Origin of the sequence: Gloeobacter kilaueensis JS1 (assembly GCF_000484535.1) — a bacterium.
GTDB lineage: Bacteria > Cyanobacteriota > Cyanobacteriia > Gloeobacterales > Gloeobacteraceae > Gloeobacter > Gloeobacter kilaueensis.
In genome coordinates, this window is sequence record NC_022600.1 from 570,442 (window position 1) to 685,363 (window position 114,922).

The 114,922-nt window shown below is 60.1% G+C and carries 99 protein-coding genes, 3 tRNA genes and 1 pseudogene (1 of these 103 cut by a window edge); 54 read left to right on the forward strand and 49 right to left on the reverse strand.

Annotated elements, in window-relative coordinates; translation table 11 throughout:
• Positions 1-95 precede the first annotated feature (95 nt).
• The 7 genes from GKIL_RS02550 to GKIL_RS02580 all read left to right on the forward strand — a co-directional run bounded on the left by GKIL_RS02550 (position 96) and on the right by GKIL_RS02580 (position 5,013).
• On the forward strand, positions 96-428 hold the full coding sequence (locus GKIL_RS02550) for a hypothetical protein (protein WP_023171809.1): 333 nt from the start codon (positions 96-98) through the stop codon (positions 426-428).
• A gap of 735 nt (positions 429-1,163) precedes the next feature.
• Positions 1,164-1,361, forward strand: a complete 198-nt coding sequence (locus tag GKIL_RS02555; protein WP_187293872.1) for a DUF4327 family protein — start codon at positions 1,164-1,166, stop codon at positions 1,359-1,361.
• Positions 1,362-1,393: 32 nt separating this feature from the next.
• A complete protein-coding gene (locus GKIL_RS02560; protein ID WP_023171812.1) occupies positions 1,394-2,572 on the forward strand; it encodes a pyridoxal phosphate-dependent aminotransferase in 1,179 nt (392 codons plus the stop codon).
• A complete protein-coding gene (locus tag GKIL_RS02565; RefSeq protein ID WP_023171813.1) occupies positions 2,565-2,747 on the forward strand; it encodes a DUF2256 domain-containing protein in 183 nt (60 codons plus the stop codon). Before GKIL_RS02560 ends, GKIL_RS02565 begins: the two co-directional genes overlap by 8 nt.
• A 31-nt stretch (positions 2,748-2,778) precedes the next feature.
• Positions 2,779-3,729, forward strand: coding sequence for a DnaJ C-terminal domain-containing protein (locus GKIL_RS02570; RefSeq protein ID WP_023171814.1), 951 nt, complete (start codon positions 2,779-2,781; stop codon positions 3,727-3,729).
• A gap of 6 nt (positions 3,730-3,735) precedes the next feature.
• Entirely contained in the window at positions 3,736-3,984 is a 249-nt protein-coding gene (locus tag GKIL_RS02575; protein ID WP_023171815.1) for a 2TM domain-containing protein, read from the forward strand.
• A gap of 42 nt (positions 3,985-4,026) precedes the next feature.
• Positions 4,027-5,013 carry a glycosyltransferase family 9 protein gene (locus tag GKIL_RS02580; RefSeq protein ID WP_023171816.1) on the forward strand — a complete coding sequence of 329 codons (987 nt, stop codon included), beginning with the start codon at positions 4,027-4,029 and terminating at the stop codon, positions 5,011-5,013.
• Positions 5,014-5,034: 21 nt separating this feature from the next.
• Here the strand turns inward: GKIL_RS02580 and GKIL_RS02585 are convergent.
• Positions 5,035-5,107: transfer RNA gene (locus GKIL_RS02585), tRNA-Ala, on the reverse strand.
• A gap of 74 nt (positions 5,108-5,181) precedes the next feature.
• Here GKIL_RS02585 and GKIL_RS02590 point away from each other — a divergent pair.
• The 3 genes from GKIL_RS02590 (at position 5,182) to GKIL_RS02605 (ending at position 9,756) form a co-directional block, all read left to right on the forward strand.
• Complete coding sequence (locus GKIL_RS02590; protein WP_041243670.1) at positions 5,182-5,910, forward strand: ferredoxin--NADP reductase; 729 nt, start codon at positions 5,182-5,184, stop codon at positions 5,908-5,910.
• A gap of 63 nt (positions 5,911-5,973) precedes the next feature.
• Positions 5,974-7,275, forward strand: a complete 1,302-nt coding sequence (locus GKIL_RS02595) for an IS701 family transposase (RefSeq protein ID WP_041244267.1) — start codon at positions 5,974-5,976, stop codon at positions 7,273-7,275.
• A gap of 294 nt (positions 7,276-7,569) precedes the next feature.
• Positions 7,570-9,756, forward strand: a complete 2,187-nt coding sequence (locus tag GKIL_RS02605; protein ID WP_041243672.1) for a glycoside hydrolase family 57 protein — start codon at positions 7,570-7,572, stop codon at positions 9,754-9,756.
• On the opposite strand, the gene GKIL_RS02610 is transcribed toward GKIL_RS02605, so the two are convergent.
• A complete protein-coding gene (locus GKIL_RS02610; protein WP_023171820.1) occupies positions 9,757-10,128 on the reverse strand; it encodes a hypothetical protein in 372 nt (123 codons plus the stop codon).
• 89 nt (positions 10,129-10,217) lie between these two features.
• Here GKIL_RS02610 and GKIL_RS02615 point away from each other — a divergent pair, with 89 nt between their 5' ends.
• The 4 genes from GKIL_RS02615 (at position 10,218) to GKIL_RS02630 (ending at position 11,975) form a co-directional block, all read left to right on the forward strand.
• Entirely contained in the window at positions 10,218-10,484 is a 267-nt protein-coding gene (locus tag GKIL_RS02615; protein ID WP_023171821.1) for a hypothetical protein, read from the forward strand.
• Between the two features lie 129 nt (positions 10,485-10,613).
• Positions 10,614-11,078, forward strand: coding sequence for a hypothetical protein (locus GKIL_RS02620; protein WP_023171822.1), 465 nt, complete (start codon positions 10,614-10,616; stop codon positions 11,076-11,078).
• On the forward strand, positions 11,075-11,722 hold the full coding sequence (locus GKIL_RS02625) for a hypothetical protein (protein ID WP_023171823.1): 648 nt from the start codon (positions 11,075-11,077) through the stop codon (positions 11,720-11,722). Before GKIL_RS02620 ends, GKIL_RS02625 begins: the two co-directional genes overlap by 4 nt.
• Positions 11,723-11,732: 10 nt before the next feature.
• Positions 11,733-11,975 carry a hypothetical protein gene (locus GKIL_RS02630; protein ID WP_041243673.1) on the forward strand — a complete coding sequence of 81 codons (243 nt, stop codon included), beginning with the start codon at positions 11,733-11,735 and terminating at the stop codon, positions 11,973-11,975.
• Between the two features lie 26 nt (positions 11,976-12,001).
• Here the strand turns inward: GKIL_RS02630 and GKIL_RS02635 are convergent, their stop codons facing one another.
• The 3 genes from GKIL_RS02635 to GKIL_RS02645 all read right to left on the reverse strand — a co-directional run bounded on the left by GKIL_RS02635 (position 12,002) and on the right by GKIL_RS02645 (position 17,657).
• Positions 12,002-12,652 carry a Uma2 family endonuclease gene (locus tag GKIL_RS02635; RefSeq protein WP_023171825.1) on the reverse strand — a complete coding sequence of 217 codons (651 nt, stop codon included), beginning with the start codon at positions 12,650-12,652 and terminating at the stop codon, positions 12,002-12,004.
• A gap of 90 nt (positions 12,653-12,742) precedes the next feature.
• The gene (locus GKIL_RS22170) at positions 12,743-14,884 is read right to left on the reverse strand and encodes a tetratricopeptide repeat protein (RefSeq protein ID WP_023171826.1); all 2,142 of its coding nucleotides are present in this window, start codon (positions 14,882-14,884) and stop codon (positions 12,743-12,745) included.
• Between the two features lie 10 nt (positions 14,885-14,894).
• Complete coding sequence (locus GKIL_RS02645) at positions 14,895-17,657, reverse strand: TonB-dependent receptor plug domain-containing protein (protein WP_023171827.1); 2,763 nt, start codon at positions 17,655-17,657, stop codon at positions 14,895-14,897.
• A 446-nt stretch (positions 17,658-18,103) separates the two neighbouring features.
• Between GKIL_RS02645 and GKIL_RS02650 the strand changes: the two genes are divergently transcribed.
• The gene (locus GKIL_RS02650) at positions 18,104-18,853 is read left to right on the forward strand and encodes a choice-of-anchor J domain-containing protein (RefSeq protein ID WP_023171828.1); all 750 of its coding nucleotides are present in this window, start codon (positions 18,104-18,106) and stop codon (positions 18,851-18,853) included.
• 58 nt (positions 18,854-18,911) lie between these two features.
• On the opposite strand, the gene GKIL_RS22175 is transcribed toward GKIL_RS02650, so the two are convergent.
• The 3 genes from GKIL_RS22175 to GKIL_RS02665 all read right to left on the reverse strand — a co-directional run bounded on the left by GKIL_RS22175 (position 18,912) and on the right by GKIL_RS02665 (position 24,102).
• On the reverse strand, positions 18,912-20,351 hold the full coding sequence (locus tag GKIL_RS22175) for a substrate-binding domain-containing protein (protein WP_023171829.1): 1,440 nt from the start codon (positions 20,349-20,351) through the stop codon (positions 18,912-18,914).
• A gap of 256 nt (positions 20,352-20,607) precedes the next feature.
• On the reverse strand, positions 20,608-22,785 hold the full coding sequence (locus tag GKIL_RS02660) for an O-linked N-acetylglucosamine transferase, SPINDLY family protein (RefSeq protein WP_023171830.1): 2,178 nt from the start codon (positions 22,783-22,785) through the stop codon (positions 20,608-20,610).
• Between the two features lie 15 nt (positions 22,786-22,800).
• The gene (locus GKIL_RS02665; protein WP_023171831.1) at positions 22,801-24,102 is read right to left on the reverse strand and encodes a glutamyl-tRNA reductase; all 1,302 of its coding nucleotides are present in this window, start codon (positions 24,100-24,102) and stop codon (positions 22,801-22,803) included.
• Positions 24,103-24,189: 87 nt separating this feature from the next.
• Between GKIL_RS02665 and GKIL_RS02670 the strand changes: the two genes are divergently transcribed.
• Complete coding sequence (locus GKIL_RS02670) at positions 24,190-25,086, forward strand: alpha/beta fold hydrolase (RefSeq protein WP_023171832.1); 897 nt, start codon at positions 24,190-24,192, stop codon at positions 25,084-25,086.
• Here the strand turns inward: GKIL_RS02670 and GKIL_RS02675 are convergent.
• Entirely contained in the window at positions 25,067-26,791 is a 1,725-nt protein-coding gene (locus GKIL_RS02675; RefSeq protein WP_041243674.1) for an N-acetylmuramoyl-L-alanine amidase, read from the reverse strand. The two genes, GKIL_RS02670 and GKIL_RS02675, sit on opposite strands and share 20 nt — an antisense overlap.
• A 270-nt stretch (positions 26,792-27,061) precedes the next feature.
• Between GKIL_RS02675 and GKIL_RS02680 the strand changes: the two genes are divergently transcribed.
• The 3 genes from GKIL_RS02680 (at position 27,062) to GKIL_RS24060 (ending at position 28,637) form a co-directional block, all read left to right on the forward strand.
• The gene (locus GKIL_RS02680; RefSeq protein ID WP_023171834.1) at positions 27,062-27,316 is read left to right on the forward strand and encodes an Asr1405/Asl0597 family protein; all 255 of its coding nucleotides are present in this window, start codon (positions 27,062-27,064) and stop codon (positions 27,314-27,316) included.
• A 213-nt stretch (positions 27,317-27,529) separates the two neighbouring features.
• Positions 27,530-28,111, forward strand: coding sequence for an alpha/beta hydrolase family protein (locus GKIL_RS24465; RefSeq protein ID WP_144080298.1), 582 nt, complete (start codon positions 27,530-27,532; stop codon positions 28,109-28,111).
• Positions 28,026-28,637 (forward strand): alpha/beta hydrolase family protein, encoded by a 612-nt coding sequence (locus GKIL_RS24060; RefSeq protein ID WP_023171837.1) that lies wholly within the window; start codon positions 28,026-28,028, stop codon positions 28,635-28,637. Before GKIL_RS24465 ends, GKIL_RS24060 begins: the two co-directional genes overlap by 86 nt.
• Positions 28,638-28,760: 123 nt before the next feature.
• Here GKIL_RS24060 and GKIL_RS02690 read toward each other — a convergent pair whose 3' ends face one another.
• Complete coding sequence (locus GKIL_RS02690) at positions 28,761-30,365, reverse strand: Na+/H+ antiporter (protein ID WP_023171839.1); 1,605 nt, start codon at positions 30,363-30,365, stop codon at positions 28,761-28,763.
• Positions 30,366-30,654: 289 nt separating this feature from the next.
• Here GKIL_RS02690 and GKIL_RS02695 point away from each other — a divergent pair, with 289 nt between their 5' ends.
• The 5 genes from GKIL_RS02695 to GKIL_RS02715 all read left to right on the forward strand — a co-directional run bounded on the left by GKIL_RS02695 (position 30,655) and on the right by GKIL_RS02715 (position 34,907).
• Positions 30,655-30,942 carry a hypothetical protein gene (locus GKIL_RS02695; RefSeq protein ID WP_023171840.1) on the forward strand — a complete coding sequence of 96 codons (288 nt, stop codon included), beginning with the start codon at positions 30,655-30,657 and terminating at the stop codon, positions 30,940-30,942.
• 73 nt (positions 30,943-31,015) lie between these two features.
• Positions 31,016-31,708 (forward strand): RNA polymerase sigma factor, encoded by a 693-nt coding sequence (locus GKIL_RS02700; protein WP_023171842.1) that lies wholly within the window; start codon positions 31,016-31,018, stop codon positions 31,706-31,708.
• 12 nt (positions 31,709-31,720) lie between these two features.
• Positions 31,721-32,674, forward strand: a complete 954-nt coding sequence (locus GKIL_RS02705) for an energy transducer TonB (protein ID WP_023171844.1) — start codon at positions 31,721-31,723, stop codon at positions 32,672-32,674.
• Between the two features lie 300 nt (positions 32,675-32,974).
• Positions 32,975-34,003, forward strand: coding sequence for an IS110 family RNA-guided transposase (locus GKIL_RS02710; protein ID WP_023171280.1), 1,029 nt, complete (start codon positions 32,975-32,977; stop codon positions 34,001-34,003).
• 328 nt (positions 34,004-34,331) lie between these two features.
• A complete protein-coding gene (locus GKIL_RS02715; protein WP_041243675.1) occupies positions 34,332-34,907 on the forward strand; it encodes a 3'-5' exonuclease family protein in 576 nt (191 codons plus the stop codon).
• On the opposite strand, the gene GKIL_RS02720 is transcribed toward GKIL_RS02715, so the two are convergent.
• Both GKIL_RS02720 and GKIL_RS02725 read right to left on the reverse strand, forming a co-directional pair.
• Positions 34,889-35,296, reverse strand: a complete 408-nt coding sequence (locus GKIL_RS02720; RefSeq protein WP_023171847.1) for a hypothetical protein — start codon at positions 35,294-35,296, stop codon at positions 34,889-34,891. The genes GKIL_RS02715 and GKIL_RS02720 overlap by 19 nt on opposite strands.
• Positions 35,297-35,411: 115 nt before the next feature.
• Positions 35,412-35,482, reverse strand: a tRNA-Gly gene (locus tag GKIL_RS02725).
• Positions 35,483-35,855: 373 nt separating this feature from the next.
• On the opposite strand from GKIL_RS02725, the gene GKIL_RS25155 reads away from it, so the two are divergent.
• The gene (locus GKIL_RS25155; protein WP_023171848.1) at positions 35,856-36,011 is read left to right on the forward strand and encodes a hypothetical protein; all 156 of its coding nucleotides are present in this window, start codon (positions 35,856-35,858) and stop codon (positions 36,009-36,011) included.
• A gap of 103 nt (positions 36,012-36,114) precedes the next feature.
• Here GKIL_RS25155 and GKIL_RS02730 read toward each other — a convergent pair whose 3' ends face one another.
• Positions 36,115-36,924 (reverse strand): RecB family exonuclease, encoded by an 810-nt coding sequence (locus GKIL_RS02730; RefSeq protein ID WP_023171849.1) that lies wholly within the window; start codon positions 36,922-36,924, stop codon positions 36,115-36,117.
• Positions 36,921-37,796, reverse strand: a complete 876-nt coding sequence (locus GKIL_RS02735) for a phytoene synthase (RefSeq protein ID WP_023171850.1) — start codon at positions 37,794-37,796, stop codon at positions 36,921-36,923. The genes GKIL_RS02730 and GKIL_RS02735 overlap by 4 nt, the downstream gene beginning before the upstream one ends.
• Before the next feature lie 432 nt (positions 37,797-38,228).
• On the opposite strand from GKIL_RS02735, the gene GKIL_RS25160 reads away from it, so the two are divergent.
• Complete coding sequence (locus GKIL_RS25160; protein ID WP_023171851.1) at positions 38,229-38,405, forward strand: hypothetical protein; 177 nt, start codon at positions 38,229-38,231, stop codon at positions 38,403-38,405.
• 56 nt (positions 38,406-38,461) lie between these two features.
• Positions 38,462-39,088, forward strand: a complete 627-nt coding sequence (locus GKIL_RS22190; protein ID WP_023171852.1) for a DUF2854 domain-containing protein — start codon at positions 38,462-38,464, stop codon at positions 39,086-39,088.
• A 2-nt stretch (positions 39,089-39,090) separates the two neighbouring features.
• Here GKIL_RS22190 and GKIL_RS02745 read toward each other — a convergent pair whose 3' ends face one another.
• Both GKIL_RS02745 and GKIL_RS02750 read right to left on the reverse strand, forming a co-directional pair.
• Positions 39,091-40,242 (reverse strand): substrate-binding domain-containing protein, encoded by a 1,152-nt coding sequence (locus tag GKIL_RS02745; protein ID WP_023171853.1) that lies wholly within the window; start codon positions 40,240-40,242, stop codon positions 39,091-39,093.
• A gap of 12 nt (positions 40,243-40,254) precedes the next feature.
• A complete protein-coding gene (locus GKIL_RS02750) occupies positions 40,255-43,665 on the reverse strand; it encodes a tubulin-like doman-containing protein (protein ID WP_023171854.1) in 3,411 nt (1,136 codons plus the stop codon).
• A 124-nt stretch (positions 43,666-43,789) separates the two neighbouring features.
• Here GKIL_RS02750 and GKIL_RS02755 point away from each other — a divergent pair, with 124 nt between their 5' ends.
• Together GKIL_RS02755 and GKIL_RS22195 are read left to right on the forward strand one after the other, a co-directional pair.
• Positions 43,790-44,467 (forward strand): HEAT repeat domain-containing protein, encoded by a 678-nt coding sequence (locus GKIL_RS02755; protein ID WP_023171855.1) that lies wholly within the window; start codon positions 43,790-43,792, stop codon positions 44,465-44,467.
• Between the two features lie 454 nt (positions 44,468-44,921).
• Complete coding sequence (locus tag GKIL_RS22195; protein WP_023171856.1) at positions 44,922-47,300, forward strand: glycosyltransferase; 2,379 nt, start codon at positions 44,922-44,924, stop codon at positions 47,298-47,300.
• Between the two features lie 53 nt (positions 47,301-47,353).
• On the opposite strand, the gene GKIL_RS02765 is transcribed toward GKIL_RS22195, so the two are convergent.
• From GKIL_RS02765 to GKIL_RS02780, 4 genes are all read right to left on the reverse strand, one after another.
• The gene (locus tag GKIL_RS02765; RefSeq protein ID WP_023171857.1) at positions 47,354-49,564 is read right to left on the reverse strand and encodes a S9 family peptidase; all 2,211 of its coding nucleotides are present in this window, start codon (positions 49,562-49,564) and stop codon (positions 47,354-47,356) included.
• 77 nt (positions 49,565-49,641) lie between these two features.
• Positions 49,642-50,163 (reverse strand): hypothetical protein, encoded by a 522-nt coding sequence (locus GKIL_RS02770; RefSeq protein ID WP_023171858.1) that lies wholly within the window; start codon positions 50,161-50,163, stop codon positions 49,642-49,644.
• Positions 50,164-50,308: 145 nt separating this feature from the next.
• Entirely contained in the window at positions 50,309-52,288 is a 1,980-nt protein-coding gene (locus GKIL_RS22200) for a M91 family zinc metallopeptidase (RefSeq protein ID WP_023171859.1), read from the reverse strand.
• 288 nt (positions 52,289-52,576) lie between these two features.
• A tRNA-Arg gene (locus tag GKIL_RS02780) sits at positions 52,577-52,648 on the reverse strand.
• A 117-nt stretch (positions 52,649-52,765) separates the two neighbouring features.
• Here GKIL_RS02780 and GKIL_RS02785 point away from each other — a divergent pair.
• Together GKIL_RS02785 and GKIL_RS02790 are read left to right on the forward strand one after the other, a co-directional pair.
• Positions 52,766-53,281 (forward strand): adenine phosphoribosyltransferase, encoded by a 516-nt coding sequence (locus GKIL_RS02785; RefSeq protein ID WP_041244275.1) that lies wholly within the window; start codon positions 52,766-52,768, stop codon positions 53,279-53,281.
• A gap of 22 nt (positions 53,282-53,303) precedes the next feature.
• A complete protein-coding gene (locus GKIL_RS02790) occupies positions 53,304-55,553 on the forward strand; it encodes a RelA/SpoT family protein (protein WP_023171861.1) in 2,250 nt (749 codons plus the stop codon).
• A gap of 4 nt (positions 55,554-55,557) precedes the next feature.
• Here the strand turns inward: GKIL_RS02790 and GKIL_RS02795 are convergent, their stop codons facing one another.
• Positions 55,558-55,920, reverse strand: coding sequence for a P-II family nitrogen regulator (locus tag GKIL_RS02795; protein ID WP_023171862.1), 363 nt, complete (start codon positions 55,918-55,920; stop codon positions 55,558-55,560).
• Positions 55,921-56,109: 189 nt separating this feature from the next.
• Here GKIL_RS02795 and GKIL_RS02800 point away from each other — a divergent pair, with 189 nt between their 5' ends.
• Genes GKIL_RS02800 through GKIL_RS02810 form a run of 3 tightly spaced genes read left to right on the forward strand, consistent with a single transcriptional unit; the run spans position 56,110 to position 59,843 of the window.
• Complete coding sequence (locus tag GKIL_RS02800; RefSeq protein WP_023171863.1) at positions 56,110-57,510, forward strand: DUF4331 domain-containing protein; 1,401 nt, start codon at positions 56,110-56,112, stop codon at positions 57,508-57,510.
• Between the two features lie 4 nt (positions 57,511-57,514).
• Complete coding sequence (locus GKIL_RS02805) at positions 57,515-58,690, forward strand: tetratricopeptide repeat protein (RefSeq protein WP_023171865.1); 1,176 nt, start codon at positions 57,515-57,517, stop codon at positions 58,688-58,690.
• Between the two features lie 13 nt (positions 58,691-58,703).
• Complete coding sequence (locus GKIL_RS02810) at positions 58,704-59,843, forward strand: HupE/UreJ family protein (protein ID WP_041244277.1); 1,140 nt, start codon at positions 58,704-58,706, stop codon at positions 59,841-59,843.
• On the opposite strand, the gene GKIL_RS24470 is transcribed toward GKIL_RS02810, so the two are convergent.
• The 4 genes from GKIL_RS24470 to psb30 form a co-directional block, all read right to left on the reverse strand.
• A complete protein-coding gene (locus tag GKIL_RS24470; RefSeq protein ID WP_023171867.1) occupies positions 59,840-60,187 on the reverse strand; it encodes a hypothetical protein in 348 nt (115 codons plus the stop codon). The two genes, GKIL_RS02810 and GKIL_RS24470, sit on opposite strands and share 4 nt — an antisense overlap.
• Before the next feature lie 75 nt (positions 60,188-60,262).
• Positions 60,263-61,951: an ammonium transporter gene (locus GKIL_RS02815; protein ID WP_023171868.1), complete on the reverse strand. Its 1,689-nt coding sequence runs from the start codon at positions 61,949-61,951 to the stop codon at positions 60,263-60,265.
• A gap of 18 nt (positions 61,952-61,969) precedes the next feature.
• Positions 61,970-62,323, reverse strand: coding sequence for a hypothetical protein (locus GKIL_RS02820; protein WP_144080302.1), 354 nt, complete (start codon positions 62,321-62,323; stop codon positions 61,970-61,972).
• Positions 62,324-62,599: 276 nt separating this feature from the next.
• Positions 62,600-62,695, reverse strand: a complete 96-nt coding sequence (gene psb30, locus GKIL_RS23245; protein ID WP_023171870.1) for a photosystem II reaction center protein Ycf12/Psb30 — start codon at positions 62,693-62,695, stop codon at positions 62,600-62,602.
• Positions 62,696-62,816: 121 nt separating this feature from the next.
• On the opposite strand from psb30, the gene pruA reads away from it, so the two are divergent.
• Positions 62,817-65,783 carry an L-glutamate gamma-semialdehyde dehydrogenase gene (gene pruA, locus GKIL_RS02825; protein WP_023171871.1) on the forward strand — a complete coding sequence of 989 codons (2,967 nt, stop codon included), beginning with the start codon at positions 62,817-62,819 and terminating at the stop codon, positions 65,781-65,783.
• 21 nt (positions 65,784-65,804) lie between these two features.
• Here pruA and arsS read toward each other — a convergent pair whose 3' ends face one another.
• Positions 65,805-66,788, reverse strand: a complete 984-nt coding sequence (arsS, locus tag GKIL_RS02830) for an arsenosugar biosynthesis radical SAM (seleno)protein ArsS (RefSeq protein ID WP_041243677.1) — start codon at positions 66,786-66,788, stop codon at positions 65,805-65,807.
• An 86-nt stretch (positions 66,789-66,874) separates the two neighbouring features.
• On the opposite strand from arsS, the gene GKIL_RS02835 reads away from it, so the two are divergent.
• Positions 66,875-67,855: a GntR family transcriptional regulator gene (locus GKIL_RS02835; RefSeq protein ID WP_023171873.1), complete on the forward strand. Its 981-nt coding sequence runs from the start codon at positions 66,875-66,877 to the stop codon at positions 67,853-67,855.
• A gap of 4 nt (positions 67,856-67,859) precedes the next feature.
• Here GKIL_RS02835 and GKIL_RS02840 read toward each other — a convergent pair whose 3' ends face one another.
• On the reverse strand, positions 67,860-70,748 hold the full coding sequence (locus GKIL_RS02840) for a tetratricopeptide repeat protein (protein ID WP_023171874.1): 2,889 nt from the start codon (positions 70,746-70,748) through the stop codon (positions 67,860-67,862).
• 118 nt (positions 70,749-70,866) lie between these two features.
• Here GKIL_RS02840 and GKIL_RS02845 point away from each other — a divergent pair, with 118 nt between their 5' ends.
• The 4 genes from GKIL_RS02845 (at position 70,867) to alr (ending at position 74,515) form a co-directional block, all read left to right on the forward strand.
• Positions 70,867-71,976 carry an LOG family protein gene (locus GKIL_RS02845; RefSeq protein ID WP_023171875.1) on the forward strand — a complete coding sequence of 370 codons (1,110 nt, stop codon included), beginning with the start codon at positions 70,867-70,869 and terminating at the stop codon, positions 71,974-71,976.
• 62 nt (positions 71,977-72,038) lie between these two features.
• A complete protein-coding gene (gene accD, locus GKIL_RS02850) occupies positions 72,039-72,950 on the forward strand; it encodes an acetyl-CoA carboxylase, carboxyltransferase subunit beta (RefSeq protein WP_023171876.1) in 912 nt (303 codons plus the stop codon).
• Between the two features lie 13 nt (positions 72,951-72,963).
• Positions 72,964-73,248 carry a DUF3067 family protein gene (locus GKIL_RS02855; RefSeq protein ID WP_041244280.1) on the forward strand — a complete coding sequence of 95 codons (285 nt, stop codon included), beginning with the start codon at positions 72,964-72,966 and terminating at the stop codon, positions 73,246-73,248.
• A gap of 91 nt (positions 73,249-73,339) precedes the next feature.
• On the forward strand, positions 73,340-74,515 hold the full coding sequence (gene alr, locus GKIL_RS02860) for an alanine racemase (protein ID WP_023171879.1): 1,176 nt from the start codon (positions 73,340-73,342) through the stop codon (positions 74,513-74,515).
• Here alr and GKIL_RS25165 read toward each other — a convergent pair.
• Together GKIL_RS25165 and GKIL_RS02880 are read right to left on the reverse strand one after the other, a co-directional pair.
• Complete coding sequence (locus GKIL_RS25165; protein WP_023171880.1) at positions 74,512-76,122, reverse strand: hypothetical protein; 1,611 nt, start codon at positions 76,120-76,122, stop codon at positions 74,512-74,514. The genes alr and GKIL_RS25165 overlap by 4 nt on opposite strands.
• Positions 76,123-76,651: 529 nt before the next feature.
• Positions 76,652-78,664, reverse strand: coding sequence for an elongation factor G (locus tag GKIL_RS02880; protein ID WP_023171882.1), 2,013 nt, complete (start codon positions 78,662-78,664; stop codon positions 76,652-76,654).
• A 232-nt stretch (positions 78,665-78,896) separates the two neighbouring features.
• Here GKIL_RS02880 and GKIL_RS22210 point away from each other — a divergent pair, with 232 nt between their 5' ends.
• Entirely contained in the window at positions 78,897-80,795 is a 1,899-nt protein-coding gene (locus GKIL_RS22210; protein WP_023171883.1) for a PAS domain-containing protein, read from the forward strand.
• Here the strand turns inward: GKIL_RS22210 and GKIL_RS02890 are convergent.
• The 3 genes from GKIL_RS02890 to GKIL_RS02900 all read right to left on the reverse strand — a co-directional run bounded on the left by GKIL_RS02890 (position 80,792) and on the right by GKIL_RS02900 (position 83,681).
• Entirely contained in the window at positions 80,792-81,481 is a 690-nt protein-coding gene (locus GKIL_RS02890) for an SDR family oxidoreductase (protein WP_023171884.1), read from the reverse strand. The two genes, GKIL_RS22210 and GKIL_RS02890, sit on opposite strands and share 4 nt — an antisense overlap.
• 58 nt (positions 81,482-81,539) lie before the next feature.
• Positions 81,540-82,019, reverse strand: coding sequence for a Dps family protein (locus GKIL_RS02895; RefSeq protein ID WP_023171885.1), 480 nt, complete (start codon positions 82,017-82,019; stop codon positions 81,540-81,542).
• A 237-nt stretch (positions 82,020-82,256) separates the two neighbouring features.
• Positions 82,257-83,681, reverse strand: a complete 1,425-nt coding sequence (locus GKIL_RS02900) for an aminotransferase class I/II-fold pyridoxal phosphate-dependent enzyme (RefSeq protein WP_023171886.1) — start codon at positions 83,679-83,681, stop codon at positions 82,257-82,259.
• Between the two features lie 104 nt (positions 83,682-83,785).
• On the opposite strand from GKIL_RS02900, the gene rimP reads away from it, so the two are divergent.
• The 4 genes from rimP to GKIL_RS23255 all read left to right on the forward strand — a co-directional run bounded on the left by rimP (position 83,786) and on the right by GKIL_RS23255 (position 89,211).
• On the forward strand, positions 83,786-84,259 hold the full coding sequence (gene rimP / locus GKIL_RS02905) for a ribosome maturation factor RimP (protein WP_023171887.1): 474 nt from the start codon (positions 83,786-83,788) through the stop codon (positions 84,257-84,259).
• Between the two features lie 28 nt (positions 84,260-84,287).
• Positions 84,288-85,433: a transcription termination factor NusA gene (gene nusA, locus GKIL_RS02910; RefSeq protein ID WP_023171888.1), complete on the forward strand. Its 1,146-nt coding sequence runs from the start codon at positions 84,288-84,290 to the stop codon at positions 85,431-85,433.
• Positions 85,434-85,804: 371 nt separating this feature from the next.
• Positions 85,805-87,133 carry a DNA cytosine methyltransferase gene (locus GKIL_RS23250; protein WP_187293873.1) on the forward strand — a complete coding sequence of 443 codons (1,329 nt, stop codon included), beginning with the start codon at positions 85,805-85,807 and terminating at the stop codon, positions 87,131-87,133.
• Between the two features lie 53 nt (positions 87,134-87,186).
• Complete coding sequence (locus GKIL_RS23255) at positions 87,187-89,211, forward strand: Z1 domain-containing protein (protein ID WP_023171890.1); 2,025 nt, start codon at positions 87,187-87,189, stop codon at positions 89,209-89,211.
• A 242-nt stretch (positions 89,212-89,453) separates the two neighbouring features.
• On the opposite strand, the gene GKIL_RS02925 is transcribed toward GKIL_RS23255, so the two are convergent.
• On the reverse strand, positions 89,454-90,347 hold the full coding sequence (locus GKIL_RS02925; RefSeq protein ID WP_023171892.1) for a glycosyl hydrolase: 894 nt from the start codon (positions 90,345-90,347) through the stop codon (positions 89,454-89,456).
• A gap of 287 nt (positions 90,348-90,634) precedes the next feature.
• Here GKIL_RS02925 and GKIL_RS02930 point away from each other — a divergent pair, with 287 nt between their 5' ends.
• Positions 90,635-90,853 (forward strand): addiction module protein, encoded by a 219-nt coding sequence (locus GKIL_RS02930; protein WP_041244283.1) that lies wholly within the window; start codon positions 90,635-90,637, stop codon positions 90,851-90,853.
• 105 nt (positions 90,854-90,958) lie between these two features.
• Positions 90,959-91,189 carry a VOC family protein gene (locus tag GKIL_RS02935; protein ID WP_023171894.1) on the forward strand — a complete coding sequence of 77 codons (231 nt, stop codon included), beginning with the start codon at positions 90,959-90,961 and terminating at the stop codon, positions 91,187-91,189.
• A gap of 46 nt (positions 91,190-91,235) precedes the next feature.
• Here GKIL_RS02935 and GKIL_RS22215 read toward each other — a convergent pair whose 3' ends face one another.
• Entirely contained in the window at positions 91,236-94,169 is a 2,934-nt protein-coding gene (locus GKIL_RS22215) for an endonuclease/exonuclease/phosphatase family protein (RefSeq protein ID WP_051382632.1), read from the reverse strand.
• A gap of 194 nt (positions 94,170-94,363) precedes the next feature.
• Between GKIL_RS22215 and GKIL_RS02945 the strand changes: the two genes are divergently transcribed.
• On the forward strand, positions 94,364-95,059 hold the full coding sequence (locus GKIL_RS02945; protein WP_023171896.1) for a hypothetical protein: 696 nt from the start codon (positions 94,364-94,366) through the stop codon (positions 95,057-95,059).
• On the opposite strand, the gene GKIL_RS02950 is transcribed toward GKIL_RS02945, so the two are convergent.
• Positions 95,056-95,409: a hypothetical protein gene (locus GKIL_RS02950; protein ID WP_245595895.1), complete on the reverse strand. Its 354-nt coding sequence runs from the start codon at positions 95,407-95,409 to the stop codon at positions 95,056-95,058. The two genes, GKIL_RS02945 and GKIL_RS02950, sit on opposite strands and share 4 nt — an antisense overlap.
• Before the next feature lie 100 nt (positions 95,410-95,509).
• On the opposite strand from GKIL_RS02950, the gene GKIL_RS02955 reads away from it, so the two are divergent.
• Positions 95,510-96,151 (forward strand): 50S ribosomal protein L25/general stress protein Ctc, encoded by a 642-nt coding sequence (locus tag GKIL_RS02955; protein ID WP_023171898.1) that lies wholly within the window; start codon positions 95,510-95,512, stop codon positions 96,149-96,151.
• On the opposite strand, the gene GKIL_RS22220 is transcribed toward GKIL_RS02955, so the two are convergent.
• Positions 96,148-96,963 carry a M23 family metallopeptidase gene (locus GKIL_RS22220; RefSeq protein WP_023171899.1) on the reverse strand — a complete coding sequence of 272 codons (816 nt, stop codon included), beginning with the start codon at positions 96,961-96,963 and terminating at the stop codon, positions 96,148-96,150. The genes GKIL_RS02955 and GKIL_RS22220 overlap by 4 nt on opposite strands.
• A 75-nt stretch (positions 96,964-97,038) precedes the next feature.
• Positions 97,039-97,419, reverse strand: coding sequence for a hypothetical protein (locus GKIL_RS22225; RefSeq protein ID WP_187293874.1), 381 nt, complete (start codon positions 97,417-97,419; stop codon positions 97,039-97,041).
• A gap of 158 nt (positions 97,420-97,577) precedes the next feature.
• Here GKIL_RS22225 and GKIL_RS02970 point away from each other — a divergent pair, with 158 nt between their 5' ends.
• Both GKIL_RS02970 and GKIL_RS02975 read left to right on the forward strand, forming a co-directional pair.
• Positions 97,578-98,423 carry an arginase family protein gene (locus GKIL_RS02970; protein WP_023171902.1) on the forward strand — a complete coding sequence of 282 codons (846 nt, stop codon included), beginning with the start codon at positions 97,578-97,580 and terminating at the stop codon, positions 98,421-98,423.
• Positions 98,424-98,471: 48 nt separating this feature from the next.
• The gene (locus tag GKIL_RS02975; RefSeq protein ID WP_023171903.1) at positions 98,472-99,803 is read left to right on the forward strand and encodes a dicarboxylate/amino acid:cation symporter; all 1,332 of its coding nucleotides are present in this window, start codon (positions 98,472-98,474) and stop codon (positions 99,801-99,803) included.
• Between the two features lie 57 nt (positions 99,804-99,860).
• Here the strand turns inward: GKIL_RS02975 and GKIL_RS22230 are convergent, their stop codons facing one another.
• Both GKIL_RS22230 and GKIL_RS02985 read right to left on the reverse strand, forming a co-directional pair.
• Positions 99,861-100,610, reverse strand: coding sequence for a metallophosphoesterase family protein (locus tag GKIL_RS22230; RefSeq protein ID WP_081705154.1), 750 nt, complete (start codon positions 100,608-100,610; stop codon positions 99,861-99,863).
• Between the two features lie 249 nt (positions 100,611-100,859).
• Positions 100,860-102,495: pseudogene (locus tag GKIL_RS02985) on the reverse strand (IS1634 family transposase).
• Between the two features lie 228 nt (positions 102,496-102,723).
• Between GKIL_RS02985 and GKIL_RS24080 the strand changes: the two are divergent.
• Together GKIL_RS24080 and GKIL_RS23265 are read left to right on the forward strand one after the other, a co-directional pair.
• Positions 102,724-103,713, forward strand: a complete 990-nt coding sequence (locus tag GKIL_RS24080) for a NucA/NucB deoxyribonuclease domain-containing protein (protein WP_023171907.1) — start codon at positions 102,724-102,726, stop codon at positions 103,711-103,713.
• A 450-nt stretch (positions 103,714-104,163) separates the two neighbouring features.
• Entirely contained in the window at positions 104,164-105,228 is a 1,065-nt protein-coding gene (locus GKIL_RS23265) for a HEAT repeat domain-containing protein (protein WP_023171908.1), read from the forward strand.
• Between the two features lie 168 nt (positions 105,229-105,396).
• Here GKIL_RS23265 and GKIL_RS02995 read toward each other — a convergent pair.
• The 9 genes from GKIL_RS02995 to GKIL_RS03035 all read right to left on the reverse strand — a co-directional run bounded on the left by GKIL_RS02995 (position 105,397) and on the right by GKIL_RS03035 (position 113,681).
• Positions 105,397-106,526, reverse strand: a protein-coding gene (locus GKIL_RS02995; protein ID WP_144080304.1) for an IS3 family transposase whose coding sequence is annotated in 2 segments (ribosomal slippage) — positions 105,397-106,274 and positions 106,274-106,526 — 1,131 coding nt in all. Because the reading frame shifts where the segments join, the coding sequence is not laid out codon by codon here.
• 151 nt (positions 106,527-106,677) lie between these two features.
• Entirely contained in the window at positions 106,678-108,390 is a 1,713-nt protein-coding gene (locus tag GKIL_RS24085; protein WP_081705155.1) for a DUF1963 domain-containing protein, read from the reverse strand.
• A gap of 243 nt (positions 108,391-108,633) precedes the next feature.
• Positions 108,634-108,984 carry a hypothetical protein gene (locus GKIL_RS03005; protein WP_023171912.1) on the reverse strand — a complete coding sequence of 117 codons (351 nt, stop codon included), beginning with the start codon at positions 108,982-108,984 and terminating at the stop codon, positions 108,634-108,636.
• 107 nt (positions 108,985-109,091) lie between these two features.
• Entirely contained in the window at positions 109,092-109,664 is a 573-nt protein-coding gene (locus GKIL_RS03010; RefSeq protein ID WP_023171913.1) for a Maf family protein, read from the reverse strand.
• A 4-nt stretch (positions 109,665-109,668) separates the two neighbouring features.
• Positions 109,669-109,827 carry a high light inducible protein gene (locus GKIL_RS25170; protein WP_023171914.1) on the reverse strand — a complete coding sequence of 53 codons (159 nt, stop codon included), beginning with the start codon at positions 109,825-109,827 and terminating at the stop codon, positions 109,669-109,671.
• A 46-nt stretch (positions 109,828-109,873) separates the two neighbouring features.
• Positions 109,874-110,911, reverse strand: a complete 1,038-nt coding sequence (gene lpxD, locus GKIL_RS03020) for a UDP-3-O-(3-hydroxymyristoyl)glucosamine N-acyltransferase (RefSeq protein ID WP_023171915.1) — start codon at positions 110,909-110,911, stop codon at positions 109,874-109,876.
• Positions 110,912-110,940: 29 nt separating this feature from the next.
• Complete coding sequence (locus GKIL_RS03025) at positions 110,941-112,212, reverse strand: glycosyltransferase family protein (RefSeq protein WP_023171916.1); 1,272 nt, start codon at positions 112,210-112,212, stop codon at positions 110,941-110,943.
• Positions 112,205-112,738, reverse strand: coding sequence for a shikimate kinase (locus GKIL_RS03030; RefSeq protein WP_023171917.1), 534 nt, complete (start codon positions 112,736-112,738; stop codon positions 112,205-112,207). The genes GKIL_RS03025 and GKIL_RS03030 overlap by 8 nt, the downstream gene beginning before the upstream one ends.
• Before the next feature lie 10 nt (positions 112,739-112,748).
• Positions 112,749-113,681 carry a DNA adenine methylase gene (locus tag GKIL_RS03035; RefSeq protein ID WP_023171918.1) on the reverse strand — a complete coding sequence of 311 codons (933 nt, stop codon included), beginning with the start codon at positions 113,679-113,681 and terminating at the stop codon, positions 112,749-112,751.
• A 77-nt stretch (positions 113,682-113,758) separates the two neighbouring features.
• Here GKIL_RS03035 and GKIL_RS03040 point away from each other — a divergent pair, with 77 nt between their 5' ends.
• Positions 113,759-114,610: a substrate-binding periplasmic protein gene (locus tag GKIL_RS03040; protein ID WP_023171919.1), complete on the forward strand. Its 852-nt coding sequence runs from the start codon at positions 113,759-113,761 to the stop codon at positions 114,608-114,610.
• A gap of 81 nt (positions 114,611-114,691) precedes the next feature.
• On the opposite strand, the gene GKIL_RS22235 is transcribed toward GKIL_RS03040, so the two are convergent.
• Positions 114,692-114,922, reverse strand: the end of a protein-coding gene (locus tag GKIL_RS22235; RefSeq protein WP_071824780.1) for a hybrid sensor histidine kinase/response regulator. It continues 969 nt past the right edge of the window; 231 of the gene's 1,200 nt are visible here — the last part of the coding sequence; its start codon lies beyond the right edge, outside the window; the stop codon is at positions 114,692-114,694.

A 114,922-nucleotide genomic window follows, 5' to 3' on the forward strand; every position in this document is an offset into this window, starting at 1 on the left:
GATCCACTAGGAACCGATCTGCATGGTAGTACGCTCGAGCTTCCAGCCGACAGAGCCCCTGCTGGTACACTGGCTTCTGGTCCGCCGGCAGTGCGATGAATCCGATCGATTTTGACCCCGGTCCTTTATTTTTGATCCTGGCGGCATCCCTGGCGGTGCTCACCTGCGGTTTTGCCCTCAGGCGCACGCTCCTGGCCCTGCTCCGCCTGCCCGTGGGCGAGCGCCGCCCCCAGACTCTGCTGATTCCCTACATCGCTCTACTCATCGCTGCCGTCGTCGCCGTCGGCAGTCTGCCCCTCATCTTCAGCGTGCCGGGTACCCTCACCTACCCGTTTGCCCTGCTGGTGGGCAGCGCCGTCGCCACCGCGATCTGGCTGCAATTTATATCAAAAGTATTAACAGTGCCCCCAGAGCGCTTTCGGCGCTGAGACCGTCCGCTCTCGAAGATTGTCGCTGCCAAAAATAGGCAATAAAAAGGGGCCAGTGTAGGGGGTTGAGAGAACTGGCCCTGAAGCAACACCTTCGTTACTTCTAAAATTAGCACGTCTTGCTGAAACAAGAAACCCTTTCAACAAATTTTAATCTATAAATTCTTGCCTCTGCTTTGCAGCGCTAAACTAGCCTCAAGTCTAGTAACCGTCAGGGTTCGCCCAATTGTCAGGAGGCGCTGAAGATCGAGGCGGACCGGGCTGAATGCTTCAAAAAAACCCCCCACAAACTATCTGGTTAACAGGAGAATCCATGGGCCGATTCGTGCAGTTTCAAGCCAGCCTCTCCACTTTGAGCTGCCTGATGCCAGTTGCCCCCGTTGTCTGCTGTGTCAATGGCACCTTCGGACCTATACCTGGGTATAGGTCGGCCAGCAGCCGGACAAGAGCGGGTAGCAATACCGACAATTATCGGCTATCTTTCTGGCGGAGCGGTGAGAGCCCCACTCCGAGAGAATTCTGCTTAAAAAAAGATGGCTTAAAGTACGTCGAAAGAGTGGCTTTGACTGAAATGCAGCGGCAGGTTAGATCTACAAAAATCAAAAAGAAGGTCCGCGACTAGATCTGACTGTGTGCTTTTTGGGCGAGAGAATGTATAATCCAATACAGCATTCAAGCGATTTTACTCGGCTGCCCAGGGCAGATAAAATTATGGTGCAGGCTGTTCGTTTTTCGATGGATTCCCTTCGCCGCGAGGTGCGCTACCGGCTTGAGAGCGGCAACGTGTTGCGCTCGCAGCCTGTCGCGGTGTTGAGCAAGTTTTATGCGCCGGAGGAATGGTGCTCGCTGGTCGAGCAGCTCGAGCTACTCGATATTCGCCTGCACGACCGGCTGGGTGAGTTGTTGGGCCGCGAGGAGTGGCCGAACGACTAAAATCTTGACAGGCCGTTTCGTTCAAATTTTTCGTGATTTCACCTGTCAAACCGCGCCTGTCGGGTCGAGCCAAAGCCGTTGTTCCCTCGCTCATCCGCGACGCCTCGCGCGTCTGCGCTGAATTGGGAGCGCTCAACCTCGCCCAGGGTCTGCCGGATTTTGCCGCGCCGCCCTTTCTCAAGGAGGCGGCTCAGCGGGCGATCGCCGCCGATCACAACCAGTACTGCGACCCGTGGGGCCTCGCTTCTCTGCGCGAGGCGATTGCCGCCAGGTGCGCCCGCGATCATAGCTGGCGGGTCGATCCCGATAGCGAGGTGACGGTCTGCTGTGGAGCGACCGAGGGGATCAACCTGGCTTTGATGGCGCTGCTCGATCCGCTCGACGAGGTGCTCGTCTTTGCCCCGTTCTACGAAAATTACCGTCCCAACCTGGCGACGGTGGAGGCGGTGCCCCACTATCTGCCGCTCGCTGCTCCCGACTGGCAACTGAGCGAGGCGATGCTGGAGGCAAGCTTTGCGGCTGCCCACCGGTTGCGGGCCGTGATCGTCAACAATCCTGCCAATCCCACGGGCAAGGTCTGGTCGCGGGGCGAGTTGGAAGTGATTGCGCGCTTTTGTTGCCGCCACGACCTCTACGCGATCACCGACGAAATTTATGAATCCATCCTCTACGACGGGGCTGAGCACCTGCCCCTCGCCACCCTGCCGGGGATGGCTGAGCGCACGGTGACAGTCAATGGCCTCTCGAAGACCTTTTGTGTCACCGGCTGGCGGCTGGGCTACGTGATCGCCTCCGAGCCCATCACCGATGCCATGCGGCGGCTGCACGACTTTTTGACCATCTGCGCGCCCGCGCCCTTGCAGTACGCGGCGGTGGCTGCCCTGGCCGCCGGGGATGACTACTACAGCGACCTGCGCCGCCTCTACCAGGCCAAGCGCGACCTGCTGGTACCCGCCCTCGAACGGGCAGGCTTTGCGCCGGTGATGCCGGCGGGGGCTTACTATGTCTGGACGGACGCGGCGGTACTGGGAGGCAAGGACAGCCGCGCGGCGGCGCGCCTTTTGGCCGAGCGGGCGCTCATCGCGGCGGTGCCGGGCGATTGCTTTTTGCCGCCGGGCGCAGTCAATCAAAACCTGCGCTTTTGCTTTGCCAAAAGTGATCGCACCCTGGAGCTGGCTGCTGAACGCCTGGAGAAGCTCGCCCGTGGCTAAGCGCTACACCAAAGCCAACCTGCCCAGCAAGATCTGTGCTGTCTGTGGCCGGCCCTTCGAGTGGCGGCGGCGCTGGGCGGACTGCTGGGATGAGGTGAAGTACTGCTCCGAGCGCTGTCGTCGCCATCGCACCGCCAGGACGGACAACCCTGAGCCTGACAGCCGCAGCCTATGATGGAAATGATCCGCCAGAATGACGATCTGCCATGGAATATCGGGACTACTACGAAATTTTAGGAGTACCGCGATCTGCTGACGAAAAGCAGATCAAACAGGCGTACCGCCAGCTGGCCCGCAAGCACCACCCCGATCTCAACCCCGGCGACAAACAGGCCGAAGAAAAATTCAAGACGATCTCAGAAGCCTACGAAGTCCTCTCCGATCCCAACAAGCGCAGCCGCTACGACCAGTTTGGCCGCTACTGGCAGCAGGGAGGACGGCCAGGCGCGCCGCCCAGCGGCAACCGGGGACCAGCGGGTAGTGGCGGCTTCGAGGGCTTCGACTTCGATTTCAGCCGCTTTGGCAGCTTCGACGAATTTATCGATTCGCTGATGGGCAACCTGCGCGGCGGAGCCAGCAGCGGCGGCGAGCGCGGTGGGCCGCGCACCACTGTCCGCACGGAGCAGCGCACGACAGCCAAAAGCGAAGACGTCGAGATGAGCATCGAGCTTGCTATCGACGAAGCGCTCACAGGCGTCAAAAAGCGCGTGCGCACCCCCGCCGGGCGGGTCGTCGAGGTCAATATTCCCGCCGGTGTCCACGAAGGCACCAAGGTGCGGGTGGCAGGCGAGGGCGGCAACCGCTCGGATCTGTTGCTGGTGGTCAAGCTCAAGGCCCAGCCGCCTTTTACGATCGACGGCGACGATGTGCTCCTTGAGCTGCCGCTCACCCCGGCGGAGGCTGTGCTCGGCACCAAAGTCGAAGTGAAGACCCTCGAAGGGCGGGTCCGCCTCACGATTCCCGCCGGTAGTTCCACCGGGCGCACCCTGCGGCTGGGGGGCCGGGGCCTGCCCCGCCGGGGCGGGGGCCGGGGCGATCAGCTGGTCAAGCTCCGCGTCGAGGTGCCCACCAATCCTGGCCCTCAGGAGCGCGAACTGTACGAGAAACTCCTCACCAGCGAATCGTTCCGCCCCAGGGACCGCTTCGAGAACCTGTAAGCGCCCATGCCTCCCAGACTCTCCTCACCGCCGGATCCGCAATCGCCTGAGTACCGCTCGCTCAGAGACAAGATCAACTTCGCCGTCCACGTCGGCCTGTTTGCCGCTGTCAATTCTGGCATTGCCTTTTTTGCCCGCCTCCTGCAGGCGGACTGGCCCTGGCGCTCGTGGCTGTTGCTTGCCTGGCTTTTTATCTTGATCGCCCACGGCCTCTACGTCCTCGGCTTTGCCCGATACAGCAAGCTCGGGCAATAACGCGCTTAGAATGACCTTGGTGATTCAGAGTGACTGCAAGTCATGGCCCGCATTCTTGCCTTAAATCCGGGGGGCATCGGAGATCAGGTGCTATTTTTCCCGACCCTCCAGGGTCTGCGCGAAAACTACCCCCAGTCGCGCCTTGAGGTGATCGTCGAACCGCGCTCCCAGGGTGCCTATCAGGTCTGCCCGAGCGTCGATGAAGTGCTGCTGTTTGATTTCAAGGCCGAACCGAGTCTGGCGGACTGGATGAATCTAATCGGGATCATCCGCGACCGGCAGTACGACATCGTGCTGTCGGTGGGCAGCACCAGCCTGGTCGCCATTCTTTTGTGGATGACCGGCATCCCGAAGCGCGTCGGTTATAGCGCCTGGCTCACCGAACGCTTTTTAACCCAGTCGGTGATCCTCAAGCGCGAACAGTACGCAGCCCGCATGTACTACGACCTGTTGAGCGGCCTGGGGATCACTCGCCCCTTCAGCCTGCCGGTGGCCACAGTCAAGCCCGAAGACAGCCGCTGGGCCGAGCAGACCCTCGCCACCCTGGCCGGACGCAGGCCGCTGCTGCTGCATCCGGGGGCAAGCAAGCTCGCCGAGCAAAAAGGCATCCGCAAGCTCTACCCCGCCGCCCAGTGGGTCCAGGTCGTCCAGAAACTGCTCGCCCGCGACAGCGACCTGCCCCTGCTGGTGGTCCAGGGGCCAGATGACGCCGAACTGGTGGGCACCCTTAAAAACGAACTCGACGAGCGCGTGCGCTTTGTTGCCCCGCCCGACGTGGGCAAGCTCACCGGCCTCATCGCCCGTTCGCGGCTCTTGTTGTGCGTCGATTCAGCGCCGATGCACCTGGCGGTCGCCACCGGCACACCGCTGGTTGCCCTGTTTGGCCCCACCCTGCCGTCGCGACTCCTGCCGGAGGATCCGCGCTTTGTCGCCGTCGTCTCGCCCGAGCGCAACAGCGTCGAGCGCATCGGTGTCGATGCCGTCGTCGCCGCCGCCGGCAAGCTGCTCGCCAAATCGGCGATTGGCTGAAGGCAGCAGATGATCGGACAATGGAGCTAAGCGGGCTCGAACCGCTGACCTCCGCAATGCCATTGCGGCGCTCTACCAGCTGAGCTATAGCCCCGAGGTGCGTTACTCATGATCGCACAGACGCAAAACGATCGTCAACGGCCCGCCCGTTCCGTTTCCCCACCAGCCATGAACATCCAACCTGACGACTACCGCGCCCAGGTGCTCTGTGTGGTGCAGATGACTCCGACGATCTGGTCGCTGCACCTGGGCATCGACGAAGAGAGCAGCGGTGGCTCCATCCCCTTTCGCTTCTTACCGGGTCAGGCGATCTGGCCGCGCTTCGAGCGCGAGGGCCGCACCTTCACCAAGATCTACTCGATCGCCTCCACGCCGCTTATTGCCCCTGAAGTCGAACTGTGTATCTCCCGCGTCGGCTGGGCCTCCGATTATATGTGCCGCCTCAAGCCCGGCGACTGGGTCGATCTGCGCGGACCCTACGGGATGATGACCCTCGAAGCGGTGCCCGAGCGCGACGTGGTGTATGTTGCCGAAGGCTCCGGTATCGCCCCAATTAAATCTCACATCGAGTGGCTGTTTGCCCAGGACAACCCACCCAACGTCTGGCTCTTCTACGGCGGGGCGGACCCGAGCGAGATTGCCTACCACGCTCTCTGGAAAGATCTGGCCGCCCACAACCTCAAATTTCGCTACATCCCGACGGTGCGCTCCGGCGAAGGCGAAGAATTCGAGCCCGGCAGTGTCGAAGAGGCCGTCGCCGCCTTTATCAGGCAGCCCCGTGCGCTGCAGGTCGATATCTGTGCCGTCGAAGATCGCGTCGATACTATCAAGCACGCCCTGCTGCAGCATGGCTTTGAGCCTGCTCACCTGCGCACTGAGCGCTTCTGTTCGTATTAACCCTGATCTGTCAAACTGGGTACAATGATCGCTGCAAGCCTCTTGCTGGAGGGATTTGCGGTCATGACCACTCCAAGGAAACCTAATAGCACTGTCCCTTTCGTAGATCAATACTGTTCCACTTACCAACACCTGTTTGCAGACGTCCGAACTTTTGAATGCTTCAAAAGCTTGCAACTCGGGTTAGTTTCCGAGGTCAAACGCAAAACTCTGCCCGCGATAGCCAGAGCAGTGGGCGCAGACGCTCAGGCTTTTCATCACTTTTTGGTCCACTCTCCCTGGTCGGTTGAATGCTTTAGAGAACAACGAATTGCACTGACCAAGCAAGCACTGAACGGACGCTCTATCACCGTTTGCATTGACGAAACTGGCGACAAGAAAAAGGGAAAGAAGACCGACTATGTCTCCCGACAATACATCGGCAATGTCGGCAAAATAGATAACGGCATTGTTTCCGTTCATGCCTTCGGTTTGCTGGGGAATATCACCTTTCCATTGCTATTCAGGGTTTTCAAACCCGAGTGCCGTCTTGCTAAAAACGAACAGCACAAGAGTAAACCCAAAATCGCTGCTGATTTGATTGATGAGTTATGTGAGCAGGGGTTCAATATTGGTCTGGTAGTAGCGGACAGCCACTATGGAGAAAGTAGCGATTTTATCAACACTTTGTGGAAACACCGACTGCACTATGTCGTTGCTATCCGCTCCAATCACGGGGTGTGGATGCTCAAGGGTTGGGTTGTTCGTCGCAATCGCTGGAAAAGCTTCGAGCGTCAATTCAGTAATGGCAAGACAGAAACACGCTACATCCGCGAGATTATTTTTGGCAAACGCAAGGCAACGCGATACTACGAGATCACGACGGATATCGAGAAACAGCCCGAGGAAAGTACCTGGTATATCATGACCAATCTGCCTGGAAAAATTGAAAAGACGGTAGGCAATTTGTTTGGAGATAGAACCTGGGTCGAGTACGGTTTTCGTCAGGTGAAAGCGGAACTAGGCTGGACGGACTACAAGTTGACAGCTTACCGAGGCATCGAGAAGTGGTGGGAGATGGTGTGCAGTGCCTACTTAATGGTGAGTATGCAAACAACGACGATGGGAGAAGAATCAGAGGAAGAGGTTCCTGACAAAGCAAGCGAGAGTCAGCGTTATCCTGCAATGTACACCACCCATAAGTGGTGGGATGAAAAACAAGGATGGAAGGCGATTTTGAACAACATGCGACTGATGATTCAGCCATTCGTTTGCTTGAGTTTATTATTGCCGTGGCTAGAGGTGACCCAGTTGAATGACCTTGGAAAAGTACTCCAGAATCTAATAGACAAAGTCAATGGTTTTGCAGTCTTCCTCCGACTTTGACAGATTAGGGTTAATTAAGTGGACGAAGCTAAATAAGCCTGAGGTTTTGGCTGGAGTGTGGAGGCAGGCTTTTTGGAGACGGTCATTCTCTGGTTGCTTTTTTGAGTGTAACTGGGCTGCCGACGGGCCAGGTGAAGCGCTCGAAAGCGACAACCTGCTGCCAAATTGCAACTTGTACAGGAAATAAAGCCTGGGTAGTCGTGCAAGATGGCAGCGGGTTGTCAAAAATCGGTACACCCAGAGCGATCCCCTTGATACCCTGAAAGATATTTTGGCCGGGGGGTCGCGATGTCATTGGGTCATCCGCTCTATGTTGCTTTTATCTGGCACCAGCACCAGCCGCTCTACCGCAGTGCGCTCTCCGGGCGCTACCTGATGCCCTGGGTGCGGCTGCACGGCATAAAAGATTATCTGGATCTGGCGTTGATCCTAGAGCGCTATCCGAAGTTGCACCAGACTTTTAACCTCGTGCCGTCGCTCCTGCTGCAGATCGAGGACTATGTGGCTGGAACGGCCATCGATCCGTGGCTGGAGGCGCTGCTCACACCGGTGGCGGACCTGACCCTGGAGCAGCGACGCTTTGTGATCGAGCGCTTCTTCGATGCGAGTTGGGAACATTTGATCTACCCTTACCCGCGCTACACGCAACTACTGGAGATGCGCGAGCAGCGGGGCACGGCCTGGTGCCTGCAGAACTGGCAGCCGGAAGATTACGAGGATCTACTCGCCTGGCACAACCTCTGCTGGTTCGATCCGATCTTTCAAGAAGAAGACCCCCAGGTGCGCTCCTGGATCGCCCAGGACAAGGGCTTTACCCTCGAAGACCGCCGCGCCATCTACGCCAAACAGCGCGAGATCATGGGCCGGATCGTCGCTCAGCACAAGATCATGCAGGAGCGCGGCCAGATCGAGGTGACGACGACGCCTTATACCCATCCGATCTTGCCGCTGCTCGCCAACACCGACAGCGGTCGGGTCGCCCGCCCCCAGATGCTCCTGCCCCGCTCGCGCTTCAACTGGCCCGAAGATGTGCGCTCCCAGCTTTTAAGGGGCAAAGAGAACTATCAGACCCGCTTCGGCACCGAGCCGCGTGGGCTCTGGCCTTCGGAGCAGTCGGTGAGCCCGGCGGTATTGCCGGAGGTGGCCAAGGCGGGCTTTCGCTGGCTGGTCTCCGACGAGGGCGTGCTCGGCAACTCCCTTGGCCACTTTTTTAACCGCGACGACTACGGCCACGTTCAGGCACCGGATCTGCTCTACCGGCCCTACCTCATCGACACCCCCGCCGGACCGCTCTCGATGGTCTTTCGCGACCACCGCCTCTCGGATCTGATCGGTTTTGAGTATGCCCGGCGACCCGCTGAAGAAGCCGCCCGCGACTTTATCGAACAGCTCGAAGCGATCAGCCGCCTGCTCAAGGCCCAGAAGGCTGCCGGTCCCCACCTTGTCACCGTCGCCCTCGACGGCGAGAACTGCTGGGAGTACTACTATCAAGACGGCAAGCCCTTCTTAGAAGCGCTCTACGCCCGGTTGTCGCGCCACCGCACCATCAAGCTCGTCACGGTGAGCGAATTTCTCGACAAGCACGGCACCGAGCGCACGCTACCGCTGGAGAAGCTCCACAGCGGCTCGTGGATCAACGCCGACTTCACCACCTGGATCGGCGATCCGATTAAAAATCGGGCCTGGGAACTGCTCGCCCAGGCCCGCCAGGTGCTCGAAGGCCATCCCCGCGCCACCGAGGCGTCCTGGGAAGCGCTCTGGGCCGCCGAGGGCTCCGACTGGTTCTGGTGGTTCGGCTACGGCCACAGCTCCCAGCAGGACGCCCTGTTCGACCAGCTTTTTCGTGAGCACCTGCAGGCACTGTACGTCTCCTTGGGCGAAGCGATACCCGCGCCGCTCAAATCTCCCCTCGAGCGCCACGACAGCCCCGGCAGCCGGGTGCCCAAAGCGCTCATCCAGCCAGAAATTACCGGCTACGCCTTTGAGCAGGAGTGGCACGACGCCGGTTGCTACGAGGTGGGTGGTGCCAGAGGCACGATGCACAGGGCGAGCAGCGTCCAGCGCCTCTGGTACGGCGCGGATCAGCGCTACTTCTATCTGCGGCTCGACTTTGGAGCCGAGCGGCCTGCGGTGGTCCAGATCTACTGGTTCTACCCCCATCTCATCCACTACAACAGCAATATCGATCTGAGGGACCGGCCAGGCGAAGGGCCGGTGAGCTACCAGTTTCGCCACAAATTCGAGATCGATCTCCTCCACCGCCACTGCCAGCTCTTCGCCGCCGGTGAATTTAATAAGTGGTATCCCGTCCCGACTTCGACCCGTTTCGCCCTGCAGGAGTGCCTGGAAGTGGCCGTGCCCTGGGACGATCTTGAGATCACAAGCGGCGTCCATCCCCAGTTCGTCGTCGTGCTCGCCCGCGATGGCCGCTTCGAGGCGGTCATCCCCGAGACGACCACCCTCGAAGTGCAGGTGCCCTGATCAAGGCAGGCGGCGGCCCGTGCAGAGGCGCACCACTTCCTCGCGGGTAAACGAACCGTAAGCCTTGGCGACACAGTTACCGGTCTCCGGGGCGGCGATACGGCAGACATCGAGGGTCTGCTCCCGCGTCAGGGGACCGTAGGCTTTGCTCACACAATCCGCAGTGTAGGCGGTGGCGGTGCGGCACAGATCGATCGCCTGTTCTTTGGTAAGCGCCCCGTAGGTGCTCTTAGCACAGTCCGCCGCGTAGGGACTGGAGCCGCCGACAGCGAGGGGCAGACGAGCGTCGGGCTGCTGGGCGCTGAGCGGTGTACTCAAGGCCAGTAACCCGACAGCGACAGAAGCAACGAGGGATAAATGATTTGCTTTCATAGCTACAACTTCGATCCCGGCTTTCTCGATCCTAGCTGGAGACCGCAATTCAGCCACTACACTGGAAAGCACCCCGACACCCAGATTCGATGTTTGGCGGTCTTTTCTATTCGCTCCTTACGTTTTTTCTAGCCTTCAGCATCGGGCTGATGCTCCTGGTCGCGCCGATGACGATGGTCTACCACGGTGTGAGCTGGCAGATGGTGGCGGCGATCCTTGGAGCTGTCGTCTTCTTTGCCCTGCCCTTTCGCGCCTTTCAGACCGGCAAATTCAGCCCGCCGCTCACGATCTTGGGCTTTATCTGTCTGGGGCTGGCGCTGCAGGGCTGGGTCTATGTGGCGAATGGAGCGCGCTGACTCAGCATAAGCAAAATAAAACTCCCCTCAAACTGAGGTAGAACACCCGACATGCGTTGGGGTTCCGTTGGCTCTTCGTTGGCTCACGAGGTAGCATGATAATACCTGAGAGGTATGTTGGAGCTTGAGATGACAGTGCAGGCTCTAAATATGTTTGGACCACAGAGAAACTTGGCTCTTCAGCCAGGTCCCGTATGGCCATCGTTCGAGCAATTCCGCAAGGTCGGTTCCTCTGCTTTAGCGCCAATTGGTAACGGTGTTGTCGGTGCTCTCACTACCCGTTCTGGCCGCTATCGAATCGTTGAGGAACATGACTTTCAGCGCCTGGTGGGGTTGGCTGCAGAAGTGGAGCGTCTGCGCAATGGCTTTCAGTTGATTATTGCAGCTAGCAAAGCCGTGCAGCGTCATCGCGATGATGCAACTGTAGAGACACTCATCCATTCAGTGAGTATGATTGGCGAACTGCCTTCTCTGCCTACCCGCATTGGTTTCGAGAAAATTGCTCCGGAAGGGCTGGAGTTAGATCCGGATGACGAAGTGATTTTGAATGTGGACGAGTTGGGGAGCGCCTTTGCTGCGCAGGATCCCACTTGAGCACACCGACCGATCTTGAAAGTCTGGAGGAGGCGCTACAGCAGTACTCCCACGACGATCGGGCCTTGAAGATCGTGCGAGAGTTTGCGGAAAGCCTGGGCAAAACGAGGAAACGGCAGGAAGTGTTCAACCGTCCGGGTGCTCTGGTGCAGCCCCCCATTCTCTACGAGGAGGCACTGGTACGGGAAATTCTCTCTAAAGAAGACGACGTTTTTACTTTTCTGCAGGGCGATATCGTGGGTACCGAGTCAGCTTATTTCATGGGCGAAAGGATAAACAACGGAAAATACGTCGTAGCTAGCTCTACCTGCGATCTGGTTCCAGGGCGACGGGAGTACGCTATCTTACTCAGGCTGAATCCAATTCGGGAGGACAATCCGAAAGCAGCAGCAGTTATTGGAGAATTGCTGTCTTTCAAATCTATTCGTCGCATGTACCTACCTCGTCTCGACGATGATGAATCTACAGTTTTGTGTAATGGCGTCGAACTCGACGGCGTTGCTCAGATCCGCATCGCCGAACTGCAAATGGCAACCCGTTATGGCAGCCTAAGTCTGGTTGGCTGGAGGGTGTTTGGTACACTCATCCGCAATTTAATAGCCAGGACTGGTGAGGCCGAAGTGAAGCTAAGAACACGCACTTGAGAAGCGGCGAGTGATCAGGCTGGAGATGATCGTGCCCTCCTTTGATATTTGCAGACAGATTCCGAGCGATAACCCTGGCGTCAGTTGGCAGATGGTGGCGGCAATCCTTGGAGCTGTCGTCTTCTTTGCCCTGCCCTTTCGGGCCTTTCAGACCGGCAAATTCAGCCCGCCGCTCAAGATCTTGGGCTTTTTTATCTGCCTGGGGCTGGCACTGCAGGGCTGGGTCTATGTCGCAGAGCCCACTAATCTTTAGTTTGTCGATACGAATACACGGAGAAGTCACTTCGGAAGCTGCTCCCTTACCCACTGACGGAAGGCTTTCAGCGCCGGACGTGTTCCTGTAGTTCGACTCATTTCTAAAAACCTCGAAATTCCCTCGATCACAGGGAAGTCGGGGAACGTCAAACTGACTGGGGACTCGACGTAATGACCGTCGCGTAGCACGTTGATTTGTAGCCCACCCTGTTCATATCGCCAAATCTCTGGCACCTGCAATGCTTCGTAGGCACTCAGTTGCGTTCTAGAAGTGAGATCAATTTCCAATGCCAGATCCGGTGGCGGGTCCACACTCAGATCAATCCGGTCTCTGCCAATCATCAGGGCATGATTTTGAATATAGAAACAATCATCTGGCTCAACGCCCACCTGCATCGCTTGCCGCTTGAGGGTAGTTGATCCTAACGATTCCCAATCCCTGTCAAGTTCGTCCAGTAATGTCGTGAGCAGGTAGGAGATAACAACTTTTACCTGCTCGTGTTTCGGCAGAGGAGCCACAATTTCTAACGTTCCTTTAAAGTAAACCAGACGGCTGCTCCGGTGGTCGCTCAGTTCTTCCAGGATGTCCTCAAACTGCTGCCAGTTCACCTTTCGCAGGACAATTCTCTGTCCAGGCACCAGTTCGAGTTGTGTAAGTTGAAGCTGCACAGCCATTGTCCGGTTTCATCCGCCTGTTCGGTTCAGAACTCCACTGCCCGAGTTTCCCAATGGTAGTTCAAGCTTACTGCAATGACTTTGGCACACCTAATCTGCCTTTTGCCGGGTGGCAGCTAAATCGGACAGCAAGCGGTCGTAGTTGAGCCAGGCTGCCTCCAGGTCCGGTTTGCTGGCGAGCGCCTGCCGATAGCACTCGAGCGCTTCTTCCAGGCGTCCCTGTTGCTGCAGGAGGTTGCCCAGGTTGTTGCGGGCACCGGCAAAGTCGGGGCGGAGCTTGAGGGAGCATTCCAGATGTTTCTGCGCCTCCGCCAGGGCTCCCCGTACCGCCAGCAGGTGGGCCAGGGTGACGTGCGCCTCGGCCAGGGCCGGATCGAGGGTAAGCGCCCGCTCACAGTGGACCTCCGCCTGGGCGGTCTTATCCAGCGACAGGTACACCTGGGCGAGCTGGTAGTGGGCCAGTGCGTCCTGGGGTTTGAGGGCGATGACCCGGCGCAGGGCGGCCTGGGCAGTCTGGGTGTCTCCAGCCTCCAGGGCGAGCATCCCGATTCCTGCTGTGGCATCGGGGTGGTCCGGATCGTGGCGCAGTATCCAGGCGTAGATGTCTTTTGCCTGTTGCCGCCGACCCGCCTCGTGGTGGCGCGCCGCCAGTTGCACCGCACGGGGGATCGCTATTGCGATCGGTGACAAATTTTGACTGCCGGTAGCCGACACAGCAGGGGCAGGGACGTAGGCCGGCTCTTTGCCGCACCACTGTCCCAGGGCGACGGCGAGCTGCTGGATCACCCCCTGCCAGTCGCCGGGGGTGGACTGGCGAAACAGCCGCGCACTCGGATACCAGGGGCTGTCGGAGCGCTGCAGCATCCACCGCCAGTCCGGTACACAGGGCAACAAGATCCACACCGGCAGGCCCAGCGCCCCCGCCAGATGGGCAGTAGCTGTATCGACAGTGATGATGAGATCCAGCTGGGTCATCGCCCAGGCTGTGTCGGCAAAATCCTGCAGATAGGGTCCGAGATCGACGATGTGCGCCCGGTAAGGCTCCAGTTCTGCTTTACCTGCCTCGCCTTTATAGAGGCTGAACCACGCAAGCTCCGGCCACTCCAGCAGGGGTGCCAATAGTTGCAGGGGACAGCAGCGCTTGCGGTCGTGGTAGCGCAGCCGGGTGGCAGACCAGACCAGGCCAACGCGCAAAGCGCCGGTAGCGCTCACCCGCCCAATCCAGGACGGATCAGCGGGAGCGGCGGGAGGGCGCAGGTAGGGCACCTGGGCCGGCAGCTCCGGACCAAAAAGACCGGGCAGACTGCCGAGGGGGGCGCAGAGATCAAAATCCGGCAGCGATTCTCCCTGCACCAGCAGCCCGTCGATGCCCCCGCAGGTAGAAAGCAACCGCCGCTCTGCCGGGCGACAGAGCAAGAAGACGCGGCTCGCTCCCCGCCCACTGACTAAAGGCGCGTAGCGGACAAACTGGATGGTGTCGCCAAAACCCTGCTCTGCTACCAGCAGCACCGCCCTGCCCGCCAGATCGCTGCCGTCCCAGCGCGGACGGCCCAGGATTGTCTCCGGCCTAGCGGCCCAACCGGTGCGCCACCGCCACTCGTAGGCTTGCCATCCCCGCTCAAAATCGCCCAATAGCAGGCGGAGGTAGGCGCAGTTGGCCTGGGCGTCCGCCAGATCGGGCTGCAGTTGCACGGCCTGTTCGTAGGCAACGAGGGCAGCCTGCGGGTCGCCCTGCTCTAATAGCGCGTTACCGAGGCCGTTGTGGGCCTCGGCGTAACCGGGGTCCAGGGCAATCGCCTGCCGGTAGCTGGCCTCCGCCCCCGGCGCGTCGCCCTGTTCTAAGAGCGCATTACCCAGGCCGTTGTGGGCAGCGCTCAACTGCGGATCGAGGGCAATCGCCCGCCGATAGCCGGCCTCCGCTTCCTCGGCCCGGCCCTGGGCCTCCAGAACCACCCCCAGATTGTTGTGGGCACTGGCATCGACCGGGTGCAGGGCGACCAGTTGGCTGAGCGGTGCCTCGGCGCTGAAGGGATCGCCCTGCAAGTACAAAAGAAGACCCAGCCGATGCAGGGCGTCCGGATGCTGCGGTGCAGCGTCGAGGATCTGGCAGTAGAGTGCGCGAGCGGCATCCAGCTCGCAGGAGCGGTAGTGCGCATCGGCAGTGCGCAGCCACCGGTCCAGAGGGGGAGTGCGCGACGGCGACGGTTTACCGAAACCTCTGGCCCGCTTCATACAAAAAGCCCTAGAACACGACCTCGACACCGGCTCGAAAGGTGGTAGGAGGCGAGAGCACACCGCCGCCGATAGCCAGGGTGCCGTCCGCCAGAATGCTGCGGTCGTTGAAGAGGTTGAACACCCCGCCGGTGAGGGTCAAACCGGGCACCAGCGGCACACCGAAGGTCAGATCCCAGCGGTTGTAGGGCAGGTAGTAGTGCGGACCACCGTCAGGGCGCGGCCTGAGACCCACGAATTGTCCTGTCAGCGCGACGCGGAACCCGCCGGGCGAGTTGTAGCGCAAAAGCACGTTGGTCGTATTGAACGGGACGTCCAGAGACTGGTAGTTGTAGAAGTAGCCCCCCTGAATGCCCCCGGAGCCGAGCGGCAGGTTCAGCCCGGTGGTGATGTCGGGGAAGGTGTTGAGCACCGGGTTGCCGACGGGGCGGGCATCGACGATCGAGTGGGAGGCAAAGATCTCGAACTGGGGCGTTACCTGCCAGTTAAAAGAAAAATCCCAGCCGGTGCTCAGGTACGACTGGGCGTTGACGTTGGTGATCAGGTTCTGGCAGGCCGGCACACCGTTGACTGTCGCCGGAATCGAGCCCACGCCGAAGCAGGGCGTAAACTGCAGCTGTGCCAGCTGCTCCGGGGTGAAGTTGGCATAGGCCGGGTTGTCGATTACCCCTTCGAGGGTGCTGATCTGGAGCGGTTGCAGGCTGATGGGCACGTTCTCGACGATGCCGTTGGTCAGTTGGGTGCGGTAGTAGGTCAGGCGAAACTGGGCGGAAGGGCCAAGGTTGAGATCGAAGCCAAAGTCGTAGCTCACACCGGTCTCGGGGCGCAAAAGCTGGTTGCGCACGTAATCTACCTGGCCTCCCAGATCGGACACCTGGGTGAAGCTGTAGCCGCCGTAGCCAAAAAGCTGGGATAGCCCCGGCGCTTTGAAGCTCTCGAACCAGCTGGCCCGCAGCGCCAGGATCTCCTGTTCTTTGGGACCGATGTTCCAGCGCAGGCCCGCCCCCGGCGTGGTAAAGGTGCCAAAAAAGTCGTCGGTGGTGATGCGCGTGCCCAGATCGAGCACGACCGCCTCATCGAAGAAGCGCCACTGGTCGGTCAGGTAAGCCGACCAGCTGTTTTTATAAAAATCGACGGCGAAATAAGGCGAAACCACCGGCTGCGGCAGTGGCTGGAAGAACCGGTTGAAGGAGGTAAGCGGTTGCTGGTTTCCCCCGGCCCCTACCACCGGCGTCGCCGTGTAGCGGGCGTAGTTGTACTGCAGGCCCGTGTTGAACGTGTTGGCGGGCGACACATCCAGGGTGTAGCGCAGTTGGGCGTCCACCAGATTGGCGGAGACCAGGCGCGTACCGGGGGAAGAAGGGTTGTCCGCAAAGCTGCTCGCCCAGGAACCCTGGAGGTTCAGACGGCTGCTGGGCGAAGGCTTCCAGTCGTAGTTGAGCGCCGCTGTAAATTCGTCGAGAGCCTGGTCCCCCCGGCCACTGAGCGCCTGGTCCGCCGGGGTCGGGGTGACGTTGACATCGCAGCGGGTGTAGGTACGCCGCTCGGGGTTGTCCGAGAACGGATCGATGGGGGGCAGCAACCGGCCCCCGTCGAACAGTTCCAGCGAGATGCCGTAGTTCTCGGGCACGATGCGGCAGCGCGGCACCAGGTTGGGAGCGGCAAACTGGTCGCCGGTGCGGGAAGAAAGCTTCAAAAACGTCAGCGTCAGCGTATGATCGCTGCCCGGCTGGTAGACGAACTTAGCCAGAAAATCGTCGTTGAAGGTGTACCCGGAGCGAAAGGGCTTACTAAAAGAAATCGGTATCTGGTAGAGAACGTTGTTTAAGGCTGCAGCCGAGGTGGGCGTCGAAGGCGCGTCCGGCGGCACCAGCGCTTCGACACCGGTTCCCTGCAGGGCGATCCCCTCGCCCACCGGCTCCTGGTAGTAGGTGCCGAAGTAGTTGTTATAAGCGCTGCGCCGCTCGTAGTTGAACTCATAACCAAAAAAACCCGCCGTGGTCGGAGCAAGTTCGTTGCTGCCGGTGAGGTTGAAGGTGTAGCGGCTGAAGCCGTAGCTGCCCTGTTCGCTGCGCAGCCGGACCCGCGCCGGTCCCTGGGGCACGCGGGTGATGATGTTGATCGCTCCGCCCACCGCGTCCGCGCTGTAGAGCAGCCCGGCTCCGCCGGTGATCACCTCGATGCGCTCGATATTGGTCACCCCAACCCGACCGAGGTCGATGGAGCGGTTGTTGCCCGGACGGGTGGTCGGGCGGCCATCCACCAGCACCAGAAAACGCCGCGAGTCCAGACCCCGCAAGAAGGTGCCCCGCTCGGTATCGATGCCGCCTAGAGAGTTGGTGGCAAAAAAACCAGGGGAGAGCTTGGTGAGGGCGTCGGAGATTGTCACCGCTCCGCTCGCCTCAATTTGCTCTTTTTTAATCTCGTAGCGCGTCACCGTCTCCCGCCGCTGGGGCCGGGTCCGGCGGGTGCCGGTCACCTCGACCTCCGCCAACTCCTCCCCCTCTTCTTCTGCCTGCGGGGCAGATGGCGTGCGCTGCTGGGCCGGATCGCCCTGGGCGGCAAGCAGTGCCAGCTCACCAACGTCGATGAGCGGTCTTGCCGGCATATTCAGATCTCCTGCGCTGCCTGCCGCCCCCCTGCGCAACTGCTCCAGGCGAACCACCCCTGAAGGAGTCTCCTCTGCCCAGGCTGCCGGGCTGAGCACCAGAAGCAGCAGTCCCAGCGGCCATCGCTTTTTTACCCCCCGCCTTCCTTGCACAAGATTTCCCATCGTGACTAACTCCTCAACGCACATACCACTACCACAATTGACACTCGCTCACAACACTATCAAAGACACAGAAACATTATTGCTCGACTTGTGAGTTGCTGTCGTTTTAACCTGGATTTAATCGTCTTTAACCTGACATTAACCTTCTCATGAATTTCTCATGAATTTCTCATAAAACTCATTCTTGTGGCCAGCCCAGCACCGCTGTATCCACGAAGGTGGGGCTTCTCAGCCTTTCTACCCAAGAAAGCCAACTGATTTTAATTGTTTCTCTGTGGCGCGCATTTTTCAATTTTCTGACTTTACTTGTTTGCGCTGTATGGGGTACAGTTTGGATCAGTATTCAGTCCGGGGCTCAAAATTTTTGTGTCTGTTCAAAAATTTATGTGCCTGCGGTCTGTCTTCAAGAGTGTCAAGACCGTGTAGTGTTTTGTCGGGAGTAGATCATGCGCAGAATCGTCCTGTTTCTGTCATTGGCTGCCTTGCTTACGATCGCAAGTCATCCAGCCCAGGCGATTGGGGTCGAGACCCTGAGCGAGGGTTTCGAGGATGTCAGTGCTCTACCGGGCGAGGGTTGGTCGCTTGTCAATCAGAGCAACCCGGCCTTCGATGACCCCACCGATCCGCTGCAGGGCTGGTTTCAGGGCACTTCCGACTTGTTTACCACCAGCGACGGACCCTCCAATTCCTACATCGCGGCAGATTTCAGCAGCACCCCCGGCGATCCGTTTACCGGCGTGGGCACGGTCAACAACTACCTCATCACCCCAGAACTCGACATCAGCCAGGGGGGAGCCTTCTCCTTCTCCACCCGGACTTTCGTAGGCGCTGAGGGAAACTTTTCGCTCAACGTGCTGCTGTGTACCACCGACTGCAGCAACACGGCCAACTTCAACACCTCGCTGCTCAGCCTCTCCAACAATCAAGCCCAGGGTTCTTTCTATCCCGGTTCGCTTGCTTCCAGCGACGCCTTTGAGAACTTCTCGGTCGATATTGCTGCCCAGGCAAACGGCGAAGCAAGCCGCATCGCCTTTCAGTTCACCACCCCCGAGGGTGGCACCGCCAGCACGACCTTTCCTGCCGTCGGCATCGATACGGTGAACTACGTTCCCGAACCCACGGTGGGAATATCCTCCGGGCTGCTTCTTTTGCTGGGTGGAGCTGCCCTGCGCCGTCGCTGGCGGCCCCGCAGCTAAAGAGCACATACGAATGAGTAGCCGTCCGGGGTTCGCTCGAACCCCGGACGGCTGCTATTTAAGGGGAGGTGATGGCGCTTACGCAGGCGCGGGCCTGGGCGCGCAGGTCGTTTCGCTGCTGGATCGTGCTGCCGGTGGTCAGCACGACAAAGCCAAGGCCCTGGGCGACCTGATCGTTGGCACCGAGGCGACCGAAGGGAGCGTTCCCCAGAATGTTGAGAAACAGGCCACGGGCCGCATCTGCCTGATCGGCACTGGGATAGCGGCTATACAGCAGGGCGTAGGTGGCACCGACGATCGGGTAGGCGGCGGGGTTGGTGGGCAGCACCGGCAGGCTGGAGGGATTGACCTGCAGCACGCAGGGGTAGGAGGAGTTGGTCGCCTGCAGAGCGACACTGCCCAGGCTGGAGCGGATCGTCGAGACCACCGGAGCGACAAATCCGCCCCCCGAAGCGGGGTTCTGCACCAGGGCCGAGCGGGGAGCCGGTTGACCGCTGGGGGTGTTTGTCGAAAAAGGTGCTGTAAAGGAAGCTTCTGCGTAGCCGACGGCGAAGCTGGTGCTCGCTACGGTATTGACGATGCCGTCGTTGCCCGCGACGCGCACGAAGCGGGCTGTCTGGGGCAGGCCGGTCGGGAAGGTGTTGACCCCGCCACTCAGGTAGTAACCGGAGCCGCAGGCCGCTGCCAGGTAGGAGGTGAAGATGTTGGTGGTGCCGCTGCTGTCGGAGCGGATGATGACGTTGATGGGCCCGCTCAGACCGCCGGTGCCCTGGATCTGGCTCCAGTCGGTCAGGCTGCCGTCGAAGATACCGCACAGGTCACTGGTGCTGAGGCTGAGGGTCGAAGTCAGGTTGTTGTTGTAGGCGAGGGCGACCGCGCCAAAGACGGTGGGCACCTGGATGGGCAGCCCACGGCTACCCTGGCGGTTTGCGGCGTAGCTGCTGAGTTCGCTGGAGCTGAGGGGCACGTCGCTGCCGGCAAAGAGCGGAGGGTTGGCTGTCGAGGTGGTAGGAAAAACCGCCGGGGCGGCGGTGCCGTTGCCGGGAGTGACGATGCCGCCGGAGAAACTCGCCGTGTACGAGCAGGTGGCAGAAGCCGAGGCGGTGCCGACAAAAACGGCGCGACCGTTGCCGCTGCCGGTCAGACAATAGTTGTACTGAACGGTGTTGGCGCGGGGAGAGCCGGTCGGGGTGGTCGGTTGCGTGCCGACAGCGCCGGTCTGGCCACCGGTATTGGCCGGGATGGCAATGCCGAAGTAGTCTGCGAAGCGCCGGTAGAACAAACCAGGGAAAGTGGCACCGTTGCCGAAGTACTGGGTGCAGTTACCTGGAATCGTAAAACCGCCGGAAGCGTTGGCCCGGCTATCCGCAGAGACGCAGGACAGCGATTGTGCCTGGGACGGTTGCGAGACGGCGAGCAGGCCAGAGGCACTGAGAGCGGCCACGGACAGAGAAAATGCCCATACCGAACGGTGACGAGACTTGATCTTTCTTGTCATACAAAACTCCTCGTTGTAGCTGGGGTGCAGGTTGTTGCTCAGTAGCGGCAGGGTTCAGCAGGTGGCGATTACCTGGGCCGATTCAAAACCGCCTGCTGCCATGAACGAACGCTGCAGGACGAACGTGCGGCAAAGACCGCTGGGGGTGCCCTTTAGAAAATGCAAGTAAATAATAGGGTCGCCTGATTAAGAAAAGGTAATCGTTTGATGAGAATTTGAGGGCTGCTGTGTCTGGCCCGGTCCCGACGACAACCAGTTACTCTGGGCCAGAGACCACCTGCTCCAGAAACTTTTCTAGAGCGCTCACGCAGGCAGTGTCCTCAAAAAGCGCCGCCAGGTTCTGGTCGATGCGGGCCTGGATCTGCTGCCGCCAGAGCGGATCGATTCCAAGGCGCAGGGCAATCTCGACGTAGTGCTCTCCATCCCTCGCGATGGTTTCCTTCAGGCCCAGCCCCTGCAGGGCGGCGGCGGCGAGTCTGCTGCGCATCAGGAAGCCAGGACAGGTGACGACCGGCAAACCGAGGGCCAGGGCTTCCAGGCTCGTGTTGCCCCCGGAGAAGGCGAAGCTATCGAGAAACACGTCCGCTAGCTGGACAAGGTGCAGGTAGTCGGTGTAGTTCTGGCGGGGCAGGAGGTGGCAAAAGTCGCTCCATTCAAGGCTCCTGGCGGCAAAGGCGCGCTTCAGGCGCTCGCGGAAGACGGCGGTGATCTTCTCGCTCGGGTGGGCAATAAAAACAAAGCGGGCAGCGGGCAACTGGCAGGCAATCTGGGCAAAGATGCCGTCGTGCTGGGGCAGGTACTTAAAGAGCGACTGGCAGCACAGGTAGAGCACCTGCTCGTCTTCGAGCCCAAAGAAGGCGCGGTTTCTCGTGGGATTGGGGGGCGGCGGGGCGGGGCGAGGGTAGCAGACCCCGAGGCGCGGCAGCCGAACGAGGGTTTCGCTGTAGTGGCGCTGGGGATTGTCCGGTGGCTCCATCGCTTCGCCAGAAAGATAGTAGTCGATGGTGGGCAGGCCGGTGGTGACCGGATGGCCCCAGGCGGCGCACTGCACAGGGGCAAGGCGCAGAGCGGCCATCTGGGTCGTAAGCGGCTCCATGCCGATGTCTGGATAGACAAGAACGTGCAGCCGGTCGGAGAAAACCTGCCCGCAGACGGGTTCGAGAGCACCGGGCAGGTGGTGGAAGTGGTCGGCGGCGCTTTTGAAGGCGGCGGTTACGGCGTCGGTCTCAGGGCCACTGTGGTAGCAAAAGATCTCAAATCGGCTGCGATCGTGGTGGCGCAACCAGCCCAGCAGCCAGCGGGTGCCGCTGTGGCCCAGGAGGTGGGCCGAAGCGTAGCCGACGCGGATCTTCTCGCCCGGCTTTGGTGGGCGAACCGGCAGATCGCCCGCCCACTGCGGATAACTGGCCGCCAGCACGCGGGCGACCAGATTGCCGTAGCCGCCTTGCAAATCTGTATCGTCGAGGCCCTGGTACTGCAGATAAAAATTGACCTGGCTCCCGCTCGCTGCCAGTGCCCGCTCCCGCTCCGCCGCCGTGGCAAGGGGCGTGTTCGCGCATAACGCTTCGAGGCCGGCTGCGAAGCGCTCGCGCCAGAAGGCGATCTCGGTTTCGCTGCGATAGATGGGCGGCAGGGCGAGCCGGACCCGCCAGCGGGCGGCGGTGTCCAGTGGATCGATCGCAAGGGCCTGCTCGTAGCTAAAAAGCGCCTCCTGCATCTGGCCCTGGGCTTCGAGGACGGTGCCCAGGTTGGTGTGGATGCGGGCTTGGTCCGGGGCGAGGGTGAGGGCGCGGCGGTAGCACGCCTCGGCCTCCGCCAGATCGCCCCGCTCCTGCAGCAGGTGGCCCAGGTTGTTGTGGCTCAGCCCATGATCCGGCTGGAGGGCGAGGGCCGCCCGGTAGGCAGTTTCGGCCCGCTGGGGTTGGCCCAGTTGATCGAGGACGTTGCCCAGGTTGTAGTGGGCCTCGGCTAGATCGGGAGCAAGGGCAGTCGCCCGCTCGTACTGCCCCAGCGCTTCTAGGAACCGGCGATCGGCTTCGAGGGCGTAGCCCAGTGCCAGGTGGGCTTCTGCGTTGCCGGGCTTGAGGGCGATTGCCCGTTCGTAGCAGCGGATCGCTTCTTTGAAGCGCCCCTGAGCCACCCGGATATGGCCCAGGTTGTGGTGAGCCTGGGCGTAACCGGGTAGTCGCTGGGTTGCCTGCTCGACGAGGAGAGCAGCCTGCTCGTGGTCGCCCTCCAGGTGATGGACCACCCCGAGGCCGTGCAGAGCCTCCGCCCGCTCCGGCCAGCGCTCGAGAATCTGCCGGTATATCCCAGCGGCGCGGGTGTGGCGGCCTGCCTCCAGGTTGGCTGCTGCAACTTCGAGGGCTTCGCGCACGAGAGCCTCGTCCGGCGGCGGTTTTTGAGCCCCGCCAAATCCCCTGGCTTTGCCCATCGGACTGGCAAGAAGCTAGAGGACCGGTGGCTCGGGGTTGCTGCCCAGCGGTTCGAGGTTGAAGAGCGTCTGCAGCGTCTGCAGCGCCCGGCGGCGCGCCTCGACATCGCGCTGGGCGCGCAGCTGCACCATCGGATCGTGGAGGATCTTGTTGACGATGGCACGGGTGAGCGAATCGATGATGCCCTGGTGCTTTTCGCCAAACTCGGTGCCCAGGCGCGAGAGCGCTTTTTCGAGTTCCTGCTCGCGGATGGTCTCGACTTTTTGGCGCAGGGAGTTGATCGTCGGCACCGCCTCGAGGTTGCGCCACCAGTCGAGAAATTCGTCGAGTTGCTGAAGAAGAATGTCTTCGCACTGCTGGACCATCAGCTGGCGGTAGGCGCGGTTCTCCTCGACCACCTGCTTGAGGTGATCGACGTTGAATAGATGTACATTCGACAGCTCCTCGACATCGACGGCGACGTTGCGCGGCACGGCGATGTCGAAGATCATCAAGGGCTGTTCGCGGCGCACCTGGCTCAGTCGCTCGTAGTTGATGAGCGGCTCGCTCGCCGAGGTGCAGGTAAAGATCAAGTCGGCAGCGCCCAGGTGATTGCCCAACTCGTCGATCGTGGCCACCGGCAGCATCAGGCCAAACTGCTCGACCATCTGGGCCGCCTTTTCGAGGGAGCGGTTGAGCACGATGATCTGGCGCGCTCCCTTGGAGATCAAGTGGCGCAGCACCAGTTCGCCCATCTTGCCCGCTCCCACCACCAGGCAGCGCTGGTCCTGCAGCGAGCGGCGGTTCTTTTTGCGCATCGCCATCTCGACCGCCGCCGAGGAGACGGAGATCGCCCCTTTGCCGATGTCGGTCTCCTCGCGCACCCGCTTGCCGCCGGTGATCGCCGCCTTGAAGAGCTGGTTGAGAATGCGATCGACGCCTTTTCCTTGCTGGGCCAGCTTGTGGGTCACCTTGATTTGAGCGAGGATCTGCCCTTCGCCCAGCACAATCGAATCGAGCCCGGCGGCCACCCGCATCAGGTGCATCACCGCATCTTGATGGAGCAGGGTAAACAGGTGCCGCTGCAGCATCGGCAGCGCCACCCCCTTGCTCTCGGCTAAAAACTGGGTCACTTCCCGCAGGCCGTGCTCGCTGTCGCGGAGCACCGCGTAAATTTCAAGCCGGTTGCAGGTGCTCAAGATTGCGCACTCGGCAATCTGGGAACAACTGCGCAACCGCGAAACATATTCAGCTACCTGTTGCTCAGGAATGCTGACTTTTTCTCGGATTTCGACTGGTGCAGTTCGGTGGCTCAACCCAATGACCGCGATCTGCATCCACGCTCTCCCACTGCGCTTGTAGCGCCTCATACTGTAGCACATTGCACTTTGCAGAGCGTGGCGAGGAGTGTTAGATAAAGGATCATGCAACTTTCTGTTACAAACTGGCGCTGGCGAGACCAGCCCATCGCCTTCCAGGCCGCCGGGGAGGCCCACCGGGGCAAGCAACCGCCCCTGGTGCTCGTTCACGGCTTCGGCGCTTCGGCGGGCCACTGGCGCAAAAACCTGCCGGTGCTCGCCCAGACCCGGCCCGTCTGGGCCATCGACCTGTTGGGCTTCGGTGCCAGCGCCAAGCCCGATCCCCGGCAGGTGCCCTACACCTTCGAGACCTGGGGCGAGCAGATAAGCGACTTTGTAAAGGAAGTGGTGGGCGAACCGGCGATCCTGGTCGGCAACTCGATCGGGGCGATCGTCGCCCTGGAGGCGGCGGCGAGTGTGCCCGACTGTGCCCGAGGAGCAATTTTAATCAACTGCTCGCTCAGGCTGTTGCACGAGCGCAAGCGCTCCACCCTCCCCTGGATTCGCCGCGCCGGGGCTCCGCTGTTGCAGCGGCTCCTCTCGGTGCCGGCGATCGGCCACTTTTTTTTCGAGCGGTTGCGCCGCCCCGAGACGGTGCGCAAGATCTTAAAGCAAGCCTACGTCCGCCCCGAGGCGATCACCCCTGAACTCGTCGAAATTCTCACCCGTCCCGCCGCCGATCCCGGAGCCTTCGCGGTCTTTCAGTCCTTTATCAACTACGCCAGTGGGCCGCTACCGGAGGATCTGCTTCCTCAGGTGCGCTGTCCGGTCTACATCCTCTGGGGCAAGGACGACCCCTGGGAACCCTACGACCTTGCGGCCCGAACGCTCCCGGCCTTTGCTGCCGTCCGGGCCTTTTGCGGCATCGACCGAGCCGGTCACTGCCCCCAGGACGAAGCGCCGGAGGAGGTGAACCGGCAACTCGTCGCCTGGGCTGAGGCGATTACTGCAGGTAATCCCTGAGCCCCTGCAAGATCGCCTCGGCGATCCGGTCTTGATAATCTGACTGCAGCAGTTGGGCGCGCTCTTGATCGTTGGAGATAAAGCCGACCTCCAGCAGCACCGCCGGTACGGCGTTGTGGCGGGTGACGTAGAGGCCGCGCACCCGCACCCCCCGGTCGGGCTTGCCGGTATATTCGACGATCCGCCGGTGCAGGGCGTAGGCGAGGCGGGCGCTGCGCTGGTTGGTGTAGTAAGTTTCGATGCCCTGGATGTCGTCGCGGCCCGGCATCATGTTGATGTGGACGCTGATGAAGAGCCGGGCGCTGGTGTTGTTGGTGACATCGACCCGCCCCTGCAATGAGATGAACGTGTCGTCGGGCCGCGAGAGGATCGTGTTGAAGCCTGCCTTGCGCAGTTTGTCGCTCACGTGGCGAATGATGCTCAGGGTCAGGTCTTTTTCGTCTACGCCGCTGCGCTGGGCACCGGGATCTTTGCCGCCGTGGCCGGCGTCGAGCACAACCTTGAGGCCGTTGGGATTGTTCGGAAGCGGGTCGTAGGTGGCCGAGGAGGACGGCGGCGGCAACTGGTCCTTGGTGATGAGCGGCAGCAAGATCCGGCGGCGGTCCGCATCGAGGGGACGCGGGTCGCCCACGCGCGTTCCCGGCAGCACCCGGATGAGGGCGACGACCGTGCGATCGTCCGTCTGCTTGAGCCGCAGGCTGTCGATCGGGCTGGTGGCGCTGATCGTCGGGCCGGAGAAATTATCGGGCAGTTGGGCGGGCTCAAAGACGAGGCGATATTCGTTCGGGTTTTCCCAGTTGGTCGAAAGCTGGGGGGGCCTATCGGTATTGAAGACGATGCCCTCGGGGGTGAGCTGCGCCGACTGCAGCGTGGCTTTCTCACCCTGGGGAGCGGTGGGCAGATTGGCGCTGCCGGTGGGCCGGACGAGCACGCCCCCGAGATCGGGCCGGTAACTCGCTTCCCAGAGCGAGGTGGTATCGTTGGGCGTCAGCTCAAGCACCGCCCGCGCTACGGGCGGGTTGTCCTGAAATTGTCCGATGCGCAGGCGGGTGACGTTTTGCTGATTGGTGGCGATGCTGCGGTTGGTAAAACCTGTACTCAGCTCAGCGCTGTCGATATCGACGACGATGCGCGGCGGCAACTCCTCAAGGCGACGGGCATCCGCCCGCACCGCTCCTGCAGTCTTGATCAAAAAGCCCTCCGGGCGCACCTCCATACCGCTTACCTCGACGCTGCGGGCCGCCGTCCCCGGCAGCGGTGTGATCGTGGGCGGATAGACAGGCGACACAGGCGGGGACGGACTCGCGGGCACGGGCGGCGGTGGCACGTTCGGCAACAGCTGCACCAGCCACTGCTCAGGGGCGACCCGCCGCAGGCGGACCTGGGCGGGCTGCAATGCCGGTGCGCCATCGGCCATCTCGATCACCATCCGGGCGGTCTGCGGATCGAACTGCCCGGCGCGCACGATCCGCACCGGGCCGCTCGGCACCGGCTGATTTGCCGGGGCAGCCAGGTCGGTGCCCGGCAGATCGACTACCACCCGCCGGGGATTCTCGACAATCTGTACGCGGGGCTGTACGGCACCGTCGGTAAATAAGGAGAGCCGCTGGGCCTGAGAATCGAATCGCCAGCCGGTCAACTGCGGCATTGCCAGGACAACACCTGAGCCTGCCAGATAAAAGGTCGAAGCCAGAAGACCGGCCACAGACCACCGCCCAACCCTGTTGTTCCTCACACGCGTTGCCAAAATTTTCAATTACTATATCAACTCTTCGCCGCCAGAGGCTGCGAGAAAGCGCAATTTCCCTCGCCCCTGGGGGACCGCCCGGTGCCTGCAGGGGAGAATCCCCCACTCCAGAAGTCACCGGCCCGATCGGGCCAGTACCTGGTTGACATCGCGCAGAGCGAATATTAGATTGAGGGTAGTTGAGAATTAGTTGCAGCAAGTAGCGCCCCGAGGAAAGCCCGCCAAGCTATGGAATTCACGCAGATCCCCTCCGAATGTTCCCAACTGGTCGCCGTGCATCCCTGGGAGCGAACGATGGTCCAGCAACGTCTCGAAGATTTGGGCATTCCGACGCGCCTCTCGCCGGACGGCCAGTTACTGGCTCTGCTGGACCCAGGCGAAGCCGGCATTCAGCAGGCGCGCCAGTTGCAGCTGGTGTTGTTTCGCTTTCGCGGTCGGCGCGGTGAGATGATCGACTGGCTCGAAAATTGCTGGTCGCGCTGACGGCCTGTTTTCGCCAGTACTTTCTGCCAGATGCTTGCAACACGCTTGAGCCCTGATCTGCACTCGTAGGTGTTTCAACGCGGGCAGTGCGTTTCAGGTCACGAGAAATCAGCGTTTCACCCCGGCTTGACAAATCAGGGTTGGAGCGGTTTTCACGTTGACTCAGTACTATAGCCGCAGCCAGTAAACCCCCCTGCCGCATCCTTTGGTTGGATGCTTGAGCGCGGCATCGTCACCTACCAGACCGTCCATTACGTCAGAATGTACTGCAGAAGTGTTGGGGATGCGATGCGGCGGCTATTGGCGATAGCTATAGGGATCATCGCGAATGGGCTTGGGGCAGTTCAAGCTGAGCCACTGGGAGTGGGTTTTCGGCAGCTCCAGCTTAAAGATCCAGTGGGCGGCGGGTCGATGCAGGCCGTGGTCTTCTATCCTGCGAGCGGGCGCACCAAGCCCACAACCGTGGGACTGTATCTGGTCGATGCCTCCCCTGAAACCGCTCTGCTTGGAGGCAAGCATGGACTGATCGTGCTCTCCCATGGCAGCGGCGGCGGTGCCCTCGGCCACCACGACCTGGCCACAGCGCTGGCCCACAGGGGGTTCATCGTGGCGGCAGTGGAGCATCCACGGGACAACTACCACGACCAGAGCGGCTCCGGCACCGCTGCGGTGCTGATCGCTCGCCCAAGGCAGCTGTCGGCCCTCATCGATGCTGATCGCTCGCCCAAGGCAGCTGTCGGCCCTCATCGATGCCCTGCTCGCAGACTCTGTATTCGCTCCCCACATCCAGGCTGAGCAGATCGGGGCGGCGGGCTTCTCAGCGGGGGGCTTCACGGTGCTCACTCTGGCAGGGGCGAAACCTGAGTTTGGGCTGTTGAGCCAGTACTGCCGCAAATATCCAACAGATCGCAATTTTTGCGGTCCGCGCCAGCGCCGCACTGCCCGAGCGGGCCTGACTGTTCAAGCGGACGCTCGGGTGCGGGCCGTCTTCGCCATCGCTCCGGTCGGGGTGTTCTTTGACAGAGCCAGTCTCGCCCCTGTGACCATTCCGGTGTACCTCTACGCTGCCCAAAAAGACGCGGTACTGCTTCCCAGCGAGAACGCCGATCGCATCCGAAAGGATTTGCCCCATCCACCCGAATACAAACAGGTAGCCGGTGCGGGCCACTATGTCTTCCTCGCTCCCTGTACCTCCGAGCAGGCGGCGTTCATCCCCAATCTATGTAGCGATCCGCCTGGTGTGGATCGCCGGGCCATTCATACCAGGCTGAACACTGATGCAGTTGCCTTCTTCACCCGTGTTCTCGCGGGCCTTCAGTAAGAGGGGGTTTGTAAATCAGATTCTAGAATGAGAGGATGACAGGCAGTCTTTAAGATCCTTATATCTGGCTATGAGCCGACTCAGGCTCGGAAGGCTAGCAAAAACATGATTTACAAACATCCTCTATACTCTGAGGCGCACTTCTTCGAGGTCGAGGTCGTGCTCGATGCGCAAGAGCACCTCCTCGTTGATCGTGCCCTCGTTGCGCAGCTTGACGACGATCTGGCGCTCGGCGGTGAGGGCGGCCTGCTGCATCTGAACGTCGGCCCGGAAGCGGCGGCTGAATTCGGCGTAGGAACCCCTGCCCTCCTCCTCGGCGACGATGCTCTCCAGGCAGCGCAGGCGGAAGGTGTACTGTTCGCGCAGCCTCCGGACGATCGCCGAATCTTCGTAGTCCTCCGGCTGGGCAGCGATGAGTGCCTCGATCCGGACCAGAGCCGCCTCAGCGGCGAGGCGGCGGGCGGTAAATTCTTCCCGTTCGCTCAGCCCATCGTCGGCCAACCCCAGCCAGTGGATCAAAAAAGGCAGGCTCAACCCCTGCAGCACCAGGGTGACCAGGATCGCGCTGAAGGACAGGAAGATAATCAGCTCCCGCTGGGGAAAGGGCTGATTGCTGGCGGTTAATTCTGGTAGGGCGAGGGCGGCAGCGAGGGAGACGACGCCGCGCATTCCCGTCCAGCCGATCATAAAGAGCCCCTGCCAGGAGGGGAGGGGATCGCGCTTGGCCAGTCCCGGTATCAGTAGCCGGGGCAGGTAGGCCGCCGGGAAGACCCAGAGCAACCTGAGAACGATCGTCGCGCCGCAGATCGCGGCGGCGTAGGTGATCAAGTTTGCAGCCGAATACTGGGCCAGATCTTCTTTGACCACCGCCGGGAGCTGCAGGCCGATCAGGATAAAGGCGAGGCCGTTGAGGATAAATTCGACCATCTCCCAGACAGCGATCGCCTGGATGCGGGTGGCCGGGCTCATAATTTCGGGGCTGCGCCAGCGGTGGTAGAGTCCCACCGTCACCACCGCCAGCACGCCGGAGACGTGCAGTTGTTCTGCGATCAAGTAGGCACCGAAGGCGCTCAGCAGGGTCATGCAGATCTCGATCGGCGCGTCGTCGATCTGCTTTTGCAGCCACGCTTCTATCCAGCCCACCGCAAAGCCCACGGCGATACCGCCTGCGATCAAGAGCACAAACTGCAGTCCGGCCTCGACGAGCGAAAAGCTACCGGTGACGGCGGCGGCGACCGCAAAGCGGTAGGCCACCAGCCCCGAAGCGTCGTTGACCAGACTCTCGCCTTCGAGGATCGTCGTGATCCGCCGGGGCACCCCAAGCGACTGGGTAACTGCCGCCGCTGCCACCGCATCCGGGGGCGAGATAATCGCTCCCAGGGCAAAGGCTGCCGCCCAGGGCATCTGCGGAATCAGCGCGTGGGCGATCACGGCGACGACTGCCGTGGTGAGAAACACCAGATTGATGGCAAGCAAAGAGATTGGCCGCAGGTTGGCCTTAAAGTCGCGCCAGGAGGTGCGCCAGGCTCCAGCGCACAGCAGGGGCGGCAAAAAGAGCACAAATACCAGTTCCGGCTCCAGCTCGACGCGGGGCAGCCCCGGAATCAAACTCAAAGCCAGCCCGCCCAGTACCAGCAAGATCGGATAGGAAATGGCGAGCTTCCTGGCCAGTAAAAAAAGCACCGAGACGACCAACAACAGACCCAGTATCAGTTCCACCTCATGCATGGCTGTCCTTCTCCCCCAGGTCGTAAGTGCTGTCTTTGCTCTCGAAGCTAACGCACTGCCCTTGAGAATAACAGCTGGACAACCTGGCAGGTACATTTTTTTGCGACTTGCAGCTATTTTACTGAAGCACTGTCCTTCGTTGCCCTGCATTGCGGCGGGTAGCATGAATTTTCAAGTTCACCCCTAAGAAAGCCTCAAAGGAGAGTACGATTAATGAAATCATATATACGAAGCAGTGCCGCAGGCAGGTGTTCCGGTGCCCGAGTCGTTGGTTCTGGGAGCAACAGCGATGAACGAAGAATTTTCGGTAATCAACGGACGGATCTGGGGTTTTGAGCACCCCGGCGACATGATGCCCGTACCGTTGCCGCTGGCGATGACCAGTAACGGCCTGATGGTGCATTTTTTTGGTGAGGCGGCTCAGCTTTGGGAGCGCAAGGGTTGGGCGAGGCCGGTGCATCTGCCGTACCGCTTCCTCGCCGGCGGCGGTCTTCTGGTGATCGAGAGTTTGCTGGAGATGGCAGAGTCTGACGGTTTTTTGCCGGCGGTGCCGCTGCCGGTACTGGAGGGTACTTAATTTTTAGACAACCAGCGACATAAAAAGACGAGGCTTTCGAGCCGCTGTTGTTTCACCCACCACTTCGACATCTATGGCCGGTTCCCTGGCTCCCCACCGCGAACAGTCGCTCGATTCTCTCGCCCTCGCACTGCAAAGCGCCCAGCACCGGCTGGCGGTCTGGGAGGCAGAACATTCCTCCCACCGTCTGCCCGGCTGGTCGTCGCAGACCAAAGAGCGTACAACCCTGCTCGCGGCCCGCTCCGCAGCCCTGCAGACGCTCTACACCCAGATCAACCCGCCGCTGGAGCATTTTCTGCGCGTCCGGCGCTGGCAGTTCAGCCGCAGCGGCAGCGTCGAGGATCTGCGCAATCAGATCTGGCTGGCGCTGCTCGATCGCATCGGTGGCTTCGATCCTGAGCGTGGAACGTTCAGCGCCTGGTTTTACAGCTACGTCGTGCTACTGGTGCTGGGACGGGCCAAACGTGAAAATGCCCGCCAGGGAACGCGCCTGCGCCCCCTGGCGGACTCGGAGCTATCGGACGCCTGTGGCTGCGAGCGCCTGGACTTTCCTGCCGAGTGCGCCAAAATTCTGCACACCACCCTGGCCGCCCTGCCGGTCCGCTGGCGGGCGATCGTGCTCGGACTGTATTACTGCGAGGTGCCCAAAAAACAGAAGGAACTGGCAGCCGAATTGGGGATCACCCCCGCTGCCGTCAACCAGACCAAGGCAAAAGCCCTTGCCCAGCTGCGCTCGGCCCTGAGCGCCGCCGACTGCGAACCTTAGGAGATCCAGGCGATGACTAACTTTGACCCGTTCGAGATGCGCCTGCGCCGCCAGTTGCGCTCCCGGAGCTACTCCTACGAGCAGACCCTCGAAGCGTACTGGTGTGAACAGTGGCAGGAACTCGTCGAGATGACACCTGAAGCGATTGCTGCCCTCTACGCTGAGCAGCGGGCGAACATCAGCGCCGCCCGCACCCTGCCGGGTGTTCTTAGAAACCTGCGAGTCGCCCGGCCTCTATCTCAAAGCTTTTTGCCCTGGCAACCAGCCGGCGACAACCCCTGGCAGCGCGCCATTCTCGTCAGCTTCGTAGGCTCGATCACCCTGCACGCCCTGCTCATGGCACTGAAACTTCCGGTTCCCGAGGCACCCCCACTGCCCACCGCCCCAAAAGTGCTACTGGTCGAATCTGCCCCTTCCCCCAAAATTGCCCCAAAACCCCTCCCTCCCAAGTCGGAGCCACGCCCGCACATCGTTCGCACCGATGTCCCCCAGAAGGCAAAAGCCTCCCGTCCCATCCTGAGTACGAAGGCAACCACTCCGAGCGAATCAACCCTCTCCGAAAAAGCCCTGGCCGGTTCACGGGGCACCGGTTTCGGCAGAGAGGTCGGCAACGACAACGGCAGCGCCAGTCCAATCGGAGTGGATGACGGTACCGGCAGCGTTACTCCGGTAGAAGCGCCTCCAGCGCCGCCGCCGTTAGTGAATGCGAGGCCCAAAGGAGCGGTGCAGCCGGACTATCCCGAGATCGCCCTGCAAAACAACTGGGAAGGCAAGGTGATCGTCAAGGCATACATCAACGCCGACGGCAGCGTAGGCGAGGTGCGGGTGGCCCGCTCCTCCGGTCATGACGAACTCGATGAGGCGGCACTCGAAGCGGTGAGGCGGACGCGCTTCGAGCCCGCCCACCGGAGCGAGGAGGCCGTCGCTACCTGGGTGCGGGTGCCCATTACCTTTTCGCTCGATTGAGTATGGGAAGGTCTAATCCCCTTCCCTCCAAGGAAGACAAGCCTGCAACTGACTTCACTTAGCCCCTCTGCAGCCCAGTTACAGTGAACCCCCCCTCGTATATTGCTATTGGTTCCAAGGTAGCGGTGAGGACTGTGCCCCCCCTTGCGGCTTTGACCGCGTGGAAGAGATTGTCCCCCGCTATCAAGGACCGGCAAAGCTGAACCGTATCGAGTGGCACTGACCACGTATCACGAGGCTAGACTTTTGCCGTCCTGCGGAACTTGCCTACCTCCTCTGAAGCTTCAACTGGAGACACTCATGCAGCGAGACGGTTCACAAAACGACTATCAGCTATTTGTCGGTATTGATGTGGCGGCACTCACTGTCACTGCCGCCTGGCTGCTCACCCACGCAAAGCCTACCGCTGCCATCACACTGCCCCAAACCCCCGAAGGACACTGCCAATTGGCCGAACGCTTACTCGCCGTCTGTCCCACCGCCGCTGAGGTGTTAGTGGTCATCGAAGCCACAGGCTCCTACTGGATGCGACTGGCCACATTTCTGGCGCTCAAAGGTTTTGCCGTCAGTGTGGTCAACCCCGCTCAGTCTCATTACTTTGCCAGGGCACTGCTCAAGCGTTCCAAAAGCGATGCGCTTGATGCCCAGACGCTTGCCCAACTCGCTGCCGCCCTGCAACCTGGTCTTTGGCAGCCGCCGCCTGAGATTTATTACCAACTCCAACAGCGCCTGCAGCATCGCGATGCCTTGCTGCAGCAACGCCAACAACTGCACAACCAGTTGCACGCTCTGCGGCAATTTCCGTTGGTGGTGGCGGCGGTACAAGCGAGTCTGGAGCAGTTGAGCCACACCTTCGATGAGCAGATTGCGCAGATGGAAGCTCAGCTAGAAGCGCTGCTCGCCCAAGACTCGCTTTGGCATCAAGCTGCAACCAAGCTGCGCACTATCAAAGGCATTGGGTCTGTCACCGCTGGGTGGGTGTTGGTGAGTACCCTCAACTTCGGCTGCTGTGCAACGGTGGAAGCGGCGGTGGCCTACGCGGGTCTCGCTCCCCGCTCCCACCGTAGCGGCACCAGCCTTCATAGACCAGAGCGCATCGGCCATGCAGGCAATGCCCGCTTACGCACGGCGCTGTATATGGCGAGCTTGAGTGCGATCCGCTGCAATCAGCAGATTAAAAGCTTTTACCAGCGGCTACGAGCAGCCGGTAAACCGGCAAAGGTAGCGCTTTGCGCTGCGGCTCGCAAACTCTTACACATTGCCTGGGCGGTTGTGAAAACAGACACGCCTTTCGATGCAGAGCACGGCAGGTTGGTTTGCTTGCAGTAGGGCGGAGGAAGAGAAGAAAGGAGGAGGCTGCTTGACTCTCAATACCGTATCTCTTCTCCTCTGCCCGGCGGGGCAGGGGAGGAGAGCGGGGGGCAGGGGGGGTGTGGAGGGGTGGGGAAAAAGCTCCTTAAACTCCCAACTATTTACAGTTACAGATCAACTTCACACTCAAAACTGCCCAAGTATTGAATGCATGGGTATCAACTGTGCTGCGCATTGGGACAATAAGCCAAAGGTCTTTTCACCCCTCCCCTGCAGTGGGAGGAGAGGCCAGATCGGGCTCAAATGGGGCAGGCTGGTGAAGGTTCAATGCGTCTCCCAGGTTTTTATGGCAGAAATTTACGTCTCAACCGATATCGAAGCAGATGGTCCGATTCCTGGACCACACTCGATGCTCAGCTTCGCCAGCGCCGCTTACCAGGCGGACAAGACCCTCGTCGATACCTTCAGCGCCAATCTCGAACTGCTCGAAGGAGCAAGCGGCCATCCCAAGACGATGGCCTGGTGGCAGACCCAACCGGTAGCCTGGGAAGCCTGCCGCAGCGATCTCCAGCCCCCCGAGCAGGCGATGCGCGCCTACAGCGATTGGCTGAAGGCACTGCCGGGCAAACCCGTCTTCGTCGCCTATCCGGCAGGTTTCGACTTTACGTTTATCTCCTGGTACCTGTACCGCTTTACGGGCGACAATCCCTTCTCCTTTGCGGCGCTCGACATCAAGAGCTTCGCGATGGCGATGCTCAAGACCGATTTTCGCTCAACGGTCAAAAACAAGATGCCGGGCCGTTGGTTCGATCCGCTGCCTCACACCCACATTGCCCTTGAGGACGCGATCGAGCAGGGAGCCCTCTTCTGCAACATGCTGAGCGAAAATCGCGCTGCCGCTGGCTACCCGCCGGTGGGCTGAGCCCGGTCGGTCACAATTCGCACCAGCCCCGCCTGCCCACTGCCGTCGTCCAGGATAAGAAGTGCCACCTGCCTGTCGTATCCGCCGTCCACCCGCTCGGCCAGGAACACGCGATTAGCCAGCTGAGCGTTCAGCGAAGCGCTCACCCGGTACAAACTCGCTGGCTGTTCAGAAAATGTCGTTACCGGGCTTTTGTCCAGCCATTCAAAAATGGGCGGATTGTGGCAGCCTCCCAGGTGCTCGTGACACTCGATCAGCGTTTGCACCCACCAGTAAAGTTCGAGATCGCCCGCGCATCTGCGCGCTAATCGCCGTCGGCGCTGTTCAGCAGGCCATTTGCGAGCGATCTCAAATAACTCCCCGATCTGTCGCAAGCGCTCAGGAGTCATCCTGTGAGCCTCCTCGCCCCAGTACCCATAGTTGGCACAGGCTGAACATATGCAGAGGCTGGATAGGCTCCGTCTTAAAAGCGAGGAGCCAGGAGGTAGCGGTAAATATCTAAAAAGCGGGTAGCGGGAATCGAACCCGCAACTAAAGCTTGGGAAGCTTTCGTTTTGCCACTAAACTATACCCGCCTGTGGGTAGACAACATCATAGCCCGACCGGCCATCGCCGCCAAGGGTGCCCTGTCGGACAGGTGCAACTGCTTCTGGAGGATTGTCCCACTTGGGCTTTCTGGTATGATCCGTTTTGGACAAAATCGCAGTGCGAAACACCGGTTTTTGAGAGCCGATGGTTCGTGTTGCAGTTGTATAGTTTAGAGGTGTTGAGTCCGATGAGACAGTTTGCGATTGTTCTGGCGCTGGCGGGATTGCTGATTGGCTGCTCCAGTCCAACTACCGAATCCAGTTCCTCTTCTTCGACAACAACGACGACGACCACCGAGTCGGCACCGGCTGCCAGCACGTCCACAACCACGACTACGACTACCACGGAGAGCACACCTAAATGAAAAAATACCTGATCGTCCTCGCCCTGGGAGCTTTGCTGGCCGCCTGCTCCAGCCCCTCCAGCACGACGAGCGAATCGACCACTACCAGCACCACAAGTACTCCCACCAGCTCCACGTCAACTACCACCACCACCACCAGCACCCCGAAGTAATTCTCTTGCGGATGCTGTTGCGATCAGGCAGTTGCGCCCACAGAGCAGCGCAACTGCTGCTATATCTGTCTGCTTCTAGCGAAGTTTTATACAAAAGTTGTGGTTACGGCGGGTAAGCCCGAAAACGGCAGACCCGCTGAAAGGTGCAATGTGGGCACTGCGGACCAGGGTTGGGCACGAAGGCGTCCTCGAGGGCAATGTTGTTTTCGACGGCCCGGCGAGCGTGAGCGATGTTGCCCGCGATCCCCTGGAGGATGTCCCACCACTGCTCGACTTCCGCCGCTTCGTAGGTGAGGGGGATGACGGTACCGGTGGCAAGGTAGCTGAAGCTGATCCGGTAAGCCGGGTAGGTGGGCCAGCGCTCCTGGGCGAGCAGTCGATAGACGCCCGCCTGAAAATCCCACTTCAAGGCTTCGGCATCGGGGATGTGGCTGCCGGATTTGTGATCGATCACTTCGAGGGCACCGTCCGGATGGACGCGCACGAGGTCGGGTTTGCCCATCAACACCCAGCCGGGAGCGGACGGCTCGCCGGTCAGGGCGTGCGTCTTCGTGCGCAGCATCTTTTCGATCGCCAGCTGTTCGCCTTCTCCCCAGCCGTAGGGCTTGCCCAGCCAGTCTGAGAGGCGCTCGCGGGCGGTGAGGTAAGCGTCCTCGGCAACCTCGCGGTCCTCGTAGGCATTCCAGCTGAAGGTGCGCTCAAGCGCCTGGGCTGCCGCCTCGGGCTGCAGCTGCTCCTGTTGCAGCAGTTGTTCGAGCACCGTATGCACGGCCCGGCCCGTGTGCAGTTGGGCGGCGATCACCCGCCGGGAACGGGGCACCTTTACAATCTTGTCGAGGGCGTAGGCGTAACGGCAGCGGGCGTAGGTCTTGAGCGTCGAGGGACTCAAGGTGAGCGCCCGGTTGGCGCTCATGGCTGGGCAGCCTTGGCCCAGGCGACCGGCAGCAATAAAAACTTTTCTGCCCGTGGCACGTAGGCGCGCTGCAAGAAGTTCTGGTAACCGTTGGCGCGCAACTTGGCAAGGATGCGGCGGTAGAGAATGAGCGAGGCCCACACCGGCCAGCGCGCATCCGGGATCAAGTAGGCGATGCCCCGCTCGGCTTCGCGATAAAAAGATTCAGCGCGGGCGATCTGAAATTCCATCAAGTTTGCCCAGCGCTCATCGACGACGTAAGCGAATAGATCGCTCTCGTCGTAACCAAAGCGCCGCAGATCCTCAAGGGGCAGGTAGATGCGGCCCCGCCGGGCATCTTCGCCGACATCGCGCAGGATATTGGTGAGCTGCTTGGCCACCCCGAGGGCCACTGCCCGCCGGCGCGCCTCGGGACTGTCCTCGGCCAGGCCCATCACCGCACAGGACATCAGCCCCACCGTCCCTGCCACCCGGTAGCAATAGAGGTGCAGCTCCTCCCAGCTCTCGTAGCGGTCCTGGCGCACGTCCATGCGCATTCCCTCGACCATGTCGAGGAAGGGCTCGATCTCCAGCGGAAAGTTGCGCACCGTGTCCACGAGCGCCTGATCGTAGGCGTCCTCGGCTCGACCGGCAAAAATCTTGCTCACCCGCTCCTGCCAGCGATCGAGCACGCTCAGATCGGCTGTCGAACTGAGATCGTCCACCAGTTCGTCGGTGCGGCGGCACCAGGCATAGATTGCCCAGATTGCCCGCCGTTTGGCCGGCGGAAACAGCAGTGAGGCAAAGTAAAACGTCTTGGAGTACTCTGCGGTCAGTTGACGGCAGACCTCGTAAGCGTCCGTGTACTTGTCGCTAGCAAGCATGTACGGCATCAAAGCGAATGGAGAGAAAATCGGCGGTCGTACCAGCCCATAGTTTAGCGGAGTGGATCGCCCTCTCCATACTGCTCGCAAAGAACCAGGCGATGAAATCGGCTGAGAGGCAGAGATCGTGGCTGGACTCCAGCCGTCTGTGCCGGACAGCCCTCCTTACATGCCAGCTGTGTCCGAGACCCAGCGGCTGTCCCCCTGCGCCCACAATTCCCATCAAACCCGGCTTTCCTTCGTGCCCCATCGATACAGATTGTAGCGAAAAGTTAAGCAGGCAGCGTCGTCTAATTTCAGTCCTACTAAATTCAGTGTAATTTTCCGCCAACAGCCCCCCTGGGTAAGTTAGTCTTTTAGGTAGACAGGATTCGGCTTGGGGGGAAGAAAGCAGGAGTTGCCGGGTCCTATTTCCTACTTACCTACGCTGTATCGGGTCGAATGGAAGCGCCCCAGTCCTGGTTTATCTACAAACTCCCGGATGGCAGTTGTGAGATCAGCCAGGCAGCAAAGCGCGAGACAGTCGAAAGAAGCTGGGGACCGTTCGCCGATCAGCAAACAGCAATTGCCCGCCGCGTTGGTTTGATCCGTAGTGGCCACTGCAAGCCACGCACCTGAGGGGCAACGAGGGTGTTTTCAGGCATTCTGGAAGAAGTGTTGCCTGGAATGTGACGATGAGTGCTGCCGCCCGTTCTGAAAAATCCGGTCTATTCAGTCTGCCCACGCTGCTCACCGGACTGGGGATCGCCCTGTTCGGTCTTTTTGTCGCGGGCTACATCCTGCAGACCCAGCCGGGGATGGCCGATCTGGGGGCAAATCTGAGCTTTGTGGGCTTAAACTACTTTTTGTTTCCGCTGATTGGCGGCATTACGCTGCGCTTTGCCCAGGTGCAACCCGCTCCCCAGCTTGCGGCACCCCCTGCCGCCATCGACGCGCTGCGCGCCGCCCAGGCGACGGAGATTCAAAAACAGGTGCTCACCGACATCACCGGACGCGCCTACTTTAAGTCAAAGCACATGGCCGACGCCCTCAAGCGCATCGGCCTCAGCCGCCGCGACGACGAGCTGCCGACGCTGGTGGGCTACCGCGAGGAAGCGGACGACGGCATCTACGCCCTGGTGCTGCGCTTTGAATCGCCCAGGGTGAGCCGCCAGCGCTGGGAAAGCTGTCTACCGAAGCTCAGGACCTTCTTTGGCAGGGGCGTGGCCGTCGGACTTGATTTTTTGCCGTTGCCCGCCGGGGCGGCGGAGTCGGAGCTGCTGGTGGAGCTGAGCTTAAAAAGCGCGGCTGAGCCCGCCTGATCTCAGCGGATCGGCACAAAACCTGCCTTCTCGACCAGTTGCTGCCCCTCGCCTGAAAGGAGCAAGTTGGCGTAGGCGGCCCCGGCCTGCTCGTCGAGCTTGCCGTCGCGGCGGATGACGACAAATAGCCGCCGGGTGACCGGGTAGCTGCTGTCGCGGAAGGCCGATTCGTTGACCTGGCCGTTGCTTAAAAACGGCGCTTCGTAGTCGCGGGAGCCGCCCCGCGCCAGGGACAATACCCGCACGGTCTTCTGGCCAATCACCTCAGCGGCGGTGGCAAAGCCGATGCCGCCGCCGGTGGCTGCGACCTTGCGCAGGGCCTCGGTGGTGTCGCGGACAGTGCGCACGTCCGGGCCCAACTCTGAGCCGCCCAGCACTTCTTCTTTGACAAAATCGACCGTCCCCCCGGCCCTGGCGTCGCGGCTAAAGGGAACGATAGGCAGATTCGGGCCGCCCACCTGTCTCCAGTTGGTGAGCTTGCCGGTGAAGATGCCGGAGACTTGGTCAGTAGAGAGGCCCGTTACCTTGATGGCCGGGTTGACAAAAAAGGCGATGCCGTCGATGGCGACCGGCACCTGCTCAAGGGCGATGCCCCGTCCCTTTGCCTGGCTGTATTCGGCATCTTTGAGCGGGCGGCTCGATTGGGCGATGCTCAACTCGCCGCTAATCAGCATGGCGATGCCGGAGCCGGAGCCGGGCTTGCCGTTGACGGGCTCGGTATAGCGCAACTTGAAGTCGGGGTGGGCCTGGGCGATAGCGTCTACCACCTGCGCCGAGCGCAGGGGAGCAAAGGTGGTCGAGCCGCCGTAGTTAAACAGACCAGCCGGTACCTGCTCGACCGCCGCCATCGTGTCGTAGAGCTTGACGTTGGGCGCTTTGACGAGATTGGAGCGCCTGGGGAGGGTATCTGTGCCGCTGCTGTCGGGCTGGGCGGTGAGCGTGTCGCGGCTAGAAGATTTTGCGGTGCTGTTTTTCCAGAACAAGAAGCCACCACCCCCTAAAAGCAGCAGGGCTGCCAGGGCGAGCCAGGCGATAGGCGGGATGCCACCGCCGCCTTTGAGGCGCTGGCCGCAGATCTCGCAGTTGGTGGCTGTGCTCGGGTTGCGATCGTGGCCACACTTGGGGCAGGTCACATAGGTAACGTCAGAAACCACGGCGGTATACTCCTAGCTCAGACCAAGCTCTTCTTTGACGTTCGCTTCGATAATCCGGATCTGCTCGTCGGACAGGTGCAATTCCTCCTGCAATTCGAGCAACTGCGCCTGCTCCTCCGGGTCGATCTGCCGGTCGTTTTCAAGAAACGCCCGGAACATCAGGCCGTACTCGAGCACGGCTTCTTTGTTTTGGGGTTTGGGCATCAGCTGCTCGATGAGCTGCTTAGATTGTTCTTCGGAGATGCCGTAGCGGGTGCGGAAGCGATCGAGCAATGCCTGCTCAGTCGGGGTGATTGCACCGTCTTTGACACAGCTTTCGACCAGCTTGCGGTAGCGATCGATGTTGCTGTCGAGGGCCGAATCGCTCTCCAGCAGCACCGTCGGATTGAGCCGCCAGTCGCCTGCCGGGGCTTTTGTCTCGCCACTGGCAGGCCGCGACGGCGGCACCCAGGCTGGTTTTTGAGAAACCGCTTCGCCTGCAGCAGCAGGCAGATAGAGGTTGTAGGTCTTGATAAAATCCTCGATCGCTTCTTGGGCCGTGCGGTAGGCGGGGTTGTCCTCGCCGCCCTCGACGGTGCTGCGGTAGTCGTTCAGCCACTGCATCAGGCGCTGATAAAATTCTTGCTTGGCCGCTCGGGTGGCCGGAGCGGTGCCCAGGCGGGCCAGTTCGTCCGCCAGGACATCTTTGAGGCGGCGGTTGGCGTCGTTGAGCAGATAATCGGTCGCCGTCCGCCAGTCGGTGCCCACCACCTCGGTCTTTTCGAGGCCCGACTGGCGGTCGCTGTAGCGCAGGCGAATCTCGTCGTAGCCGGTGAGCTTGTTCTCGATCGAAAACAACAGCCCGAGAGCCTGGCCGAGCAGCACGTTGCGGCGCACCTGGACCTCGTCTTCGGTGGCGGGCATGATGTCGCGGAAGCGGTTCTCGTCGCTCGCGGTATGGAGCGGGTTGCGATCGGCGTCTTTAACTGCCCGGTAGACGCTGCGCATCCGGGCCATCCCTTCGATGAGGCGCAGCGGAAAGGCTCCCACTTCCTGGACAAAGAAGATCCGCTGTGGTTCGCCCAGGGGCCGGATGTCCTTGTCGGTAATGGTGCTGGTCTTACGGATGTAGGGCAGCAAGGTCGCCACCGCCGGATCGTCGGGTTTGTTGCCTCCCTCGATGCCCACCAGCGTCTGGCGTTTTTCGGGCCGGTCGTCCCAGCCCAGGCGCGCTTGATCTTGAGAAAAGCGCAAAAACGGCTCCGATTTTTCAAAGGTCGTCTTGATCTGCGCTTCCTGCTGCTCGACCGTTGGATAGCGCTCCAGAAACTTGCGGGCGGCGGAGACGCGGGTCGAACCGGCCCGGCCCACGAATTCGTCGAGGCTCGCGTCGATGAGGCGCATAAATAGATCGCGGGCTCGAAACGTGTCGAAGCTGGCTAGATCGAAGAGCCGGGCGTTGCTGTTGGCGAGCACTTTTTCGGAGATCAAGGCTGAGAGCCCATCCTCGCGCTCGCCCACCGTGCTGCGGTAGATCGAATCGACGTCTTTTTCGTCGTAGAGCAGGATGCCGTTGACCGTGAGCGTGCGCGTCTCGCGCAGGTAGGTGTTTTCTTTGTCTTTGAGCTGGGCGACGAGGTTTTCGAGCAGGCGCTCGAAGCTCGTCAGCTCGGCGAGCAACCTGCCCACTTCCTCGCGCAGGGCATCGACCAGTTGCACGCCCAGGGTGCGGCTTTTGACTTCAACCTTCGAGACGTAGGTCGTCTCGAGGGCCTGCAGAATGCCGTTAAACGTCTCGTCGATCCGCCGCTTGCGATCGAGCAGCAAAAACTGGCGGGCCTGATCGTCGATTTGTTTGGTGAGTGTCTGCAGGGCGTTCGCCGCCGAGCGCTCGCGGGGAATCCAGTCTTTCTGACGGTCCTGGTCGAAGCGGCTCTTGTAGTCGTTGAAGACTTCCTGGAGCACCTCGAGAAACTGGCGGGCAAACTTTGGCCCCCGGAAGCGGTCCTCGATCATCTTTGCCACCGTCTCGCGCAGTTCGCTGCGCTTTTGGATATTGAGGCGGCTGAAGTTGTCCCACATCTTTTGAAAAAAATCGCTCCAGCGGCGCGGGTCGGTGTCGCCGTCGTTGAAGTGAACGGCGTATTTTTCTTGTTCGACCAGCACAAAGCGCTGCAGGTTCTCAAACGGGATCTGCAGGTCGTTGCGGCGCTTGCGCAGGCCGGCTATCCAGTCGGCGACTTCTTTGCTGTAGGGCTTGGAGTTGTCGCCCATCGCAAGCGAGTCGAGCAGCTGGTGCTGGTTGTCCGATTCGGCGAGCATCAACCCCGGCAGCACCTCGGTCTTAATGAGATCGCGCATCGCCGTGGGCGAAGGGGTCGGATTCTGCCACCAGCGCACCACCTGGCCTGCCAATCTGGAAGCGCAGGCGTTGATCACCCGCTCCACCGGAAACTGGATGCTCGACAGGCCAAAGGTGATGAAGCTCTGGGGATAGCCCAGCGGGTCCGGGCTCGACCAGTGCTTGCGGATGTTGTCGCGCACCAGCTTCTTGTACTGGCTGAAACCAGAAGAAAAATCAAGAAAGATATTTTGGGCCACCATCTCGAGCACCGCTTCGAGGGTGGCGAAGGTGACCTTGTTGTTGGAATTGCCGACCAGGTAGCAGAAGTTAAAAGGCACGTCGCGGCTCGCTTGATCGCCGATGCGGTCGGAGGGCGAGGTGCTGTACTGGGCCTCGAAGCGCGTGTCGTTTCGGCTGTAATAATCCAGTTCCATCAAAGCGGCGTAGGCGTTGGCCACTACCCGGTCCCCCAGCCCCGAGAACGCTCCCGGCAGCACCAGGTAGGCCGACGACTGCGGCAAGTCCGAAGGCGGCACCCAGTCGCGCAGGTTGTAGGCCAGGTCCAGCAGCATTCCTGAGCCCGTACCGCCGGAGAGCGAGCCGACCACAAAGATATTGATGCCCTGGTCGAGCTGCACCTTCCAGGTATCGAGCATGTACTTCTCGTAGCCCCGAATCCGGCTGCGCGCCGCCGCAAAAGCCCCCTTGATCTGCTGGTAGTTGACCGCAAACGCGAAGCGGCCCAGAGCCCGGATCTGACCGGCTCCCGCCAGGATCGAATCGGTGCCTTTAAGCTGGGTTGGAAACCACTCCGCCAGGTACGGATAGGAACCGATCCGGCTTAGGATCGACTTGGCGTCTTCGACTTTTGTCCAGACCTGCTCGACGGGTCTCAGCGAGATGTCCTGCTTGAGCACGGTCTGGGGCTCAGAAACTTTTGCGTTCTGCTCGGTGTCGAGGTGCAAAAACGAGACGATCGGCAGCGCGTCGAGCGTCCCGTAGGACTCGACGATCATCCGCCGGATTTTGATCATGATTTCTTTGCCAGTGCCGCCGATGCCAATGATCACCGTCGGGGTCATCCCGGTATATTCAGCCATCGCCGCTCCCGTCTATTCCCCTTAAAACTAGCTGATCCGGGCGAGCTTCCGTAATTGGAGAGAGGGCCGGGCACTCTTGCTCTGCTAGAATTAAGGCTTGTAAAGAATTGTGAGCTTTTGTGTAATGGACACGTCCCTGGAGACCGTGCGCGAACAGCTGGCCAGTACCGATCCCAGTCAGCGGATGCGGGCGCTGGTGGCTCTGCGCTTTTTTAGCGACGAGGAGGCGGTACCGCTGCTCTACCAGGCGATTCAGGATCCGATACCGCTGGTGCGCGTCTATGCGGCCATCGGCCTGGGCAAAAAGAAGGGCAAGGACAACTTCGATCTGCTCACCCAGCTATTGAACAACGACAGAGATCCCTCGGTGCGGGCAGAGGCGGCGGGTTCTCTAGGATCGCTGGGCGATCTGCGCGCCGTCGATTATCTGCTGCGGGCCTACTACGAGGACATCGACTGGATCGTGCGCTACAGCGCCGTCGTCTCCCTCGGTCAGCTGCGCGACGAGCGGGGTTATACGGTGCTGCGCGACGCCCTCACCAGCGCCACCGACATGATCCGCGACGCCGCGATCAGTGCCCTCGGTGAACTCAGCGACAGCCGTGCCCTCGACGTGCTCCTGCCCCTCGTCTCCAACAGCGATCCGGAGGTGCGCCGCCGGGTGGCCCAGGCGCTCGGCCTCATCGCCACCGAACAGTGCCGCGCTCCCCTGTCCTACCTCAGCCGCGATGACGACAAGAACGTCGCGGAATTTGCCCGCTACTATCTTGAAAACCTCGACGAAAAACCGAAAACCCAGTAAAAGCTTTTATGCCCCCCTGTTTGAGTGAAATATCGGGCGAGGGGGAGGGGTTTTTGCTAACCGGCTAAGTTCACAGCAAACAATTTTCTGGCTGAACGCTGCCTGCGCCAGCGTTGGGTAGAATCGGCAACAACGACCCGGAGTCTGGTAGAGGCAACTTCCAGACCAGATGGAGCGATTTGTGAAAATATTCTTGCAGCAACTGAGGTTGAGAAGCGCTTCTGGCTGTATCTCTCTTGAGATAGAGAGTCGCGTCTCAAGAGAATGGTACATTTCGTTTTAGAAAAGACCTGCAGAGGATTCTATAGATCTCTGGCTATTCAAAATCGTTCCACAATCCCTTTACTTGGGTGAATTTCTGGGCACATTAGTAACGCTTTACCTATTATTTTATTTGGCGCTGTGCATTTTTCAACCGAAGTTCTTGCCTGTAGGTGACAGGGGGTCAACCAACATGCCGGTCATTCTTGACGTGTTAACAGACAGCCTTCACTTTTTTTCCTTCGCCTTTCTGCTGGCCGTTCTTCTGACGATCTTTGACCGGACCGTCAAGCGCAAAGCGGCGCTCGGTGAATGGCCCGCCCTCCTCGCCGTCCACCTTCCGGCGGCGGCCCTCAGCCGCTTTTTTGCCACTCACGGCTGGGAGTTTCTGGTGCCCCTCGGCGTCAATGCCGTCGCCTATCTGCTGGTGCGGCCCCTGATGCGCCCCTTTCGACCCTCCGGGCGATTGTTGTTCCTCACCAACACTCTGTTCATCGTCAGTTCTCTCGCCTGGGGCATCGCCTTTGCCGCCGGGCTTGAAATCAGTCTGCCCACGAGACTCTTGCTGTTCGCCAGCTATCCGCTCTTGATCCTCAGTCTGCCCATCGGCGTCGTGGCGATGATCGAGCAGTGGGAAGTGCTGGCGCGGGAGCACTGGCTGCGTCCGCGCACGATTCGACCGCTAGGCCAGCGCGAGGAGTATCCGCGCGTCTGCCTGCAGGTGCCCTGCTACGCCGAGCCGCCGGAGGTCGTGATCCAGACGCTCGATCGGCTGGCGGCCCTCGATTATCCCAACTTCGAGGTCATGGTGATCGACAACAACACCAAAGATCCCGAGTTGTGGAAGCCTCTTGAGGCCCACTGTGAGCGGTTGGGCGAGCGCTTTCGCTTCTTCCACGTCGATCCGCTGGCTGGGGCAAAGGCAGGAGCGCTCAATTTTGCCCTGCGCCACACGCCGAGCGAGGTCGAGATTGTCGGTGTAATCGACGCGGACTATCATGCCGAGGCCGATTTTCTCAGCGCCCTTCTGGGGCACTTCGACGATCCGCGCATGGGCTTCGTCCAGACGCCCCACGACTACCGCGACTGGCAAAGAAGCCCCTACCAGCGCCTGTGCTACTGGGAGTACAAGACCTTTTTTGCGACGACGATGCCCAGCCTCAACGAAAAGGATGCCGGGCTCACCGTCGGCACGATGTGCCTGATTCGCCGCCGGGCGCTCGAAGAGGCAGGGGGCTGGTCGGAGTGGTGCCAGACCGAAGATTCGGAGCTGGCCATCCGCATCCACGCCGCCGGTTACACTTCGGTCTACGTGCCCCAGACCTTTGGCCGGGGGCTGATTCCTGAGACCTTCGCCGGTTACAAAAAGCAGCGCTTCCGCTGGACCTATGGCCCGGTGCAGGAGTTCAAGCACCACCTCAAGCTCTTTTTGCCGGGGCGCTGGGCAGAGCCTTCTGCCCTCCGGCCCCTCCAGAAGCTGCACCACATGAACCACGGCCTCGGCCCCTTCACCACCGGCCTCAACTTTTTGCTGTTGCCGGTGATGCTGGCGGTGGTGGCCTCGATGGTCATCCATCATGAAGTGATCGCCGCGCCGCCGACTCTGTGGCTCGCTTCGAGCACGTCCCTGGTGGGAAGCTGGCTTTTAAGCTGGCTCATCTACCGCAGCGAGATGGGATGTTCGCTGCGCGATGCGCTGGGGGCGATGCTTGCCAAGCAGGCCCTCAGCCACACGATGATCATGGCGAGCGTGCGGGGGCTTTTTACCGACCGCATTCCCTGGCGGCGGACCAACAAGTTCAAGTCGCTGCCCAGCGGCCTGCAGGCGCTCGCCTCCGTCAAAGCTGAGTTGCTGTTGGGTCTGGGCTGCCTCGGTCTGGGCTGTGTCCTCGCGCTCCACCAGCGTCCGGGCAGCCTGGCTCACATGCTCGGTCTGGGCTTTATCCTCCAGAGCTTTGCTTATCTACCGGCTCCGCTGCTTGCCCTTATCGCCGAGGGCGAGATCCAGAAGGCCCACAGGCCACTGGTTGTCCGGCGGCCCGCCTGGCAGCTGTCGGGCCGGGCTCTGGCAGGCTCTGCCCTGGGTGGGGTGGCAGCGGCGGCGCTGGTCGCCCTGGGCCTGCAGGCACCCGCTAACCAGCCTGCAAGAACCGCCCTACCGGTCCAAAAGGCGCGGCCTGCAACGACAGCACAAATTCAGCCGCGCATTGCCACGGCGGTTGCCGGCACACCGGAGCATCCGCCGCTGGCAGCCCACACCTTCCGCGAACCAGGACGGGATATAGTGGCGGCGCTTCCCCAAAGAAGTGCGCCGCCTGCACCAGCGGCGCAGCGGGCTGAGGCCAGACGCTCAGCACCCCTCGCCACCGGCCAAAACCCGCAAAAAGTTGCAGCACCCCCCGGCGGTGAACCGGAGCAGACCCAACCCGCCGACGCAGAGCTGGCACTGATTCCGGCGGAGGAGCCGACTACAGCCATTCAGCTACTGGCGGTCACCACCCCGGCGGTTCCCAACTGCTACGATCCCCAGCTCAAGGCGCGCGACTACCGCTGCTTCAACCGCAAAAATTAAAGTGCGCCTGGCACCGGACCGGGGCGGTAGAATCTTCTGCCGTCCTGGTTTGCTTAAAGGTGCTCTTGAAAGAAGCGGGCGGTGCGCTCTTCGAGCCGGATGCGCACCTGCGGGTCGGGAACCATGTGGGTAAGACCGCTCAAGGGGAGGATTTGATGGTCGCGCCCGGCACGGAACAGGGCGTCGGAGAGCTTCAGCGAGTGCAAGAAGAACACGTTGTCGTCGCTGGTGCCATGGACGATGAGCAGGGGCCGCTCCAACTTGGCGGCGTAGGTGAGCAGCGAACTTTGCTCGTAGCCTTGCGGGTTGTCCGCAGGCAGGCCCAGGTAGCGCTCGGTGTAGTGGGTATCGTAGTCGAGCCAATCGACCACCGGCGCGCCGGCCACCGCCGCCTTGAAGATGTCCGGGCGGCGCAGCACGGCGAGGGCAGACATGTAGCCGCCGAAGGACCAGCCGGTGATCCCGACCCGGCTGAGATCCAGCTCGTGAAGGCGCTTGCCCAGGGCCTTCAACGCACTTACCTGATCGTCCAGGGGGATAGCTGCGAAGTTACCGGCGATCGCCCGCTCCCAGTCCCGGCCCCGACCGGGCGTGCCGCGTCCATCGATCGAGACGACGATGAAGCCCTGGTCAGCCAGCCACTGGGGGCGCAGGTAGTTGACCATCGTCGCACTCACCTTCTGGGCACCGGGTCCGCCGTAGACATCGACGATCACCGGATAGCGCCGGGCCGGATCGAAGTTCTGGGGCCGCACCAGGCTGCAATAGAACGTCAACTGCTCCGGGGTGGTGACCTGAACGATTTCGCTATGGGGAATAAAAGGCGATTCGAGGGCGACCGAAGGCAGAGCCCCGATCCGCCTGCCCTCGCGGTCATAGACACTCCAGTTCGTCAGCGTTCGCGGATTGCTCTCACTGCGCACCGAGAGCGAAAAGTCCTTTGCAAAGAGGGCAAGGTGTTGCCCCTGGCCGCTGGTGAGCGCCTCCGGCTTCCCGCCATCCAGCGGGACGCGAGAAATCTGGGTGGTAGTCGGATCCGGACCAAATTGATAGTAGACCTGGCGGGTCCGCTCATCGACTGCCAGAGCGTTCTTTTCGGGAATATAGCCGCTCGTGGCGGGCAGCAGCACCCGCACCAACTGCCCCCGCCGGTCCCGCAATTCCAGTTGCGGGCCGCCCTCGCGCTCGCTGGTCCACAAAAATCCCGAGCCGTCCACAAGCCAGCGCGGCGTCTGCTGATCGAGGTTCAGCCAGGCCGGATCGCTCTCGCTCAGCAGCAATTCGCTCTGGCCAGTGGTTGTGTCCACCGCCAGCACCTGTTCCTGGCGCTGGTGCCGGTCCTGGACGACCAGGGTGAGCGGCCCGCCCTGCTCCCACTTGACGGTGGCCAGATAGGGAAAGCGTGCCCGCTCCCAGCTTACCCAGGTGGTCCGGCCCCCCCCAGCCGGTAGAATTCCAAGCCTGACTGAGACGTTGGCCTTGCCGGGGCGCGGATAGCGCTGGGCATAAATTTCAGCGCCGGGCTTGGCCGGATCGCTCGGATGCCACGCCTCGACGCCGCTGGCGTCCGCCTCCTCGTAGGCGATGAAGCGGCTGTCGGGCGACCACCAGTAGCCTGTAAAGCGGTCCATCTCCTCCTGGGCGACAAATTCGGCCAGGCCGTGGGTCAGTTCGTCGCTGGCCCCTTCGGTGAGTCGCCGCTCTTTGCCCCCCGCCAGATCGAAGGCGTAGAGATCGCCTTCGAGGACGTAGGCCACCTGGGTACCGTCGGGTGAAAAGCGCGGATCGAGCAGGGTGCCGGGGCTGGTGGCGAGCTTCTGGACGCTGCCACGGTTGCGGGTGTAGACGAACAGTTGCCCCGAGAGGCTCACCAGCACCTTGGAACCGTCCTCGCTTAGATCGAAGCTGGTGATGCCGGTGGTGCTCACCCGCATCCGCTCGCGCCGGGCCTTCTCCTCGGGCGAGAGCTGCTCGTCGCTGCTCCCTGAGAGCTTTTCGGGAGAGAGCACCTCGCGGGCCGTGCCGCTCACCGGATCAAATTCGTAGAGGCTCAGCCGGGGCGAGCGCGCCTCGGAGCGCAAAAACAGCACCCCCTGGCCGCCGGGGAGCGGGCGGGCGCGCAGGGGCCGCCCGAGGCTGAAGCCGCGCGTCACCGCGTAGTCGCTCAAAAAATTTGGCGTATTCAAGGTCGAGGCGATCTTTGGTACAGGGGCAGACAAACCGAGGCTGCTCCCGCCCAGCAGGCAGGAGCAGACCAGGACCATCGAGAGTATCGGGCGCATGAGGGAAGTGTAACCAAATTGTCGGCCTTCCCGCTGCGCCCGCTGCCCAAAAACTGCCCTTAGAGCGCCTTGCAGACAAAGACCTCTTCGCTGCCGAAGGTACTGCCGGTGCGGTGGACCACCGGTTTGCCCTCCTGCAACTGCAGGTCTTTGATCGGGGCGACGACGGAGGCCGCCACCAGGCCGACGCACAATTCTGCCGGTTTGCCCACCGCCTGGGGGGGCAGGTTGATGCTCACTCTGGTGCTGTAGCTTTTGCCCGGCGAAAGGAGCGTAAAGCTATAGAGCGGCGGGAAGGTGGGCGAGAGCAGGCCAAGGCCAAATTGTCCGACGCGGATGCGATCGCCCGGCAGGACCGCGATGCGCCCCGGATTGAGGTCGTCCGGCGTCTTGGTGGCGTCGCTGCTCACAGCGTTGATCAGGACCACTTTTTCTTTTGAGCGGTTTACGATCTCGAAGCTGACTTCGAGGCGCTCTTTGGTGGCAGTGTGGTTCTGCACCGTCAGGGCAAATTCGGCGGCGTTCGGCTTGCCGGCAGGGACACCTGTCCCCTCGGCCAGAACGGTAGAAGGATCTTGCATGGTTGACACACTTCCTTGCTGAGTGCGGTTGGCTGATGTCGATGACTGGCAGGCAGCGAGAGCCTGGGCGCAGAGGAGCCCGGCGACGATCGCTGCCGAGCAGAGGGAGGTTTGTGCGATTCTCACAGCAGATAAACTCCGGCGATTACGTCAGAGGACCGGTGTAGTTGGGCCGCTGTTGCCGCCCCAATTCGTCGCTGATGCCCCGCTCGGTCGCGTAGGTCGGGTTGTCGCGCGAGGCCGGGGTGGCCGGGTTGTTGTCGTTGTCGAAGGGCACACCCTGGTTGGGCAGACCGACCGCCTGCCGCTCGTCGTTGTTGGCCGAGCCTGCCGGTTCGTCCGCGCCGGTGTAGGTGCCGGACTGCAGGGTGCCGGAGGTGATGTTCCAACCGTGGGACATCTCGTGGTAGAGCACCTCGAAGGGCGTCTCCTCCTTGCCGCCGATCTCGACGTTGATGTTGGGGTTGTAGCCGATCGTCACATCCTGACCGGCGGCGGGGTTGCCGCTCGCATCGAGGAAGGGATTGTTGCCCACCCCCCGGCCTGCCCAGTCGGCGTAGCCGTTGTCTACGTCGATCTGCCGGAAGGTGACGTTCTGGCCGGTGTTGTCGATGTCGCGCAGAAGCTGCTGGCCGTTCACCGACGAGCGCATCAGATCGAGGTCGTCTTCGACCCGGTCGCGGAAGGCCGCCTGCTCGTCGCCCGAGAGCGCCCGTGCGTCGGGGGTGTCCGGGTTGCCATCGACGTCGGCGTTGGTGTCAAAGGAGATGTTGCTGCCCAGGGTAGAGTCGAACTCCACCGCCACCGTGCGGTTGGTGCCCGCCCCGCCGTCGGTGCGATCGCTGCTGTCGGCGTAGAGCGTATCGTCGCCGCTGCTGCCCACGAGTCGGTCCTTGCCTTCGCCGCCGTTGAGGGTATCGTTGCCTTCGCCCCCCAGAACGGCGTCGTTGCCCCGACCGCCGGAGACAAAATCATCGCCGGTGCCGCCGCTCACGGTGTCGTCGCCTTTGCCGCCTTCGAGATAATCGTTGCCAGCATCGCCGGAGACCAGATCTTTGCCCTGGCCGCCGTAGATCGTGTCGTCGCCGTCGTTGCCGTAGAGTTCGTCGTCGCCTTTGCCGCCATCGATGTAGTCGCGGTCGGCTCCCCCAGAGATCAGATCGTTGCCGTCGCCGCCGATGAGCCGGTCTTTGCCCGCGCCGCCCCGCAGGTAATCGTTGCCCTGGCCGCCGTCGATAAAGTCCTTGCCCGCACCGCCGCTGATGTCGTCGTTGCCCGCACCGCCCTCGATGCGGTCATCGCCCGAGCCGCCGCTGATCCGGTCGTTGCCGTCGCCGCCCACCAGGTGCATGGCGTTGTGCACGCTCGCGTCTACCCGGATCGTGTCATCGCCCTTACCGCCGTCGATCGTGAGGTGATCGGCGTCGGCCCCCAGGTAGTCGTGCCCCCGGCCCCGGCCATCGCGGACGGTGACGCCATCGATGTTGCCGTCGTGGTCGCAGTGGGAGGTGACGTTGAAGGTGTCGTTGCGATCGCCGCCTGCGAGGGTGATGTTGCCCTTCGCGTCGCGGGTCTCGCTAAAAGAAGGCCCAGCTGGTGCCGCGCCCAGGGGAGCGGTGGGGGTCGAAGCGACGGTAGCGTCGTCTGGGGAAGTATCCGGTACAAAAGTCGGCAGGTCCATATCCAGGGCCGGAGCATCCCCATTGAGATCTTGATCGCCGGTGCTGAAGGGCTGATCGATGTCCAGTGCTGGAGCCTCTGCGTTCAGATCCTGATCGCCCGTACTGAAGGGAGCGTCCTCCAGACCAAAGTTGAGGCCGCCCATCTCTTGATCGAAGCTGTCGCCGAACGGATTACCGCCGTCCTGGCCCTGCCAGTCGAAGTCTTGCCCCCCGGCAGCGGGATCCTGTTCATCAAAAGCAGTATATACTAAATTTGGATCATAGTCCGTGCTCTCGGTGTCCAGCAGGCCCAGAGGCAGATCACCCGATTCGGCCCCGGCAGGTTCGCCCTCAGTGCCTTCTTCGCCGCTGTCGCTCTGCTCAGTCTCGGCGTAGGCATCGTCCTCTTCGCCGCCTTCGCCGCCGTAATCTTGTTCGTTGTCGAGCGGAAATTCTTCGTCCATAACTAACTCACCGTTGGGGTAATGTTTTCAAACCGCCTGTTCATCAGGTTCCCCTCTGTAGGCATCCTGGCAGTGGCCTTTAGGGGAGCCAGATCGAAGAAGGTGCTTTGAGGCGCAAGATTCAGTCAAGACACCGCTTGAGCGCTCTCAACCCTACATTAGGGCAGCGCCTGGGGCGCTATGCACGCAACGCACAACAATCTTGACGTTGCCTTTGACCGGGCTTTATACACAGCCGGAGGGGAGCGCTTTTTTGTCGGACGACTGGTTTTTGAGAACGAAGCACGATGCCCCCGGCAGGACTTGAACCTGCGCACAAGGTTTAGGAAACCTCTGCTCTATCCCCTGAGCTACGAGGGCACGTCCTGAGCGATTTTACTGTGTTCTTGCAGCGGTGCGGCAGAGGCAATCTCGACGAATTTCCCGGCGCGCCGGTGCTCTGGTGCTACGATGAGCCTCAATCCTGTCCTGGTGGCTATGGACCTGAAAGACTACATTCGCGATGTTCCCGACTTTCCAGAACCGGGCATTCTCTTTCGCGACATCACGACCCTGCTGGCGGAACCGGGAGCGCTGCGCTACGCGATCGATGCGCTGGCAGACAAAGTAGCGGGTCTGGCCCCCGATTATGTAGCAGGGATCGAATCGCGGGGTTTTATCTTTGGCACCCCCCTGGCTCTCGCCCTCGGCTGCGGCTTTGTGCCGGTGCGCAAGCCGGGTAAGCTACCGGCGGCGGTTTTTCGCGAAGAGTACACCCTCGAATACGGCAAGAACGTCCTTGAGATCCACCAGGATGCTCTGGGGACAGCAAGCCGGGTGCTCGTCGTCGATGATCTGCTTGCCACCGGCGGCACGGCGGCAGCGACAGCCCAACTGATTCACCGGGCAGGCGGCACAGTTGTGGGATTCGGTTTTATCATAGAGTTAACCTTTCTCAATGGGCGTGCAAGGCTGCCGGAGGGTACTCCGGCAGTTGCTCTGGTCTCTTACTAAGTGGGAAGGGGGTGGTGGCAGTATGACCCTGGTAACGGCTGAGCTTGCAGCACTCGAATTGCCGGACTGGCTCAAAGATTGCCTGGAACATCCACACGGTACGCAGGAAGCCAGTACGGCGGGGGGTGAGCCGATCTTGACCAGCGGTGGTCGGACGGTGAGCCTCGATCGCGCTCTGGTGGCCCGCGCCTTTGAATTTGCCTACCGGCTGCACGCCGGTCAGCGCCGCGCCTCCGGTGAGCCCTATATCATCCATCCGGTGCTGGTGGCCGGGATGCTGCGGGAGCTGGGCAGCGACAGCGCGATGGTGGCGGCAGGGTTTTTGCACGACATCATCGAGGACACCGACACCACCCTTGAGGAGTTAGAAAAGCTCTTCGGTGCGCCGGTCAGGCAACTGGTCGAGGGAGTGACCAAACTCTCCAAGTTCACCTTCGACAGCAAAGAAGAGCGCCAGGCCGAAAATTTTCGGCGGATGTTCCTCGCGATGGCCCAGGATATCCGGGTGATCGTCGTCAAGCTCGCCGACCGCCTGCACAACATGCGCACGCTCGACTTTTTGCCCGAGCACAAGCAGCGGCGCATTGCCCGCGAGACGATGGAGATCTTTGCGCCCCTCGCCAACCGCCTCGGTATCTGGCGCTTCAAGTGGGAGCTTGAGGATCTCTCGTTCAAGTACCTCGACCCCGAAGCTTACCGCAACATGCAAAAGCTCGTCTCCCAGAAGCGGGCCGAGCGCGAAGAATTTATCGATGTCGTCGTCAAGACCCTGCGCCGGGAGATCGAACGCCAGCACATCCAGGGCGAGATCACCGGGCGGCCCAAGCACCTCTGGGGCATCTATCAAAAGATGCAGCGCCAGCAAAAAGAATTCCACGAGATCTACGACGTCTCAGCGATCCGGATCATCGTCAGCGAGCAGGAGGAGTGCTACCGGGCGCTGTCGATCGTCCATAACAAGTTCCGCCCGATCCCTGGGCGCTTCAAGGACTACATCGGCCTGCCCAAGCCCAACCGCTACCAGTCGCTGCACACCGCCGTCGTCGGTCCGGAGGGCAAGCCGCTGGAGGTGCAGATTCGGACCCTCGACATGCACCGCACCGCCGAGTACGGCATCGCCGCCCACTGGAAATATAAAGAAGCGGGCTCGGTCGCTGTGAGCAGCCAGGAAGAAAAGTTTACCTGGCTCAGGCAGCTACTGGACTGGCAGAACGACCTCAAAGACGGCGGCGAGTACCTCGAAACCCTCAGAGAAGACCTTTTTTACTCCGAGGTCTACGTCTTCACGCCAAAGGGCGACGTGGTCGAGCTGCCGCGTGGAGCGACGCCAGTCGATTTTGCCTACCGCATCCACACCGAAGTCGGCAACCGCTGCGTCGGAGCGAAAGTCAACGACCGAATGGTGCCCCTCGACTCGCAGCTTAAAAACGGCGACATCGTCGAGATCCTCACCTCCAAAAGCTCGCACCCGAGCCTCGACTGGATCAACTTTGTCGTCACCAGTTCCGCCAAAAACCGCATCCGCCAGTGGTTCAAGCGCGCCCACCGCGATCAAAATATCGACCAGGGCCGCGAGATGCTCGCCCGTGAACTGGGCAAGAGCAACCTCGAAAATCTCCTCAGATCCGACCGGGTGCTCAAGATCGCCCAGCGCCTCAACTACAGCAGCGTCGAGGACATGCTCGCCGCTCTGGGCTACGGGGAGGTGACGCTGGCGAGCGTCCTCAACAAACTGCCAGAAAATACGCCGAGCGCAGCCGAGGCGATCGAGCTGCCGCAGCAAAAGACCGCCGGTGTGCCCGCCCCGAGCGACAAGCCGATTTTGGGCATCGAAGGGATGCCCTACCACCTGGCCAGGTGCTGCAATCCGCTGCCAGGAGAACCGATTATCGGCGTCGTCACCCGCGTCAACCGCTCGATCACCATCCACCACCACGGCTGCCCGAACGCCACCAAAGTCGATCCCGACCAGCTCATTCCCGTCGCCTGGAACCGCAGCTACTCCCAGCCGGGCCGTCCCCACACCTACCCGGTCGAAATCCAGGTAGAGGTGATCGACCGGATCGGGATGCTCAAAGACCTGCTCGATCGCCTCGCCAGCGAGCGGATCAACGTCCGCGACGCACGGGTGAGCACCTATCCCAACTCGACAGCGATCGTCGATCTTAAAATCGACATCACCGGCAAGCAGCAACTCGATCAGGTCACCGCTCAGATGGGCAAAATGGCCGACGTCCTCACGGTGCGGTGTCGCCACCGCCACCGCGAGTAAAAGTTCAACCGATCGCCGCCGCTTCTGAGTGCAGGGCTGCCTCGTCCTGTTCGCCGGTGCGGATGCGCACCACCCGGCTCACCGGCGAGACAAAGATCTTGCCGTCGCCGATCGTGCCGGTTCTGGCCGTGCGCACGATCACATCGACCACCAGCGCCGTCATGTCGCTCGCAACCACCGTCTCGATCTTTACTTTGTCTACAAAAGTCGCCGTATAGCGCGTGCCGCGATAGCTCATCGTGCTGCCTTTCTGGTGGCCGAAACCGGCCACCCGCGTCACCGTCATGCCGCTCACTCCCAGCTCGACGAGGGCCGATTTCACCGCCTCCAACCGTCCAGGCTGAATAATCGCTTCGATTTTTTCCATTTTTGTAGCCTTTGTTACTAGAACCTCAGCATAGGACGGCTCGCCGGTTTCTTGTAGTCTTTGTTACCAAAAGTCACTCCACCGGGGGCGAGCAGACTGGACAAAAAATGAGCAGATTTTGGTCTGGCACTTCCGCCGGTGCGGGAGGAGGCTGCTGTTGGAGACGACAACAGTAGCTGGGAGATGGTGATGGATATCTGGACATCGAAAAGACGGCTGGTAGTAGGCTTTCTGGTTCTGGGCGGAGTGGGTGTGGGGCTGGCCGCTGCCCAGGTAAACGCCTCCAGCCACCGCGAGGCACCCTTCATCACCACCCAGCCGAAACTGGACGGCACCGATTTTTATCTGTTCAACAGCTACGAGACGGGCCGTTCGGGCTTTGTGACGCTGATCGCCAACTACCTGCCCCTGCAAGATCCCTACGGTGGCCCGAACTACTTCCAGCTCGACCCGCAGGCGACCTACAGCATCCACATCGACAACAACGGCGATGCGAAGGCAGACATTTCTTTTAATTTCAAGTTCACCAACACCAACCAGAACCTTTCTTTGCCGATTGGCAGGCGGACCGTAGCTGTCCCCTTCATCAACGTCGGGCCGATCACGACCGCCGATCAGTCTGCCCTCAACGTCGTCGAGACCTACAAACTCAACGTCGTGCGCAGCGGCATCAGCCAGCCGGTGCGCAACGCCGCCGACGGCTCGACCACCTTCACCAAACCCGCCGACTACATCGGCACCAAGTCCTTCCCGGACTATCCGAGCTACGCAGCAAACTATATCTACAACATCAACATACCCGGTTGTGGGACGGCAGGCAGGCTGTTCGTCGGCCAGCGCAAGGATCCCTTCGTCGTCAACCTGGGCGAGGTCTTCGATCTGGTCAACGTCAGCAATCCACTGGGGGCAACGAACGCCGAGGCGGACGATCTGGCGGACAAGAACATCACCTCCCTCATCCTGGAGGTGCCCACCAGTTGCCTCGCCTCCGCCAGCAGCCCGATTATCGGCGGTTGGACCACCTCCAGCAACGCCCGAGGGCAGCAGTCGCGGCTGGCGAATCCGCTGGTGAACGAACTGGTGGTCGGTCTCAAGGACAAGGACACCTTCAACAGCAGCCAGCCCGTCCAGGATGCCCAGTTTTTGCCCTACGTCACCCACCCGACCCTACCGGCAGTGCTGCAGTTGCTCTTCGGCAGCGCCGGTGTCCAGGCACCGACGCTCCTGCCGCGCACCGACCTGGTTCAGGTGTTTCTCACCGGCGTTCCTGGCCTCAACCGGCCCCCCAGAGTCGCCCCCGCCGAGCTGATGCGCCTCAATACGAGCATCGCGGCTGTCCCGGCCTCCCAGCAGAACAACCTCGGGGTAATCGGCGGCGACAATGCCGGTTACCCGAACGGGCGGCGTCCGGGGGACGATGTCGTCGATATCTCGCTGCGGGTGGCGATGGGCAAGTTGCTGCCCGCCGACAAAGCTCCCTCCGGCCAGTTGCCCTTTACCGACGGTGCCTTCGTCGATGCGAGCTTCTTTGACCAGAGCTTCCCGTATCTGAAGACACCCATCCCCGGTTCTCCCAACAACACCCCCTGAGCCGATGCGTCCTCTGTTTGCCGGTGTGGTCTGGTGGTTCATCGGCCTGGTCTGGGCCGGGGCTGTCCAGGCTACACCTTATTTGCCTGCAAGCGACAATCAGGTGCTCGAACGGCTGCGCACCCGGCCCGCCGATCCGGCAGCGCGCGAACTGAGGGCACTGCGCAATCGACTGGCCCAAAAGCCCCGCGATCTGCAACTGGCTACAGGTCTGGCGAAGCGCTACATCGAGCAGGGCCGCCTCGAAGCGGACCCGCGCTACAACGGCTACGCCCAGGCGGCCCTCGCCCCCTGGTGGAACGCTCCCCATCCCCAGCCGCCGGTGCTTGTTCTGCGCGCCACCCTCCGCCAGAGCAACCACGACTTTGACGGTGCCGTGGCCGATCTGGAACAGGCCCGGAAAGTTGCCCCCGCCGATCCCCAGGTCTGGGTGACGCTGGCGCTGGTGCGGCAGGTGCGCGGCGAATATGCCGAGGCCAAGCGCGATTGCCTGCCGCTGCTGCACCTTTCGACGGAACTGGTCGCCATTACCTGCCTGGGTAGCGTGGCGAGCCTGAACGGCCAGGCCGCCGAAAGTTTTGCCCTGCTGGAGCGGGTGCTCGCCAGAAGCAGCACCGCCAGCGCGGCTGAAAAACTCTGGGCCCAGACGGTGCTGGCAGAAATGGCCGTGCGGCTCCGCCACCCTGGGCTGGCCGCGCCGCTTTTTAAGCGCGCCCTTGCCACTGGGCCCGACAGCTACCTGCTCGCTGCCTACGCAGATTTTCTGCTCGACGAGAATCGCCCCCAGGAGGCGATCGCTCTGCTTAAAGACCACACGCGGGTCGATGCGCTGCTGTTGCGCCTGGCGATTGCCGAGGCGGCGGTGGGGGCACCGGAGGCGGCCAACCACCGCCAGGCGCTCGCTGCCCGCTTCGCCGCTGCCCGCCTGCGGGGGGATACCGTTCACCGACGGGAGGAGGCCCGTTTTGCCCTGGAACTGGAGCGCCAGCCCGCCCAGGCTCTCGCCCTCGCCCTGGCTAACTGGCAGGTGCAGCGCGAACCGGCGGATGCCCGCGTATTGCTCGCTGCTGCCCTCGCCGCCCAGGACCGCGAAGCCGCCCGGCCTGTACAGGCGTGGCTGCGCCGCAACCACCTGGAAGATGCGCGCCTTGCGGCACTCGATAGACAACTGGGCCGCTGAGGAGGTCGCCAGCGTGAAAAGGTTCGTACTGCTTTTTCTTTGGGCCATTGCTCTGGTGGGGATTGTTCCGGCCCTGCCCGCCACCGCCCACAAGCCCAGCGACAGCTATCTGAGTATGAATATCGAGCGGGCGCACATCGGCGGGCAGTGGGACATCGCCCTGCGGGACCTCGACTATGGGATCGGGCTCGATGACAACGACGACGGAGCAATCACCTGGGGTGAACTGCGCGCTCGGCGCAGGGCGATCGAAGCCTATGCGCTTTCTCGACTGCAGGTGCGCGCCGATGGGAAAGCGTGTCCGCTCCAGCCTGTGAACCTCCTGGTAGATAACCACACCGACGGCACCTACGCGGTGCTGCGCTTCGCAGGCAACTGCCCCAGACCGGTCACGGCGGTCGAATTAAAGTATCAGCTCTTTTTTGACCTCGATCCCCAGCACCGGGGATTACTGAACCTGCGGACCGGCGGCCAGACCCAGACAGCGATCTTCAGCCCTGCCCAGGCCAGCCAGCGGCTCACCCTCACCTCTCACCCAATCGCCCAATTTCTCGATTTCGTCCGCGAGGGCGTCTGGCACATCTGGCTGGGCTACGACCACATTCTCTTTTTGCTGACGCTTTTGTTGCCGGCGGTGCTCACCCGCAAGGGCGGGCACTGGCAGGGAGCCAGTAGCCTGCGCCAGATCTTTGCAAACGTTCTGAAAGTCGTCACCGCCTTTACCCTCGCCCACTCGCTCACCCTCAGCCTCGCCACCCTAGGAGTGGTGCAACTGCCGTCCCGGCTGGTCGAATCGGCGATCGCCATCTCGGTCGTCTTCGCTGCCCTCAACAACCTCTATCCACTTGTGCAGCGCCGCCGCTGGCTGATTGCCTTTTGTTTTGGCCTGATTCACGGCTTTGGCTTTGCAGGCGTGCTGGCGGATCTGGGCCTGCCCAGAGCAGCGCTGCTGCTCGCTCTGGTCGGTTTTAACCTCGGAGTGGAAGCCGGGCAGATGGCGATCGTCGCTGCGTTCTTGCCGGTCGCTTTTGTGCTGCGCGATTCCTGGCTTTACCGCCGCCTCACCTTCGCCGGTGGTTCCGCCTTGATCGCGGCGATCGCCTGTATCTGGTTTGCAGAAAGACTGTTTGACTTTAAGGTGCTCGCTTTTTAGGGCGGAGCCTGTGACCTATTGCCGAGGGTCACAGAACGGTGAGGGGCCGAAAGCTTAGCAGCCCCGACCGGCAGCCGACTCTGCAGCCAGGTGGTGAATCTTTGCCGCCAGCCGGACGGAGCTACTGGGGCCTTCTCAGGGACGCGGCAGGCAGTGAGCGACTCGCACTCGGGACAGCGAATATCGGCTCCAGAACAGTCGAGGGGGCCAGGAAAGCGCGGCAGGTATTTGCCCACCGGATAGCAGACGATTGCGTTATGAAAGCGCAGGCGGATGCCGCAGCAGGGACAGGGGCCAAGGTGGCGATCCTGACAGGTCTGAACTTCGCGCACAAAGTAAGCCATGAGTGTTCGCTAAATAAACAGCTGAGAAGCGGAGGAGAGATAAACTTCCTCCGCTTCCGGATAACGAGCGGCAGTCTACTCCTGCTGCTGTTGCTGCTGGGCAATCGCCACCGTGCCGTCCGGGGCGGGGCGCACCGGGGCGGGCAGGCCGCCGCTGAAGGAGGCTTCCGGATCCGGGTAGCCCCAGATGCCCATCTCAGGCACATCCAGACCTGCCAGTTCGACATCCGGAGAGACTCTGAGGCCCACCACCGCATCGACGATCTTGAAGAAGATAAACGATGCGACGCCAACGACTACCGCGATCGTGATCGCGTCGATGAACTGGGCGACGAGCTGACCGCCGTCACCGGCAAGTACCCCCTTGACACGGCCCTTGACGCCGTTCCAGCCTTCGCCGTAGGTGCCGTCGGCAAAGATGCCCAGAGCGATCAGCCCCCAGGCACCGTTGGCAAAGTGGACAGCGATCGCACCGACCGGATCATCGATCTTGAGCTTGCGCTCGATAAATAGACCGGCCACGCAGACCCAGCCGCCGGCTAAGACACCGATGATCGCCGCCTGGGTGGGGTTGACGAAGGCGCAGGGGGCGGTGATCGCCACCAGGCCCGCCAGGATGCCGTTTACCGAGTAACCGGGATCGGGTTTGCCCTCGAAGATCCACATGTAGAACATCGCCGCCACACCGCCGAAGCCGCCCGCGATCATCGTGGTCACCGCCACATCGGAGATGCGCAGGTCGGTGGCTGAGAGGGTCGAACCGGGGTTGAAACCGAACCAGCCAAAGTACAGGATGATCGTACCGAGGATAGCCAGGGGCATGTTGTGGCCAGGGATGGCGCGCACTTCGCCGTTCGGTCCGTACTTGCCGATGCGCGGTCCGATGGCAATTGCACCGGCGAGGGCGACCGCACCGCCGATCTCATGGACGACGCCGGAACCGGCAAAATCGACCGCGCCGTGGCCGAGGCCAAATTTGACCCCCATGTCCGCGAGCCAGCCACCGCCCCAGACCCAGTTGCCGACCAGCGGATAGATGAACATACTCACCCAGAGGCCCATCAACAAGAAGCCTTTCCAGGTGATCCGCTCGGAAGTCGAGCCGGTCGGGATCGTGGCGGCGGTGTCCATAAAGACCATCTGGAACAAAAACAGCGCCAGAATCGAGACATCGTAGAAGTCGCCGCTCAGAAAGAAGCCCTTGGTGCCGATGATGTCGAAGCCCCCGATCGACAGTTCACCCGAGGCCCACGACAGCGCCGAAGTGTCCCCCAGCGTCGGCGTCGAACCGAAGCCGCCGAACATGAAGGCGAAACCACAGATGTACCAGCCGACCACGCCGACGCAGAAGACCATCATGTTCATCGTCATCGTGTGAGCGGCGTTCTTGGCGCGGCAGAAGCCCGTCTCCACCAGGGCAAAACCGGCCTGCATGAAGAAGACCAGAAAACCCGTCACCAGCGTCCAGGTCATGTTGATCCCGGCGCGCTCGTTGACGTGCAGCTTATAAAGTTCACTGAAGGCGTTTTTAACTGCCGGATCTTTGACATCCTTGAGGGTGTCGTCGATCTTGAGCGGGTTGGCGACACCGTTGGCGAAGGCGCTCGTCTCTCCGGTCGGATCGCCGGTTGGGGCTGCCGCCGGAGCCGGTGCCTGGGCAAAAGCCTCCTGCACCGAAGTGATCGTGCCTGCGCCTAAAAGCAGGAGCAAGGCAAACAGAAACCCGAGTAGTGGGTTCCCCTGACATCGTTTTTTTGGATTCATAAGTTTCAGTCCCCTCCCTCACTTGGGAAGCCCGGTATCCACTTGATTTTTGCCACCGAATCCTTGCGCTTTCCCCAGGCGCGAAACAGTAGCTGTCCACTCACTATTCGATGGGCGTCGCCTGTTGCGATGGACTGGTTTTTGGGTACCCTCGGGGCGGGTAAAAAAAGCCCGCAGGGCAGCCCCAAAATCCAGGTTCGACCAGTCAAAGCGCGCATCTTCTTTTAGCACCTCCCGGCTGACGCGCCAGAGCCTCGGCACGTTGCGCCCGCAGACATAGACCAGCAGCAACCCCGGCAGAAACATCGGGGCCGATAGCCCCAGAATATGCAGCCGCGCTTTGCTGATAATGCCTTCGATCAGCCAGAGCAAACCCACACCACCACTCAGGACAATCAGCAGCCCAAGTGCAAAAACGATCAGTACGCGCTGAGTTCGTGATAGTTGCAACTGGACACTCCAAACGCAGCAGGGCAAGATGCTAACGCCACCGTTGCCTGCGGATCATGCCCAAGTAAAACAACCAGCCCAAAGAGCGAGTGTATAAAGCACTACATTCAGGCCCAAGATTGCAGCAAATTGTACGGAAGCTCACAAAAAATTGGGCGCGGGCCCCGTGGACCGCGCCCGAGCGATGAACCGTTTGGCTTAGACCTGGCGGCCCCGGAACCACCAGATGGCGATCACCGCCGGACCAGCCAGCATGATCACTACGAGCAGAGCGAGGCTGATAAGCGTGTTCATGAACGACCTCCGGACCAACCAACTGCGAAAGATGACCTTATTTTAAGCGGGATCAGCGACGCCGAATCGGCTTTTCTTCTCTACTACCATAGGAATTGCAGGCTTACATCAGAGAACGTGCGTGCTTACCGTCGATCCGATCGAATCTGAGACCCAGCGCATAGGCCGCTCGCTGCTTTCGGCCACCCAGCAGAGCCGTTTTTCTTTTTTCGACCGTTCCTTCTGGGATGAAAAGCTCCTGGAGTGGGCGATGGCCGACGACGAGTTGCGCGTGCAGCTGTTTCGCTTTATCGACTGTCTGCCGGCGCTGCACACCAGCCGCGAGGTGGCCGCCCACCTGCAGGAGTACCTCGGGGCGGTCAAGCTGCCGGGGCCCCTCGCCAAGGCCCTCGATTTTGCCGAGCCCGATTCGCCGATGGCCGCCGCTGCTACCCTCGGCCTGCGCCAGGGCATCGGCCAGATGGCCCGCCGCTTTATCGCGGGCGACAACCTCAAAAGCGCCGTCAAGACGATCGAGCGCTTGCGCTCGCAGAACATGGCCGTCTCGATCGATCTATTGGGCGAGGCGGTGGTCTCGGAGGCAGAAGCAGAAATTTACCAGCAGCGCTATCTGGAACTGTTGAGCGATATGCACGCCGCCCAGGCGCGCTGGCCCCTTATCGATCAGATCGACCGGGCGGAGGGCGAAACCCTGCCCCGCATCCACTGTGCCCTCAAGCTCACCTCGCTCTACAGCCAGTTCGACGCCATCGACCCAGTAACGACCAGCCGCAACGTCAAGGCCCGCCTGCGGCCCATCCTGCTCAAAGCCCGTGAGCTGGGGGCTTTTGTCCATATCGACATGGAGCAGTCCCAGCACAAGGATCTGATCCTGGCGATCTTCAAAGAGATCTTGCTCGAACCTGAGCTGCGCGACTGGACCGACACCGGCATCTGTTTGCAGGCGTACCTGCGCTCCGCCGACCGCGACGCGGCGGAGGTGATCGACTGGGCCCAGGAGCGCCGCTTTCCAGTAACGGTGCGGCTGGTCAAAGGCGCTTACTGGGACGCCGAGGTGATCCGCTCCGCCCAGCAGCGCTGGCCCCTGCCGGTCTTTACCCACAAGGCGGACACCGACGCCCAGTACGAGAGGGTGCTGCGCACGCTCATCGAGAACCACCGGATCGTGCATACGGCGGTGGGCAGCCACAACGCCCGCACCGTGGCCCTCGCCATTGCCCTTTCGCGCAGCCTGCGGGTGCCGCGCCGCGCCTTCGAGGTCCAGATGCTCTACGGCATGGCCGACGCCCTCAAAGTCGGTGTCGTCCAGCAGGGCGAGCGTCTCAGGGTCTACGCGCCCTACGGCGAGCTGTTGCCGGGGATGGCCTACCTGATTCGGCGGCTCCTCGAAAATACCGCCAACACGTCTTTTTTGCGCCAGAGCGTGCGTCCCGACAGCGACACATCCCGGTTGCTCGCCGCTCCCAGTGCGAGCGGTGAGGCAGCCCCCAGCCTGACCAGCGGTCCCTTTCAAAACGTCCCGGACCGCGACTTTACGATCGGCTCCGAGCGCGAGAAGCTCAGTACCGCCCTCGCCCAGGTGCGATCCCAGTTCGGTCAGACCTTCTGGCCGGTGGTGGGCGGCCAGGCGCGAACAGGGGTGCCCACCGCTCCCAGCACCGATCCGGCGGCACCGGGGACGATCCTCGCTCTGGTCGGCCACGCCGGGGTGGATCTGGCCGAAGCGGCCGTTCAGGCGGCTGAGGCGGCCTTCAAAAGCTGGTATAAGACCAGTGCTGCAGGGCGGGCGGCTCTTTTGGAGCGGGTGGCTGAGCTGATGGCAGCGCAGCGCTCCACCCTCACCGCCTGGATCGTCTATGAGACGGGTAAAGCCTGGCGCGAGGCGGACGCCGATGTCTCCGAGGCGATCGACTTTTGCCGCTACTACGGCGAGCAGATGTTGCGGCTGGAAGCGACAGCCCAGCGCCGCGACCTGCCGGGAGAGACGAATGCCTACTACTACCGGGGCCGGGGGGTGGCCGTCGTCATCGCGCCCTGGAACTTTCCCCTCGCTATTCTCACCGGCATGACCGCCGCTGCCCTCGTTACCGGCAATGCGGTGATCATGAAACCCGCCGAGCAATCCTCGATCATCGCTGCCCAGCTGATGCGCCTCTTCGAGCAGGCCGGTTTTCCAGCGGGGGTGGTCAACTATCTGCCCGGCAAGGGTTCAACCATCGGCGCTTATCTGGTGCAGCACCCGAGAGTCCATCTCATCGCCTTTACCGGTTCGCTCGAAGTCGGCCAGCGCATCCTTACTGAGGCGAGCATCGTCCGCCCTGGCCAGCGGCACCTCAAGCGGGTGATTGCCGAGCTGGGCGGCAAAAACGCGATTATTATCGACAGCGACGCCGACCTCGATCAGGCGGTGCTGGGGGTCGTGCAGTCGGCTTTTGGCTACAGCGGCCAGAAGTGCTCCGCCTGTTCGCGGCTCATCGTGATCGAGAGCATCCACGACGCTTTTATCGAGCGGCTGGTGGAGGCCACCCGTTCGCTGCGCATCGGCCACCCCAAAGAACCTGGCAATTATACCGGCCCTGTGATTGGCCGCGACGCCTACGAGCGGATCAACGCCACAATCGAGGCGGCAGCGCGGCAGCACCGCCTGGTCTACCGGGGGGATGTCTCAGAGCTTCAAGACGGATACTTTATCGGGCCGACGATCTTCGCCGACGTCGAGCCGGAGGCGGCCCTCGCCCAGGAAGAGATCTTTGGGCCGGTACTCGCCGTGATCAAGGCGCGCAACTTCGATCGCGCCCTTGAGATTGCCAACGGCACAAATTTTGCGCTGACGGGCGGCCTGTTCTCCCGCAGCCCCCGGCATATCGTCGAGGCACAACAGCGCTTCGAGTGCGGCAACCTCTATATCAACCGCAAGATCACAGCGGCCCTGGTGGACCGACAACCCTTCGGCGGCTTCCGGCTTTCGGGCATCGGCTCTAAAGCCGGTGGTCCCGATTATCTGCTGCAGTTTCTTGAACCGGTGACGGTGAGCGAAAACATTCAGCGCCAGGGCTTTGCTCCGCTGCCTGGAGAGCTGGAGACCTGACTCCCCGGCTTCTTCTTAAGATCAGCCTAGATCGTTCTGCAGGGCTCCGCCGCAGCTGGAACCGGCCCCAGCCGTGCAACCGTAGCAGTGATCGCCGGTGGCGATGGTTCTATCTATCAACTGCTCGGCGCTGTAATCCCAGAGCTTGCGGCCCTCCGTGTCAGGAATGGAAAGATCGAGCATCTGGTTGAAGTCACAGTCGTAGAGGTTGCCCAGCCAATCGACGCTCACCAGTGAGCGGCACATCAGCTGATCGAGGGTGACCGGGTTGTAGTTTGCGACCAGAAGATTCTGGTAGTTCTCCAGTTGATTACTGAGTTCTAGATAGTGCCGGAAGCGGCGGATCGGCATGTTCGTGATCGTAAAAAGCTGATTGAAGACGATGCCAAAGTGCAGCGCCAGTTCGCGCCGGTAATCGGCTTCGAGTCTGGCCTGCGGCGGCGGCAGATGGGCCCCGACCGGGTTGTAGACGAGATTGAGCACCAGGCCGCTTTCAGGCTGACCGTAACCCAGGGCGTTGAGGTGCTGTAGAGCGCGGATGCTGCCGTCGAAGACGCCGTTGCCGCGCTGCTTATCGACGTTGGCAGGCGAGTAGCAGGGCAGCGAAGCGACCACTTCTACCCGATGGGCTGCCAGAAATTCACCCAGATCCGCCTGGTCCGGTTCCCAGAGCACCGTCAGGTTGCAGCGGTCCATCACCTTCATCCCGAGGCGGCGCGCCCCGCTTACCAGGGGCCGAAAGCAAGCATTTAACTCCGGCGCACCCCCGGTCAGATCCAGCGTCGGGACCGGATTGGCCACGAGCCAATCGAGAATTCGCTGGGCGGTGGCTGCTTCCATCTGTTCCGTTCGCCGGGGTCCGGCCTCGACGTGGCAGTGGCTGCAGGCCAGGTTGCAGTAGCGCCCAAGGTTGAGCTGCAATGTCTCCAGTCGCTTGCGGGTGAGGGACCGCCCGGCGCACGCCGCAAAAGAAAGAACTTTACCGGGAGTGAGTGTGTCAGCCATGCCTTCCAGTGTGCCGTATCCAGTTTGCACAGGCAGCCCCGGCAGTCGGACAATGGCGGCAGGTTTTTTCAAGACCCGGCCTGACTATGAAATTTCGCTTCCACCTGCAGCCCGACAGCGACGTTCCCGCCTCTACCCAATTGCTCAATCAGATCAGCTTTGCCATCGCCTCGCGCCAGTTTCCGCCCGGCTACCAGCTACCGAGCACCCGGCAGTTGGCAATGATCACCGGCCTGCACCGCAACACGATCAACAAAGTCTACAGCCAGCTGGAGGAGTTGGGCCTGGTAGAAGCCCAACCCGGCTCGGGCATCTACGTCAGAGCCCTCAGCCTCAAACAGCGCTCCCGACTTGCCCAGATAGACCAGTTTCCCGAAGCGAACGCGGTGGTGCAAAAGAGCCTCGACACTCTGCTGGAGCACGGCTGCACCCTTGAGCAGGCAAGAGCGCTCTTTTTAGCGGAGATCGACTGGCGGCTGCGCTGCAGTGCGGTCGTGCTGGTGGCGACTCCGGCCCACGATCTGGGGTTGGGAGAATTGATTGGCCAGCAACTGCAGCAGGCTCTGGCCATTCCCGTCCAGGTAGTCGCCTTCGAGGAACTTGAGCGCGCCCTCGAGCGCACCCAATCGGCCACCGTGATCACCAACCGCTATCATCTGGCGAGAGCCGAGACGATCGCCGCCCCGCGCCAGGTGCGGGTGTTGCCGGTCGAGATCACCGACTTCAGCGAAGAGATCGCCCTGGTGAAGGCGCTGCCCAGGGACAGCTGCCTGGGGCTGGTGAGCCTCAGCTCCGACATCCTCAACGCCGTCGAACTGTTTTTGCACAGCCTGCGGGGCGAGGAGATTCTGGTGTTGACGAGTCAACTGGAGGACACCCCCCGGTTGCGGGCAATCGTTCGCAGCGCCCAGCTCATCATTGCCGACCAGGCAAGCCGCGCGCCGGTCGAACAGATCATCCAGCAGCTGCGGGCCGACCTCATCCGCCCGCCGCAACTGTTCTGCAGCGAGCAGTACATCCAGCCCGAATCGATCCGTACCCTGAAGCGCGAACTGGGCCTGAGCTGATTTTTTAATTACTCCCCACTGGCCGCCAGTCTCCTGAAGGAATAAAAGCCGACCAGTAAAAAGGATGGGCAAGTTCGGGCCGGGCGATCATCTGCAGTTGGGCCTGGCGCAGCGCCTCAGCCCGGCCTACTTGGGAGCGCAACTGCCGGTAGTAGTCCACCATCAGATCTTTCGTCGCAACGTCCCCGACTTTCCAGAGGCTGACCAGTTCGCTCTGGGCACCGGCCAGGGTAAGCGCGCGCCTCAGTCCGTAGATGCCCTCGCCGTCGGCCACATCGCCGAGGCCAGTGTCGCAGGCAGAGAGCACCACCAGCTGGGTGCCGCGCAGATCCAGACTTGAGACTTCCAGCGCCGTCAGCACTCCGTCGTCGGTGCCGCTCTCGCGGCGGTTAAAACCCGCCAGGACGAGCCCCGAGCGCAACAGCGGATTTTCGAGCTGGTCGCTGCGCTTTAAGAAAAAGCCGTGGGTCGCGACGTGCAGAATGCTCGGACCCTGCACCTGCCGGAGCGCATTCTCGGTTGCCTCCGGGCCGGTAAGCAATCTGGCTTTTGGCCAGAGGGCACCGATGGCGGATCCTTCCTCGCGGGTGGCCGGTAGTGGGGCAAAGTGCAGCTTTCGAATATCGATCGAACGCAGCTGGGGTGCCTCCTCACCGCTCGCCGCATCGAAGTCAGGGTCGGCGACGATGAGCGGCGGTTGGCGGGGCGCATCCAGTCGGGCCAATCGCAGTAGATCGCGGCCAGAACCGAGATAACTGAAGGTGTACTGCTCGACGAGATAGCGATTCTGTTCATCGACCAGGGCGGCGAAGGGGATGAGGTGCAACTGGCTGTCGGGAGAAAGCAAGATCTGGCGCGTCTGGCCCAGCTTTTTGCGGATCGGTTGCATCAGTCGATGGTCGAGGGCACGGGCGACGCCCTTGAGTTGCTCGACGGGCAGGTTGCGGTTGCGCACCGCGTCGCGAAACGCGCCAATTGCCGTCCCTAACCTCGCCGCATCGCCTAGATCCAGCCACTCCGGTTCTGCTCCAGCCCGCACCAGATAGGCGGCGTAGCGGGGTGGACCGAACTGATTGGAAGCCCTGGTGGCTTTGAAGTTGCAGGGCCGGTAGAGCACCAGCTCGACCAGGGCCGCCCCGGCGGGCACCTGCCTCTGGACCGCCTCGATCGCGATCGGGGTAGAGCGGACGGCAAAATCGGCGCTGCGCCGGCTGAGGTCCGCCTCCAGTTTTTCGGCCCGTAGCGTAAGGGCATTCGTTCTGGAGCGGTACTGCGGCTGCGGCTCGTCCACCGGCGGCTCGAAGATTGCCGCTGCCAGTTGAGCGCGAAGACCGGCCAGCTCGTCGAGGTTCTGCCGATCGCCTGCGTCCAGGTGCTGGCGCAGCACAGCCAGATCGTCGCTCAGAAAATCGAGGACGCGGCCCTTGCGCCGCAGCACCGTCGTGAGGGCCAGCCGTGCCGCCGCTGCGTCACCCGGCATCGCCTGCAGATGCAGCGACAGAGCGATATCCGCCGTCTTGCTGAGGGTAGTGAGGTAATCGCGCTTTTGCTTCTCAGAACCCGTCGCCAGCGTGAGGCTGAGATTGTGCTCCTGGATGTCGAGGCTCTGGGCCAGCCACTGCAGCCCCTGGCGGGGCTTTGCCTGGGCAACGGCTACGAGGGCCAGCCCATCGAGAGCCTGGCTCAGCAGGGGATGCTGGGGGCCAAGCGCCTGGGTGCGGATGGCCAGGGTGCGCCGGTAGAGGGAGTCCGCCTGGGCATAGCGGCCCTGCCAGCGCTCCAGCTCCGCCAGATCGACGAGTACCGCTGCCACATCGGCATTCTCAGGGCCGAGGGCGCGCTCGACAATGGCCAGGGCGCGCCGGTAGAGCGCTTCGGCCTGGTCGTACCGGCTCTGGGCCACCGCCACCTCAGCGAGGTTGGTCATGCTCTCGGCCACATCCGGATGATCCAGCCCGAGCCCTTTTTTGCGAATCGCCAGCGCCCTCTCCAGCAGCGGCTTTGCCTGGTCATAGCGGCCCTGATCGATCAACGTCACTGCCACGTTGTTGAGGCTGGAGGCAAAGTCGGGATGCCACGGACCCAGCGCCTTTTCGCGAATCGCCAGGGCGCGGCGGTAGAGACGTTCCGCCTCGGTGTAGTCGCCTTTGAGCCGGTAGAGTTCCGCCAGATTGTCGAGCGGCACCGTGATGACAGGATGTTCTACGCCCTTCGTCTTTTCGAGAATGGCGAGAGCCCGCTGGTAAAGGGGCTCCGCCTCGGCGTAGCGCCCCAGGGTTCGGTCCATCTCCGCCAGATTGGCGAGGCTACCGGCGACCTCGGGGTGCTCTGGACCAAGGGCTTTTTCGCGGATCGCCAGAGCGCGCTGAAACAGCTGCTCCGCCTGGGCATATTTGCCCTGGGTACCGTACAGGCTGGCCAGACCGTTCAGACTGAAAGCCACATCCGGATCGTCCGGTCCCAGTACTTTTTCGCGGATCGCAAGGGCGCGCCGGTAGAATCCTTCTGCCCGAGGGTAGTGGCCCTGTTCAAAGTTCAAAAGCGCCAGCCCGGCAACGGTCCGGGCGATGGCAGGATGGACCGAACCGAAAGCTTTTTCTTGAAGGGCGAGCGCACGGTTGTACAGTGGCTCCGCCCGGCCATAATCTCCCTGCCGCCGGTAGAGCGTCGCCAATTGCACCAGTGCGTCGGCAATCCGCACATCGCTGTGGCCAAAATTCTTTTCTTCCAGTGCCAGAACGGCACGGGCAGGAGCGAGGGCAGCGGCGTACCTGCCCGCACCGAGTAACTGCTGGACCTGCGCATTCAGCTGCTGGATCTGCTGGACCTGCGCCCTGGCGCTCAGCACCCCGGTTGCTGTGCTCAAAAAGCCCACCAGCAAGCTGGTTGCCATTGCTCGCCTCATTCTCATGGCGACGTGTAGTGCCTCCTTACCGATAAACGTAGACCCCTTCTGCCTGCCCTATGCAACCGGATGGGCCGGCCCCAGAGCGCACCCCCGTCCCCGTACAATGGTAGTCATGGATACTCTACGTCCCTCTGCTTTATCCCACGAACTCGAAGAGCTGATCAAACAACTGGCCAACAGCCCCCACGCCGATCTGGCCGCCCGTGCCCTGCGCCAGATTGTCCAGATCGGGGCCGATCCGGACCGCACCCGGCTGGATTGGAAGATCATCAACAACACCCTGCAGGACATGGAGCAGGGTTTTCGCATCTTTGCCCCCTACGCCCGCCAGCGCAAGGTGGCGATCTTCGGTTCGTCGCGCACCGGCCCCGAGACCCACACCTACCAGCAGGCCCGCGACTTTGCCGCCTGCATCGCCGCCCGTGGCTTTATGGTGATGACTGGAGCCGGCGGCGGGATCATGGAGGCGGGCAACGCCGGGGCCACCGCCGAGCGCTCCTTTGGCCTCAACATCAACCTGCCCTTTGAGCAGGGGGCCAACCCCTTTATCGAGGGCGACGAAAAGCTCATCGACTTCAAGTACTTCTTTACTCGCAAGCTCTTCTTTGTCCACGAGAGCGACGGCTTTGCCCTGTTTCCGGGTGGCCTCGGCACCCAGGACGAATGCTGCGAGGTGCTGACGCTTCTGCAAACCGGCAAAGCGGCGATGATGCCGGCGGTGATGATCGACCAGCCGGGGGGCGACTACTGGCGAACCTGGGACAGCTACCTGCGCAACCAGCTCCTGGGCCGGGGCCTGATCTCGCCCGCCGACCTCAACCTCTACCGGATCACCGACGATATCACCGTCGCCTGCGATCACATCTGCCAGTTCTACCGCGTCTACCACTCCAGCCGTTACCTGGGTTCAAAGCTGGTGATTCGCCTGCAGCAGCCATTGAGCGACGCCTTCGTCGAGGTGCTCAACGTGCAGTTCCACGACATTCTCACAGAAGGCCAGATCCTCAAAAGCCCAGCCCTGCCCCGCGAAAAGGACGACCAGACAGCCCACCTGCCCCGATTGGTCCTCAGCTTCGACCGGACGAACTTTGGTCGCCTGCGCGCCCTCATCGACGCAATCAACACCTACGAGCCGTCGGAGGATCTGCGCAGCACACCGGCGGTGCGCAACGGCGGCCATGCCAGCGACCCTGCCCTCGAAGCGCCCGCTTAGGAGTGCGGATATAATAGCCTCACAATCTGGGCCTGCCTGCGCCCGGACCCTGGAGTGCCTGGATGGACTTGATCGAGTGGTTTAAGGACCGGCGCAAGACGGGCCAGTTGCGCAAGGAGCAGCGCCAGCGCGAGATCGCTGACGGTCTTTGGACCAAGTGCGCCAGCTGTTCTGCCCTGCGCTACACCAAAGATTTTCACCTCAACCTGCTGGTCTGCCCGGACTGTGGCCACCACGAGCGCGTCCAGGCCCCCGAGCGCATCCGGCAGTTAATCGACCCCGACAGCTGGATTGCCACCGACGAGCATCTGCTCTCCAACGACCCGCTCAACTTCGTCGATAAAAAAAGCTACTCCGAGCGCCTGGTGCAGGCCCGCGAAAAGACCGGGCTCTCCGACGCCATCCTCACCGGCCTGGGCCGGCTGGACGGATCGCCGATTGCCCTGGGCGTCATGGATTTTCGCTTCATGGGCGGCAGCATGGGTTCGGTCGTGGGCGAACGCATCACCCGCTTAGTCGAGCGGGCCACCGCCGAGCGCCGTCCGGTGATCCTGATGTGCGCCTCCGGCGGAGCGCGGATGCAAGAAGGGGTGCTCTCGCTCGTCCAGATGGCCCGCACCAGCGCCGCTCTGCAAAATCACCGCGCCCATCGGCAACTATTTATCTCTGTTCTCACCCACCCGACCACCGGCGGTGTGACGGCGAGCTTTGCCATGCTGGGCGACATCATCCTCGCTGAGCCGAAGGCGACGATTGGCTTTGCCGGTAGACGGGTGATCGAGCAGACCCTGCGCCAGAAGCTGCCGGAAGGTTTTCAGACTTCTGAATTTTTGCTCAAGCACGGCTTTATCGATCGCATCGTCGAGCGCTCTCAACTGCGTCCGACCCTGATCAAGCTTGTCAAACTGCACACCGGCAGCGCCCCCCAGACTGCGCGCCCCCTGTCCCAACCGGCCACCCTCAGCGAAAACTGATTGTCCTATGGCACTGACTGGCGCTCAACTGCACGATCTGCTGCAGCGCAAGTGGGGGCGCTCCTACGACCTGCAGATCTTCCGGCGCGGCGAACGACTGTACCTGCAGGTGATGTGGCGCTACCTGGGCCAGGGCAGTTTTGCTCTGAGCGAGGACCAGTACGAAGCGCGCTTAGAGCGCATCAGCGCCTATCTGAGCGAACTGGGTGTGCAGCAGCAGGTGGTGGACTTTCTCATGAGCACCCGCGAGAAGCCCCGCATCGGTCGGGCCGTCTCCTTTGCGCTCGAAGTCGAATAAGCGCAACAGCGGCTCGAAATTCATCTTCCCAGGAGATTTGTCCTGTCGAGTTCTCCTGTTACACTTACCGACATCGCACAGGTGTGAGGGGATGAACGGACTGGATGCGACCCGCCGGGCCTGGGTCGAAATCGATCTCGATGCATTGAGGCAAAACGTACAGCATATTCGCTCACGCCTCGCAGGCCGTTGCCGGTTGCTGGCGGTTATCAAGGCGGACGCCTACGGCCACGGTGCTGTGGCAGCCGGTGAAGCGGCCCTCGCCGCCGGTGCCGACTGTCTGGGAGTCGCCACCCTCGAAGAAGGCATCCAGCTCCGGGAGGCGGGCCTGGGTTGCGCGATCGTCGTACTCTCGCCCATCCACACTCCCGCCGAGGTCAAAGCGGTCGCGCACTGGCGGTTGGAGCCGACCCTGTGTACCCCGCGTCAGGTGCTCGTCTGTGGGGAGCACTTGGCACGCCCCCATCCAATCCACCTCAAGATCGACACGGGCATGGGGCGGTTGGGAGCGCCCTGGTCCGAAGCGGTAGCCTTTGTTCGTCTGGCCCGCAGCCAGCCCCAACTGCAGATTGCCTCGCTCTACTCCCATCTGGCGACTGCCGACGAACCGGATTCTGCCGCCCTCGCCGAGCAGCACCGCCGCTTCGAGCAGGTACTTGCCGCTCTCAAACAAGAAGCCCTGCGGCCCGCCTGCGTCCACCTCGCCAACTCCGCCGCCGCCCTGGGCGATCCCAGCCTGCACTACGATCTGGTGCGCGTCGGCATGGCCCTCTACGGCCTCTATCCTGCCCCTATCTTCTGCCAGACTGTTCCGCTGCAGCCGGTCATGCAGGTGCGGGCGCGTATCACCCAGGTCAAGGATGTTCCAGCCGGCACCGGCGTCAGCTACGGCCACACCTACCGCACCACAAAAGATGCCCGCCTCGCTACGGTCGCCATCGGCTACGCCGACGGTGTGCCCCGGCGTCTGTCGAACCGGATGGAAGCGCTGCTGCACGGCACCCGCGTCCCCCAGGTGGGCACAATCACGATGGATCAACTGCTGATTGACTGCAGCCAACTTCCCCAGGCCCGCGAAGGCGACATCGTGACCCTCATCGGCAGCGACGCCGCCGAGACAATTGGCGCGGACGATTGGGCAACCCGGCTTGAGACGATCGCCTACGAAATTGTCTGTGGATTCAAGCACCGCCTGCCGCGTATCGTGCGCGCCGCCAGCCCCTCACCCCGGCCCCCAGAGGGGGCCAGGAGCGAGGAATCGGTCTAGTGCTCTTCTAAAACGCGGCAGATAGCAGCGTCCGCAGAGGAGGTAAGTACCTTGGTGTCGCAGGGAAGATCGTCGCTGTAGTAGATGATTTCGCCTGGGCCACCGGCACCGCCGCCGCCACCCCCGCCGGAGGGGAAGTAGTCCGAGAGACTCAGACTGCTGGTGAACTCGGCTCCGTTCGTAAGTGGATCCTGACCGTTGTACTGCGCTCCCGGCAGAACGTTCAGCCGCGTCGAGTCACCTGCAATCAGTAGCAGCGATCCGGTGCCACCAACATCCTCAGCGGAAAGACCGCCGGTACTGACGACCTGGCCACCGAAGGTGAGCACACCTGTCTCACTGCCCAGAGCCACCGCTCCACCGCCGCCGCCCCCACCGGTCAGTTCAGGCGTGGTGGAATTGAGGGCGGCCCGTGCTACCCGGTTTGCCTTTGGTTGAGGTTGACCAGGCTGACCAGGCGTGCCACCGCCGCCGCCTGCGCCACCTGCGCCACCTTTAGCAGGGATGGGAACATCGATGGGAATAGGGGGAAAACCAGGAGGAATGGGAAGGATTATCCGGACGCACTTGTCTCCGCCGCCACCGCCACCACCGCCGCCACCGCCAAATGCATTACCTGCATTGCCCTTGCCTCCTACACCACCGTTCGGGGCAGCACCGCCTGCCCCGCCTCTGCCGCCAGCACTGGCACCGAGGACACCGCCAGCTCCGCCAGCTCCGCCAGCCACAGCAGCAGGACATTTGCCTGCCGCCCCAACCCCACCAGCGGCTCCGCCAAAAACGGCTCCATTCCCGGCAGCACCGGCATAACCACCGCCACCGCCGCCACCGCCACCACCAGCGTTGCCGATGATCCGGCCACGACCGTTGCGGATGGGCAGACCCGCACCACCGTCACCGCCTTTGCCACCAGCGAAGGCGTAGCTGCCCTTGCCACCAGCAGCACCACCGGCCCGAGCGACGCCGCCAAAACCGCCCATCTTCGTCCCGAGCGGTTGGGAGCTGGCTCCACCGGAACCGCCACTCACGTCGATGCTCCCAGCAAGCTCGAGATCGCCTTTGGCGAATACGTGCAGTACACCGCCACCGGCTCCGCCCCCACCGCTTGCATTTTCTCCTCCTGCCTGACCCGGCTGGCCGTTGAGGGCAAAGGTACCGCCCAGGTAAGCTGTATTGCCGGAAGTGAGAATTACAGCTCCATCGCCGCTCGCGGTCACTGTTACACCAGGAGCGATGTAGATGTTCGAGAAGTCGTAGACGAAGACAGCTGGCGTTTCGCCCGGCTCAATGCCCGGCACGACAACAGACAGTGGAACAGCACGAGCCACTCCCGGCTGCAATAGACCATTGATCGAGTAGGTGCCGGTGCTGGTATCGAAGCTGATGGTGCCGCTACTGACATTCAACTCGCCCAGAGCGCTTTCTGGAGCAAAACTAACGGGCAGCACAGCTACCGGACCATCGACCGATTGGGTGCGTAGAGGGGAACGAACGACAGAGCTTTTCACAGTTGGGGATGCAGCCTGGACAGAGTCCACCGGCAGCAGTGGAGAGGCAAGGGCGATCAAGAGCAGGCCAGCGATTGGAGTGGCTTTATAACACTTCATGGGAGGAATCTCCGTAAAGAAGCAGGCAGCGCAAAGAGATGGCCGAACAATCTCGACCACAAGCCTCTGCAGGCCCGATTCTGGTTTATTGCACAGACTCGTTACACCCCAGCGATGGCGGGCTGTTGATTTTGTGTGCGCCTACACCGTCACCGACATTCGCACAGCAACGAGTCACTGTCAGGCGCTATGACAGTGAGCAAGAACTGAATACTAATAGAACGAATGGCGACAGTTGACCCCGCTGTGTCGCCGTCTTTATCTTGACGATAATTTCGATAGCTGGCCAGCTCGAAAACTATTCACTTTGCACTACCGATTGTCCATTTGTTGCTCACCCTGACCCCCGTTAACCTGACCCCCCGGCCCCTCACCCCTTGTGGGAGAGGGGAGTAAGACAACTCTGCAACTGACTTCACTTAGCCCCTCTGCAGCCCAGTTACAGTGAACCCCCCTCTCCCCTCCTTCCCCCGCCGGGGAAGGAGGGGAGAGGGGGGCAGGGGGGTATGGGGAGGTGGGGGAACGGCCCTTAAGTCCTCGTCAACACCCGCTCCGCCAGCTTCTCAGGCACCTCCTGCAGGTGGGCGCGCCGCCACGCAAAGCAGCCCACCCCCAGAGTCAGGGAGCGCAACTCGACGGTAAAACCGTTCATCTCCGCCAGAGGCAGATAGGCGCTGATCCGGTCCCAGTCCTTGCGGGTAGCGTCGCCCTCGTAGTTGAGGATCTGGCCGCGCTTGCCGCTTAGAAGCCGCAGAGCACGGGCCGTAAACTCTGAAGGCACAAAGACCGACAACTCGACAATCGGCTCAAGGAGCACCGGCTGGCAGCGGGAGAGGCCATCGTTCATTGCGATGCGGGCCGCCTGCTTGAAGGCTTGCTCAGAACTATCGACCGTGTGGTAGGAACCGTTGGTGAGCACGACGGCGACATCGACCACCTGATAGCCCAGGGGTCCGCGCTCGAGCGATTCGCGCACCCCGGTCTCGACCCCCGGAATGTACTGGCGGGGCACGACGCCGCCCACGATCGTCTCGGAGAACTGAAAGCCGTCGCCCCGCGCTAAAGGCCGGATGTCGAGGTGAACGTCGCCGAACTGGCCGTGGCCGCCGGTCTGGTGCTTGTAGCGGCCATGGGTGGTGCAGGAGCGGCGGATCGTCTCGCAGTAAGGCACCTGGGGCAGGCGCGCCTGCATGGGCAGGTTGTACTTGCGCCGCAGGCGATCGAGGGCGACTTGCAGGTGAATCTCACCCTGACCCCAAAGCAGCACCTCGCGGGTGTTGGCGTTCTGTTCCCAGTCGAGGGAGGGGTCCTCCTCAAGCAGCTTACCGACGGCGGCGCTGAATTTGACCTCGTCGGCGCGCTTTTCAGGCGAGATAGCCAGAGCAAAAAGTGGAACAATCCGTTCTGCCTTTGGCAGCAGCTGGGCAATCGCCTCCGTCGAAAGGCTGTCGCCGGTCTTGATTCCTTCCATGCGACCGAGGGCAACGATTTCTCCTGCCCCCGCCGACTGCAATGGAGTCTGCTGCTGGCCGCACAGCCGGTAGAGGCCGCCGATGCGTACACTGCCCAGGGTCATGCCGTCGCTCAGGCTGCCGCGCCAGATGCGCACCAGCGACAGCTTGCCGCTCTGGGGGGTGTAGTAAGTCTTGAGCACCTGGGCGACGACCGGCCCGCCCGGCTCGACGCCCCGCAGGCGCGCCGTGCAGAGGGCGGCGGGCACCTCTTCGAGCAGAGCGGCGAGCATGGGCCGCACCCCAAAATCTTGAGAGGCAACTCCAAAAAAGACCGGCACGATCAAGTCGGCTTCGAGGTCGTGCTTGAGGCCGGTGCAGATTTCCTCCTCGGGCGGGGCGATCTCTTCGACGAGTTCTTCGAGCAGGTGATCGTCGAACTCGGCCAGCACTTCTAGCAGTTCCTCGCGGGCTGCCTGCTCCTCCGAGCGCAGATGTTCCGGCAGGGCGATCGGGTCGGGGGGGCCACCGGGGTGGTACTGCCAGGCTTTTTCGCTTACCAGATCGATAAACCCGCTTAAACGTTCGCCCTGGCCAATCGGGAACTGGCGCAGGGCGAGGGGACGGCTGGAGACGGACTGTAAAGCCACCAGGACTTCTTTGACGGCTGTACTCGCTCGGTCCATCTTGTTGATAAACAGGACGTGGGGAATCTGCCAGTCGTCGAGAAACTTCAATAAAGGAGCGAGGGTGAGCACCTTCGTCACCTCCGCCTCACAGACGACGATCGCAGCATCCACGCCTACCAGAGCGTTCCAGCTCTCCTGCACAAATTCGACCGAACCGGGGCAATCGAGAAAACTCAGTTGGGCTCCCCGGTATTCGCTGAAGGCTGCCGTCACCTCGACACTCATCTGGCGGTTGCGGGCCTCAGCGACGCCGTCGGCCACCGAATTGCCATCGACGACACTCCCCTTGCGGCTGATCGCACCGGTCACATAGAGCAGGCTTTCGAGCAGGGTCGATTTGCCACTCTGGTAAGGACCGACGATTGCAATGCTGCGCCATTGCGCGCTCACGTTGTTGTTCATAAGCGTCACGCAAATTCATGAAGAAAATAAACGGAACCCGGCCTGAAGTTGCGGATTCAACCATTGGAAAATCGTTTCCGCATCGTATCCGGAGTTCCAATTGTCCCAGCCAAAATGGTGCAAAACGTTACGAAGAACACATCCGCGATTTCGAGATTGAGCCTCAACGCCGCCCACAGCAGCAGGGCAGCCCTGTAGACTGTAATGAACAGCCGAACGAGGACCGGGCGGTATGTTTGTCAGACACGATCCGATCGCAGACGCGGATGGGCAGCGGCTACTCGATGCTGTTGCCGCACCAATTTTTTGCCTGGATGGCCGGGGGCGGTGCAGCTACATCAATCCGGCAGCGGCGAGTTTGTTTGGCTATGCCGTCCACCAGTTGCTCGGCCAGTGCCTGACACGCCTGGTGCTTGCCAGAGGCGAAGGTCGTCTGTTCAGCGCTGTTTTGAGTGAAGAGGATCCTCCTTCCACCGGTACCGCCCGCTTTACCCGCCGCGACGGCACGACCTTCAAGGCCCGCTACAGCTGCGTGCCTTTGGGAGGGGCGGCATTGGCAGTCAGCCTTGAGGCGATCGTCGAGGAACCGGCAGCGGTCGAAGAATACGCTTCACTGTTTTTTGAGCAGGCGCTGCCGCCCATCGTCTTTTTTGCAGCCGATGGCCGGATCTTGAAGGCGAACGCCGCCGCCCGCCTTCTGTGGGGCGAAAAAGACTTTGAAGATCCTTCTTATTCGCTGTTGGGCGATCCAAAGTTGATCGCCTCGGGCTGGCTGCCGCAGGTGCTCAAGGCTTTTGCCGGTGAGACGGCGACTTTGCCCCCGATCGCCCACGGGGGGAATGGTCAGCAGTGGTTCCAGGCAATTCTCTGCCCGATTCGCGATCCAGACGGCAGTGTAAACGCCCTTGCCCTTGTCTACCACGACGTAAGCGCCCTCAAACACGCCGAGCAGCTCGCCTGCGGTCAGATCGAGGCGCTGGTCACGACCCTCAACACTCTGGCGGCCAATCCCACCCTCGACAGTTTTTTAGGCCAGGTGCTTACGACGATCGCCACCCAGCTCAAAGCGCCTCTGGCGGAATTCTGGCTCACCGACTTTGAGCACGATCTATCGGTGATGCACTTTACGAGCTACCAGGGGCGGATCTGGATGGGGGCCGACCAGCCGGACCATCCCGGCGCGCGCGGCATTCCCCTCGCCCTCGCCCGCGAACAGGAGTGCTACCAGCAGGTCTACGTGCAGCGCCGCCCCTACCAGCTCAAAGACATCGCCGCCCTGGAGCAGGGGGGACAGGGGCCACTGTGGGATGATTTTCGGCGCTGGGCCGCCGCGCGCGGCGTCCAGACCAAGCTGGTGGTGCCGCTTGTGCTGGGCGAGCAGGTGATCGGTGCTTTCAGTTTTTGCGACAACGAGCCTCGGGTCTACACGGCTCAAGAAATCGAGCTGGCCCAGGCGATCGCCCACCAGGCGACGCTGGCGGTGCAGCTGACGCGCCTGGCTGAGCAAAAGCGGCACTCGGCGGTGCTCGAAGAGCGCAACCGCATGGCTCGCGAACTGCACGACACGCTGATGCAGAGTCTGGCAGGCATCGTCATCCAGTTGCAGGCGGCCCTCGACCCCCATACGGCAGCTATAGACGAACAGCGCCAGCACATCGAGCAGGCCCGCCAGCTTGCCCGCCAGAGCCTGGCGGAGGCGCGCCGCTCGGTGCAGGCGCTCAGGCCGCAGCAGCTCGAAGAAAACCGACTCGACTCTGCCCTGGAGGCTTTGCTGGCCCAGGCCAGCCTCAATACCAGCGTTCAGATCGACTGTCAGATCGAGGGCACGCCCTACCCACTTGTTCCAGATGTCGAGCATCACCTTCTGCGCATCGCCGCCGAAGCGCTCAGCAACGCCCTCCAGCACGCCCAGGCCCGCCAGGTGCGCGTTCTGCTGGCCTATAGGCCCGAGCAGGTGCATCTTTCGATCGCAGACGATGGCCGGGGCTTCGATCCCCACGCTCACCGTCCAGAGCGCTTTGGGCTGGTGGGCATGGCTGAGCGCGCCCAGCAGATCGCAGCGCGCCTCACGATCGACAGCGCACCGGGGCAGGGCACCCACCTCTCGGTCGTCCTCAAGCGCCCCAGCTAAGCGCGCTGGACTTCGGCGCGCACCACCGGCAGGGCAGCCAAAAGGGGAATAAGCGACGGCTGGCCCTGGCCAGGTCCGCCTACGATCTCGACGATCTTGCCCGCCGCTTCGGGAGCGGCCCCCGCTTCGACGCAGACGCGGGCAACGTCGGCGCGGTCGATGGTGCCTTCAAAGAGCGTGTCGGCGGGCCGGACGATAATCTCGTTGCCGCCGCCGCCCTCGCGCAGGCCGCCCGGACGGACGATTGTAAAATCAAGGCCGCTTGCGATCAGATAATCTTCGGCCTTTTTCTTCCAGAGGAGCACGCCGCCAAAGAGGTTGAGCGGGTGCAACAGCCTTGAGACGCAGAGCGAGCTGACGAGCACGAAGCGCTTCACCCCGGCTGCTCGCTTCGCTTCATCGATCAGGTGGCGGGTGCCTTCGTAGTCCACCTGCTGCGCGCCGTTGCCGCCAAAACCGCTGCGGGTGCCGGTCGCACAGATGAGCGTTTCGACACCCGTCAGTGCCCCGACAAGCGTCCCCGGCTGGGCGACATCGACGATGGCAATCTCGACGCTGTCGCCAAAAAGCTCCACAGCCCTCTCCCGCGAGCGCACCAGCAATTTTGGCACCTCCCCCTGGCCCCTGAGGCGACGGACGATCTGCCTGCCGGTCTGACCGGTGGCCCCTACAACCAGAATCGACATGGTGCCTCCTTCATCAGGCGAACAGCCCCCATCCGGGGGCTCAGGATCGATTCTGACCTCAGCTGACGAGGTTGTCGCCTTTCTGAAGGAGTTCCTTGAGGAACCAGCGCTGCTTCTGGTGGGTCTGCACCAGCCGGGTATAAACGTCCGCCGTGCCGATGTCACCGGCCTCGGTGGCCGCCTCGGCGTCCTTGTGCATCTCGGCGATGATCACCTCGTGGGCTATGAGCGCTTCCTGAACCATCTCGCGCAGCGACAGCTCACCCTCGCTCGCTCTGACGGTCGCCGTGGGCAGGTACTTCGCCGGATCGGCCACGGGTTTGCCGTCGATCATCAAGCTGCGCTCCGCCAGCTCGTCGATCGTATCGAGCACCTGGGAGCTGTGCTCGTCGAACAACAGATGATAGTCGCGAAACAGCGGGCCAAAGCTCAGCCAGTGGTACTTCTTGTAGTTGAGGTATAAAACCAGGGCGTTCGCCTGCTCGCGGTTGAGCGCGGTCACCAGTTCGGTCAAACGCGGCTGGAGTGTCGTTGTCATTGTCTCCCCTCCAAAAGTTAGATATGTGATGCCTGGCAAGAAAACAGGCCGATTGCAGCCAGGGGCAGCGCCCAGCTCAAAACCCGTAACCAGGATGGATTACGGCGAAACCTATACTCAAGATACGCGACGAGGGCAGCGCCGGGCACCTGCGGGCACAGAGCAAGAAAACGTCCTGCCACGTCTGCCTCCTGCTAACCTCAAACTTCTTTATTTAGAATAAGTCTAAATTAGGATTTAGTCAAGACAGAGGGCCAATCGTCCCTGGGGATCGAGGCCGACGATCTCCCCTCCTGCGGCAGTGAGGGCGAGCAGATAATCGACCGCCTCGGCGCTGATCGCTTCGCCGGGCAGAACGATCGGCACACCGGGCGGGTAGGCAGAGACGGCAGCGGCGCTGGTGCAGCCAATCGCCTGGGCCAGAGGCAGTCGGCGGTGGGGGCGCTCGAACGCCTGGCGGGGGGTCAATCGTTGTTCCCCAGGACGCGGGCGGGGCACCGGACAGCTCAGCAAAGCCCCAGCCGGGGCCGGCTCTGCCGCCAGGGCAAACAGCGCCGAGCGCAACTTTTCGATGTCCAGAAGCCCGTGGGCTGTATTGAGGATAAAGACCAGGTGCCGGTGGGTGGCCAGTTCCGCCCGCACTCCGGCCTCCTGGTTCAGCCACGCCTCGGCGGCAAAGCCACTCCAGCCGCAACCGGCGACGTCGATCGTGATCCGCGTCGGATCGAGGGCGGCAAGACCGGGCACGGGCCGGTCAGGTTCCATCGCCAGAACCGCAAAAGGCAGGTGGGCGCGCAACTTTTCGGCCAGAACCAGCGCCCCGGCGAGCAGGGTGTGTCCTGAGTTCACCATCTGGGCGCGGGCCAGATCGAGCGAGGCCATGAGCAGGTAGCTGGGGCTGGTGCTCTGCAAAAGCCGCAGGGCCGCCTCGATTCGACCCGGATCTACAAGGCTTCCCTGCTGGTGCAACAGCGCCGCCTGGGTGAGGGCCGGCAGCGTCTTGTGGGCCGAATGAACGACCACATCCGCACCGGCTGCAAGGGCACAGACCGGCAGCGCCTCGTGAAAGCGAAAGTGGGCACCGTGGGCAGCATCGACCAGGAGCGGGATACCTTGTGCGTGGACAGCGCGGGCGATCGCGGCCACTTCGCCTGTGGCTCCAAAGTAAGTCGGATGGACCACCAGCACCGCCCGCGCCTCTGGATAACTCGCGAGGGACACTTCCACACTCTCCAGGGTCGGCCCGTGGCTCAGCTCCCAGGTGCTGTCCCAACTGGCTTCGAGATACACCGGCTTTGCCCCGCACAACACCAGGGCGTGCAGGACGCTCTGGTGGCAGTTGCGCGGCAAGAGCACCGTGTCGCCTTCCCCCACAGTAGCGAGCAGCATCGCGGCGATCCCGACCGTCGAGCCGTTGATCAAAAACCAGCTTCGCTCCGCCCCCCAGGCTTCGGCGGCCAGTTGCTGGGCCTGGGCGATCACCCCGACCGGAGCGTGCAGGTTGTCCAGCCCTTCCAGTTCGCTCAGATCCAGTGCGCCCCAGTTGCGCCAGTACTTGAGCGGTTCCGGTAGCCCGGTGCCGCCGTTGTGGCCGGGCGTGTGAAAGCCGCTGCCCACTGAGGCAGCAGCCCGGCAGAGCGCCTCCCACAGTGGTGCGCCCATCACCGAAATCCTGTCGCCTGTGGCACAATACATGTCATATCCACAGAATATTCCCGTACTGGCGGGGCGGTCGCAGTGGGTTCAAGGCCCACTTTTTTAATGGCATGAAACCCCACGATATCGTCGAGCAGGTAACGGCACTGGCGGAGCCATTAGCCGCCGAATTGGGTCTACAACTGGTGGCGGTAGCCTTCCAGACCCATACCAGGCCCGCCACCCTGCGCGTGGATATTCGTCATCCCACCAGCGATACCGGCCTCGACGACTGCGAGCGGATGAGCCGCGCCCTCGAAGCGCGCCTCGATGCTCAGGACATCGTTGCGGGCGCTTACAACCTCGAGGTCTCAAGCCCCGGTGTCGAGCGCGTCCTCACGAGCGACCGCGAATTTGTCGCCTTTCGCGGCTTTGCCGTCATAGTCAAGACCTTTGCACCGGTGGGCGGCAAAAAGCAGTGGGAGGGAAGGTTACTTGAGCGCGACGAGGCGAACGTCTATTTCACCGTCGGTGGGCGGCGCGTCGCTCTGCCGCGCGAGCAGGTGGCGCGGGTGCAGTTGATCCACGCTTCCCATTCGTCCTGACAACTACATAGTCTGAGGAGAGTCAAACGTGTCAATGATCTATTTGCCCGGCATCAATCAGCAGATCGAAACGATCAGCCGGCAGCGGAACTTACCCAAACATGCCGTCAAAGAAGCGCTCGTCGAAGCCCTCAAAAAAGGCTACGAGCGCTTTCGCAAGACCTACCGCGACCCACGCGAGACGGGCGACGAACTGATTTTCGATAACTTTATCGTCGAACTCGACACCGACCGCGAGGGCTTCCGCATTCTTGCCACCAAGACGATCGTCGAGACCGTCAACGACACCGACCAAGAAATCGCCCTCGCAGAAGTGCGCGAGGTCGCCCCGGACGCCGAACCTGGCGGCACGGTCGTCGTCGATGTCACCCCCGAAAAGGGCGACTTTGGCCGGATGGCCGCCATCCAGACCAAGCAGGTGCTCTCGCAAAAGTTGCGCGACCAGCAGCGCAAACTGATTCAAGAAGAATTCCGCGAACTGGAGGGCACCGTCCTGCAGGCGCGGGTGATGCGCTTCGAGGGCCGCTCGGTCATCTGTGCCGTCTCCAGCGGCTTTGGCCAGAGCGAGGTCGAAGCGGAGCTACCCAAAAACGAGCAGTTGCCCAACGAGCCCTACCGCATCGGTTCCGCCTTCAAAGTCTTTTTGCGCAAAGTCTGGGAAGGTTCCCGCCGGGGCCCGCAACTACTGGTCTCCCGCGCCGACGCCGGTCTGGTCGTCTATCTTTTTGCCAACGAAGTCCCCGAAATCGAAGATGAGATCGTCCGGATCGTGGCGGTGGCCCGCGAGGCAAACCCCCCTTCGCGCACCGTCGGCCCGCGCACCAAGATTGCCGTCGATACCCTCGAACGCGACGTCGATCCGGTCGGTGCCTGCATCGGGGCGCGGGGTTCGCGCATCCAGGCAGTCGTAAATGAACTGCGCGGCGAAAAGATCGACGTGATCCGCTGGTCGCCGGACCCGGCCACCTACATCTCCAACGCCCTCTCCCCGGCCAGGGTCGTGCAGGTGCGCCTCGTCGATCCCGATGCCCGGCAGGCCCACGTCATCGTCCCCGACGACCAGCTCTCGCTTGCCATCGGCAAAGAAGGCCAGAACGTCCGCCTCGCCGCCCGCCTCACCGGCTGGAAAATAGACATCAAAAAGTCGTCCGAATACAGCGTCGAGGCTTACTGAGGACGGTAGATTCAACTACTGTCAGGTACCGTCAGGTGGCTTCTCCCACCTGACGGTATCCACACGCTGATACTTGTTCAAGCGGATCGAAGCAAACAAGCTTGCAATCACAACTTATGAGACAAGCATAAAATATTTGCTTTGCGCAAATCAGCAGATTGCGAAGATTTGAGAACCCTTATTTTAATATCGACCAACCAATGGCTGGCTTTGCCGTAACAACACTTTTGTAAATTCATAGGGTTTACAAGTGGGTGTCACACAATATATAGTGCAAGAAATCCTTATCCGACATGTAATTCCCACGCATGAAACAATTCTTGTGTCGTCCTGGTTCCAAGATACATTTCCAGTATCGTGCAAACATTACCTTGGCAGAAGCTCAAGATCAGCAGCTCAATGTTCTTGCATTGCTAGATCAAGGAATGTATGAAACAGCGAATAACGCTAGAGGGGTCTTGGCTGCTTCTCGCAACGAATTACGGGTCGTCGAACTATTCTCTGGTGCTGGGGGAATGGGCCTTGGATTTCTAATGTCGAGTTCTGAAAAAACTGCTTGTAGAATAGTTCACACGAGTGAATGTGATCCAATTTGCATCAAAAGTATCTTTACAAATTACAGTTATTGGAAGGAGCACGCAAAAGTACTTATAAATGAGCCATTTCCAAGTGAAATTGCACCTACCGACTTATCAACTGCGATTGGTAGAGAGTCTGTTGTATCTCAAGTGCAGAGGTATGGCGGCGTAGATATACTTATTGGTGGTCCTCCCTGTCAAGGTTTTTCACAAGCCAACCGCAACTCTTGGAGCCCTAACAATCCATATAACAAACTCGTCAATAACTTTATTGAACTCGCAATTGCTCTTAATCCAAAAGTAATATTAATGGAAAACGTTCAAGGAATCTTATGGACGCCAAGATCGAATCATCATGAAAATAAGCTAGGAGTTGTGGAACATATTACTCGCAAGCTTGCAAAAACAGGTTATGTCTTGTTTCCTTCAGTTCTAGACGCTGCTTGGTACGGAGTTCCTCAACATCGCAACCGTTTTTTCTTACTCGCACTTGACCAGTCACTTGGTTACACAGAGGATAGTTTCGGAAACTGGGGACCATTTCCTTTTCCAACTCATGGCCCAATAACCACTCAAAAATTCGTCACTGTTCGAGATGCCATTTCAGACTTGCCTAAAGTTGAAAATGGTGAGGGAAGATTATTCCAAGATTATAAAAATCCTCGCCAGCAAGATTTGGCACTAAATGTTTTTCTAAATGAAGCGAGAGAATTTTCGCAACCAGGAGTTATTGAAGGTCATATCGTCTCAAAACAGGCCGATTATGTTCTGGAAAGATATAAGAATATTCCTGAGGGTGGTAATTGGTCTGATATTCAACATATGATGACAAATTATTCGAAGTTAGAACGAACCCACAGCAACATTTATAGAAGGCTCAAATGGGATGAACCATCTATAACGATTGGAAACTATAGGAAAAGCATGTTAATACATCCAGCTCAAGATAGAGGCTTATCTTTAAGAGAGGCAACTCGTTTGCAATCCTTTCCCGACTGGTTTGTATTTTGTGGAGTCGCAACTAAAAGAGGTACAACACTAATGCACAAACAACAGCAGCTTGCAAATGCAGTCAGCTTTCTTCTTATAAAAGCAATCGCAAAGTATATACTTACTCTTTAGCTTAAATCGCTCAAAGTCAGGCCATCACTCTCAAAAGCGAAAGGAGAACTTAGGTGTTTACTGGCAATATCTCGAATGGCAGTAACGTAAATCAACTTCGACAATTTTTAGCACAAGCAGAAAATATTTCTGCTAATGATTTTCAAACTATATTGAGTGATGCCATTGATGTATTTAACTTCTGTCAACCATTAAACACTCCCGGTAGCACCCAAGGACTAATATATGGCAATATTCAAAGTGGTAAGACCGCAGTTATTCTAGCGTTTATTGCTCATGCCATCGACAATGGAATGCAGAATTTTATTGTTTTTACATCAGACCTAAATGACCTATACGAGCAAACATTGCAGCGTATTCAGCAAGCGATGAATAGTGCTGTAGTTTATAATAAATCAAACTTTAATGTTGGCAGTGGTATTGGTCTTACAGTACCGCTGATTTTTGTTGCATCAAAGAACTCTACGGTTTTGCGTCGCTTGGATAGCGCTCTTCAGAATTCTCGACGTATCAATTCAACTTTTGCAATTATTGATGATGAAGCTGACCAAGCAAGTTTGAATACAAACATTAATGTATTAAGGCCTCCCAGTGGTGTCAACCAAGGAATTGTTCGTCTTAGAAGTCGGCTTACATCATATGCATTTATCCAGACAACGGCAACCCCTCAAGCTCTTGTTCTTCAGGATGTAAACAATCTGTTTAGGCCAAATTTTGTGGTCGTTACTACTCCTGGACATAACTATACTGGAGGAAACATATTTTTCGGTAATAATAACTTTATGAATTCGAATTATATAAGAATTGTGCCTGATATCGATGTCGATCTGTTGCGACAAAATAATACTATTCCGCAAACCGTAGCTCAGTCGTTATACTTATTTTTTGCCGGTGCTGCTGCTCTCAGATTGGCTGGTAATGATAAGAATTACACTTATTTACTCCATACGAGCCTGCGTCAACAGGATCATGCCATAGCGAGTCAAAGTGTAGGTAACTTCGTTAATCAGTTATTAAATGAGTTTGCCACTAATAGTCTCTCACAACAGACTCAACAAGGTTTATTAAATGCATATGCAGATTTGCAAAGGACTTTTCAGAACCTACAATCTCTTCCAAGTATAGTTCAGGAAATTCGACGGCTAATTGCATCAACAACAGTTGCTGAAATTAACGCAAGAACTGGTGGGGGTGTTGAGCCAAATCCTATTAGAAAACATACTATATACATTGGAGCTACAAAGATAGGCCGTGGAGTGACGGTTAAAAATTTGCTGATTACTTACTACGGAAGAGATGCACAACATCCACAGATGGATACGGTTTTACAACACGCTCGTATGTATGGCTATAGGCAGTCCGATCTGGCAGCTATACGAATTTTCATTCCCGAGGTTCTTGCACAAAGATTTTATGACATTCATCAAGCTGACAATAAGTTACGTGAGCTATGTAGAAATACTCATGCAGCAATACCTGTTCTACCCTTGAATACTGGTATTCGGCCTAGCCGCGCTAATGTATTAAATAGAAATACGGTCGAGCTAGGTGCGTATATTGCAGGCAGTGAGTATTTCCCGTCTACGCCCTATTCCACTCCAGCAGATCTAGGTAATCAGACAACTGATTTGGATAACTTGCTTGCTCCGTATGCAATTCAGCAAATTTATAACGTCACAATCGATTTTATGCTCCAAATCTTAAACTTTAAGTTTGGTGTCCCTTCATCTTCTGGTGCATGGGAAGATCAACTTATTCGCCTAGCCGTGCAAGATTTGCGAAATGATCTCCAGCACTACAATAATAGTGCTAATTTAGTCATTGTAAACAGGGCCGCAAATATATTCAAAGCTCGATCAAGAGGCTACCGGCAGATTGGTAGTATTATGCCTGGCGGTGTAGGCAACCCACCATTTGGCATTAATCCGAACTCGCCCGCCATTTTTCTTTTCAGACTTACTGGTCAAGCTCACCATCCTTCAACAAATCCTGGAGGCTGGCATGGAGTGCCATTTTGGGTTCCAAATGTTCGTTTTCCTAATGGGAACTATGTTTTCGCTGCTAACTATAGCACTTAGATTACTAAAAATGGTTTTAGTGGAAGAATACGAAGAAATCGACAGACAAGCTGCCGACGGATTTTTTAATTATAGCGTCCATCGAGGCTCGAAATGAAGCGCCATTTGATTGGCTCAGCATTTCCCAATGATACTCTATTCTGCTCGATATTACGTCAAAAGGATATTACTGCTACTATGCTAATTTATGGAAAACGAAATCGTAAGCAGAACGAGAAGCGGCTGTAGTAGTGAGTGTTTCACTAAGGCTGGTAGCGTGTGAGTTGCTTCCAGGTCTGGTAGAAGGGTTGCTGCGGCTGGTAGTCGGTCGTGAGCAGCCCCGGCCAGCCCCCTTCGCTGCCCGACTGCAACAGCCGGTAGTAGAACACACCGGCCAGGGTGCTGTAGATGGTTGGATAGACGCTCTTGAGGGCATCCGCCCACTCGTTCCAGTCGTTCATCCGCTTGAAGTTGAATTCGGTGGCAAGAATTGGTTTGCTGCCATATATGGGAGCGATAGCCGCAAGCCAGCTTTCCATCTCGTCCGTCGTATTCGTGTAGGGGTGGACGTTGGCGTAATCGACGTAGTTCAGGTAGCCCGCGTCCACCAGCGCCTGGTTGTAGGTCGTCTTCCAGCCGTACACACCGCTGCTGTCGGCCTGCCAGGCGGTAGTCGAGGCTCCGACAACTTTTTCGCCCGCCGGATGAAACGAATCCCAGGCCGCTTTGAGCACGTTATCGACGTACTGCTGGGCATTCCCGGCCCAGTACTGGCTGTTGTTCAGTTCATTGAGGATCTCCCAGTTATCGACGGCGTCCTTGAGACCGGGCACCGTCTGCACCCAGTCGAAGTAGGCTCTTGCCTGCTGGTAGGTGGGTACGGCGCTCGTCTGCAACAGTAGCGTCACCTTGTAGCCAAGGGATTTGAGGGCGACGGCCTGCTCAAAGGAAGCCTCGTTCGGATCGAAACTACTCCAGGCAATATCGGTCCAGAGCCGAACGGCAGTAATCCCGTCTCGGCGCATGGGCGTATTGGCCGTATCGATATTTGTCTCGTAGCCTGCGAAGACGCCGTGGATGAAAGATCCGGCTTGAACCGGCATGATAGGCCAGATGCAGAGCAAGCTAAAAAGCAGCAAGGCACGAATGGCTTGCATAAATGTATGTCTCGCGAAGATGTTGCAGACTCAGCTTAAAGGCAGCACCGCCCCCAAAAAAGTCGCCTGCCCGACTATTTCGATTGCTCTAAAGGAAAATCCTCTATTTCGGGGAGGGAGTGTGGGAACGTTGGCTCGATGGATCAGCCGCTCGGAGGCAACTGTGTCCAGAATCAAGACATTTTAACGGAATCGTCTATGGCTTTCTAAAGGCGCGGACGAAAAGCAACAGATTGAGCGGGGCATAGTTTTGGGATACAACAAAAGCAAACAACATAGTGATGGATATGTTTGACTCTGACCATGTAGATCTGCTCAAGCTCAGCCCCTCTGAGCGGTTGCTGCTGGTGCAGGACCTCTGGGACAGCCTAAGACCGGAGGATATTCCGCTGACGCAATGGCAGAAGGCAGAGCTTGATCGCAGAAAGGCAGCCTATCAGGCCAACCCTGCCGCTGGTCGTTCATGGGATGAGGTGCAACGCCAGATTGTCGAACGGCATGACTAAGGCCATTATCCTCACGCCGGAAGCGCAGGAGGATGCCTATCAATCCTATACAGTTGCAATAAACTACCTCCGACCTTTATTTTGCTGGACGCTGGAGGCTGCACGTTGACACTTCAGGATGCCTCTGTTCCAGGTGCTGCCTTTGGCATATCCGATAGTGTGGAACTCGGGTTCGCTGTCGAGGATGTCGAGGCCGTAAGACAGCGATTCAAAGAGCAGGCGATCGAAGTCGGCGATGTCCAGCAGATGGGCTGGGGCGAAGGATTCGATGCGGTCGATCCTGACGGCCACCGCCTCACGTTTTACCGTATGCGGAACGAAAAAGGCCCGCAGTAGACGATGACAGGTTCACTTTTGAAGTCCAGCAGGCTGCCTGCCCGCACTACTTGCGCGTCACGAAGAAACGGCCAGGACTGGTCACTTTGCCGGCGCTGGTCTGGATGAGAACTTTGCCTGTGCGGGCACCGGCTGGGACGGTCAGGGTGATCTCGGTACCTGCCCCATTCACCGCGACCGGCGAGACGACCACTCCGCCTCGGAAACTGACAGTCGTCTCACCGGGGACGAAGCCGGTGCCGGTGATTGTGACCTGGGTGCCTGCCGGTCCCCGGTTCGGGCTGATAGCGCTGACGCTGAGCGGTGTCACCGGCAGGTTGAGGCGGGACAGGAGCGGCTCGTGGTCACTCACCTGATCGGCAAATTCAGAATTGATGTGGACGACATCGAGGCTGGCAACCGGCAGGAGGGTGTTGCCCACCAGGATGTGATCGAGATCTTGAGAGTTGCCGTCGAAGACGTAGCTGTATTGTTCGTTTTCGGGCAGGCCGGTGATCAGATCGTTCAGGATGCCGCCCTGCTGGAGGGTGGCGAGGGGGGTGGAGAACTGGAAGTCGTTGAGATCGCCCAGGACGACGACGTTGGCAGTGGGGTCAATAGCAAGCAGCGACTGGACGAAGCTGTTGACGACGGTGGCCTGCTGGATGCGCTGCGGCTCAGAATTCAATACCGGCGGCTGGCTGCTGCCAAAGAGGGGCGTGTCGCCGCCTTTGGAGTTGAAGTGGTTGCCGATGACGAACAGTTTGTGGCCGTTGAAGAGAAATTCACCCGCGAGCGGTTTGCGGCTGCTGTTAAAAGCCGGGTTGGTCGGATCGATGCGGCCAGGGCTGAAGGACAATTCAGCGCCGGTGGGACCATTCACGGCACTCACGGCAGTGGTCGAAAGATCGGTGCCGCTCGGGGCGGACCGGTCGATAAAGCTCACCCGATTCGGATTGAATAGGAAGACGACGCGGATGTTGCCGCCTCCCTCGCCGCCGTCCTGGTCGTTGACCGGGTTGATCACCCGGTACTGGTAGGCCGGGCCACCGGCAGCCGTGATCGCACTCACCAGCGTATCGAGGGTGAGCGAAGCGTCCACCACGCCGTCGTCGGTGGGGCCGTCGTTGTCCTGCACTTCTTCGAGGCTAAGGATATCGGGGGAACGGAGGTTGCCCACGATCGCCGCTGCCAGGCTGTCGAATTTGGCCTGACCGTCGCCGATATCGAGGTTCTCGACGTTGAAGGTGGCGGTGCTCAGATCCTCCGGCTGGGCAACCGCTGCCACCTCGCGGGCGAGATTGGCCGGACTGAGCGGGGGAACAGCGCCGGTGGTGTAGAGCTTGAAGTTGCCGAAGCTGTAGTCGATGACACCTACGATTGCGCCAGGGAAGCTGTCGCCGACGTTCGCCGCCGGCAGGTCGGGTACGGAGCTATTGAGCACGTCCCCTACGATGAGCCGCTCGGGGTTGAAGTCGGTGGGGGTGATGTAGATGCCGCCTCTCGCGGTGCGCGGGCTGCCGTTGCCGTCCGGCAGCAGAGGAATCTCGCGGTTTTCGCCCGTCGTGCCTTCGCTGAAGACAGCCGTGGGTCCGACGGCGACGGCATTGTTGACCTGCACGAGCATCCCTTCGAGGCTTTCGTAAAAGTCGATGCCGTCGGAGGCAGGATCGAAGACGGCAAAGCTGTCGTCCTCGATCACCTGGGTGGGCGGCACCCGCCCGCCGATCCCGATCACCGTGGGAGCAGGAAGCGGGTTGCCGGTCGAGACGACGGTCACAGTGGGACTGGTAATCTCGGTGGTCGAGAGGTTGCCGGTGCTCGCTCCGCCCGGAATGAATTCGCTCACGGTGCCATTGACGTTCACGGCGGCCCCGACAGCGATCGAAGCGTTGGGAGCGGAGGAGGTAAAGACGAAGATGCCTTCGGAGGTGGCATCGTCGCTATCCGGATTCGGATCTTGCAGGTAGAAGCCATTGGAGCGCACCGCCGTCACGATCCCCGGCACGTTCGTCACCGTCTGACCGACTTTAGGAGAAGTCTGGCTCGCCCCCTGGATGTCGTGGATGCGCGTCACCGTCTCGTCGTCGATCACCGTGATCGTGGCCGAACCGCTGGTATAGCCACTGGCAGCGGCGCTGATCGTAAAAGTCTGATTGCCGTCAGCTTCGGTGTCGTCCACCGCAGCGACGCTGAAGGTCGCAGAAGAAACCCCGGCTGGAATCGTCACCGAAGCCGGTACGGTCGCTTCGCTGGTGTCGGCGCTGGTGAGCGTCACGCTCAGATCGGCGGCGGTGCTGCCGGTGCGGCTCACCGTGCCCGTGGCGGCCCCGGCCCCGGCGGCCTCGCTGAAGCTGGAGGGCGTAACGCTCACGCCCAAAGCCGGAGTGGAGAGCGCACCAAAGTTCTGGCCGCTGTTGGGCTGACCGAAGCTCGCGGCAGCAGGCGCGTTCCAGCTAAAGTCCTGGTAGACCGAGCCGCTGCCAGTCAGTTGCAACGAGAGGCCCAGCGGTTCGTTGCCGGTCTCGCTCACGCCAATGTCCGTCGAAATCAGGCCATCCGCCGGGCCGCCGACGGCGGTGAATGTGCCTTCGTAGCTCAAAAACTGGATCACCTGGCCACCGGCATTGACCAGGGCGATGCCGTCGGGTGCACCGTTCTGGATGCCGTTGCTGGGATAAGAAACCGACACCGTCCCGAAACCATTTTGCTGATCGGGGATGGTGCCGCTCAGGGGAGTCGTCGTGTAAGCCGCGCCGCCGCTGCCGTTGTAGAGCACGATCGACCAGCCGGTGAGGTCCGTACCCGCCGGGCCTGCAATCTCGATCGCTTCACCGGCGTCGGTGCCGGTGTTGTCGTAGTGAATCTCGTTGATAAAAACCGTCGCCGGGTTCTGGCTAAAGGCCCGCGCCGGAGGCAATGCACTCAGCAGGAGCGTTCCAGCCAGCAGAGTGCTGACGAGCAGACGGGCGGTTTTAGGAAAAAAGCTTCGGACGATCACAGGAGGCATCTCCATCAAAGAACGTAGCGAGATTCCGGCGGGACCGGCTTACCGATTAAGAACCTTACCCCCAGCTCCGGCGATTTCCGTGTATCGCTGCCGACATCGGTTAAAAAAATCAGCAGAAATTGATCTTGAAAGTAAAGTTTGCTTGAGATTTGTTAAGCTGGAGGAGATAATCCACCGTCCGATAGATGGCATTTTTCAATTCCGCCGAACCGATCCTGCGCCGCAAGCAACACGATCTGGATTTGCAGGACCAGCGGGGGCTCATCAGGTTGCAACTGCGCATCGGCAGGCAGGCTTTGATCGACACGGTCTTGACCCGCGTCGATCAAGTCTTTTGGGGCTGGGCGCTCGTCTGCGCCCTGATCTTCGGCGTCGCCCAGTTTCAGCCGTTCGCCTGGAGCGAGCAGGCGCTGTACTGGACGGGGCTGAGCCTGGCTGCCGCCCTCTGGATGGCTGCCTGCACCTGGTTCTGGGCAAAGGTAGAGCGGGCGGTCTGGCTGGTGGTGTGCTGGGCCGGGCTCATCGCCTCCGGCCTGGTACTCACCGACGCCAGCATCAGCTTTGCCTGGGACGCACTGCTGTTGCATCTGGGTGTTCTCTGGCTTGGGATAAGTGCTCTGGGTTATCTGGTAAGCGGCATCGGTCTGCGCTCGCGCGCCCTACTCATCTGCGCCCTTCTGCACCTGGCGGCGGCTCTGCTGGCAGCAACCATTCCCGACTGGCAGTTTCTCATTGCCGGAGTGACGCTATCGAGCTGCCTGGCGCTGCTCGGCTCGACCCAGTGGGACATGCGTCTGCCTACGACCTACGACCTGCCCCAGGTGGCCCTCGCCTTCAATCGCGCCCAGCACGCACGGCGGCAACTGGTCCGTAGCCGCTAATCGCCCCCGCCGGTGAGGCGAATCGCCCAGATTACCTCGCGGCCTTCTACGGGCTCATTTTGCTTTTGAAACTGTTGTTTTTGTTGCTTGAGCTGCTCTTCCAGCTGAAGGATAGGAGCGCTGTAGAGCCACTTACCGGCGGTGAGGCGGCGGCTGATCGTCGCACGGGGCGTCTCGATCTTGTCGGTACTGACTGCCGAGCAGGCCAGATAAAAATGCGGCTGCAACGTCTTGATCTGCTCTTCGAGGGCAGCCAGTTGCAACCTCAGCTCGATCATCTTATCGATCACTTCCAGACTTTTTTCGATATCCGCTTCCATCGGCTGCTCGATCAAAAAACTGTTTTTCAAGTTTAGAGCGCTGCAAAGAGCAAAATTGTGCCTGGGGGCAGAGGGCGACGCCCCCAGCGCTGGAGAACCATATGCCTATGTCCTTTTGCAAGGGTCGCTTATGACGACGCAGTTAACGCTCAAAAGACGGGCCGCCGACGCCAGGCCGAGGGCGATGCGCCGCGAAGGCCGCCTACCGGCGGTGCTCTACGGTCATCGCGGAACAGAAGCGCTCGCCCTGGAGATCGATCAGCGCTCGGTGGACGACCTGCTCAAGCGCGTCCACGTCAACAACACAATCTTTGATCTGAAGGTGCAGCGGGGCTGGTCCGGCAAGGTGCTGCTGCGCGAGGTCCAGCACGATACGGTGAGTCGGACGCCGCTGCATCTGAGCTTTTTTGCGATTGCCGGTCACGGCAGCATTGCCCTCGATCTGCCCCTGGTCTTCCACGGCGTTCCGCAGGGAGTAAAAGTAGGCGGTGGCCTGCTTGAAAAGGTGCTTACCGAGTTGAGTGTCACCGCCCCACCGGAGCGGGTGCCCGATACGATCGAGGTGGATGTCTCGGCGATGCAGGTGGGCGATATCCTTTACATCAAGGATCTGCACCTGCCGGAAGGCATCGAGGTCGCTCACCCGGATCTGGCCGTGGCGACGGTGATTCCTTCGCCGACCCGCCGCGAACTTGAATCGATCGCAGCTGCGGAAGAATCTGGCGGCGAGGAGACAACCGAGGCAGCGCCGAGCGAGGAGGAGCCCGCTTAGTCCGGCGTGAGCTGGATACCGGCGGCAGGATTCAACAGCGGCCTGCCGCTTTGCTCCCAAAAGCTGACAGGAAGAGATATCTGGGCTCTGCAGGCAGTTGGAGCCTTTATTTGATCTGCCTGTCTCCCGTGCGCCGGTTGCCGCTCCTTGAGCAATTGCTGCCGGACACTGCCTAGAACCGCTGCGTCCTGGCTATTCAGGTGATTGGTAACCACCTGGCCGTCTACGACTTTCAAGATCTCTCCCCGTTTGCCGTGGGCTCTGAGGCTGAGGGAGCTTTTGTCCCGGTCGATGTCGTAGCTCAGCCCACGGTAGAAGCGCTTACCCTGGGCGTCGCTGTCGCCGCGCTGGGCGAGGATCGCCTCTGTGGCAGCGATAGCAGCCTGGGCCCGCCGATGCGCCCTCGTGGGTTGAAGGTGCGGGACCGGATCGACCGCCCTGCCGTTGTGCAACAGCTCGAAGTGCAGGTGGGGACCATTGGTGAGGCCACTCTCACCGGAGCGGGCGATCGGTTCGCCCGCTTTGACGTGCTCGCCATTTGCGACTTTGATCTGGCTTAAATGCGCGTAGCGGGTCTTCCAGCCGTTGCCGTGATCGACGATGAGCATGTTGCCGTAGCCACTGCCGGAACCGATCGCCGCGACGGTTCCGGCAGCAGCGGCATAGACGGGCGTGCCGACAGCGGCGCGCAGATCGACGCCCTCGTGCATCCGGGTGCGGTGCAAGACCGGGTGAAAGCGCTCGCCAAAGGGGCTGGTCACCTGGATTTTTTGGAGTGGAGCAATCCACTCCGGCTCGTCCGGTGCGGGCATAAAAGTTTCTCCTGCTGGTACTTCCAGCAGTTTAAAAAAATCGGCCTGCCGAAGCGAAAACCGGACAGTGCCAGACTAAACAGCCCGCAGGCCGGCTAGAGCCCGCAACTTGCGCTCGCTGCGGGCCGCAGGAACCGGCAGGTTGAGGGTGCGGACCTCTTCGGGCGGCTCGTCGTGAACCGGAGCGACGATCGGCTGCCAGACTTCTTTGAGCACCATCCTCTGAAACTCGCGGTCAAAGCTGAGGCGGGGCTGGCCCCGGCGCTGCCAGCAGCGCAGAATCTGACCGACCGAAGCCAGCTTGTAGCGGCCCTGGTGTACCGATTCGACGATCCCAAGCAGAATCCACTCGCGGCCAAACTCGACTTCCCAGTCGGCCAGCACCAGTCCCAGGCGGCTGCGGTCGAACTCGAAACCGTAGGAGCCAAGCACCGTCTGAGCGTCAGCCTCTTGCAAAACAGGCTTGTTAGGATTGAACATACATTAAGGGATCGTTAAGACAGCATTAATCCTACGCATTGTAACACTCATCTTCGAGAATGTTACCCACGAAACAAGGAATTTGTTCTCCAGGAACTGCTAGGCTCTGGATGTCCTTCAGGAGCTTGCCTGTCATGGTTTCGACAACGGATGTCCGTCAGGCAAAGGTGGTTTTGATCCCGGTGGTTTCGGAGGTGGCGGAGGGCTCCGTGCAGACGATCCAGGCGGTGCTGGAGACCAGTTTGAGTATCGAGCCCTTCGACGAGGAGTTAGAAGCGGAGCCCTTCGCCCACGGTATCGACACGATGCGCTTTTTTTGGGACGAAGCGCCCTTCGCCAACACCGAGCAGGCGGTCGGCATCGTGCTCGACAGCAATCGCCTGCCCCTCGTGCTCACGGGCGATCCGGTCCTTGCCGCCGGGGCGGTGCGCGCTGTCTGGAAGCGCCATCCGGATCTGGAACATCTGCAGGTGGCCGCCCGCGCCCGGCTGTGCGCCGAAGTCGAGGGCGATCCTTATGGCAATCGCTGTCTGGCCGCCCGCCTGGGCGACTACGAACTACCGGCAATACAGGTGGGGGTGCGCTCGGTGAGCCGCGCCGAGCTGACCCACTACCGGCAGCAGGAGCGCCACCGCATCTTCTGGGCCAGGCACTTCAAAGACCACAGCGGCGGTGAGCGGAGTTGGGATATCGAGGATGTGCTCGCAGCGCTCGATGTTGGGCGGCCCCTCTACCTCAGCCTCGACCTTGGGGGACTCGATGGGCCGATCACAGCCCTGGTAGACGATCCCGAGCCCGGCGGGCTGGGCTGGTTCGTGCTGCTCAGGCTCCTGCGGGCTGTCTTCGAGCGCCATCGCGTCATTGCCTGCGATCTGACGGGTTTTGGCAGCTACACTGCTCCCCTGTCCGCCCGCGTCGCCGCTGCCCGGTTGTTGCACAAGATTATCGGTTACAAGTTCACCGCTTACCCGCCAACTTGACGGCGGTGGCTGCTCGGGGACATGCTGTGCCCAAGACTGGGGACAACCATGCCACGCCAAGCTGCCCTGCCGCTGCACACGAGGATCTTTATCGGCCTTGCCGTCGGGCTGGTCCTGGGTCTTTTGTGCGAGTTTTTGTTTCCTGGCGACGAGCGCCTCAAGTGGGTGGTGAGCAACATCGCCTACCCGATTGGCCAGGTCTTCTTGCGCTCGATCTTCATGATCGTCATTCCGCTCATCTTCACGGCGATCGTGCTCGGGGTGGCGGATCTGGGCGATGTCGGCAAGATTGGCCGCATCGGCCTTAAGGCACTGCTCTTTACGATCTTGATTACGGGCATCTCGGTCGTCATTGGCCTGGTGCTCGTCAACGTCTTCCAGCCGGGGGTGGGCATCTCCGAAGAGGGACGCTCTGCCCTGCTCGGTGCCCTGGGCAACAACCAGGCGGTGACGGGCATCGTCTCTTCTGCCGGGGAGGCAAAGACGCCGATTCAGACGCTGGTCGAGATCATTCCGCGCAACCCGCTCGCCGACGCAGTCAACGCCTTTGATCCGAACTACAGAGGGGGCGGTCTGCTCTCGGTGATGTTCTTTGCCCTCGTCTTCGGCATTGCAATGGCGATGGCCGACAAGGAGCGCACTGCCCCGCTGCTGGAGGTGCTGCAGGGGGTCTACGACGTAATCATGAAGATCATCGAATTTGCGATGAACCTGGCCCCGTTCGGAGTGGCGGCCCTCATCTTCTCGACTGCCGCCTCCCTCGGCCTTGAGGTGGTCTTCGTGCTGCTCAAGTACGTGCTGGTGGTAATTGCCGCCCTCGCCATCCACCAGTTCGGCACCTACGGTCTGGTGGTGCGCTACTTCGCGGGCCTCAATCCGATCAAGTTCTTCCAGAGCATCCAGGAAGTGATGCTCACCGCCTTTTCTACCAGTTCTTCCAACGCCACCCTGCCCACCTCGATCCGGGTCGCGATCGACGAACTGAAGCTCAACCGCGACATCGCCAACTTCATGCTCACCGTCGGCTCGACGGCCAACCAGAACGGCACCGCCCTCTACGAAGGGGTGACGGTGCTTTTTCTGGCCCAGTTCTACGGCGTGAATCTGACCATTGGCCAGCAGCTCACCGTCGTGCTCCTGTCGATTCTGGCAGGCGTAGGTACAGCGGGCGTACCGGGGGGATCGCTGCCCCTGGTGGTGCTGGTGCTGCAGACGGTGAATGTACCCGCCGAGGGCATCGGCATCATCCTGGGCGTCGATCGCCTCCTCGATATGTGCCGCACGGTCGTCAACGTCACCGGCGACATTGCCCTCGCCGCCTGCGTCAACGCCAGCGAGGCCGACCAAGCGGCACCGGGAGAAGACGTTAAACCGGTATAGACGACCCCCAGTTGCGCACTGTGGAAGCGGACGGTAGTTCAGAATTTCACTGGCCTACTACTCGTACACCCGCTGCCAGGTGATCGTGCGCGCTTTGGTGTCGAGCAGGCCGCAGACTGCGGGCAGCCGGTCGTAGAGCAGTTGGGAAGTGTTGCCGCAGTTGAGAATGTAGCGCTCGCGCTCCCAGTCCAGCTCGTAGGTGACGCGCTCCGCTCCCGACTCCCAGGGATCGATGTCCACCAGGGAGCCATCCTCCTGGCGAACGTGGATGCGGGTGCGGTGGGTATGGCCGCTCAAAGTCACCGGCACCGGAGCATCGGCGTGCAGTTGGGCGAGGATGGTGTCGGAGTAAAGTAGACCGTAGCGGTCGCGGTAGCAGGCGTGTACGCAACAGACATCTGGAACCGGATGGAACCGCTCCGGCAGTTGAGCGAGATAGGTGCGGTTCGCATCGCTCAATCGCGGCTGGGTGAGGGCAGTGTGCAGTTCGGATTTGGGATTAAAAAAGACCAGCCTCGGATCGCTGCCGTAATACACTGCGCCGTGATCGTGGTTGCCCCCTACCGTTGGAATGGCCAGCGATCGCACCAGATCGACGACCTCGTTGGGCCGCTGTCCGTGGACGACCAGATCCCCCAGGCAGACGAGACTGTCGGCAGCGAGGGCTTCGAGGGCTCTGAGCACCCGCACCAGCGCCTCGTAATCGGCGTGAACGTCTGTGAAGATACCGAGTCGCACCAGCCTGCCATATCCTGATATACCGATAGTAGCGTCCCAGTCCACTGTCGGATCGATGATGGAAGCCAAGCTGAGAACTCACTTTTCAGCAGCTCACTGTTCCGGGGCAGGTCACGTTGAGCTTAAATACGAGACGGATTATTTTTGAACCCTGATTCCGCAGGTTGGGTCGTAGTTCTTGAAGTTTCCGTTATCTATCTGGGTTTCGACTACTTTGTCTGGCTTGAGACCCCCATTCAATACTTCACGAACAACGCCAAGTTTGCTCTAGATGCCGTAATTGTCTCTCGCCTCTCAGCTTTGCTTGCTCCACCTCCCTCACGCCATCAAGTAGTACCTCGCACACTCGCTCCCCAGCAACCTCACTATCTGACGGCGTTCCTCGTTCAAATTCGACACCTGCTTGACTCCCCCGACTTCCAGCAGGTGGACCGCTTGAAAACATTGGAAAATCCACCGCAGTGTTGGAGTAGTCGTTGGCTTCTTCACTTGATTCTTGACTGTCGCTTTGGCGTCGGCCAAAGCCTGCCGCAACTGCCGCTGCCCAAGGCTGTAGACCAACAGACACAGGCCCATCACCATCGCTACAGCCTCCACCCGCTCGGGAGACTTCACAAAGACACTGCTTGTGAAAAACAGCGGGTCTTTGAGGAAGCGGAAGCCCCGTTCCACGGACTGTTGGGCCTTGTACTCCGACAGCACCTCAGCCGCAGAAAGCTGCTGTTCGTCCAGCACATTGGTGGCCAGCACAAACTTGCCCGAGTGTCGCTGTTCCGCCGCGATGGCAGTGGGGTTGCGCACCAGTTGAGCCGTGAGTAACCACACTCCGGTCTTCTCGGGCTTGCTGCTGCGGGCGGGCCGCCCCGCTTTGCCATGCCGTTTCTGCTCCAGGGCTTGCACTGCCCCCAACGCATGCCACTTCAATCCGGTGGCCAAGCGTTCTGCCGCCTCCAGGGCATCGGCTTCACAGGCAAACTCGCTCTTGCACAGCTTCGCCAATTCTTTGCCCAGCTTGCCGTCCAGATCCTGTAGCTTTTTGTCCAGTGCCGCCAAGTCACTTTTGCGCCGCTCGTCGCTTGCCACAACCACCCAGCGCTGCCAGATATCGGCGTAAGTGCTGCAGACTTCGGCTACCTTATGGCCCGCTTGGGTAGGAACGAACTGCTCGTCGTCCAGGACCGCCAGCACCTGCTTCACTTCTGTGAGTGTCGAGGGCACCCGGCTGACCCAGCGCATCTGCTGCACCTCGCTGAGATTGTGAGCACTGTAGAGGGCGGAATCCACCACGAACAGGGCATCCACGTTCCACTGGGCGCGGAAATCCTTAATCATCTGGGCAAAGATAGCCTTGTCTGCGTCGTTCCCATCCCCGACCCGCAGGTAGAGGGGTACATCCCCATCGCCGCTCGTGATCATCGACAGCAGGAACTGTTTGAGGTCGAGCCCGATGGTCGCGACTGTAGCCATGGGTGAGGACAATCGGCTGGGGCTCGTCCTCGTTGCGAGGAGGCACTCGCCCTTTCGGGGTGTACTCGCCATCGACATGGAAGGAAGTCGAATCCAAATGGACACTGCCGGTCTTGAGGCCAAAGTGCCTGGCGGCCTTGAGCGCCAGGAGCACGAAGACTTTGGTGGTGCCCTCTTCGTAGAGCCTGTCCAGCACCCGACCCAGCCGGTCATCGTTGAAGTGTTCGGGCTGTACGCCTGGGCCAATCAGGTGCTCGGTGGCCTTGCCGACGAAGAACTGCTCGAAAAGGTAAAGCGGAGCGGAGACGAAGCCAAGTCCATTGAGGATGAGACCCTTCAGCACTTGGCCGCAAGTGACGCGCTCCAGGGGATGGGTGCCCAGCAGCCGGTCTACTTCTTCGACCAGGCCAAACGCGTCGATGATTGCGGCAACGATGCCAAGGTGGTCGAGGTTCTGGACCTGGATCTCAGGGGAGGGCGTCTGCATCCCACCAAAATACCGCAGGCCCTCAACCTACCTGCGGAAAGTGGGTTTGAATGTATTACAGACGACATATTTCCAAATAATGGTTTGGTAACTTGTTGATGTCTTGAGTATGAATCCAAATTAGGCACGCTAATGGAAAGTAGCAAAGGATAATGAGTTCTAATTCGGACAAGTAACGCAAGTAAGATAACAATTTAAAACATTGTGAACGGAGGCAACTCTAGATATATGAGCAGTAGGCTTCGTACCAGTTTGGCATTTATAGCATTTGCAACTTCAGTACTATACGCTCACTCCATCATCAATTCTGAAGCTACTTTTGCTCATCCAGTTACTGGTGCATCCGTAAATTCGGAGAGAAACATAAGAAAAATAAATACTTTAAAGTCGGCTGCCGAAGCCCATCTGGGTCAAGGCTTAGTAGCAAATGGTACGATAGCTCCCCCAAAGCCTGTTTCAGAAGTAGTGATTGGAACAAGAAATCCACAACAAGATAGACTGCCGACCGATGTAGTTTTAAGGCGTGCTGCTTACGTAAGTAGGGATGTACGTCAAGTAAGTATCCAGCTTAGAGATTGGGGGGCATGTTCTCCAGATGGCGATGCAGTTGATGTAGAAGTCGTTGAGCAATCAACTGGATATGTTAAACAGTACTATTACAGTGGGTATTTGAACAATTATTACTCAAATTATACTGTACAGCTTAGAAACGGCGTGTACCAAATACGTTTGCTTTATGTTTCAGAAGGTGCTTGTTCTCCAGATACAGCAGCTATATCAATTAACACATCGCAGATTGCTTATGGAAACTCTGAATATAAGTTCTCTATTTATCCAGGTACAAACGGATTGGTGCGCTCTAAATTTGTTCAGCTAGAGATATCAAGAAGCAAGTATCCTCAGTCTGCCTCTCATATTGATACAGCTCAAAATGGAGGAAGAGACAGGCTTCTGACATTCGAGAAGGATGTATCCGCAAAGAATTCACGACGAAAAAAATCGATCAATCCTCCAAATTACAATGGTCCAAGAGGAGTGAAGGACAAGTATGATTTAGATGAGTATCCACCAGCATGTTTCAAAGAAAATTATGGGACAGCAAGTGTCCAGCGAATCGGTGCTAGTGATAATAGAGGCTCTGGTGCAACATTCGGTAACACGCTACGCTCATTTCAATATGTAACTGACGATGTTGCAGAGCTAGTTACTATTCCTTAGTTGTTCACGAATGGCTGACTGTCATCTAGCAAAGTAAATTATGGGGCTAACATAATGGAGAACAAAGGTGTCGTGTTTCGGATATTATGTTTGAGCTGGATTATGCTTTCTGTAGACACACTAGCATTTGCACAGAAAGTTAGAGCAGACATTTACGATGATTTAGTAGATGAGAGGTGCGATGTTGTTGATATGTCGTGTGCTGCTGCAGCTATTCCTGCCAACATTAGATACGCCTTTCAAGTAGAGAGCATTAAAGAGAAAGCTCATTTGGAGTTCTTATTTAAGAGAACGCAGGTTATTACAAATCTTGCTTATTTGAGAACGACGAATTCATACTTACTACGCAAGTCTAAGGTGAGTTTCCCATTGCGGCCACATTGAATTTGGTAACCTATTCTCCAATTGAATAAACCTGAAGAAAACCTTGAATAGATTGAGGAGGAGATAGTGAGCAAGAAATTTGTGCTGAGCTTTGTCCCAAAGCTAAAGGTCGCTGCCATTTTGCTTATGGTAACCAGCCCGGTCTTTACTACGGAGTATAACGCTTTTGCCCAAAGTGTTGTTAGCTCTGATGCTGTGAGGTATGTGAAATCAAGCCAAATATTGGCTCAAAATAAGCAAATTGAAACTGATGATATAGAGCAACAGATATTAGATGCAATATCGGATATTCAGCTTGAAGATGATGGTGTTAGGTACAAAGCTCTTGATAGACTTATTCAGCTTGGGCCAAAGGCGGCACCAGCTGTTCCCTACCTTTCCAAGCTGTTGGAAGATGGTAAGTCGATTGTTAGTGTTACTCAAGCGCTTGCTGCTATTGGTGATGCTGCAATTCCCTCAATTAGACAAGCTTTGAAGAGCCCGAATCGTGTTGTAAGATTTTGGGCAGCGAATACTTTACCTACAACGAGTGATGCTGCTTCAGGGCTATTTGATTCAATTATTGAAGCAACTCATGATCAGTCAGCTTGTATACGTTCTAGAGCAATCAGAGGATTAGCCTCCTATGGCTCTAGTTCTCTATCGTATCTTATTGAATCATCTGAAGATGACGATGCTGATGTTCGAGCTAGCGTAAACACTATTCTAGGTCATATCAGAATTTATAATAGAGATACGACCGATGTGCTTGTACGAGGTATGAGGGATCCGGAGCCTATGGTTAGAGTTACGAGTGCAGCAGCAATGAGTCAATCAAACTCCGAAACTTCAACGGCCGCCTTTTTGCCTATACTAATTCAAGCTGTCAGAGATAAGAACCCTTTGGTAAGGGAGAGTGTAGCAGTAGCCCTCAAAAATATTCACTTTAATAATAAGGAGCAGGCTGGTGCTGTTCTATCAGCATTAAGGGAAATGGAATCTGATGTCGCCCAACCTGTAAGGTTTTGGGCAAGAGCTGGAATTATCAAGATGAAGCAAATTCCAAGGGCTGTAGCGATACCCCCAAAAATATATAAATGGGATCAAAGTTTACTTGAAGGCAAGTTATGTCCTGAGAAAGAGCCGAGTTAATAAACCGTCTGTTTACACTATTTTTAAAGTAACGGTCAAATTAGAGCTATAGAACAGAATCCATAGAAGACGTACCTACACCAAGTCTTGATTTGGATGTGTTGAGACTGAGTGACTTGGCCCCGAATAATGATCCGCTGAGAATGTGAGTTTCCAGCTTGGTTTTCCTTATCGTACAGGTGGATGCCGTTGCGGCGACAGCGGAGCCGCGATGGCATTCACCTGTTGCAAAAACTCCATCGGCGTTGCTCCTGCCAGGGCACTGTGCGGACGGTAGTGATTGTAATCCAGCCGCCAAGCCTCGACGATTCGTCTGGCATCCGGCACGCTCAAGAAGTAGTGGGCATTAAGACATTCATCCCGAAATTTCCCATTAAAGCTCTCGATGTGCGGCTTGTCCGTTGGCTTGCCCGGACGAGTGAAGGCGATGAGCACCCCACGCCGCGTTGCCCACTCCGCCAGTGCTCGACAGACGAACTCCGGCCCATTATCAACCAGCAATCGTTCCGGCAACTGCCGCTGGGCCGCCAGGGTTTCCAGCACCCGCACCACCCGCGCTGAGGGCAGGGAGGTATCGACTTCAATTTGTGGGCACTCCCGGCTGTAGACATCGATGATCGTCAAGGTCCGCAGTTTGCGTCCGTCGGCCAGGGCATCCTCGACAAAGTCCAGGCTCCATAGCTGGTTAGGGCGTTCTAAAGCCGGTGCTTCCGGCCTCCCAGACGGTCGGAAGCGGGGTTTACGCTTTTTTGGGCGCACCAGCAATCCCTCCTTGGTGCACAGTCGGTAGATTTTCTTGGCGTTGACCAGCCTGCCTTCCCTTCTCAGCAGCAGTGTCAGCCGTCGATAGCCATAACGCGGACGTTCGGCAGCCAACTGCTTCAGCCGTGCTAGCAACACGGGATCTTCAGTGCGATGACCGACTAACCGGGCGGTGGAGCGGTGCAACCCCAGCAACCGACAGGCTCGCCTCTGGGAAACCTGCAGGTCGGCTTGCAGGTAGGCGGCAGCCTGGCGTTTGGCTGCTGGGGTTAGAATTTTTTTGACAGCACCGCCTTGAGGGCATGAAGGTCGAGAGCTTGGTCGGCGACGATCTGCTTGAGTTTGCGGTTTTCTGCTTCGAGATCCTTCAGGCGCTGAGCTTCAGAGATTTCCATTCCACCGTACTTGGCCTTCCAGCGATAGTAGGTCTGCTCGCTGATACCGTGTCTGCGGCATAGCTCTGCCACGTTAGCACCGGCCTGCCCCTCACCCAGGATGGCAATGATCTGTTCAGTCGTGAAACGGCTTTTCTTCATGGTCTTCCTCGTCAGTGGTGTCGGCTGGAAGACTCACATTCTACGCGGTTCACTTTAGCGGTTGCACGTCATGAGAACTCTACTGTTCAGGTCAACTACTATAGACTCTCTATCACCATCAACCCGTTAACGGTTTTCTATCCCTAAATACTTATCCGCTTTGGCAAAAATACGCTCCTTTGTAACCATCTTTCGAAACAAATGCGTAGCATAAGCCTAAACAGCAATTAAGAGGAAAAGGCACGTCCTCACTTAGCTGTAAAAGCAACTTCCAATCTCCACTGTCATCAGGATACTCAATGGTATTCCAGTAAAATGGAACGCCGCCGACTTTATTGCAAGCCATATCTTGGCTAATAAGCTGAAATTGTTCGGCACTAAATTCATTACCTTCAAATGAGACTGGCTTAGATTGCTCTTCTATTGATTCAAAATCAACAAGATACTCACACGGCAAACCTTCTCGCTCAAGAGATGGCCCGGTCGAAGTTGTGTCATACAACCCTAAATATGTTCTTCCAGGCTGAATAATTACGGCGTTATCTCCACTGTGAGCTTCCCAAAAACGAGTAGGCTGTTCCTCATACCAATCACTAACGAATAGATAGGCAATACGACCGTTCATCTGACCAAAGACTTTTGGCTCCAGTTGAATTTGGCAAATAAACCTCATTGGCTTCTGCAAAGTTCGACTTATAGGCCATTGAGGCTCACTTAGCCAAGTAGGTTGCCCGCCAAACTTTGTGACGGGCTTAGTAACTGGCTCTACGGCTTGAATAAAGGAGCGGATTTTAAGTGCAGGAATTTTCTCTTGTTTCTCCATCCGTGTCGCATTAGGTTTAGAAGTAAGTGTCTTCTTTCGTTTCCAGAGATCAGTAGCCTTTGGGCAAAACAGAACTTCTTCACAGCGTTCAGGTGTCATTAATGGTCGCAATAGGATATCAAAGAGCAGCTCCATTGGTGCAACACGGGTTGAGTGTTGCATCGGATACCATTGTGGAAGCCAATCGTATAATATTTGCCATGCCTCACCAAACTGCTTACTATGGCATAAGATACGGCTGACAACCAAGGCATCTTTGAATTGAAAATGGTTGTACTTATCTGGATGATGCAAAAACTCGTAAAGTGCATCTTGGTACTGGCAAGCATAAACAGCTAGATGGAAGCGATGAGCAGCTGCTTCATCAGGACTATCAGTCAAATCAGGTCGCAAGAGAGGTAAATTTTCAACGGAGTTTTTGTAATACTGCTCTCGTTGACTTATTTGATTTTCTAATGTGATTGGCTGATAGTATTGTGAGTAGAAAGTATGAGAATTTAATCCTTTTGAAAGGGCATAAGTAGTTAGATTACTTAAATGCAGCCTGCCATCTTCTTTTAAGGTTCTTGCGTAGGAATTTCGGTCGCCAATTATGTCTAGACAATTAATTTCTGTAGCCATTCCGGCTCTCGTTTCCAGACTTCTTAAAGCGCGGACACAATATTCAAGTACTACATCCCATTGTCTGGTTTTGTCACCTGAAAGACTTAATAAAAGAACCATATCTTTAGCCCCGTACTGATAATCATTTAAAGATGCATGCTCTAAATAATCGCCAGCAAGAGAAATGCACTCATCCCAATAGCCCCGAAAAGCCAAAATGTTGGCAAGAGATGCTTTTGCACTATGTATTCCATCATTAGCAAGTTGCTTTAAAGCCTCTAAAGCGGTTGTTACTTCTCCTCGAAAAGCTGCCTTCTTTGCCTGCTCTAGATTCCACTTTCTAGCCATTTTAGTTAAATCAATGGGATGGTTCTCTGATTTTACTACGGCTGCTCTACCTTGACTAATCATAGACAAGAGCAAAACTACACTGCTCATGTAAAAGCACTAAATTTTTGGGATCCGTTTTGTGTAAGGGTGCCACGAGTAACAACGCGGCTAACGTGGCAGTGGCTGGCGCTTTCTGTTATCTCCCTGGCAAGCCCCGACTCGGATGCTGCCACACATTCCGTGCTCAGGAGTACTTAATTTAGGAATACTTATGGGAGAAGAGATATACTCTGAAGCTGCTCTTATCCACGGGCACAAGATTCGTGTTGCGACACGAAATTAGCTTCTGGTTTACACTCCCCGTGCGTCAAGTCGCGCCCCGAAGTTGGTGCGGTGGTTGTCGCCAGGGTTGAGGCGGCGCAGGCGGTACTTGACGACCTGATTGCCGCGAAAGAGCGTCAGTTCTAAAAAATCGCCCTGCTGATCGACGCGCACCTGCGACCCTTCGAGGGTGGGGCCGGAGATTGTCTTGAGGGTCTCGCCGTCGTAGTTGACCGTCAGCGAGACAGTCGCCCCGGCTCCAGGACCACTCACCACCTGGCCGTTGCCCTGCCAGACATCGGCGCGGGCAGGCAGAGCCAGTGCCCCAATAAGCAGAAGGGTGAAAACGAGCAAATTGCGGAGATGACGACGTTGCAGCATGGCAGAGAAGCCATCGTGGCTTAGATCTCGGGTTCTTTTATCCTACCGCCTGGTCTCCCCTTATTGGGGGGGAGAAGACCCAGCCCCAACTGCGCAAAGCCGTAATTTCAAAAAAGCGACCGACCGAACGCCGTGAGCAGATCCACCAGAAGCGGCAGCGAGAGGCCAACGACGTTGGTGTAGCAGCCGTCGATAGCGCTCACCAGTCCCGCTCCCAGGCCCTGAATGGCGTAGCTGCCCGCCTTGTCGAGCGGTTCACCGCTCGCCACGTAGGCGGCGATTTCGTCCGCTTTTAAGTTGCGCAGCCGCACGCCGGTAGCGCGGACCGCCGTTTGTTTGCGCTGCTGTTCGACCAGGGCGATGCCGGTATAGACCGTATGCCAGCGCCCCTGCAGCTGGGCGAGCATCTGCTCTGCCTCTGCGGGGCTCTCCGGTTTGCCGTAGATCTTGCCTTCGAGGACGACGATCGTGTCGGCCCCCAGAATAAGACAGTCGAGCCGCTGCGGCTGCACGGCGAGGGCTTTGCCCAGGGCGTTGGCGACGACCAGTTGCTCGGGGGGCGCTGCCGGGTCCATCTGCTCTGTGTAGGCGCTCGGCAAGCATTCAAAAACGATGCCCAACTGCTGGAGCAGTTCCCGTCGGCGCGGTGAAGCGGAGGCGAGGACCAGATGAACAGCCATGCTGCTAAGAAAGCCCCAGCCAGTGCAACAGGCTATGGCCCGTCTGCGCTTCGATAATCAGCGTGACGATAAAGCCAATCATCGCGAGCCTGCCGTTCAGTTGCTCAGCAAACGGCGTAAAGCCAAAAACGGACTTTTGGGGCGGATCCTCGGGGGCGGCCATAAATTCTGCTGTGAAGCCAGACACCGATGAGGCTAGCACAGTCGTCCTACTCGTCGCCGATCTGCAGCCGCCGCTGCAGCAGAGCCAGCTTGTGCTGCAGCTCCCGGACATTTTGAAATAGCTCCGGCAGGCGGCGGATGAGCGCCGAGGTGCGCAACCAGAGGGCGTGGGGCATGGCCGGCGAACCGGAGACGACCGTGCCCGGCTCCACGTCGCTGGGTACACCGCCCTTGGCTGAGACCATCGCCCGATCGCCAATCGAAGCGTGGCCCGCGACGCCCACCTGACCGGCGAGCACGACATTGCGACCAACCTGCACGCCGCCCGCCAGACCGACCTGGGCGATCAGGAGACAATTGTCGTCGATCTGACTGCCGTGGCCGATCATGACCAGGTTGTCGAGTTTGCTGCCTCTGCCAATACGGGTATAGCCCACTGCCGGACGGTCGATCGCCGTGTTGGAGCCGATTTCGACGTTGTCTTCGATCCGCACGTAGCCCGACTGGGGCATCTTGTGCCAGGTGCCTTCGAGGGTCGGTACAAAACCAAAGCCTTCGGTGCCGACGACGGTGCCGGACTGGAGGATGCAGTCGTCGCCTATCTCGGTGCGCTCGTGGATGGCGCAGTTGGCATGGATAACCGTCCGCGCTCCGATGCGCACACCGCTGTAGATCGTGCTGTTCGGAAAAAGAATCGCCCCGTCGCCTATCGTCACGTCGTCGGCGATGACGACGTGGGCTCCGATATGCACGTCCGCTCCAAGCCGGACCTCAGTACCGATCACCGCACTCGGATGCACGCCAGGGACAGGCAGACGGGGCTGATAGTACAGAGCCAGGGCACGGGCAAAGGCGAGGCGGGGCTGATCGCTGCGGATACACGGGATGTCGGGTCTGTGGGTGCGCCAGTCGAGAATCAGGGCTTCGGCGCGGGTGCTCTTTAGAAAGCGCGCATACTTTTCACTTTCGATAAAACTGAGTTCCCCTGGCCCGGCCTGCTGAATGGCAGCCAGACCGCGAATCTCGACGTTGGGGTTTCCCTCCACCGTGCAGCTCAGTTGTGCTGCCAGTTCCCCAAGCTTCATCCCTGTGCCCAAAAGCGATAAGCAGGATTTTATCGCACCCCAGCAACAACGGCTTCGACCAGATTGACGAAGGCGCTCGCCGCCCCGCTCGCGCCCATTACCTGCCGCAGTTGCCAGGAGACAGCTGCGCGCCGCTCGGGATCAGCGAGCCATTCTTCTACGAGAGGCACCAGATCGGCGGCGGTGAGGTGACAGAAAAGTTCCGGCACCAGCATCCGCTCCGCCCGAATGTTGGGCCAGGCGAGCAGGCCCAGTTTGCCTGCGATCCGCCGGTTGATCGCAGCGGCGATCGTCGAGCCGAGCTTGCCGGGGAGATTGCTGAAGAGCCCCGGCAACCCATCCCAGGCGCGCATCACATCCCAGCGGTTGGTGGGAATAATGACAATCATCGGTACCCCGAGGATGCCCAGCTCCGCCGTATTCGCTCCTACGGTGGTGAGGGCCAGATCGCACACCGACAGCAGATCGTAGGCCGGGTAGTCGAACCAGAGACGGATCGATACCCCTCCGGCAGTTTCGAGATAATCGCCGTCGCCCCGGCGCACGAGCCTGCCGCTCTGGCCCCCCACCAGTTCGAGATTCGGATTGGTCGGCAGGGCGTAGCGCTCGAGGTCCGTCGCCTGCAGCGCCGGTGCCACCGGAATGACGAAGCGCAGATCGGAGCGGCGCTTGCCCAGCGCTTCTGCCAGACCGAGGAACATCGGAATGCCGAGGGAGAGCTTGGCCGGTTTGGAACCGGGCAGCAGCGCTATCGTCTGGGATTTTTCGCCCAGGGCCAGTTTCTGGCGGACCTGGGCCTGACCGGCTTCGCCCAGGGCGCGCACCGCGTCGATCATCAGATCGCCTGTGACCTGAAACTGGCCTTTGAAGCGCTCCTTCGCCGAACGGGCGCGCACGGCCTCCTCGCGCAGGCCAAAGCGGTCGATCCAGCCCGGCCAGCGCACCTGCCACTCGGCGTAGGCGACGATCGGATAACCGAGCCTGCGGGCAATCAGCGCCGAGAGCCCCTGATCGCCCCCTAAAAAAAGCACCACCCCCCGCTTTGCCCAGTCCCAGTTGCCGCTGGTGCGCCCGGTAACCAGAAACTTGAGATAATCGCGGGCTGGTTGCACCCGCTCGATGCCAGCGATGGCCTGGGCCATCTGCTCCTCGAAGCCGGAGGCGTTGCCGTCCGGGGCAAGCACCAGCGACAGCCGCGCCGTGGCAAACCGCCGCCGCAACTCCGCCACCACGGGCCGCACCCAGGTATTCACCTCGCCGGGGCCGTTGGACAAAAGCAGAATGTCGAGCCGCTCAGCCATCGGCGTCTTCTTTGAGCCGCAGGGCCAGTGCCGCGAGCGTCAGGTCCACGACTTCGGCGGGCGACGCCTCCGAGGGCACCCGCACATCCGCCTGGGCGTAGAAGGTGGCGCGCTGGGCAAGTAGACCCGCAAGCCGTTCGCCCGTATCACCGCCCGCTAGCAAAGGCCGCACCCCCGGCGCGCCTGCCACCCGGCTTTTGAGCGTTTCGATCTCAGCGTCGAGCCAGACGATGAGGCCGTGGTGCAGGTAGCTCCAGTTGCGCCGCTCGGTAACGACGCCGCCGCCGGTGGCCACCACCAGTCGGGTGTAAGCACACACCTCCGCCAGCACCCGGCTTTCGAGGTCGCGAAAGGCCGCCTCGCCCTGTTGGGCAAAGATGTCGCTGATGCTGCTGCCGCCGATTTGTTCGATAAGTTCATCGAGGTCGAGAAACTGGTAGCCCAGCCGCTGGGCGAGCAGGCGGCCCACCGTCGATTTACCGGCACCCATCATGCCGACTAGAAAAACGCTGACACCGTTGAACATAGGACCGATCCTACAACCCGTTCACACAATAGTTGGCGATGAGCAGCTCGCTGATCGCCCCCCGCCGGTTGGCGTTGCAGTTGACCATGCGGCTGGCGCTCACCCGCTCGATCGCAAAACCGGCGTAGGCGCGCTCAAAAAAATCGTCCTCCGGATCGCCGTTGCGCGGATCGGAGTTGCTGAGGAGCAGATAAGCGCCGGTGGTGTGCAGCTGGCGGTAAAATTCGGCGAGCCTCAACTGGGCTGCGTCGTCGAAGCGCTGGGCGGAGTAGGCAGTAAAGCGCGCCGTCTTGCTGATCGGTCGGTAGGGCGGGTCGAAGTAAAAAAAACTGTGCCGGTCCGCGAGCGGCGCGCTCGCAGTAAAGTCCCCAGACTCGATTCGGGCGCGGGCGAGCACAGCGGCTACCGCCTGCAGATTGTCGCCCATGCAGATCGTGGGTTGCCGGTAGCGGCCAAAGGGCACGTTGAACTGCGAGTGGGCGTTGGTGCGGAACAAACCGTTGTAGCAGGTGCGGTTGAGAAAAATTAGCTGTGCGGTGCGCTCTATCCAGCGATCGTCGAAGCGCTCGAAGTCGATCGCCTCGATTCCGGCGTTAAAGCGCGTCCGCACCCGGTAAAAAAAAGCGCGCCGCTCCTCGGGCGGCTCAGCGTAGTAGAGCCGTTCCAGTTCGCTCAACCGGACAATTAGCGCTTCTACGGCCCGTTGAATCGTCCGGTAAGCGAGTACGAGTTCGCGGTTGATGTCAAAGAGGACGAATTGCTCGATCGCATAGCGCTGGGCGACGTGTAAAAAGACAGCCCCACCGCCGATGAACGGTTCGACGTAGCGGCGAATCTGGCCGCCAATCAGTTCCTCCGGCAGGCGCTGCTCGATTTGAGTAAGCAACTGGCCCTTGCCACCGGCCCACTTCAAAAAAGGTCTGGCCCTGACTGCTGCTGTCACACCGCCCCTGGACGCCGCCGAAACCAGTCTAATCTGTACACCGGCTTAAGATAGAGGGCAGTTCTTTGCTGTCCTCGATGCCTGCAACTGCTGACCGGCGCACGTTCGTGCTCTGGCTCGGAGGGGCACTGCTGTCCGGCTGCAGCAGCGCGATTCCGATCGCTTCTTCCGATACTGGCCCAGACTGGGTGCTGATCCGCCAGCGCGGGTCGCTGCGCGTCGCCGCCGATCCGCTGGTCGGAGCGCCCTACTTCTTTCGGCGCGCCGGTCAGTACGCCGGGTTTGAATGGGACATCCTGAGCGCCCTGGCTCAGCAGTTGCAACTGAGTGTGCAGCTCGTCGAGGTGCCCTGGCCGGAGCAGGTGGAGGCGCTGGTCGCTCAAAAAGTCGATCTGGTCCTCAATGGCCACGAAAAGCCGCCCCCCTCCGAGATAGCCGCGTCCAACCGTCCGCCCTTCGAGGCGACCCAGCCCTACTACCTGAGCACACAGCAACTGCTCTTTGCCCCAAAAGCCGGCCCGGACTGGAACGATCTGGAGGATCTGGCCAGCCGCCGGGTGGGGGTGATTATCGACAGCGGCGGCTGGGCACTGCTCGCCGCCTACAACGCCCGGCACCGCCAGGCGGCAATTCGGCCCGCAGGCTTTCGCAGTCTGACGGACCTGATCGAGCGGCTGGAGACAGGGCAGATCGACGCTGCGATCATCGATGCGCCGGTGGCTGCCTGGCAGGTGAGCCAGCACCGCAACTGGCGGCGCAGCGGCAACTGGCTGCCGGTTGCCCTGACGGGGCTGGTGCGCGTCCAGGACCGCTCTACCCGCGAACAGATCGATCGCGCCCTCACAGAATTGATCGCCACTGCAAAGCTCAAGGCGATTCTGCAGCGCTGGGGTCTGTGGAACGCGGTTCAAGAACAACAGCGCGTTTAGCCGCCCAACAGGCTAGGGCATCTTTGAAGATGTACGCATCGAGGGCCGCAAACGGCAGTCAGGCTCTGCTCCAGACTGGTTCTAGGCAGGGAGCGGCAGGGTAAAAAAGAACGTACTGCCCAGGCTGGGTGCGCTGTGAACGGCGATCCTGCCGCCGTGGGCCTGGACAATCTGGTTGCACAGATAAAGGCTCAGGCCCGCTCCCCAGCCCCGGCCCCGGTTGGCAAGAAATTTTTTGAACAGTTGCTTTTGCAGGCTGGGTACGATTCCCTGGCCCTGGTCGGTGATGCTCACCCTGACCTGGTTCGGACG

Bases quoted from the DNA above. Each gene is read 5' to 3' on its own strand.
- GKIL_RS02550 (WP_023171809.1), top strand. From the start codon at position 96: ATGAATCCGATCGATTTTGACCCCGGTCCTTTATTTTTGATCCTGGCG.
- GKIL_RS02555 (WP_187293872.1), top strand. From the start codon at position 1,164: ATGGATTCCCTTCGCCGCGAGGTGCGCTACCGGCTTGAGAGCGGCAAC.
- GKIL_RS02570 (WP_023171814.1), top strand. From the start codon at position 2,779: ATGGAATATCGGGACTACTACGAAATTTTAGGAGTACCGCGATCTGCT.
- GKIL_RS02575 (WP_023171815.1), top strand. From the start codon at position 3,736: ATGCCTCCCAGACTCTCCTCACCGCCGGATCCGCAATCGCCTGAGTAC.
- GKIL_RS02580 (WP_023171816.1), top strand. From the start codon at position 4,027: ATGGCCCGCATTCTTGCCTTAAATCCGGGGGGCATCGGAGATCAGGTG.
- GKIL_RS02590 (WP_041243670.1), top strand. From the start codon at position 5,182: ATGAACATCCAACCTGACGACTACCGCGCCCAGGTGCTCTGTGTGGTG.
- GKIL_RS02595 (WP_041244267.1), top strand. From the start codon at position 5,974: ATGACCACTCCAAGGAAACCTAATAGCACTGTCCCTTTCGTAGATCAA.
- GKIL_RS02610 (WP_023171820.1), bottom strand. From the start codon at position 10,128: ATGAAAGCAAATCATTTATCCCTCGTTGCTTCTGTCGCTGTCGGGTTA.
- GKIL_RS02615 (WP_023171821.1), top strand. From the start codon at position 10,218: ATGTTTGGCGGTCTTTTCTATTCGCTCCTTACGTTTTTTCTAGCCTTC.
- GKIL_RS02620 (WP_023171822.1), top strand. From the start codon at position 10,614: ATGACAGTGCAGGCTCTAAATATGTTTGGACCACAGAGAAACTTGGCT.
- GKIL_RS02635 (WP_023171825.1), bottom strand. From the start codon at position 12,652: ATGGCTGTGCAGCTTCAACTTACACAACTCGAACTGGTGCCTGGACAG.
- GKIL_RS22170 (WP_023171826.1), bottom strand. From the start codon at position 14,884: ATGAAGCGGGCCAGAGGTTTCGGTAAACCGTCGCCGTCGCGCACTCCC.
- GKIL_RS02645 (WP_023171827.1), bottom strand. From the start codon at position 17,657: ATGGGAAATCTTGTGCAAGGAAGGCGGGGGGTAAAAAAGCGATGGCCG.
- GKIL_RS02650 (WP_023171828.1), top strand. From the start codon at position 18,104: ATGCGCAGAATCGTCCTGTTTCTGTCATTGGCTGCCTTGCTTACGATC.
- GKIL_RS22175 (WP_023171829.1), bottom strand. From the start codon at position 20,351: ATGACAAGAAAGATCAAGTCTCGTCACCGTTCGGTATGGGCATTTTCT.
- GKIL_RS02660 (WP_023171830.1), bottom strand. From the start codon at position 22,785: ATGGGCAAAGCCAGGGGATTTGGCGGGGCTCAAAAACCGCCGCCGGAC.
- GKIL_RS02665 (WP_023171831.1), bottom strand. From the start codon at position 24,102: ATGCAGATCGCGGTCATTGGGTTGAGCCACCGAACTGCACCAGTCGAA.
- GKIL_RS02670 (WP_023171832.1), top strand. From the start codon at position 24,190: ATGCAACTTTCTGTTACAAACTGGCGCTGGCGAGACCAGCCCATCGCC.
- GKIL_RS02680 (WP_023171834.1), top strand. From the start codon at position 27,062: ATGGAATTCACGCAGATCCCCTCCGAATGTTCCCAACTGGTCGCCGTG.
- GKIL_RS24465 (WP_144080298.1), top strand. From the start codon at position 27,530: ATGCTTGAGCGCGGCATCGTCACCTACCAGACCGTCCATTACGTCAGA.
- GKIL_RS24060 (WP_023171837.1), top strand. From the start codon at position 28,026: ATGCTGATCGCTCGCCCAAGGCAGCTGTCGGCCCTCATCGATGCCCTG.
- GKIL_RS02690 (WP_023171839.1), bottom strand. From the start codon at position 30,365: ATGCATGAGGTGGAACTGATACTGGGTCTGTTGTTGGTCGTCTCGGTG.
- GKIL_RS02695 (WP_023171840.1), top strand. From the start codon at position 30,655: ATGAACGAAGAATTTTCGGTAATCAACGGACGGATCTGGGGTTTTGAG.
- GKIL_RS02700 (WP_023171842.1), top strand. From the start codon at position 31,016: ATGGCCGGTTCCCTGGCTCCCCACCGCGAACAGTCGCTCGATTCTCTC.
- GKIL_RS02705 (WP_023171844.1), top strand. From the start codon at position 31,721: ATGACTAACTTTGACCCGTTCGAGATGCGCCTGCGCCGCCAGTTGCGC.
- GKIL_RS02710 (WP_023171280.1), top strand. From the start codon at position 32,975: ATGCAGCGAGACGGTTCACAAAACGACTATCAGCTATTTGTCGGTATT.
- GKIL_RS02715 (WP_041243675.1), top strand. From the start codon at position 34,332: ATGGCAGAAATTTACGTCTCAACCGATATCGAAGCAGATGGTCCGATT.
- GKIL_RS02720 (WP_023171847.1), bottom strand. From the start codon at position 35,296: ATGACTCCTGAGCGCTTGCGACAGATCGGGGAGTTATTTGAGATCGCT.
- GKIL_RS25155 (WP_023171848.1), top strand. From the start codon at position 35,856: ATGAAAAAATACCTGATCGTCCTCGCCCTGGGAGCTTTGCTGGCCGCC.
- GKIL_RS02730 (WP_023171849.1), bottom strand. From the start codon at position 36,924: ATGAGCGCCAACCGGGCGCTCACCTTGAGTCCCTCGACGCTCAAGACC.
- GKIL_RS02735 (WP_023171850.1), bottom strand. From the start codon at position 37,796: ATGCCGTACATGCTTGCTAGCGACAAGTACACGGACGCTTACGAGGTC.
- GKIL_RS25160 (WP_023171851.1), top strand. From the start codon at position 38,229: ATGGAAGCGCCCCAGTCCTGGTTTATCTACAAACTCCCGGATGGCAGT.
- GKIL_RS22190 (WP_023171852.1), top strand. From the start codon at position 38,462: ATGAGTGCTGCCGCCCGTTCTGAAAAATCCGGTCTATTCAGTCTGCCC.
- GKIL_RS02750 (WP_023171854.1), bottom strand. From the start codon at position 43,665: ATGGCTGAATATACCGGGATGACCCCGACGGTGATCATTGGCATCGGC.
- GKIL_RS02755 (WP_023171855.1), top strand. From the start codon at position 43,790: ATGGACACGTCCCTGGAGACCGTGCGCGAACAGCTGGCCAGTACCGAT.
- GKIL_RS22195 (WP_023171856.1), top strand. From the start codon at position 44,922: ATGCCGGTCATTCTTGACGTGTTAACAGACAGCCTTCACTTTTTTTCC.
- GKIL_RS02765 (WP_023171857.1), bottom strand. From the start codon at position 49,564: ATGGTCCTGGTCTGCTCCTGCCTGCTGGGCGGGAGCAGCCTCGGTTTG.
- GKIL_RS02770 (WP_023171858.1), bottom strand. From the start codon at position 50,163: ATGCAAGATCCTTCTACCGTTCTGGCCGAGGGGACAGGTGTCCCTGCC.
- GKIL_RS22200 (WP_023171859.1), bottom strand. From the start codon at position 52,288: ATGGACGAAGAATTTCCGCTCGACAACGAACAAGATTACGGCGGCGAA.
- GKIL_RS02785 (WP_041244275.1), top strand. From the start codon at position 52,766: ATGGACCTGAAAGACTACATTCGCGATGTTCCCGACTTTCCAGAACCG.
- GKIL_RS02790 (WP_023171861.1), top strand. From the start codon at position 53,304: ATGACCCTGGTAACGGCTGAGCTTGCAGCACTCGAATTGCCGGACTGG.
- GKIL_RS02795 (WP_023171862.1), bottom strand. From the start codon at position 55,920: ATGGAAAAAATCGAAGCGATTATTCAGCCTGGACGGTTGGAGGCGGTG.
- GKIL_RS02800 (WP_023171863.1), top strand. From the start codon at position 56,110: ATGGATATCTGGACATCGAAAAGACGGCTGGTAGTAGGCTTTCTGGTT.
- GKIL_RS02805 (WP_023171865.1), top strand. From the start codon at position 57,515: ATGCGTCCTCTGTTTGCCGGTGTGGTCTGGTGGTTCATCGGCCTGGTC.
- GKIL_RS24470 (WP_023171867.1), bottom strand. From the start codon at position 60,187: ATGGCTTACTTTGTGCGCGAAGTTCAGACCTGTCAGGATCGCCACCTT.
- GKIL_RS02815 (WP_023171868.1), bottom strand. From the start codon at position 61,951: ATGAATCCAAAAAAACGATGTCAGGGGAACCCACTACTCGGGTTTCTG.
- psb30 (WP_023171870.1), bottom strand. From the start codon at position 62,695: ATGAACACGCTTATCAGCCTCGCTCTGCTCGTAGTGATCATGCTGGCT.
- arsS (WP_041243677.1), bottom strand. From the start codon at position 66,788: ATGGCTGACACACTCACTCCCGGTAAAGTTCTTTCTTTTGCGGCGTGC.
- GKIL_RS02835 (WP_023171873.1), top strand. From the start codon at position 66,875: ATGAAATTTCGCTTCCACCTGCAGCCCGACAGCGACGTTCCCGCCTCT.
- GKIL_RS02840 (WP_023171874.1), bottom strand. From the start codon at position 70,748: ATGGCAACCAGCTTGCTGGTGGGCTTTTTGAGCACAGCAACCGGGGTG.
- GKIL_RS02845 (WP_023171875.1), top strand. From the start codon at position 70,867: ATGGTAGTCATGGATACTCTACGTCCCTCTGCTTTATCCCACGAACTC.
- accD (WP_023171876.1), top strand. From the start codon at position 72,039: ATGGACTTGATCGAGTGGTTTAAGGACCGGCGCAAGACGGGCCAGTTG.
- alr (WP_023171879.1), top strand. From the start codon at position 73,340: ATGAACGGACTGGATGCGACCCGCCGGGCCTGGGTCGAAATCGATCTC.
- GKIL_RS25165 (WP_023171880.1), bottom strand. From the start codon at position 76,122: ATGAAGTGTTATAAAGCCACTCCAATCGCTGGCCTGCTCTTGATCGCC.
- GKIL_RS02880 (WP_023171882.1), bottom strand. From the start codon at position 78,664: ATGAACAACAACGTGAGCGCGCAATGGCGCAGCATTGCAATCGTCGGT.
- GKIL_RS22210 (WP_023171883.1), top strand. From the start codon at position 78,897: ATGTTTGTCAGACACGATCCGATCGCAGACGCGGATGGGCAGCGGCTA.
- GKIL_RS02890 (WP_023171884.1), bottom strand. From the start codon at position 81,481: ATGTCGATTCTGGTTGTAGGGGCCACCGGTCAGACCGGCAGGCAGATC.
- GKIL_RS02895 (WP_023171885.1), bottom strand. From the start codon at position 82,019: ATGACAACGACACTCCAGCCGCGTTTGACCGAACTGGTGACCGCGCTC.
- GKIL_RS02900 (WP_023171886.1), bottom strand. From the start codon at position 83,681: ATGGGCGCACCACTGTGGGAGGCGCTCTGCCGGGCTGCTGCCTCAGTG.
- rimP (WP_023171887.1), top strand. From the start codon at position 83,786: ATGAAACCCCACGATATCGTCGAGCAGGTAACGGCACTGGCGGAGCCA.
- GKIL_RS02925 (WP_023171892.1), bottom strand. From the start codon at position 90,347: ATGCAAGCCATTCGTGCCTTGCTGCTTTTTAGCTTGCTCTGCATCTGG.
- GKIL_RS02930 (WP_041244283.1), top strand. From the start codon at position 90,635: ATGTTTGACTCTGACCATGTAGATCTGCTCAAGCTCAGCCCCTCTGAG.
- GKIL_RS02945 (WP_023171896.1), top strand. From the start codon at position 94,364: ATGGCATTTTTCAATTCCGCCGAACCGATCCTGCGCCGCAAGCAACAC.
- GKIL_RS02955 (WP_023171898.1), top strand. From the start codon at position 95,510: ATGACGACGCAGTTAACGCTCAAAAGACGGGCCGCCGACGCCAGGCCG.
- GKIL_RS22220 (WP_023171899.1), bottom strand. From the start codon at position 96,963: ATGCCCGCACCGGACGAGCCGGAGTGGATTGCTCCACTCCAAAAAATC.
- GKIL_RS02970 (WP_023171902.1), top strand. From the start codon at position 97,578: ATGGTTTCGACAACGGATGTCCGTCAGGCAAAGGTGGTTTTGATCCCG.
- GKIL_RS02975 (WP_023171903.1), top strand. From the start codon at position 98,472: ATGCCACGCCAAGCTGCCCTGCCGCTGCACACGAGGATCTTTATCGGC.
- GKIL_RS24080 (WP_023171907.1), top strand. From the start codon at position 102,724: ATGAGCAGTAGGCTTCGTACCAGTTTGGCATTTATAGCATTTGCAACT.
- GKIL_RS24085 (WP_081705155.1), bottom strand. From the start codon at position 108,390: ATGAGCAGTGTAGTTTTGCTCTTGTCTATGATTAGTCAAGGTAGAGCA.
- GKIL_RS03005 (WP_023171912.1), bottom strand. From the start codon at position 108,984: ATGCTGCAACGTCGTCATCTCCGCAATTTGCTCGTTTTCACCCTTCTG.
- GKIL_RS03010 (WP_023171913.1), bottom strand. From the start codon at position 109,664: ATGGCTGTTCATCTGGTCCTCGCCTCCGCTTCACCGCGCCGACGGGAA.
- GKIL_RS25170 (WP_023171914.1), bottom strand. From the start codon at position 109,827: ATGGCCGCCCCCGAGGATCCGCCCCAAAAGTCCGTTTTTGGCTTTACG.
- lpxD (WP_023171915.1), bottom strand. From the start codon at position 110,911: ATGAAGCTTGGGGAACTGGCAGCACAACTGAGCTGCACGGTGGAGGGA.
- GKIL_RS03025 (WP_023171916.1), bottom strand. From the start codon at position 112,212: ATGGCTGAGCGGCTCGACATTCTGCTTTTGTCCAACGGCCCCGGCGAG.
- GKIL_RS03030 (WP_023171917.1), bottom strand. From the start codon at position 112,738: ATGTTCAACGGTGTCAGCGTTTTTCTAGTCGGCATGATGGGTGCCGGT.
- GKIL_RS03040 (WP_023171919.1), top strand. From the start codon at position 113,759: ATGCCTGCAACTGCTGACCGGCGCACGTTCGTGCTCTGGCTCGGAGGG.